This window comes from Chitinophaga eiseniae (assembly GCF_900167135.1).
Classification (GTDB): domain Bacteria; phylum Bacteroidota; class Bacteroidia; order Chitinophagales; family Chitinophagaceae; genus Chitinophaga; species Chitinophaga eiseniae.
Genome location: NZ_FUWZ01000001.1, coordinates 921,551 through 1,036,893 on the forward strand (window position 1 = coordinate 921,551; position 115,343 = coordinate 1,036,893).

Here is a 115,343-nt window from a genome sequence, read left to right on the forward strand (position 1 = left end):
ATCGGTGATGTAGTCAGCGTTATTTTTGCTTTTACCGCCGAAATAGTTCGCGTCTACCGTCAGCTCTTCACCTTCCCTGGGGAACAGGTGTTTCATGCCCAGTACCAGCCCGTTCGCGTCGAACGCCATTTTGGAATGGGAGTTACGTTCGCTGAACATGTGGGTGATGTCTTTGCCTCTGATGGTATCTGTGAAGATGTTGATATTCTCTTCCGGTTTGAATTCACCGTGTACTTTGATACCGGAGATGGAGAAGGTGGTGCGGTTGGTGGCAAACCAGTCTACGCCTACTTTTCCGAAGGCGAAGCCGCCGTTGGATTTGTTGGTGTTGGACTGGAGGATGTGGGTGTTCGGGTTATCGCCGAAATTGAGCCTGTCGGTGGTACCGGAGGTACGGCTCTTCATCTGGTTGCCCATAGCGCTGGCGGAGAAATTGAGTTTACCCTGGCGTACGTTGAAGTCGGCGCCTGCATTGAGTGCGCCGCGTTTGTCCACACCGGCGCGGAGGTTACCGTTGTAGCCGGTTTTACGGTTTTTCTTCAGTACGATGTTGAGGATGCCTGCGTTACCGCCGGACGCGTCGTATTTGGCCGAAGGGTTGGTGATCACTTCCACGCTTTCGATCGCATCAGCAGGGATCTGTTCGAGGGTGAGCGTGGTGGGACGGCCGTCGATGAACAGCTGGGGGGCGCTGTTACGCAGGGTAACGTTCCCGTCGATGTCCACATTCACAGAGGGCACGTTTTTCATCACGTCGAGGGCGGTGCCGCCGGTGCTCGTAATATTTTTCTCCACGTTAAACACCTTTTTGTCAATATCCATCTGCATGATGGGCTTGGAGCCGGTAACGGTTACGCCCTGCAGCTGCGTAGTGCTGGAGGCCAGTTTGATGTTACCGAGGTCTTTATCGATCGGTGGGAATACGACCGGCTGGGTGTAGGTTTTGTAGCCGGTGCCGGAAGCCTGTAATTTAAGTGGCCCTCTGAGCGGCAGCTCGTCGAGGCTGAACTCCCCGTTGGCCTGGGTAAGTACGCCTTTTACGAGCACGTCCTTCATCTTTTTGGTGGCAGAGTCCATACGGCCCTGCAGGATGATCACGGAGGCATAACCAACGGGTTTGCCGTCGGCGTCAATTAATTTCCCATATATATGTCCGATATTACCTGGACCTTTGCCAGCCATACCGGGGGGCATTTTTCCGCCCGGGGCCTGGGCGTGTGCTTGTGTCAGCAGGAGCACAAACATGAAAAACAAATAGATTTTTCGCATTGTATTAGAATTCTGAGTATACAAAAGTAGACTTGCCAAATCGATTTTTTAGGCAAATGAGATGAAAGGGCGCTTTTTTGCTACAAAACAGGCTTTATCAGGATTGACTTTTTCCCGCGATCGCATAAAGGGCATCCCGGTAGGTGTCGCCAACGGGTAGTTCGATATCCTGCAGGAACACACTGTTTTTCCGGATAGCGGTGATGGCGGCCACCGAAATGATGTACGATTTGTGAATGCGGATGAACCGGGAGGGCGGCAGCTGTTCTTCGAGGCTTTTGATGCTCATACGGGTAATAACCGGTTTGTTGGTACTTTTCAGCTGGATTTTTACATAATCCTTTAACCCTTCTATCCAGATAATATCCGCGAAGACCACTTTAAACAGGCTGTAATCCACGTTGACAAAGAAAAAATCGCTTTGGTCGCGGGCAGCTTTGCCGGCGCTCCGGAGCTGATGCAGTTCGTTGGCTTTGTTGCAGGCTTTTACAAAACGTTCCAGGGATACCGGTTTAACGAGGTAATCGGTAACGTCGAGATTGAACCCTTCGAGGGCGTATTTCTCATAAGCAGTGATCAGGATGACGAGCGGCTTGCTGGCCATGGATTGCAGGAACTGCAGGCCGGTGAGGCCCGGCATCTGGATATCGAGGAAAATCAGATCGATCTGCTGCGTCCGCAATACTTCCATCGCTTCGAAAGCATTGTTACATTTTGCTACCAGTTGCAGATAAGGCACCATGCTGATATTGTCTTCCAGCAAATCGAGCGCCAGCGGTTCGTCATCAACGGCTATACATCTCATCAAAAAATGTTGATTTTGGCATTTAATGCAGATCCAGCTGCAATGTTACGTAAAACCAGTCATCTTTGGTGTTGATCTGGAGTACGTAATTATTCCCATAAAGCAGGTTGAGCCGGCGTTTTACATTGGCCAGCCCGATGCCGCTGGTTTTATCTTTTACTTCTTCCGATGCGGTGCTGTACTTGTTCCTCACGGCGAAAAAGAGTTTGTCGGCCGTAGTGAACAGGTTGATATCGATCCGGGCGTTCATAATGAAGCCGGTACCGTGCTTGAAGGCGTTTTCCACGAATGGTATCAGCAACATCGGTTCTATCTCGTAGTGGTTGTTGGGCACGTTCATTTCTACATTGATCACCACATTTTTGCCAAAACGCTGCCGCTGCAGGTCGATATAACTTTGCAGGTATTCCACCTCGCGCTGGAGCGGCATTTTCTCTTCATCCGCCTCGTAGAGCATATACCGCATCAGCGAGGATAGTTTTATGAGAGAGGGCTCCAGCAGGTCCGATTTTTTCCGGGCCAGGGACACCATATTATTAAGCACATTGAACATAAAGTGGGGGCTTACCTGCGACCGCAGGAGGGACAGTTCCGTTTTCAGGTTCTCGTTTTCCCGGGCGCTGTCTTTCCGGTCCATCAGTATCCGCTCCCGTACCATCTGAAATGCCGTGCTGGCGGACAGGATAAACAGGAAGGTAAAGACGGTGAACAGTATCAGCGGTTTCAGGTCCACCATGGTTTTACCAAGGTAGAACCGTTCAAAGGCAAACCGCATGGCGCAAAAAAAGAGGAATACCAGCAGCAGCGCGCCGGTGTATTCCATGGTCCGCTTTTGTTGTACCAGCTTGGGTATCAGGTAGAATGCGTTGGTGTAAAAAAAAATGATCTGGGTAAGGTAAAAAACGAGCAGGAAATAGAACCAGGACGCCCGTTCCGCCATCTCGGCGGGAGATGGTTTTTCGTAGGTGGGGCGCAGCAGGAAAGGGAGCGAGTACAACAGCGTCCACACAAGTGCATGCGTCGCGACAATAGCCCATTTGCGGTTATACCATTCGTTTGCCATGCCGCAATTTAGACATAAATGATGATGCGACAGGACAAGTTGCGACCAACACCCCTATTCCCACGATGTAGGTTCTCGCAAAGACGCAAAGCAGCAAAGAACGCAAAGTTTTTTAAGAATAAATAAGAAAGCAAAGGAGCGAAGATCACATTTGATCTCCGCTCCTTTGCTTTCTTTGCTCGCTTATATGTTTCTTTGCGTTCTTTGCTGCTTTGCGTCTTTGCGAGAACCCACTGGCTTACTTCGTTTCCCTGCGAGGCGAGAAACCACTGGCGCCGGTCACAATGTTGGCTTTTAGCTCACTTAAAATAGAATACAGCCCGAAATAGGTACGGTTAATATATAAGCTATGCCGGGACCCTCTGGCCACCTTGGACTCCCTGACTTCCTTCATGTTATAAAGTTCGTCCATATAAGCGTAGATTTCATTGAAGTAGCCTTCGTTGCCGAAGTCAAAATGATCTACGGTGAAGGGGAGGGTGAGCAGATCTATCATATGCTGGAAAAGCCCGGAGAAGAATTCCACTTCTTTGGGAGTATCCGTAGGGTGGATCATTTCCAGGTTGGTATATATCTCATAGCGGCGCTTGTCGTCTTTCAACACCTCCTTGTCGGTGAGCAGGAAATAATTGTAGTAGAAATCGTCCGGTATTTCCTTTACGCAACCGAAATCGAAAATACCCACGGTACCGTCGGGCCGCATGAGGAAGTTGCCTGGGTGGGGATCGGCGTGGACCTGTTTCAGCTGGTGTACCTGGAACTGGTAAAAGTCCCAGAGGGCCTGTCCGATTTTATTGCGGGCTTCCTGGGAGGGATTGCCCTGCAGGAATTCTTTCAGGTGCTGCCCGTCGAGCCAGTCCATCGTGATGATCCTGTCGGACGACAGTTCCGGGTAGTACTGCGGGAACAGCAGGTGGGGGATATGGGCGCATTCGCGGGAAAGGGCCATAGAGCGGGTCAGCTCCAGTCGATAGTCTGTTTCCTCCAGCAGTTTGCTTTCTATCTCCTCAAAATATTTGTCCATGTCCACTTCGTTCATGCCTACAATGCGGATGGCAAAGGGTTTTACGATGCGGAGGTCTGACTTTACGCTGTTGGCCACGCCGGGGTACTGTATTTTTACGGCCAGCGCTTTCCCGTCTTTCCAGGCTTTATGTACCTGGCCGATGGAGGCGGCGTTGGAGGCGCGCATCTCAAATTTATCGTACAGCTGTGCCGGTGATTTGCCCAGCGTTTTTACGAAGGTATTGACCACCAGCGGGCCGGAGAGTGGCGGTGCGCTGTATTGTGACATGGCAAATTTCTCGGTATAGGCTTTGGGTAGCATGCCTTTGTCCATACTGAGCATCTGTGCCACCTTCAGGGCGCTGCCTTTCAGGCTGCTGAGCGTTTCGTAAATATCGGCGGCGTTATCCTGGTGGAGCGTCTCTTTGGAAAGAGACGGGTCCACCAGTTTACGGGTATAATGTTTAATATAGTTGGTCCCTACTTTCAGTCCGGTGGTGACAAATTTTCCCGCCCTTTCCACTTTGGAGGTGGGAATATTGGATTGTTCTTTCATAAAGCCTATTTCCGCGTGAAGATGAATTTGCCAAAGTCGAGCAGCGAATCCAGGGTATTGGATTTTATCAGCTGGAAGCTAAGGTTGACTGCTTTTTCGATGGCGGCATCTGTCATTTCAAAATTGGCGCTGGAGTCGTTGAGCCAGTATTTCAGTACGAAAAGGGTCTGGACCCAGAAGCCATGTACATATTGATCGGAGATATATTTTCTTTCCTTGATTTCGTTGGAGACATATCCTTCTTTTATCAGTTCCCTTACGTAGGCGTAAAAGGCATGTTTGAAGGTGTCCAGTTTATTGCGGTAAAGGTCCGGCAGTCTGAATTGTTCCCTTTGTTGCAGGAAGTAGCTGCGATCGTCCTTCAATTTCTGTACCCAGAGGAAATAAAAGGCCAGCAGTTTTTCCTGTGCGGAATATTGCTGGTACGTTTCGTCGTTGCGCAGTTGCGCAAGGGTGTCTTCAAAAACAGCCAGCCAGATATCTTTTTCGATAGCTTCCAGTGAACTGTAATGTTCGTAGAAAGCATTTTCAGCGATGTCCAGCTGTTTGCAAAGGCTATATACAGAAACAGGGGCCTTACCGTTTTCCAGCCAATAAAGTTTGTAAGCGTTACGGATGAGTTGTTTGTCCATGTGCAAGGTTTTACTATGGTTGTAATACCCCGCCCGGAGCGGTCCGGAGGTTGTCATCTGCGGGGAAAAACACTGTATACAAATTTACGCTTTCAGCGATTACCAACTTTAACTTTAACACCACCTTTGCATTTAAATATTTAATCATTTGGTTATTTGATTTATGGATTATTTGATTTTGGAATTTCGGGCATTCGCCATGAAGATCAATTCAATATAATATAACATGGTATTCGATTTATTAAATTCCAAAATCAAAAAATCCCCCAATCCGTAAATCAAATCTTTAAATTGATAAAATAGAAAAATGTTAAAATATCTTATATTTGCCGCGTTATTCGTTTTTCTCACCTGTTAAAACGAACCACCCATGACAGAACATCTCCACATATTACCTCTTGTAATGGCCGCCTAAAAAGGCGACCCGACCGGGTTATTTCCTGTATTTTTTGACATTGTTGCTGAATACCATGGTATGCCGTTTCCGGCCATACCGGGATGATTCCTTTGTTGCTCCGCACAGCTTTCTGCGCTGCTGCGACAGACCTGCAGTGAAATAACCGCATCAAAAATTTATTACCCCTTAATTACATACGTTTTGTCTGGATTAAAAACAAAAGAACTGAGTAAAATCGGTTATACAGATGACCGGGCCAGGAGCCTGGTGATCAATATTATGGCGCGGCATTTCAAACATCATGATAATGCCGCCATTATACAGCTGCTGACGGATATCAAAGCACGTCCGGCTGATTTTTTACAGGATGAGGTGCTGGGAAAGATAGCAGCGGTTTTCGCCGACCAGCCGGAGGTGCGTCATTTTCAGTCGTTTGACTTGCTGGAAGCCGGCGGGCAGCTGAAAGTGTATGGCGGTAAAGACATAGAACATGCCGCCCGCCGGCAGATGGAGGTGGCCATGTCGTTGCCTGTCACGGTACAGGGAGCGTTGATGCCTGATGCGCATATGGGTTACGGCCTGCCGGTAGGCGGCGTGCTGGCTACCGAACAGGCGGTGATTCCCTATGCAGTAGGGGTCGACATTGGCTGCCGTATGGCGCTCACCCTTTTCGACGAGGGCGAAAGTTTCCTGAAGCGCTATAGTTACCAGTTGCAAATGGCGATCAGGGAATATACGCACTTCGGTATGGAAGGAGGGCTGGAGTTCCGCCAGGAGCATGCAGTGCTGGACAGGCCGGAGTTCCGGGACACGCCGTTGTTGAAAAGCCTGCATGGCAAAGCGGTGCGGCAGCTGGGATCATCCGGCAGCGGTAACCACTTTGTAGAGTTCGGGCTGCTGACGCTGGAAGCAGACAATTCCCTGTCGCTGCCGTCGAAGCAGTACCTGGCTTTGTTGTCGCATTCCGGCAGTCGTGGTTTGGGCGCTGCTATCGCTCAGCACTATACGAAAATAGCGACCGACACCTGTAAGTTGCCGCGTGCTGCGCAGCAGCTGGCCTGGCTGGACATGAACAGCGAAGCAGGGCAGGAGTACTGGCTGAGTATGAACCTGGCCGGGGATTACGCCCGCGCCTGCCATCAGCAGATACATCGTCACCTGGCAAAAGCGACGGGGCTAAAGAGCCTGGCCACCATTGAAAATCACCACAATTTTGCGTGGGAGGAAACGCTGACGGATACACGGAAAGTGATCATTCACCGGAAAGGCGCTACCCCGGCGCATGCCGGCGAGCTGGGCATTATTCCCGGCAGTATGACCACGCCGGCTTACCTGGTACGGGGCAAAGGCGCGGAGCAATCTTTGTATTCCGCCGCGCATGGGGCCGGCAGAGCGATGAGCCGCTCCAAAGCGCGGGAGAAAATGACCGTATCGGCACTGAATAAAATAGTGGCCGGTGCGGGCGTGACCCTGATCGGCGGCAGCGTGGAGGAAAACCCGCTGGCCTATAAGGATATCGACCGGGTGATGGACGCCCAGCGGGAACTGGTGCAGGTGGAAGGCCGCTTTATGCCGGCCATCGTGCGGATGCATAAAGAATAGCCACTACCGTTATGACGGTAAAACGGGTCGGAGGCATCATGCCCCGACCCGTGCTTTTTCCCGGGGTGGTGGTAAATGTGAGAAAGAATGAGTATTTTAATGAGCTCATTTTTCTACCTATGACCCAACGGCTACAATCCCTCGATTTGATGAGGGGCGTTATCATGCTTCTACTGGCAGCGGAAAGCACGCATCTGTACTGGGCGCTTGATAGTCTGCCATCCGGTAATGCATGGCATACGTTTATGCAACAGTTCTTCCATCATCCGTGGAACGGGCTGCGGGCGTGGGACCTGGTGCAACCTGCTTTCATGACAATAGCCGGCACAGCCATGTATTTGTCGTGGAATGCCAAATCAAAGAAGGGTGTCAGCTGGCAACAAAATTTTACACATATTGCGTGGCGTTGCGGGAAATTATTTATATTCGGTACCGCATTGCATTGCGTATATGCGGGGCGGTTAGTCTGGGAGTTATGGAATGTGCTCACGCAGTTGTCCGTAACCACGATCATTGCATATCTAATTATCCGCCGTTCTGTAGTATATCAGCTGGTGGTCAGCCTGTTGCTGCTCCTTGCCACTGATGTTATGTATCGTTTTATTCTTTTACCTGGATTCGAGGATGCTTTTACACAAGGGCACAATTTCGGTGCCTACCTGGATACGGTCCTGATGGGAAAAATCAACCCGGACGGATGGGTCGCGATCAATTGTATCCCTACGGCTGCACATACCATCTGGGGCGTGCTGGCGGGGAAGCTGCTGGTGGGCCCGCAAACACCGTTACAGAAAACGCGTGTATTGGCAATAGCCGGTATAGTTGGCCTGGTGGCCGGTTTCGGGTTGGATGCCGCCGGGATAACGCCGATCATTAAACGTATCAGCACCGCTTCTTTTGTGCTGGCTTCCGGCGGATGGGTGATGCTGATCATGGCGCTGTTTTACTGGCTGGCTGATGTGCGGGGATATGTACGATACGCCTGGATAGCCTCCGTAGCAGGTATGAACGCCATCTTCATCTACCTGTTTTTTGAAACGGTAGGTGTACAATGGGTGAACCCTACCACAGGTATTTTTGTGAAAGGCTTTACAGCCATGTTGGGCATACCGGAAACAATCCGGGACATCCTGTCAGCCCTGACGGTACTGGCGCTGGAATGGGGCCTTTGTTACTGGCTCTTCAAACGAAAGATATTCTTCAAATTATAAAGAGATCACAAACGAATAGCTATCTGAGAAACCCCTATGAATCAGCCCTGGTATCCTGTACCGGGGCTTCCCTTTTTGTTTCAGGGAGACCGCTCACCATTAACACGATCAACAGTCCACACAACGCCATGATGCCAAAAGATACCCGCAGATGGGTAGCCTGCGCTACGAAACCTACCAATGGCGGTACGATGAGGAAACCCAGGTAACCAATAGTGGAAATAGAAGCCAGTGTTTGTCCGCTGTTAGCATCGCGCGACCTGCCGGCGAGACTGAATACCAGCGGCACAATACAGGATACGCCCAGCCCGGTAAAAATAAAGCCGATGGCCGTTGTTACAGGATGAGGCAGGAGAATGGCGAGCAGGAGGCCGGACAAAATCAGCCATCCGCTGTAGTACAGCATGTTTTTAATGCCCATCTGCGCCACAAGGCGGTCGCCGGCAAAACGGCCCAGCGTCATGGCGGCCATGTAAGTCATAAATGAAGCGGTGGCCGCGGTGGCGGTGCCGCCAGCTACCTTATGAAAGTAAATACTGCTCCAGTCGTACATCGTGTTTTCCGTGGCCATACAGGCGAAGCAGATAAAGGAAAAACGCAGCAACGACTTGTCAGGCAGCGAAAACGCCGGCTTTTTTACCGGGTTGGCCACCGGTTGGTCTGGATAATTGCGCGGTCCGTAATATAGTGTAAACACCAGCAGCAGCCCGCTGATGATCAGCATATGCCAGGAAGGCGCCACCTGCATAGACACCATGAGGTAACCGATCCCGGCCCCGGTAGACCCGGCGATGCTCCAGATACCATGGAAAGTGGTCATGATGGACTTGGGATACATATGTTGCACCTGCACGGCCTGTGCATTCATGGAGAGATTGAGCAGGTTGCGGGAAGAGCCGAAGCAGAAGAGCGTCAGTGCCAGCTGCCAGAGGCTGGTAGTGAAGCCGGGAAGGCTTAGCACCAGGTTAAACACCATCGCGCCGATCACCATGATTTTCCGGCTGCTGAAGCTGCCCAGCAGTCTCCCGGTGATGGGCATTGTCAGCATCAGTCCTATGGGCAGCGCCAACAGTACCAATCCCAGCTGTGCCTCGTTGAGGTGGAGCTGTTGCTGTATGGAGGGTATCCGGGACGCCCAGGTGGAATAACCCAGGCCGGAGATAAAAAAGAAAACGGAAACGGCGGTCCGGTATTGTCGTGCGTTGGCTTCGGTCGCTTGCGGTATTTCTATGAACATCTGTGATCGTACACACCTCTTTGAAGAGCCATGAGAAATGCAAAATTAGAAAACCCGGAGCGAAAAGCGCCGGGTTTTTTTGGCATCCGGAGCATGAGCCCCTGGCGGTATTGTTATTCAGATATTCTATGCCTGACCTTGTTCAAAGTAGTTGTTGCTGTTAAGCCGCAGCGGGTGCTAAAGAAATTCCTGGGCTTGTCGTTGCTGCCGTTAATCCACAGTGGCAGCAAGAGGGCTCAGGTGTCAGCCCCTGGCCAGTTTTGCCATGGCCCGTACCGGAAACGTCCCTGCGCCTTTGAACTTTGGTGGTACGGCGCTGAAGGTAAACCCATCTTCAGGCAGCAGTTCCAGGTGACAGAGATGCTCTACGATGAGGATCTCCGCACCCAGCAGCGTGGTATGCACCGGTCTGCTCCGGCCCTGTGTACTATCGATATTATGGGAATCGATGCCGACCAGCTTCACGTCACAGTCGCGCAGGTAATCAGCGGCATCGGCGGTGAGGTAGGGATGGTTTTCGTAGTAGGCGGGGGTGTTCCAGTGGGTGGCCCAGCCGGTATGTACGAGTACGGCGCGGTTGCGTATTTCGTGGTGGCGCAGCCGGTCGGCCGTAACGGCCAGGCCGTCCTGGTAAGGCGCCCGGATCACGATGGCGTCCAGGTCGGCGAACCGTTCCAGCGGCATTTCCGACAGGTCTTTCCCGTCGGCATACCGGTGGAAGGGGCAGTCGATATAGGTACCCGTGTTGGTGACCATTTCTATTTTCCCGATCTGGAAGGTGGTGTCGCCGTCGTAGAGAGCGGCGGAGTCTTCCCGGCTGAGGAAGTCACAGATCACCGGCGCGGGCAGTCCTTTGTAGGTGACCAGCCCGTTTTCGATGGTGTGGCTCAGGTCTATGAGATAGCTGGCGCCGCTGGTGCTGACGGGCTTTCGTTTATGTGGTTCAGTGAGGATCTCCTTATGGAGGATGCGTGTTTCGCCTACCATCAGCAGGCGCATGTCTGCCACGATATAATCAGCCAGTTCTTTGTCAGAGATGTCGTCGCCGGCGATATCGAGCCGGAAATCTTCTCCTTTGATGCCGCCGCCGTTGGTGAAGCGGATGTCAAAATCAAATTTTACTCTTTTGTTCATCGTGATAATTTTCCCGTTTTGAGACGTTTATAAATGTACGATATTAGCGTCATGCTTAAAGAATTTCAGATCGTATCCGCTGAGCAGGCGATGAATCAACACCAGATACAGATAAAAGTCCTTGAAAGTGAAGAAGTTTTCATGGACATGATCGGAACAGATGGTTATTTCTATGTGCATAACGGCGACCTGTATCTGCAGGGCGATTTAATCCTTGATACAGACAAACTCGATAATATGCCGGATGGCCGGCCTCCGCTTGGATTTGCCGTGATCGGCAACCTCACCGTGGACGGCGGCGTCCTCAATGAAGTGGGCGACTACGGCGCTGTGCTGTACGTTGCCGGCAATCTCACCTGCCGCAACCTGATGATCGGCGGCGCACCCACCCGTGTGGAGGGCAACGTCTGCGTGGAAGAAGTGATCATGCTGCACTACAACCACGGCTGGATGCAGTGTGACGGCATCTTTTCCGCTCCCGTGATGATCGTGGAAGATTACCACCTGATGCCTTTCCGCAAGGCCATCAGCCGTTTCTATTATAATGACAACGACACCGAAAGCCCCGCGGCCAACGAATGCGTTGAATCAGAAGGCGGCGATCCTGTGATCTCCGAAAACCTGCGCGCGTTGCTCAACAACCCGCTGACGACCGACTTTGAAGAGATCCGCCGCGACCTTGCGGCAGGAGAGAGCGTGCTGGAGCCACAGGAAAGAACACTTGAATACTGGCGCAATAAAGTACGCCGCAACTACCGCGATCTGAAGCGCGTGCCGCTCGAAATGCGTACTGTCAACCTCTGTCAGGAAGCAATGGCTTACAGTATTTTCGCGCTGGAATATTTTCCGCCAGGCGTCATTACACCGGAACTGGCCATAGCCGCTGCAACAAAAGACGGCAAAGCGCTGCGCCACCTGCCGGCAGCAATGATCACCCGGGAGCTGTGCTACCTCGCGGCTAAACACGGGGCTATCCTGCGGCTTGATATTCCTGAGCGGTTCTATGAACATGCGCTGCTATGTACCGTGATCAAAGAAAATGACTGGCAGATGGAACATGTGCCTATCGTTTTTATCACGGAAGACATGCTGGTGCTGTACGTTAAAGCCGGCCGCGGCGCATGGCTGGACAGGTACTGCCAGCAGTCCGGCGTGTCCAAACAGAAAGTGCTGGAGCGTGTGATGGCCGAGGATATCAGGTACCTGGAGAACATTTTCAACTGGCATCTTTCTGCTGCTACCTATGCGTATGCGCGTCAGCGTTACGACAAGCCGGAATATGCGGAACCCTGGCAGCATTTCAATGAACGTTTCGCCCGGAAAATAGGGCGACTGAATGTCAGTCCTTCTAATCCATCGTCATGACCAGCTTGCGGCCGTAGGTCTGGTTGTTTTCCATCATGATATGCGCCTGCTGTACGGTATCGGCGCTGAAGCTACCCACTACCTGTACCGCAGGTGGGGTGATGGTGCCGGCATTGAGCAGGGCTGCCAGCTCCCGCAGATTTTGACCGTACCAGGACAGCTGGTTGGCCACCGCGTACGCATAATTGGAAATGTTAAGTACATGGGCGCCTTTGTCAAATAGCAGTTCCCGTGTCCGCTCCGTTCCCAGGAAAGTGATGTCTGCATAACTTTTGTTCAGCCCCAGTACCTCCGCCGCCGTTTCGGATATTTTCCCTCCCACCGTATCTATCGCCCAATCAACATACTGCTGCCCGGTGGCGGCCAGCAGCCGATGTGCGACATCCGGTCCGCGATAGTCGAGTATCTGGCCGGGCGGCAGTCCCAGCGCTCCGAGGACTGCGCGACTTTGTTCGTTGCCGGCAGTGGTGAACAACTGGTGTATGCCATGCGCTTTCAGTAGTTTGACCAGGAAGCTCCCTACGGCGCCGGCACCACCGGTGAGGAAAAGCAGGTCTTCCGGCAGGGCGTGCATCCGCCGGAAGGTTTGAAAGGCGGTCAGGCCGGCGGACGGGATGGCCGTAGCGACAGCAAACGGCAGGGCCGCAGGCAACGGCGTCACCATCTGGTAATTAAGCGCGATGTGCGTGGCATAGGTACCGTTGGAACCTTTGCTGCCGGCGGCGGCGATCACTTTATCTCCCGGTGCGAAACCGGTCGTCTGTGCGCCTGCGGCTACCACGATACCAGCCAGTTCCCTGCCCAGCACGGGGGAATGCATATGTTGACTTTCGCGGCGTCCCTGCCGCATCTGGTAATCAATCGGGTTAAAAGCGGTGGCTTTTATTTCAATCAGCAGTTCATTTTCTCCATATACCGGAACGGGTAGTTCTTTTTGCCGGAATTGATCGGGCGCCCCGAATCCGTTTAATACAATTGCCTGCATGTATGTAATTTTGGGTAAAACTAACGAGTGGGGCAGGGGTGACCAATAACCGTGATAATTGGGAGTTACTCACAAAAAAATGAGTGGTATATGATCAAGGAGACATCGTCGAACGCGTTTAACCGGAAATTTCTGCACAGCGTATGCCGTATCAATGGGGCGTTGGAAACGATCGCCGGCCGCTGGAAAGCGCTGATGCTGATTCATATTGCAGAGGGAAAGAACCGTTTCAGTTTATTGAAACAGGTGTTGCCGACGGTGTCCGACCAGGTGCTGGGGCGGCAGCTGCGGGAGCTGGAGGCCGACGGGCTGATTGGCAAGACTGTTATTGCCGAAGTGCCTGTGCGGGTGGATTATCACCTTACCGACAAGGGAACCGCTATTTTACCGATCCTGGATGCGCTGGCCGAGTGGCATGACAAGCGGTGATGCTGTCAGGAGGCGGCTGCCAGCAGCTGTTGTAATTTTTTCTCCTGCAGAATGGTGATGGATTTTCCTTCCGCTTCGATGAGCCGTTGCTGCACGAAGTCCTGCAACATACGGTAGATGGTTTCGTAGGTGGTGCCTGCGAGAGAGGCCAGGTCCTGCCGGTTGATCGTAAATTGTTTGTGCCCGTATACCCGGCTTATTTCCAGCAGTGCGTCTGCAAGCCTGCTTTTTACGTCCATGTGCACGAGGTTGCGCATTTTCTTTTCCGCTTCCTGTAATTCCGCCGCATAGAACTGCATGAGCCGGTAGGTGAGGGCAGGGTTCACTTTAAGCGAGGCTTCAAAAAAAGCATTGTCCACATAACAGTAAGTGCCGTCTTCCAGGGCGGTGGCCGACACGGGGTACAGGCGCTGTTCACTTCCGAAGCCGCGGTGACCGAGGATATCACCTTTTTTTGCCAGCCGGATGATGAGTTCTTTGTCCGGTCCCCATTGCTTATGCACTTTCACTTTTCCGTCATATAAAAAATAGATGCCGGTGGCCGGATCACCCTCGCGAAAGAGTATTTCTCCTTTTTTAAATGGCTGATGTTGCCGGTGGGAAGCCACGGCTGCCAACCATTCCGGGATCGCATGCTGGCATAAAAAACATGTCTTCAGATCGCAGGCCCTGTTTTTCTTCATGGTTGCAATAGTAATACTTTTTCAATGTTTTTAAAGAAAAAATGCTGATTAATATGATTTGAATCATATTTTTGTGTTTGTTTTGATTTTAAAGCATCATTTTTTCATTTCATGGATCATATAAACAGGCCCGAAAAGGCCGGAAAAGTATCGAGAAGAGTATTTTATCTGAGCATGCAGGCATTGTTCAACGCCATCCTGGTGGGTTTTGTGGCCAAGGGGCTGGTGCTGCTGATAGACCTGATCACCAATCTGTCGTTTTACGGGGAGTTTTCCTTTGAGGAGCGGGGGCCGGCGGGGCATCACCTGGGCTGGCTGGTGATCATGGTGCCCATCGTCGGTAGTGTTATTGTGGGTATGATGGCGCGTTTTGGCAGCAAGGCGATTCGCGGGCATGGTATACCGGAGGCGATGGAGAACATTATATTGAATGAAAGCCGGATCCCGCCGGTGATCACCTTACTGAAGCCGTTGTCAGCTGCTATTTCCATTGGTACGGGGGGCCCTTTCGGCGCGGAAGGTCCTATTATCGCTACCGGCGGGGCTATGGGATCGTTTACCGGACAGGTGATCCATATTTCTTCTGCAGAACGGAAAGTGTTGCTGGCAGCGGGCGCCTGCGCTGGTATGTCCGCCATCTTCGGCAGTCCGCTGGCGGCCATCCTGCTGGCGATAGAATTGTTATTGTTTGAATTCTCTCCACGTTCGGTGATTCCGGTGGCGTTGGCCTGTATCACCGGCGCTGGTATGCACCTGTTGCTTTTCGGGAGCGATCCTGTATTTGCGATGCCGCCTGTTCCGGCGGTGTCAGATATGGCGCTGGTGACTTACGTACTGATGGGCGCCGCCATTGGCGTGGTAGCGGCGTTGGTGTCCCGGTCCGTATACTGGGTGGAAGACATGTTTGAGCATCTTCCTTTCCACTGGATGTGGTGGCCGGCGCTCGGCGCCGTGGCTGTAGGTGTGATCGGTTATTTTGCACCGCATACCATGGGGGTGGGATATGATAACATTAAGACGTTACTGACCGGTAATGTGCCGTTCATGCTGATGTTATCGCTTTGTGTGCTGAAATACCTGTCGTGGGTAATTTCACTGGGCAGCGGTACTTCCGGCGGCACGCTGGCGCCGTTGTTCACCATCGGTGGTGCTTTGGGCGCGCTGATGGGCGTAGCGGTGCTGCAGCTTTTTCCGGGCAGCGGTATCAACCTGGCTACGGCGGCGCTGATAGGGATGGCGGCCATGTTTGCCGGTGCGTCGCGTGCTTTGCTGACGGCTATTGTTTTTGCGCTGGAAACCACCGGTCAGCCGCATGGGCTGCTGCCGTTGATCGGTGCCTGTACCACCGCTTATTTTGTCTCCTTCTTTTTGATGAAAGGATCTATCATGACCGAGAAGATCCGCCGCAGGGGTGTAAATGCACCGGAAGAGTATATCCCCGATGTGATGCAGCAGATCAATGCCGCGATGGTGGCGGTACAGCCGGAGATCATGGTCAGGGATACCTTCACCGTGGCGCAGGTCAATATCCTGCTGGATAATCACACTTATTACCAGCGGCATTTGCTGGTGACCGATACTGACGGCCGTTTTACCGGTTACCTTGACCGGCAGCAGTTACTCACGGCCGATGAAAATACCATGGCAGGGCAACTGGTATCGCGCATGGCGCCGTTCCTGCTGCCCGGTGATGATATCAACATGGTGGCGCAGATGCTGGAGAAATACCAGTTGAGCGTGTTGGCCGTGATAGAAGATAACCGGCTGAAAGGCATCGTGACAGCGGCGGCTATCATGCATACCTACAGCGAAAGGCAGCTGGCGTCTGCAAGGTATCATTCCGCTTTCTTCGGCAATACCCGCCTGTTGCGGTTGATGGCGCGCGGGAAACGCCTGCTGGTGAGATAACCGGCCATTGTCCTTCCGGCTGCGGCTTAAAAAGGATCGGCAGTCTCCGGACCTCCATTGTTTTCCACCTGTATGGCTATACGTTGTTTATCGGTGGGGATTCTGGTTATGGAGATCATTTCCGGGAGATCGGGGAAAAATATGGTCCTTTCGATGTAGCCATGCTGGAGTGCGGTCAGTATGATGACGCCTGGCCTTATATCCACATCTGCAGTGGTGGCATCTATAAACTGAAAACAGCCATTTCTATAATTCCCTGCCCCGGCTGATGAAAGACGCGGTTAACACCGGTGAATTTTCTCTCTGTATCGCACAGGGGCTCCAGGTATACCAGCCGCCCGAAACGCCCTATCATATCGCGGATCTGCTGCCGGGTATTGAGATTGGCAGTGGTGTTGAGATGAGTTTCTATCACCTTCAGCACATTACGGTGGTACACGAGGTAATTGTCCGGTACTTCTGTTACCGCCAGCGAAAAATCCAGGATGCCCAGGTGGTGTTGCGGTGGTGTCGTCAACAGTTGCATGACCTGCACACAGGCTTCATTGCTGATATAGTGAAGCACGCCTTCGAAAATGACGATGGCCGGCTCTTCGGGCACATATCCCGCCTGTTTTAACATCGTCCCCAGTAAAACAATGTCGGTCAGGTCACACCGCAAAAAATGCAATGGTCCTGTTATATGTAATATTTCTTCATAGATTTTTTTCTTCTCTTCGATATAACCATTGTCCACTTCCAGTATACGGCTGATGCGGCCCGGATAATGTTCCAGCAGGTAAAGCGACAGCGGGTCCAGCCCTGCGCCCAGGATCAGCACCTGTTGTACAGGATATTGTTCCATGCGGTTGCGTATCACATCCCGGATAGCCTGTTTACGATACAGGATCATATCTGCTACCGGCGGGTAGGCACGGGTGAGGTCGCGGGAGAGGCGGCTGGTCTCACTGAAATCGATCGCGTTGACATAGGTCTGTTCCAGTGGGCTGGTATATAATCTGATAGCCTGTTCCAATACCAGTCTCGCCGTGGCGGGAACTTTTAACTTTTGGGTCATCAGAAATGGTTATTTTTATTGAATATAAGGTTTACGTGCGCATTGAAGATGCAGTCAGAACAATTACAGCATATCATTGTTTCATTAGGAATGTCAACAATATAGCATATGAAGGAACGTATAGCATCTCTCAGCAAACTGGAAAAGGAAGGAAGGCAGATTTCCCGTTTACCTTTCTCCATCAGGATCTTACTGGAAAACGTATTGCGCAATCACGACAATTTCGCTATCACCGATGAACATGTGGAGACGCTGGTCAACTGGCAGCCCACACCGCCCGACAAGGAGATCCCTTTTAAGCCGGCGCGTGTGCTGATGCAGGATTTTACCGGTGTGGCCGCCGTGGTGGACATTGCTTCGATCCGCGCAGAAGTCATCCGCCGGGGAAAAGACGGCGCTAAAATCAACCCGGCCATCCCGGTAGACCTGGTGGTGGACCACTCCGTGCAGGTTGATTTTTTCGCTACGGACTACGCATATACAAAAAATGTGGCCTATGAGTACGAGCGTAACAAAGAGCGGTACCAGCTGCTCAAATGGGCGCAACAGGCATTCGATAATTTTACCGTCGTACCGCCGGGCATGGGCATCTGCCACCAGGTAAACCTGGAATATCTGGCGCATGGCGTAATCTCCCGCGATGGCTGGGTGTTCCCCGATTCGCTGGTAGGGACCGACTCGCATACGCCCATGGTGAACGGTATCGGCGTGTTGGGCTGGGGCGTTGGTGGTATTGAAGCAGAAGCGGCCATCCTCGGGCAACCGATTTATTTCTCCTGTCCGCAGGTGATCGGCCTGAAACTGACCGGGCAGCTGAAAGAAGGCGTTACCGCCACCGATATGGTGCTGGCCATCACACAACTGCTGCGCAAGTACGGCGTGGTGGATAAATTTGTGGAAGTATTCGGCGAGGGGCTCGATCATCTCTCCGTACCTGACAGGGCCACTATTTCAAACATGTCGCCCGAATTCGGCTGTACAGTGACCTACTTCCCGATTGATGAACAGACCTTGCAGTATATGCGCCGCACCAACCGGCCCGAAGAAGTGGTGGCGCGCGTGGAGACTTATTGTAAGGAGAACATGCTGTGGCGCCATGGCAACGAAAACATCACCTACTCCGATGTGATAGAGCTTGACCTGTCGAAGGTGCAGTCGGCCGTAGCCGGTCCTAAGCGGCCGCAGGACCGTATCCTGGTGAAGGACCTGCATTCGGAATTCGAAACGCTGCTGAACAAGGAGTTTAAAAGGATGTATACTCCCGAAGGCAAACGCCGCGACACAGCGTGGCTGTCGGAAGGTGGTTCCGGTACCGCATTCACCTATGAAATCCAGAAGCACACAGAAGAAGTGGCGGTAGAAGTAGACTACCTGAAATCAGTACGCATCAAACTAAAAAATGAGGAATATGTGTTGAGTGACGGCGCTATCGCTATTGCGGCCATCACCAGCTGTACCAATACCTCCAATCCGAGTGTAATGATCGGCGCAGGGCTGGTAGCTAAAAAAGCCATCAGCCGCGGCCTGTACGTGAAGCCCTGGGTGAAAACCAGCCTGGCGCCCGGTTCCCGCGTGGTAACGGAATATCTGAAACGTTCGGGCTTACTGTACGAACTGGAAGCATTGCGTTTCCACGTGGTGGGATATGGCTGTACTTCGTGTATTGGTAACAGTGGTCCGCTGCCGCCGCATATCGCCGAAGCGGTGGATAAAGGCAGCCTGATTGTGGCTTCTGTACTGTCGGGCAACCGTAACTTTGAAGCGCGCGTGCATCCGCAGGTGAAAATGAACTTCCTCGCATCACCGCTGCTGGTAGTGGCTTACGCTATCACCGGCCGGGTGGACGTAGACCTGCTCAACGATCCGCTGGGTTATGACCCTAATGGGGAACCGGTATTCCTGCGGGACATATGGCCCACACAGGACGAGATCAACGAAGCTGTTGCCGCCGCTGTAAAACAGGAAGATTTTAAAAATACCTATTCCGTGATCTTTGACGGGGATGACCAGTGGCAGGGACTACTGGCGCCTACGGGACAGGATTATCACTGGAGCAATGACTCTACCTATATCAAGGAGGCGCCGTTTTTCCATGACCTGCCGGATATACCATCTGCCGCGGAAGATATCATCGATGGCCGCGTGCTGCTGATGCTGGGCGATTCAGTCACCACCGACCATATTTCGCCCGCCGGCTCTTTCAAGGCCGACACGCCTGCCGGTAAGTACCTCATCGACCGTGGAATTGACCCGAAGATGTTTAACTCCTACGGCTCCCGCAGGGGTAATCACGAAGTGATGGTCCGCGGCACCTTTGCCAATGTACGCATCAAAAATGCGCTGTCGCCCAAAGAAGGCGGGTTTACTACCCTGATGCCGCAGGGCATGGTGCTGCCGGTGTATGACGCCGCCATGCAGTATGCCGCGGCCAAAGTGCCGTTGATCGTCCTCGCCGGAAAAGAGTATGGCAGCGGTTCTTCGCGTGACTGGGCAGCGAAGGGCGCTAACCTGCTGGGCGTAAAAGCCGTGATTGCGGAGAGTTATGAACGTATCCACCGCAGTAACCTGGTGGGTATGGGCGTATTGCCGCTGGAGTATGTGGATGGCCAGACAGCCGCTTCCCTGGGGCTTTATGGAACGGAATCCTATTCTATTACCGGTATTGCAGACGACCTGACACCTGGAAAGATTATAACGGTAACGGCTACACCCGCTACAGGTGATCCGATCGTTTTTCAGGTCAAATGCCGGCTGAATTCCGCCATTGAAATTGAGTATTACAAAAATGGTGGTATCCTGCAATATGTGCTGCGCGCGTTTTTAAAGAAAGCGTAACGCATCAGGGAGCATAAAGGCTGACCAAAAAATAGAAATTGGTCAGCCCTTATTTTTTCTATTTACAAGGTCCATTTACATTCTTGGCTATCCCGGTTTTTACGCTCTCGACTAATGCGGCCCTTGTCATGGTTTGTATATAAGTAGCTCTTTCCTGCGTGGAAACAGTGGTAAGATCTCCCAAAGCATTCACGGCTGCAATTGTATTCGCTTCATCTAACCCATTTATTGTTATCCACCAGGTCCGTCCACCGTCTGGCATAACTGCCCATACCATGAGGTTTACGGATCCCGACGTTTTCCTGAATGGAGGTAGTCGCCAGATATCCGTAAATACTAATTCGGAAATGCCGTTTATCGCATCCTGAATGTTGGTATCGTTGGGAGTGTAATAATTGGGAACGGGCCCGGCATCCGTAATGGTAATGGTACAATCGGGATCATTCGGAAGCTGGCTTGCCTCCTCCATAATGGTCTTTTCGTTAGACATGGTATATTGTTTTTGAAATGAAAAAAACTGGGTTTCCACGGCGATTTTGCCTTAGGTGAACAGTCGCTATTTTTTGGCGAGTTCTGATATCTTTTTCCGGTCTCCTACCAGCCACACTACATCTTCCCATTCAAAAGTCATATCGGACGGCGGGTTGAGGATACGTTCGCTGCCGCGGGCGATGCCTACCACGAGGGCGTTGGTCCTTTCCCGGATACCGGAGCTGCGAATGGTTTGCCCTTTTAGCCCGTTATGTTCATCCACCACAATGCTGGTCAGGCCTACGTTGTCATCTGCCATGTCGTCGCTCCGTTCTACCACGAGTGTATTCACTACACGGTTGAATTCTTCCAGCTGTGTTTCCGTACCGATGGCCACGATCACGTCATTCGGGAATAGTTTTTCCTGCCGGGTAGGAGCATAGATGGTGATGTTTCCTCTTTTAATGGCGCCTACGTTGATGCCGTATTTTTCCCGTAGCTGGAGGTCCACCAGCGGTGTGTCGATCAGCGAAGACCAGGGATTGATCTCTATTTCGGAGACCTGTGCATCCCAGGGCAGCAAGTCGGCTGCCGGTGTTTTTTTGGCGGCATCTGCCTCTTCGCGCGCGTTCAGGTTGGAGAGGAAACGGTGTTCAATACGGCTGTAATACTTCTGTAGCTGCTGACGCAGCGCCAGCAGTACCAGCAGCATCACCAGCGAGGTGCCCAGCAATGCCTGCCAGAAGGGGAAGAACTGGTTGAGCAGGAAACCTACCAGCAGTACGGCTATCATGTTGCGGATGACTTCCACCACCACCAGTGGTCCGCGGTTGTATTTTGAGTCGAGCCACAGCGCTTTATAGGCGATACCCTGGACTTTTTTGATGGTGAGCGCGGAGATAAACGGCGCCATCATGGCGATGGCCAGCACTACGGCGATCAGCTTGGCCAGCAGCTGGTTTTCCACATACTTCGCAATGAAAGGCCCTGCGTAGTAGGTATTGAACAGGATGATGGCGATCAGCACCACGCTGTTAAGAATGATCACTTTCAGGTAGGCGTTGAGCACAATGCGCCAGTCGCTTTCCGCCTGCAGTGTTTGTGAACTGGCGGAGTAGCGGTTGAGTGCCAGCAGCCATTTTTCCGGGATGATCTTCGACAGCCAGTTGTACATGGGCGTGGAGAAACGGATCATATACGGCGTGGTGAAGGTTGTTACCGCAGACACACCTACCGCCACGGGAAACAGGAACTCGCTGGTCACCCCAAGCGTTACGCCCAGCGTAGCGATGATGAAGGCAAACTCGCCCACCTGTGCCATGCTCATCCCCACCTGCACCGCCTCTTTCAGTGGGCGGCCGGACAAGAGAGCGCCCACACCAGTGCTGATAAATTTCCCGAAGATCGTCAGCAGCGTAATCCACAGCACCGGCCAGCGGTATTCTATGATCATCTCCGGGTTGATAAGCATCCCTACAGATACAAAGAAAATAGCGCCGAACAGATCTTTCACCGGTTGTATGAGATGTTCTACTTTTTCAGAAGAGGTGGTCTCGGCGATAATGGAGCCCATGATAAAGGCGCCCAGTTCTGCAGAGAAGCCCACTTGTGTGGCCAGTATCACCATGCCCAGACAGAGGGCGATGCTGAGAATGAGCAGCGTTTCGCTGTTCATGTATTTCTCCATTTTTTTCAGGAAAGTAGGTAGCAGGAAAATGCCCGCCAGAAACCATACTGCGAGGAAAAACATCAGTTTGGCAATGGTAAATAACATCTGAGAACCCTCAAACTGTTTGCTTACCGCCATCGTGGAAAGCAATACCATCAACAGGATCACCACAATGTCCTCTATCACCAATACGCCGAATACGATTTTGGTAAAGGGCTTTTTCTTGATGCCCAGTTCTTCAAATGCACGGATGATAATAGTGGTGGACGAAATGGCGAGCAAGCCACCGAGAAAGAGGCTGTCCATCGTGCTCCAGCCCATTAGTTGACCGGTAAAATACCCGGCCACGGTGATACAGGCGATTTCAGTGAACGCGGTAATCGCCGCCGTGCCTCCCACACGCATCAGCTTTTTGAAACTGAACTCAAGGCCGAGGGAAAATAATAAAAAGATAACGCCGATCTCGGACCATATCTTTACGCTTTCTCCGTCGCTGATGGAAGGGAAAAGGTGGAAGTTAGGGCCCACGATGAAGCCGGCGATGATATAGCCCAGTACCATGGGCTGTTTCAGTCGCCTGAATAATAAAGTAATAATACCTGCCGCTCCAAGGATCAATGCCAGGTCAATAATCAATTTCGGTAGATGCATACAGTAAAAATCGATTTATAGATTGCGTGATGTACGGTTATGTCAGTGCGTATAAACGCCCTGGCATAATGTGTTAAAGCCAATTGTCGAATCGCTGAACTTCGCTAATATATTATTTTTTCAGGGGGTTGACAAGTGAAAAGTTATTGGGAAAACACAGGGTGGATGATGATGGGGAGATTTCTTGAAAAACGCCAGACTTATTTCCTCGCCAGGTACTCCGATGGCAGTATCCCAAACTGTTTCTGGAAATTGCGGCTGAAGTTATTCAACGACGCGAAGCCGGTCATTTCGGCAGCTTCATTGACTTTATAGTAGCCGCTGTCCAGCAGCATGGCGGCTTTTTTGAGGCGGGTAAGGCTGATCAGCTCATGAGGGGTAAGGTCGGAGATGACTTTTATCTTGCGGTACAGGGTAGGGCGGCTCATATTCATTTTGTCGGCGAGGACTTCCACATCGAGGTTAACATCCGTGAGATGTTGCAGGATGATCTCATGCAGCTTATCGAGGAAAGCTTCATCGGCGCGGGAGATAGCCATGCTGCGGATATGTGCGGCGGGGGAAGTGGCGAAGTGGTCCCGTACTTTTTGCCGGTTGCTGAGCAGGCTGGCGATCTGCGCTTCGAGGTGGGCGGGAGAGAAAGGTTTCTCGATATAGGCGTCGGCGCCCAGTTCGAGGCCTTCGATCTTCGATTGCAGGGTATTGCGGGCAGTGAGCAGTATCACGGGAATATGGCTGTACTCCACATCTGATTTAATCTGTCGGCACAGTTCAAAGCCGTCCATTTCAGGCATCATCACATCACTGACCACCAGCTGGATGGCGCTGTCGCGCAGCACGCTCAGCGCGGTGACGCCGTCCTTCGCGGTAACGATATGGTATTTATCCTGCAGGTCGTCGGCGATAAAGTCAAGGATTTCCTGGTTATCGTCTACCAGCAGCAGCTGTGGCCGGGCTATGATATGTTTTTCCATTTGCTGAGATTAAATTCTATTTCCTGATGTATAGGTAATGTCAGTACAAAAACATGGTGATAGTCGATGTATTGCAACTCCAGAGTGCCCTGATGCAGTTGGGCGAGCGACCGGGCGATAGATAAACCCAGACCGGTGCCAGGTTGGTTACCGGCGCCTTTGCCGCGGAAGAAGGGCTCAAATATCTTCTCCTTCATTTCAGCAGGGATGAGCGGTCCGTCGTTGTGGATACGAATGGTAAAATGTTCCGCATCGGGGGAAACGGGCAGCAGTTCTGTCAACACCTCGCCTGCGGCGTATTTGATGGCGTTGCTGGTCAGGTTGCTGATGATCTTGTTGAACGCTTCGATATCGATGTAAGCAAAAAAATCAGACACGGGAAGGGTTATACGGAACTGCAGCTCTTTCTCTTCGGCGGCGGGAATAAACTGAAGGTGTATCTCCTGTAACAACGCCGGGATAGCGGCTTTCACGAAATTCAGTTTATAGCCGTTGATCTCTGTGCGCCGGAAATCGAGCAGTTGGTTGGTCAGGTCCAGCAACCGGTTGGTATTACGCTCCATGATCTGGAGGTTTTTTTGCACCTGCGGTACTTCTCCGGAGCGCTGTATCACTTTTTCCATCGGGCCTTTGATCAGTGTCAGCGGCGTGCGTATCTCATGGGCGATGTGTGTGAAAAACTCAATTTTGGCCTGGTACAGCTCTTTCTCTTTTTCATGTTCCAGCAGTTCTATGCGGCGCTGCTGCTGCTGCCGGTTGCGTTGCCGGTAATGGCGGATGATAACCCAGATGAGGCTGCAGAGCGTGACGAGGTAAAGTGCATAAGCGGGATAGCTGGCCCAGAAAGGCGGCAGGATACGGATGGTCAGCTGCCGCGGGGCGGTGGTCCACTGACCGCTGTTGTTGGCGGCTTTCACCAGGAAATGATAGGTGCCGGGCGCCAGTTTGGTGAAAACCGCTTTGCGGTTGGCCTCCAGGTATGTCCAGTCTTTATCCAGCCCTTCCATCTTGTAGGCGTAAGGCGTGGTCTCGGGCGCACTGAAACGGAGGGCGGCAAAGTCGATGCTAAAAGACGACTGGTCGTACGCGAGTGTAATGGTATCGGTATAGTTGATGGCTTTGGGCAGCACGGGGTTACCGGGCAGCAGCGGCTTGTTGTATACCTGGAAGCCGGTGAGGTATACAGGGGGCACGTAACTGTCGGCCGGCAGACTGGCGGGGTTGAAACGGATCATCCCTTTTACGCTGCCGAAGTACATGGTGCCGCAGCTGTCTTTGTATGCTGAGTTGTAGTTGAACTGATCGTTGAGCAGTCCGTTAGCTTTCGTATATACTTTGATGTTACCGGTGGCAGGACGGAGGTGCGCCAGTCCTTTGGAGGTGGTGATCCACAGATCGTGCTGGTCATCTTCCAGCAGGTTGTACGTCATGTTGCTCAACAGGCCGTTGCGGGTAGTATACCGTACAAAGCGGCCGGTGGCCTTGTCCAGCCGGCACAGGCCTCCTTCGGTAGTGAACCATAGCTGGCGGCGGCTGTCTTCCAGTATATGGTCCACGCGGTTGTTAGGCAGGCTGGTACTGTCAGTATTATTGTACAGGTATACGCCCGTGCTGCCCGTGCGCGGGTTGAAGTGATACAGGCCGTCGCGCGTGGTGCCCGCCCAGTAAGTACCCTCGCTGTCCTTGTATACGCAGGTGTAAAAAAAGTAATCGGGCACTTCTTTTATGGGAGCGAAACCATCGTGTTCCGGAAGGTAACGGTAAAGCCCCCTTGAAGTGCAGAACAGTATTTCTCCCTGTAAGGTCTGTGTGATGCTGTAGATGAAGTTGCTGTGCAGGTCGTAAGGACCGTTGCCGGCGGCATAATGGCGGATAAACTTCCCGTTGCGCACATCCAGCAGATCGAGGCCGTGTTCGAAAGTGCCGATCCATAAGGTGTCGCCGGTGACCAGCAGTCCGTGCAGGTTGGTATGTGACAGGCCGCCACCGCCGGGCAATGGCCGGATGCGGGTGATGTTACCGCTACGTATATCCATGCTGTTTAGTCCGCCATCTTCTGTTCCTATCCACAGGCGGCCATAGCGATCGGGGCATATCTCCCGGACAGCGTTGCCGCCCAGCGCGTTTTCGCCGGTACGGGGGAAAAACTTTTCGAAAGCGGTATAGGATTCGGTGAAGTAATTGACGCCGCCGAAATAAGTTCCGGCCCAGATGCCGCCCTCCCGGTCGCGGTACAGCGTGTATACCGCATTGTCGGAGATGGAATAGGGATCGTTGTATTTTTTGCGCAGATTGATGTAACTGCTGTCTGACGGGTGGTAGATATAAATACCGCTCTCCGTGGCTATCCAGTATTCGTCCGGGCCGCGGCGCAGGAAATCGCGTACATACGTGCCCGTGCCTTCTTCCGTACGGGTGAGCAGGTCCTGGTAGGTATGCAGTCGCGTGTTGAACAGTTTGAGGCCCTGCGTGGTGGTGCCTATCAGGATCGTGTCCGGTCCGGCAGCGGTCATTTTGGTGATCCAGGTGGAGGTAGGCGTGGGAGAGTGATCGAACAGGGGATAAGCCGTGAACCGGTCTGTTTGCCTGTTATACTTTGCTATCTGCCCTTCGGGCGATGTCAGCCAGATGTTGCCATCAGCGGCCCTGCAGAGGGAGCTGGCCTGCGGATAATGTGCAGGGGCGGTTAGTCCGCCGGTGCGGGGATTGTACCGGTACAGTTTCAGGTCATCGCTGAACCAGATATTGCCGTCGAGGTCTTTGTCAATTGCGAGGATGATACCAGGTTGCGCTTTGATGGAGGTGAACTGCTCCGTGGCCGGGTGATAGGCGTACAACCCCTTGTCGGTGCCCACGTACAGCAAGCCGTCGTTGTCTTCCCATATCACCGAGATATAGTTGCCGCCGATACTGCCCGGCAGCTGCGGGTCATGGCGGAAGATACGGAAAGTGTACCCGTCGAACCGGTTGAGGCCATCCTTGGTACCGAACCACATAAAGCCCTGCCTGTCCTGCCAGGAACAGATCACCGCATTATTCGACAGCCCGTTCTCTACCTGGTAATGAACAAAGTTGACAGACTGGCTGCGTGCCGGGAAGCCGGCAAGCAACAAAAAGAAAATGACAATACATCGCAACAGCAACAATCAAAAGGTTTTTATAAAGATAATAATATCCAATCCGATTGAGGTATCAAGGTCTGCCGTCAAAAATGAGACAAATTGTAAAAAGATTGAGACGATAAGGTGTACTAGCAACCGGGGTATTCTTTTTCTTTGGAAAATAGTTTAAGCGTTTTTTGTACGCTTAAATCAATCAAAATCTATGTTATGAAAGGCGGCTATCTGTTCACCTTGTATCTTTTACTGACCATGACTGGCTTTAGTCAGCCGGCAAGACCGGACACAGCCGCAACGTTTACCAATCCGTTGCTGCCAGGTGGCCCTGATCCCTGGGTAATACGGGACAGGGGCGTATACTATTACATGGCCACCACGGGCCATAACATCACCATCCGTAAAACCAAAGCCATGTCGGCCTTAGCTGCCGCACCGGCCACCGTGGTATGGACACCGCCGGCCCAGGGACCCGACGCCCGTGATATCTGGGCGCCGGAGCTGCACCGCCTGGATGGTAAATGGTATCTTTATTACACCGCCGGTTCGTCTGACAGCGTGCACCCGCAACACACCTTCGTACTGGAAAACACGGCTGCAGACCCTACCACCGGCAACTGGACCAGCAAAGGGCAGGTCCGCGATACGGCGGCCGATGATTTTGCGATCGACGGGACCGTCTTTACGTATAAGGGGCAACGTTACTTCATCTGGAGCGGCCATAACGGTAAAGACAACGTGCAGCGGCTGTATATCGCCCGGATGAAAAATCCATGGACGCTGGTGTCCGGCCGCGTGGAAATTGCCGCGCCACAATATCCCTGGGAGAAAAACGGGATCAACGAAGGCCCGGAGATACTGGTCAACAAACAAAAAGACGTATTCCTCGTCTTCTCCGTCAGCGGTTGCTGGACCGACGATTACGCCCTCGGCCTGTTACGTCTCAAGAAAAATGGAGACCCGATGGTGGCAGCTAACTGGACCAAAATGCCGGAACCCATTCTCAAAGGTAAACCGGAAAACGGCGCTTTCTCTCCCGGACATAACGGTTTCTTTAAATCGGTCAACGGGAAAGAAGACTGGATCATCTATCACGCCAACTCCCGTGCGGGACAGGGCTGCGGCGGTCAACGGAATCCCCGCATGCAGCCCCTTGCCTGGGACCGCAACGGCCTGCCGGTGATCGGAGAACCGGTGAAAATTGGCGTACCACAACAGCAACCCGGCGGGGAATAATCTTCATTCGATATTTGATAATTGATAACTATGATTAGAAACAACCTTTTATTACTGGCTTTATCCCTCGGATTAATGTCCACGGCGCAGGCACAGCAGGACTGGAAAATTGCAGGCAATAAGATCACTTCTCCGTGGAGTGAGAAAGTAAATCCTGCGGCGGTATTACCTGAATACCCCCGTCCGCAGCTGGTGCGCGGCAACTGGAAAAACCTCAACGGATTATGGCAGTATGCTGTACGCGAAAAAAATGCTGCCACGCCCACGTCCTGGGACGGAAAGATATTAGTGCCCTTCGCCATTGAATCGGGCCTGTCCGGCGTAGGCCGTACCGTAGGAAAAGACAGTCTCTTGTGGTACCGTACAAATATCACGCTGCCAGCCGCTATGAAAGGTAAAAAAGTGCTGCTGCACTTTGGTGCGGTGGACTGGCGTACTACCGTATACGTGAATGGCAAAGAAGCCGGTTCCCATGAAGGCGGCTTCGATCCCTTCTCTTTCGATATCACTCCTTTCCTGAAGAAAGGCGCACAGGAAATCACCATCAGCGTTTGGGACCCTACCGACGAGGGTCCGCAGCCCCGAGGCAAACAGGTAAAGAAACCTAACGGGATCTGGTATACGCCGGTAACTGGCATCTGGCAGACGGTATGGGTGGAAGGTGTGGCAGACACTTATATCGCCGGCACTACGCAAACGCCTGATATCGATCGCGGAGAACTGACCGTGAATGCAGATATCCCAGGCCGCCAGCCTGGCGACGTGGTGAAGGTAACCGCCTACGACGGCAATACCGAAGTGGCTGCCGGTAACCTGGAAGCACAACCGCTGCAACTGAAGATAACCTCTCCCAAACTGTGGTCTCCGGAGTCCCCTTTCCTGTACGATCTCCGTTTTACCATTACCCGTAAAGGTAAAGTGATAGACGAAGTAAAGAGTTACTTCGCCATGCGTAAATCATCTATCGGAAAAGATAACAATGGTGTTCAGCGTATGTTGCTCAACAATCACTTCGTGTTCCAGTTCGGTCCGCTGGACCAGGGCTGGTGGCCTGACGGGCTGTACACCGCCCCCACCGATGAAGCGCTGTTATATGATATCGCGCAGACCAAAGCCATGGGCTTTAACATGATCCGTAAACACATCAAAGTAGAACCGGCCAGGTGGTATTACTACTGCGATAAGCTGGGAATGCTGGTATGGCAGGATATGCCCAGCGGCGACCTTGGCAACGGCTGGGAAATGCGCCCGGGCATCATCGACAGGGCGACCGACAAAAATCGCTCTGCTGAATCTGAAGCGTATTACCGCAAAGAATGGAACGCTATCATCAATACCCTGTACAACTTCCCTTCTATCATCGTATGGACGCCGTTCAACGAAGCATGGGGACAGTTTAAGACCATGGACATTGCCGCATGGACGATGAAAAAAGACCCGTCCCGCCTCGTGAATACGGCCAGCGGTGGCAACTTCTACCCGATAGGGCCCATTATCGACCTGCACAACTATCCGGAGCCGGCGATGCCCGATCCTGCGATCTACGGCGACAAACGCGCCATCGTGCTGGGAGAATACGGCGGCCTGGGATTGCCGGTAGATGGCCATGTATGGCAACAGAAAGACAACTGGGGATATCAGAGCTTTAAAAATGCAGATGAACTGTTTAAACGTTATTCCGCTTTCACTGACCGCCTGGAAGAACTGATTAAACTGGGCCTCTCTGCCGCGGTATACACGCAGACTACCGACGTGGAAGTAGAGATCAACGGTCTGATGACCTACGACCGCAGGGTACAGAAAGTGCCGGTAGAGCAATTAAAAGCTGCCAGTCAGAAACTGTATAATCCCGCCCTGGTAACAGTCAAACCATAAAATATGCGCTATTCCACGTTGTTCGCACTCACATCCATTATAGTTGGCTTTATACCGGCGAATGCTTACCATTCGCCGGTTTCTCCTGTTTTTAAAACACCGGTATACCAGGAGCTGCCGCTGGGCGCGGTAAAACCCCGTGGCTGGCTGCTGCATCAGTTGCAGATCATGCGCGACGGCAGCAGCGGCCATCTTGATGAAGTCCACAACAAAATAAAAAACGATAACGGCTGGCTCGGCGGAAAAGGTGATGGAGGGGAAGAGACGCCCTACTGGCTGGATGGTGCGGTACCACTGGCATACCTGCTGGATGATGCCGCACTGAAACAAAAAGTGCTACGCTATATTAACTGGACGCTGGATCACCAGCGTCCATCCGGTTATTTTGGCCCTATCACCAAAGCTGAGCGCGAAAAAAGTATATCCGTTACCGTTAATAACCCGGAAGCGGGGGAAGACTGGTGGCCGAAAATGGTGATACTGAAAGTATTGCAACAATACTACACTGCCACCGGTGACAGCCGTGTGATTCCCTTCCTGAAGAAGTATTTTCAGTACCAGTTGCAGGTACTGAAGAAATGCCCCATCGGTCAGTGGTCGGGGTGGGCCACTTCCCGCGGCGCCGACAATGTGCTGGTGGCACAGTGGCTGTACCAGCAAACCAAAGACCCTTCCCTGCTGGAACTGGCGGCGCTGATACAGCGACAGAGTTATCCGTGGACCAACTGGTTTGGCAACCGTAGCTGGGTAATAGACGCCGCCACCCAACAGGACGATCACCAGTGGATGCACCGCCACGGCGTAAATGTGGCCATGGGATTAAAAGATCCGGCGGTGAACTATCAGCGCACCGGCGACCGGCAATACCTCGATTCACTGCACACCGGCTTCCATGACCTGATGACGCTGCATGGCCTGCCTATGGGCATTTTCTCCGCCGATGAAGACCTGCACGGTAACGCCCCTACGCAGGGGACGGAATTATGCGCCATTGTGGAATCAATGTTTTCCCTGGAAGAGATCATCGGCATCACCGGCGACATCCGCTACATGGACGCGCTGGAACGTATGACATTCAACGCGCTCCCCACACAAACGACAGACGATTATAACAATAAACAGTATTTCCAGATAGCCAACCAGGTACAGGTGAAAAAAGGCGTGTTCAACTTCTCCCTGCCTTTTGAAAGGGAGATGAACAACGTGTATGGCCTGCGTAGCGGGTACACCTGCTGCACCGCCAACATGCACCAGGGCTGGACGAAGTTTGCTTCCCACCTGTGGTATGCTGCCGGTAACCAGGGCCTCGCCGCGCTGAGCTACAGCCCCAACGAAGTGACGGCGAAAGTCGGTAAACAACAGCGACCGGTCACCATTCTCGAAGAGACAGCCTATCCTTTCGATGACCAGGTGAGCTTTACTTTCCGTACTTCCGGTACCGTGGAATTTCCTTTGCAGCTGCGCATTCCGGCCTGGTGCCGGGAAGCGGTGGTCACGCTCAACGGGCAGCTGCTGCGCCGCGAAAAAGGCGGGCAGATCATCACGCTGCAGCGGAGCTGGAAAAACAACGATCAGCTGGTATTACAGCTGCCTATGGAGGTAACTGTCTCCGCCTGGGGCCGCAACTCCCGCGCCGTGGAAAGAGGACCACTCGTATATGCGCTGAAGTTAGGAGAGCGCTGGGAAAAAGCAGTCGATGAACACGAAGGAGAATATTTCAGCATATTCCCGGAAGGAGCGTGGAACTTCGGGCTATTGGAAAAAGCAGTGAAAGCGCCTGCACAGCACTTTACCGTCCATAAGGGCAAACCTGTCTCCGCCGACTTCGTCTGGAACCTCGAACATGCGCCGGTGAGCATCACCACGGCCGCCAAAAAAATACCGGCATGGCAACTGGTAGACGATGTGGCGCCGCAGCCCGTCACCGCCAGGGAGGGTACCTACAAAGGACCAACAGCCGCTGAAGAAGAAACGATCACCCTTGTGCCTTACGGTTGCACCAAAGTAAGAGTCGTAGCATTTCCCGTAGTCAGATAGGATATAGACACCAGCACTTTTTACATGTGATGACAAAACTAAAACGAAAGTAACAGCCACCCGTCGGGCAGGCCCGGGGTGGGAAACCAAAATCACCCAAACATAATCTCGTTATGAAAACACCATTACCATTTCCGGGCTTTGCCCGGAACCTACCCCTTATTGCCTTTTGTTTGCTGCTGTTGACAGATATACCGGCCTTTGCGGCGGAGATCCCTGTCACCGGTAAAGTCACGGACGAAAAAGGCAGTCCGTTGCCCGGTGTCAGCGTGAGTGTGAAAGGCACCACCAAAGGCGCTTCCACCAACGATATGGGCGCTTTTTCCCTCAATGTGCCCGATGAGCATGCCATACTCGTTTTTACCTATGTGGGTTACCAACGGAAAGAACTGCCGGTCACGCCCGGTAAACCCATGACGGTGCAGCTGGACCCTGACAACAAAGGGCTGGGAGAAGTCATCGTGGTGGGCTACGGTACGCAACGGAAAGAGTCCGTAACCGGCGCGGTATCCGCCATCACTGCCAAGGATATAGAGCGGGTACATGGTGCTACCGTCAGCGCCACGCTGGCCGGCAAGATCCCCGGTGTCAGCTTCCGTATGCCCGACGGCAGGCCCGGCGCTTCCGCCAATATCCAGATCCGTAATATGGGCAACCCGCTCTATGTGATCGATGGCATACAAAAAGATGCGGGCCAGTTCAATAACATTTCACCCAACGATATCGAAAGCATCACCGTGCTCAAAGACGCATCCGCCGCCATCTACGGCGTACGTGCCGCCAACGGTGTGATCGTAGTGACCACTAAAAGAGGCCGCATGGGAAGTGGGAACCTGATTAACGTAGATGGTTACACGGGATGGCAGAACTGGTCGCGATTCCCTAAAACAGTAGGCGCTTATGAATGGATGCTGGGCAAGGCCGAAGCGGAAATGAACCGCGAAAACCCGGGCACACAGATCACCCCGGAGGAACTGGAGAAATGGAAAGCCGGTACGGAGAAAGGTTACCAGAGCTTCGACTGGTATGACTTTATTATCAAAAGCAATGCACCGCAACGCTCCATCAACGTGAATGCTACGGGTGGCTCTGAAAATATTAACTATTATCTCTCCGTCACCCGGCTGGACCAGAAGTCGGTGCTGGGACGGGAGTTTCAGTTTAACCGTACCAACATTCAAAGTAATGTGGATGCCCGCATTACCAAACGCCTCAAAGTAGGTGTACAAATCAATGGGCGTATTGAAGAGCGCGATAATCCGGGCGTACCGGGCGGGGACGACTACTGGGCGCCCCGTTTTGCACTGTTCCGCAACAGGCCTACAGAGCGGCCCTACGCCAACGATAACCCCGCCTATCCCAATGATATCGGTCACAATACTGAAAACTGGGCGGTGCAGTCCAAAGCCATCTCCGGCTACTGGACAGAGACCTGGCGCGTGTTGCAGACCAACCTGAACGCCGAGTACAATACGCCGCTCAAAGGGCTTACGCTCAAAGGCATGTATTCCTATTACTTTGCCGACCGGCTGATGAACGGGCATGAATATACGTATGACACATATACTTTTTATCCGCAGGACAGCAGCTATCGCCGTACCGGTGGTAGTTCCAACCCGTGGCGGGAAAGAGGCACCCGTAAAATACTGGAGCAGGTAACGCAGGGGCAGGCCAACTATGCCAACACTTTCGGCAGGCACAGTATCGGCGCTACAGTGGTGGCGGAGCGTATCGTGCGCCGCGAGATAGACGTATGGCTGCATGCCGTTCCGAAAAACAATGTGCTGCCCCTGATACAGTTCGCCGATATGGACACCTATAACGACAACGACGATACGCAGGCGAGGATCGGTTACATAGGCCGCCTGAACTACAGCTTCGCAGACAAGTATTTTGTGGAAGTCGCCGGCAGAAGCGACGCTTCCTGGAAGTTCGCGCCAGACAGACGCTGGGGCTTTTTCCCTTCTGTATCTGCCGGATGGCGCATTACGGAGGAAGACTTCTTTCGTCGCCTGCTGGGCCGCAACAGCATCCTCTCTGACTTGAAAATCCGCGCTTCCTACGGTGAGCTGGGTGACGATGATATCGGTATCGGCGCTTACGATTATATGTCGGGTTACAAATACAATGTCTCCAAAGTGATCCTCGATGGTCAGGTGGTGGTAGGCTCTGCGGACAAAGGCGTTCCCAACAACCGCTTGTCCTGGTTTGTATCCCGCATCACCGATATCGGTATCGACTACTCGCTGTGGAACGGCAAGGTGACCGGCGCAGTGGATTACTTCTACCGCAAACGTACCGGTCTGCGTGGCCCTAAGTACGACATCCTGGTGCCCAGTGAAGTGGGTTATTCGCTGCCGGAAGAAAACGTCAACAGCGACGCACAGATAGGAGGGGAAATATCTGCGGCCTACAACGGCAAGATAGGACAGGTACAGTTTATGGTAGGTGGTAATTTTTCGTATTCCCGTGGCCGTTTCCTGCAGTCCTACAAGCCGCTGTGGGGCAACTCCCTGGACCATTACATGACTTCACAGGAAAACCGCTGGAGCGGCGTATACTGGGGCTTTGAAGCAATAGGCCAGTTTAAATCACAGGAAGAAATCAATCATTACCCGGTGAACGTTGATGGAAAAGGGAATAAGACACTGCTGCCCGGAGACCTGATCTATAAAGACGTGAACGGCGACGGCTTCATCGATGGACAGGACGTGCGGCCCATCGGCTACCAGACTACCGGAAATCCCACCATCGGTATGGGTTTTAACATTGGTGTGCGCTGGAAAGGTATCGACTTCTCCGCCGACTTCTCCGGTGGCTCGCTGTATTCCTATTCACAAAACTGGGAGATGCGCTGGCCTTACCAGAACAATGGCAACCTGCTGAGACAATTCTATGAAGATCGCTGGCACCGTGAAGATCCTTTTGATGTAAACAGCAAATGGATACCCGGCAAATATCCGGCGTTGCGGTACAATGATGGCGGTCACAGTAACTACAATAAACCTTCTACTTTCTGGCTCACCAACGTGCATTATATCCGCCTGCGTACCATGGAATTAGGCTATACGCTGCCACAGCCCTGGCTGGACAGGATCAGGCTGAAGAAAGTACGACTGTACTTCAATACCTATAATCTGTTCTCCATTGATAATGTAAGACAGCTGGGCGTTGAGCCGGAGATCATTGATGAGAACGGGCTACAGTATCCGCAGAACAAATTTATCAACGTTGGTTTCAATCTCACTTTCTAAAAACTACTTTATGAGAACGTATGTTTTTTATATACTGCTGATGTTGACGTTATTCGGGTGTGTGAAGAGCAATGATGATTTCCTGGACCGGTCGCCCAGCAATATCCTGCTGGACGAGCAGGTGTGGAAAGACGAAGTGCTGGTGCTGTCACTCATCGCGGACCTTTATAACCGTTATCCCGACTATCAGACCATCGAAAACTGGTCGGAGTTTGCCGCGTTCGACGAGGCGTTTGCTTCCGAGTCCGGGCAGTACGGCCGCCATAAAAATCAACAATATGGCTATGGCGCCTGGGGCTTCTGGGACTATGGTTATGTCCGGGCGCTGAACCTGTTCATCGAAAAATGCGCAAAAGCGAATCAGCTGAAACCCGCGTCCAGGGAACGTTTTCTGGCAGAAGCCCGCTTCCTGCGCGCCCATCTGTACTTTGAGCTGGTGAAACGTATGGGCGGCGTGCCGCTGGTATTAGAGCCGCTGACCTATGATTACAAAGGCGATCCCAGCGCGCTGCGCAGGCCCCGGGAGAAAGAATCCGCCATCTATGACTTTGTATTAAAAGAGATGGATGCCGTGATGCAGGTGTTGCCTGACGATGCCAACATCAAGAGCAGGGCCACCAAAGGACTGGCGCTGGCGGTGAAAGCCCGTGCCGCTCTGTATGCTGCCGCTATCGCTAAATACGGCGCCACCACCCCGCAGGTATCTTTGCCAGGCGGTGAGGTAGGTATTCCCGCATCTATGGCGGCCGGTTATTACCAGACTGCGCTGAATGCAGCCCGGCAACTGATTAACAGTGGCAAGTATGCGCTGTACAACAAAAAGCCGGATAACCTTTCCGATAATTTTGCTGCTTTGTTTTATGATAAAGGCGGTAATCCGGAAGTGATTTTCGTGAAGGATTTTAAACTGCAAAGCGGCACGGTGCAGGAATGGACGCTGGCCAACCAGCCGCGCTCTCTCGCGGAAGAGCAGCAGGGCGGCCGGTTGAACCCTTCACTGAACCTGGTACAGTCTTTTGAAAAACTGGACAACACCTTTGCGCCTTATCAAACCAATGCCGCCAACGGTGATTATATCTACTACGACAAACCAGAAGATATGTTTGCCGGCAGGGATGCTCGTTTAGCCGGTACAGTTATTCTTCCGGGCACGGAATTCAAAAGTAAAAAAGTAGATATCTGGGCAGGGTATATCCTGAAAGATGGCAGCATCGTTACCGCCAATAACTTCGGCGGGCAGGCTATGCTGGGCGGTAACCGTGTGCAGGTGGTGGGCTTCGACGGCCCGATAGACAATCTGGAGTTCAGCGCGCAGACGGGCTTCTACGTGCGCAAATACCAGGACCCTGCTGTTGGATCGGGCCGCATCGGCACTAAAAGCGAGGTATGGTGGGTGCGTTACCGTTATGCAGAGGTGCTGCTGAACGCGGCGGAAGCGGCCTTTGAGCTGGGCGACCCTAACACGGCTGCCGGTTATCTCAACCAGGTGCGGGCCCGTGCAGGCTTTACTATCCCGCTCACGCCGGCGGATGTCACTTTCGATCGTATTGTGCATGAAAGGAGAGTAGAGCTGGCTTTTGAAGGACATCAGCTCTGGGATATGAAACGCTGGCGGCTCGCCCACGTGGTGTGGGACGGACTGTCCACCGATTTAACCGCCCATCCGGAAAAGGCCCGCTCTACCAGCACCCGCGTGTTCGGCCTGTTGCCTTACCGTATCTATAACCCCGGTACACCGCAGGATGGCAAATGGGTGTTTAAAAAAGTGATCCCCAGTAATGTGACCAGCGCCCATCGGTTCAGATTGGGCAACTATTATTCCTATATCGGGGATGATATCCGGAACAACAATCCATTGGTGACCAAAAATCCTAACCAGTAAAAATCACGCACATGAGAAACAGCTTATTTATCATCATAGTTATACTGCTGGCCGTTTCCTGTAAAAAGGACAACTATGCCCCTCCCGGCACCAGCTTCAAAGGCCGCATCGTTTACCAGGGAGAAGCGGTGAATGTAGGTCACGGCGAAGTGTTTTTTGAACTGTGGGAATCCGGTTGGGGAAAGCGTACACCCATTAACGTAGGAGTAGCGCAGGACGGCTCCTTTTCCTCGCTGCTGTTTGACGGTACCTATCAACTGGTGATCCCGGGAAACCAGGGACCTTTTCTCACACTGCCCGATGGCGCCAGTCACACCGACACTACGCTGCTGCAATTGAAGGGAGATCGTACCATGGACATAGAAGTATTGCCCTACTACATGATCAGGAACGCCAAAGTGAGCGCCAGCGGGCGGCAGGTAACGGTTAACTGTAAATTGGAGAAGATCGTTACGGACACCCGCGCCAGGAACGTGGAACGTGTTACGTTATATGTGAACCGGACGCAGTTTGTAGACGGTATCAATAACATCGCTAATCAAACCATTAACGGCGGCGATATCCAGGACCCGGCGAACATCACAACACAGGTGAATGTGCCGGCCATCAACCCGGTGCAATCGTCTGTATTTGTACGGGTAGGCGTGAAAGTGGAAGGAGTGGAGGATATGCTGTTTTCGCCGGTGATAGAACAAAAATTATAACGGACAGGGAACGAGGACAGACAAAAGAGGGTATATAGATGGAAATTCCATCATCTGTTGATGCTTAATCTAGATTAAGATGCTTTCTTAATGTAAGTTATTGGGAGATAGCCATTGGGTGAACGATTTTTGTGGAGCAATAATCAGTTGAAACCATTCCTATCATTAAACTTCAAAACCTGATAACATGAACAAGATTACAGTAAAAGATGGCACAGAGATTTATTATAAAGACTGGGGTACCGGGCAACCGCTGGTGTTCCACCATGGTTGGCCTTTGTCCAGCGACGACTGGGATGCACAGATGATTTTTTTCCTGAACCAGGGTTTCAGGGTGATCGCTTTTGACCGCAGGGGCCATGGCAGGTCCAGTCAAACAGCCATTGGACATGATATGGACACCTACGCATCTGATGTGGCGGAACTGGTAAAAGCGCTCGACTTAAAAGATGCGGTGCATATCGGTCACTCCACCGGTGGCGGAGAGGTGATCCGTTATGTTGCCAAACATGGAAAGGGCCGCGTAGCCAAAGCGGTGCTGGTAAGCGCTGTTACACCCATCATGGTGAAGAATGACAACAACCCTGACGGTGTTCCGATGTCTGTATTTGATGAAATACGCGTTAACACAGCCACTAACAGGCAGCAGTATTTCCAGGACTTTACCATCCCGTTCTATGGTTATAACCGCGAAGGCGCAAAAAAATCACAGGGCATTATGGACAACTGGTGGCGCCAGGGAATGATGGGCGCTATCAAAGCACATTATGACTGTATCAAGGCATTTTCAGAAACCGATTTTACGGAAGATCTCAAAAGCGTAGATGTTCCGGTGCTGGTGATGCATGGAGAAGACGACCAGATCGTACCGATCGCGACCACCGGTGTAAAAGCAGCACAGCTGTTAAAGAACGGTCAACTGATTTCTTATCCCGGTTTCCCGCATGGTATGCCTACTACAGAGGCTGCTACCATTAATGCGGACCTGCTGGCTTTTATCAAGGCATAATACGGCCGGGGAAATTATGGAAGGCGGCCCGGGCGATTCCCGGGCCGTTTTTTATGGACACCCCTGTCAGGATTCTTAACCTAGATTAACCCGGTTTCTTAACCTGGTTCATAGGCCGGCGGGCAGGGATAGCGGAACTTTGTGTTATAAATATAAAAGTAATGGCACAGTACATTTTTCATAAAGCAGATACCCGGGGGCATGATTATCATGACTGGCTGGACAGCAAGAAAACATTTAGTTTCGGCGATTACTACAATCCCCGTAGAATGGGATTTGGTGCGCTGCGGGTGCTGAATGACGATATTCTGCCAGGAGGCAAGGGCTTTGGCCGCCATCCGCATGACAATATGGAAATTATCAGTATTCCACTCAAAGGAAGCCTGAAACATGAAGATTCAGCGGGCAATAAAGCCATCGCTGCTGCAGGCGCCCTGCAGGTGATGCATGCCGGCAGCGGCCTGTTTCACAGCGAATACAATAACAGCCAGGATGAGGTGGCCGAGTTCCTGCAAATCTGGGTTTACCCGGAAACGCTGAACACCCCGCCGCGGTATACGCTGGGCGATCTGCCGGCAGATGCCGGAAAAGACCGGCTGCATACATTTATTGCACCCGACAAGGCAGACGGTATTTATGTCCGCAGGGACGTATGGTTTAGCACCGGCCGCTTTTCCTACGATGCCTCCTTTACTTACCCGCTGCACCTGGAACAAAACGGCGTATATGCTTTCGTGATAGCCGGCCGTTTTTCCGTCGATGGCAAAGAGCTGGAAGCCAGGGATGGCCTGGGCGTATGGGACGCTGCCGCCGTTGAAGTGAAAGCACTGAGTGACGAGGCTCATATCCTGATCATGGAAGTACCAATGAATATTCACGCTTAACAAGGATCATTATGGACCAGAATATATCATTAAAACTGCTCGCTATCGGATACGATCCTGCCATCATGCAGGTAGTGGAACGACTGCTGAACAGTCATGCCGGATGGGAGGGCATTGCGGCCCTTACCAGGGAAGAAGGGCTGGAGAAAGCAGGCAGCGGCCACTACGACGCCATACTGCTCTGCGTGGGCGTCAGCGCGGCGGATGAAGAAGCCATCCGGCAGGCCGTCAGCCATCATTCTTCCTCCACAAAAGTGATAAGACATTACGGCGGTGGCAGCGGGCTGCTGGAAAACGAACTGCGCGCCGCACTCGATCATCAATAAAAAAGAATACTATGGAAAAACAAATACAGGGCCTTCACCATATTACCGCTATTGCGGCCGATGCCCAACGCAACTATGATTTTTACACCAAAGTCCTCGGACTCAGGATGGTCAAAAAGACCGTCAACTTTGACGATCCGGGCACTTATCACTTCTACTATGGAGATGAACAGGGTTCTCCCGGAACGATCCTGACTTTCTTCCCCTGGGAGAACATCACTCCCGGCCGTACCGGAACAGGGATGGCTACGGAAATTACCTACGCCGTACCGGACGGCAGTTTGGAGGCGTGGAAAGAGCGGTTGTCCCGTTTTAATGTTCCCGTTTCCGATATACAGGAACGTTTTGGCGAAGCTTATCTTTCCTTCACAGACCCTGACGGGCTTCATCTGAACCTGACAGTACCTGAATTGCCGGATACACGGTCTCCCTGGCAAACAGCCGATGTAAAGGCGGATATCGCCACCCGCGGTTTCCACAGCACTACTTTATCTTTGAAAGAAATAGACGCCACAGCGGATGTGCTCACCGATATTTTTGGTTACCGCCTGCTTTCCCAGGAGGGCAACCGTTACCGCTTCATCACCGATGCGGTGCCACAGGCGGGCATTATCGATTTGCTGGCGGTGCCTGAAGGTCAGCGCGGCTTCAATGGCGCTGGTACCAATCACCACGTGGCTTTCAGGGTGGCTAATGATGACATTCAGATGGAATACCACGAAAAGATCATGAGCAAAGGGCTACAGATCACGCCTAAAATAGACAGGGACTATTTCTATTCTCTTTATTTCAGAGAGCCGGGCGGCGTGTTGTTTGAAATCGCCACCGATAACCCGGGCTTCACCGTGGACGAGCCACTTGACAAACTTGGTTCCAGCCTCAGACTGCCCAAACAGTACGAGCCTGCCCGGGGAGAGATAGAAAAAGTATTGCCGGTATTGAAATAAATGTAAAGGAGATTTTTATGCATAAGGAAAATATTATCACAGCGGGAAATCCAGTGGCAACAGCTACGAAGGCATTGATCATGGTGCATGGCAGGGGCGCTTCGGCGGAAGATATCCTGTCGCTGGCCAAATGGTTCCCCGTTGGCGACTATGCGCTGCTGGCGCCGCAGGCCACCAATCATACCTGGTACCCGCAGTCGTTTCTGGCGCCGCCCGCACAGAATGAACCGTGGCTTTCTTCCGCGCTGGACCTCCTGAAGAAGATGACGGACCAGCTGCAACAGCAGGGCATTGCCCGGGAACATATCTACTTCCTGGGATTTTCGCAGGGTGCCTGCCTCACCCTTGAATTCATAGCGAGAAATGCTGCAAGGTATGGCGGAGCTGTGGCTTTTACCGGCGGCCTGATCGGCGACCGGCTTTATCCGGAAAATTACCAGGGAACGTTTGAGGGCACGCCTGTTTTCATTGGCAGCTCCAACCCCGATTTCCACGTGCCGGTGGCGAGAGTGACAGCATCTACCATGCTGTTACAATCCATGGGCGCCGATGTGACAGAGAAGATCTATGACAATATGGGACACACGATTATTGAAGATGAAATAAGGCTGGCCACCGAAAAAATATTCAGCTGACCGCTATTTCTTTTTCTGCAGGGTACTTCTCACTTTGCTTAAAAATTCAGGTGATACTCCAAGGTAACGTGCAATCTGGTTCTGTGGAACACGCTGCACTACTTTGGGGTATTTCTCTATAAAAGCCAGGTACCGCTGTTCCGCCGTTTGGGAAATAAGGCTGTGAAAACGCTTCTGGAGCGCAAACAGCGAACGCTGGATCAGCAGGCGGAATAAGGTCTCGAACTTGGGTATTTTTTCGTAGAGCGCTGCTTTGCTCTTATGGTCGATGATCAGCAGCTCACAGTCTTCCAGTGATTCGATGAACATGTTGGAGGGCGTTTGCTCGGTAAAGCTGGCAAGATCGCTCACCCACCAGTCCTCTATGGCAAAGGAAAGGATCGTTTCTGTTCCGTCTTCGCTCAGGTAGTAGGTACGGATACAACCTTTAACGATAAACGCTTCAAAATCGCAGATTTCGCCTTCCTGCAACAGGTAGGTACGTTTCCTGACCCGTTTGAATTTGAGCAGGGAATGGAATAACTGCCGCTCTTCCGGCGTCAGGGAGATGATGCGGTCTACGAATTGGTCAATCTGTTCGAACATAGTCTATTAAAGATAGGATATTAGTTGTTGTGATACCTCCCGCTTTTGTCCGGGAATTGATCACTATAGCCAAATGATGTACCGGAGTGTATATTGTTGATTATCAATAATAAATGTCTTTTGTGGCATTTGCTTTTTTACGAAATATCGTAATTTTTATAAGCGCTTTTGTATTATTGCATCATGAACACAGATATTTCCCGCAAAAAAGATGAATTTGAAACCCTGCTTTGTTTTTCCAAAGCAATCGCTGCGGCCAGGCATCGTTCTGATCTCTGGGAGATTGTCAATGAACAGCTGCTGGAAAATATCGGCGCCAGTTATTACACGCTTTGCCTGATCAATGAAGATGCGGTCACTCATTCCCCCTTCCTTTACAGCGCGGAAAAAAAGATAAGGACTGTTACCGGCGAAAACCCGGTGATGCATCTGAAACATCCTGTTCATGATGGCATATTTAACAAGGCTATCGACCGGGAGGAGCCGGTGGTGTTTGATTTGAGAAGTCTCATACGCCAAAAAAATGTTCCTGCCTATGTCATTCACTGGTATAATTCCGGGGTGAAGGAGATGATGCTGATCAGGGTCTGCAACGGCAAGGAGCCTAAGGGCGTGTTGTATCTCTATGCGTTGAAAGCAGGTGTATTTACAAAGCGCCGGTATGGTTTTTTTACCAGCATAGCGGATCAGTTGGGAACAGGAGTGTCCAATATCCTCGCCAACGAAAAAGTGGAGTTGCAGTTGGAGGAAATACGGCAGTATAAAATACAACTGGAGCAGGAAAATCGTTACCTGAAGGAGGAACGGAAAAAAGACCGGCTACCGGCAGACAAGACTGTGGGCCGCTCTGCAGCCATACGTAACGTATATGAACTGGTAGAAAAAGTAGCGGCTTCCGACGCCACTGTATTAATCCTCGGAGAAACAGGAACGGGAAAGGAACTGATCGCACACCAGATACATGATAGTTCTCCGCGACGCGACAAGCTCATGATCAAAGTAAATTGTGCTGCCATTCCGGCTAACCTGCTGGAAAGCGAGTTATTTGGTCATGAAAAAGGCAGTTTCACCGGCGCATTGGATAAGAGGATTGGTAAGTTTGAACTGGCCGACAACAGTACGCTTTTCCTGGACGAAATCGGAGAGTTGCCGCCGGAAATGCAGGCAAAGTTATTACGGGCGTTACAGGAAAAGGAAATTGAAAGGATTGGGGGAAAAGCGGTGATGAAAGTCAATGTACGTATTGTTGCCGCTACCAACAAGAACCTGGAAGAAGAGATCGTCGCCGGCCGCTTTCGCAGCGACCTTTATTATCGTCTGTGTGTATTCCCCATTACGCTTCCGCCACTGCGGGAACGCAGGGAAGACATTCCCGCGCTGGTATCTTTTTTTATCGAAAAGTATGCCGTTGGCAGCGGGAGGAAGATCACAGGCATTGCACCCAAGGCGTTACAGAAATTAAAGGCTTATTCATGGCCGGGCAATATCCGGGAGCTGGAGCACCTGATAGAAAGAACTGTATTGCTCACTTCCGCCGGCATTATCACGGAGGTTAGTTTGCCATCTAAAAATACCATGCTTTTCTCCCGACCAGACGCGGAAACGCAGGTGCGGTCATTGGCGGACGTTGAACGGGAACATATTCTCAAAATGGTCAGGTTGTCGAATGGCAGGATATCCGGCGCTGCCGGCGCCGCCGCTAAATTGCAGCTGCCGTCTACCACGCTTATCTCTAAAATGCAAAAACTGGGCATCAGGAAAGAACATTTTATTGATAGCGGGAAAGAAAACGGTTAAGGTACGTTGACGGGTTTTTCATCGGGCAGGTCCAGCCTGCCGGAGGTAAAAGCCCAGTAGGTCCAAAGCGCGACGCATAATATCAAGGCACCGCCGGCCCAGCAAAAGGAAAGCAGGAATGCTGACAAATGCACCGGTAAGCCGTATTGATAGTTTCTGCCGATTTTTCTGACGGCCGCATCGCTGATGGCTGGCCGTAGCAGTTTTCTGTTACGGCTGGCGGTAGACCATAGTAAGTTAAACGCAAGGTTAATCAGCACAAACAGCCCGGTGTATACAGCTACGGCCGCCGTAGCGGAAGGAGTGCCATAATACCTCGCCAGCAACGCGGTGGGGTAGGAGATACAGGTAGCCAGAAATAATATGAGCCCGTTGGCAAACATCAACAGGGTGTTGCGCCGGTAGATCTGCTTAAACATCTTGTGATGGTTGACCCACATAATGAAGATGCTGAAAAAAGACAGGCTAAAAGCCAGGAACGACGGCCATTGCGTCAGCAGGCTGTGAACCAGTGTCTGCGGTTCGTTGTTTTCAGTAGCGGGGATACGCAGGTCCAGTACCAGCAGGGTGATAGCGATCGCAAATACACCATCGCTGAAGCCTTCTATTCTTGCCGTTTCTTTTTCCATCTGGCTGATTATTTGTAAGTGGTTTTTATACCCAGTTTTTTCATCTTCGAGTACAGCGTCTGCGCTGATATGCAGAGGACGGCGGCTGCGCCCATGCTGCCGGATACACGGCCGTTGCAGGCTTTCAGCACTTTCAGGATATGGGCTCTTTCCATCTCTTCCATCGTTTCCAGTTTTTCTTCGGCAGCGAGGACCGGCAGCTGGTTGACGGGGATATCTATGGTGTTGATCTGTTCTCCCTCCGCCAGGATAAAATGTCGTTCTATCACATGTTCCAGCTCACGGACATTGCCGGGCCAGTCATGTTGCAGTAGCGTTTGCAGTGCTGCGTCACTGATACCAGTCATTTTTTTGCCGGCATTGGTGGAGAACTTTTTTAGAAAATGAAGGGTTAACGGCGTAATATCTTCTTTGTGTTCGCGCAGTGGGGGTAACGCAATGGGGAATACGTTGAGCCGGTAGTATAAGTCGAGCCGGAATCTTCCTTCGGCAACTTCTTTCTCCAGGTTTCTGTTCGTAGCAGCGATGACGCGAACATCTACCTTGATCAGCGGGCCTCCGCCCAGTTTTTCTATTTCTTTTTCCTGCAGGGTACGAAGCAGTTTCACCTGCGCTTCCAACGGCAGCTCACCGATCTCGTCCAGAAAAAGGGTGCCACCGTGCGCCTGTTCAAATTTACCAGCACGCTTTTGGACGGCGCCCGTAAAGGCTCCCCGCTCATGGCCGAATAGCTCTGATTCCAGCAGGGAAACCGGCAGTGCCGCGCAGTTGACAGTAACAAAAGGTTTATTTTTTCTGTGGGAGTTTTTGTGGATAGCCTGCGCAAAACGTTCTTTGCCGGTGCCGCTTTCTCCCAGCAGCAGGACAGAAGTGTTGGTTGGGGCAACGATTCCCGCCTGTTCCTGCGCTTTTTTCATACTGCTGCTGTTACCGACAATGTTCGGATCGAGGACGGTCTCCGCGGCCGATGACAGTCGTTCCTCTTTTATGATCCCTGTTTCTGCACCGTAGCGGTAACGGGCGATGTCGAGCATCACAAAAAGGTCCCGTTCCCGGAAGGGTTTTACCAGGAAGCCATAGGGTTGGGTTGCTTTGGCGGCTTCCAACGTCTGCTGGTTGGTATTGGCGGAAATATACAGAAAAGGGATACGGAGCCGTTGAAGTTCTTTCCCCAGCTCAATGCCACTGGTTGGCGTTTTGAGAATGATATCCAGCAGTACCCAGTCCGGCTGCTGTTGCGCAATCAATAACCTGGCTTGTTCCACAGACGCGGCGATTCCGCAGACATCGTAACCGCCTTTGACCAGTGTCATTTTAAGGTCGTTGCCCACAATGAATTCATCTTCGACGATCAGTATTTTTTCTTTGTCGGCCATAGCTTTTTTTTAGGTTGTCGGATGGATGGATTTTGCTGAAAAAAGTACCTGTATGGTTACGCCGTTAGCGGTACTATTAAGGTGGAAAGAGCCTTCCAGTTGTTCTGCCAGTCCTTTCATCAGGCTCATGCCCAGCGAGCCTGATTCCTCCGGTAAAAAGGCGTCGCGTAGCCCGATACCGTCGTCGGCGATAGACAGCAGGTAATATTGTGCCCCGTTTTTTTTGAATGTTATTTCCACTACGCCGCGCCTGTCGCCGGGAAATGCGTATTTAATGGCGTTGCTGACAGCTTCGTTCAGGATCAGTCCCAATGGAACTGCCTGTACCACGTCTGCCTGAATAGCTTCGCTGTTAATGCGGAAAGTGATCTTTGAATCGGTGTCAAAACTCTCCTGCATAAAGCCTGTCAGTTCCCGGATATACCAGTGCATATCAATGGCGCCGAGGTTGTCGGTATGATAGAGCCGCTGATGGATCAGCGACATGGCATACATCCGGTGCTGGCTGTTTTTGATGGCTGCAAGGGCATCTGCATTGTCGAGATAGCGGGATTGAGTGTTCAGCAGGCTGATGATAATCTGGAGATTATTTTTTACGCGGTGGTGTATTTCTTTGAGCAGCCACTCTTTTTCATCCACCAGTTTTTTCAGCAGTTCATTCTGTGCATTGATGGCTTCCCGTTGTTTTTCCAGCCGGAAGGCGTTCCGCTTCTTCAGCCGGTATCTGTTGTACAACAAAGCCAGGATGAGCAGCAGCATGGCAATACCACCCATGATCACGTTTCGGAACACTCTTCCTTTCTGCAGGGAAATTTCCTGCAGTTTGCTTTTCTGGGTGAGCAGCTCTATGTCTTTGTCTTTTCTTTCTGTTTCAAACTGTAACCGGAGTACATCGAGCTGTTTGCTTTGGTTCGTGCCGGTGACGGAATCCGATAGCTGTTTAAAGCGTTGGTAGTGGGTGATGGCCGAGGCCAGGTTGCCTGTCGCAGAGTCGGCCCGGAAGGCAAGATATTCTCCTTCCGATTGTCGTACAAGCCCGCCGGGGGCTTCCTTCATGCCGCGCTGATAATCCCTGACGTATTTCTCCGCTTTGCTAAACTGGCCTGCTGCCTGCAAATAGCCGGCAATTGCCAGGCGCACGGCCTGAACAACTCCTTTGTCTTCGTGGTCGTCTTCCGGTATTTTTTTCAGGTATTCATAGTGAGGAGCCGCTTTCTGCCAGGCGTCTAAAGCCATATAGTTTTTCAGGTAGCTGATGTTTGCCTGTACCATTTGGTCGCTCTCGGTGATAGGGCCGAGTTTCCCGGTGGCGGACAGCGTATCCAGGCTTCTGCTGTATTCTCCGCGGTGGCGCAGTGCATCAGACATGTTTAATAACAGGGTCCTGACAGTGCCCGTGTCCCGAAGATATCTTGCGTGTGCAAGCGCTTTATCAAAATAATCGAATGCCTGGTCATAATAATGTACGCTGTAATAATTCAAACCAACCCGGTTATAAATCGTTGTCATCAGCGGCCCCTGTTCGTTCATCTTTTCTGCTGTTTCCACCGCCAGCAAGTTGTAGCGAAGTGATTGCACAAAGTTGTTTGAACCGTGATACGCTTCTCCCAGAATGGAATACAGGCCCTGTAGCCGTTCATATCCCTTCTTTTTGTAAATGGAAAGGGCTTCCTGCAATACTTGCTCGGCATCGGTGTAGTTCCCGTTTACCTGTAACAGGTCGCCGATAAACTCTTTTAATTGCGCCGCGGACAATTCATCTCCGTTTTCCAGAAAGATGTCCGCCCCTTGTTGATATAACGCAATTTTTCGGGGCAGATCTTTGGCATTGTTGGAGTAAGTGCCTCCTAATTCAATAATGGCCTGTGCCTTTTCTTTTGCTGTACCAACCTGTGTCAACAGTTGCAATGCCTGTTCGCTGCTTGTTCTACCCTTTTCTGCCTGGCCGGATTCCCGGAAGGCCTTGGCCCGCAATAGTTTACTTAGGCCAAGGCCCCTGAGATAGTTGATTTTCCGGCTACGGCTTTCCATTTCCTCAGCCATGCGAAAGCCCATGTTCATGTCTTCTTCCCGGGACTCCGGCTTGTCGAGGAATGCTTCACCCACGCGCAACATTCTGTGAATGGTGGCGGTATCGGCTTTACCATTCCTCAGCAGTTCACCGGCTTTGCCGGTGTCTGTATCAGCCTGGGCTAATATTGCTGCCGGCATCAGCAGGTAAATCAGCAGCAATAGCTGCTGCCGGGAATTGATCATACATTGAAACATTGGTTATTCTTCTTTTTGCGCGGACATTTCTCCCTGCAGGTAACAGATCACGATGGCTACGCCGGGTATAATAATAGCGCTCAGTCCCGCCCACCGGGCAACGAGTGCGCCGATGATACAGCCGGCCAGGAACCCGCCGATGGTGACAGCTTGTTTTTTTAGCCCCGATACCGATATTTCGTTGCCCTGCCAGCCATTCCTGATAATGTTGCCCAGGTCCAGCGCGGCTTGTGTGACATTGCCTGTCATCATAGTGGTAGGGCCATGTGTTTCCCTGGCAAAGAGCTTCCCGAAGGCGTTCTGTAGGCCCATTCCCAATACTGTGACCATAACGATAAGATAGGTTACCGGTTTTTCTTCCAGAGATGTTAATATCGGCAGGAAAAAAGCAGCGATTCCGCAGGCCGTCAAAATTAGGCCTTCTGCCAGTAAAATGCGGTATTTTTTTACTGTTTTTTCCGCCAGCCATCCACCCGCCATGACAGCCACTATAAATACGGGAAAAGTGATTAGCTTGATCCATGCCGTGCCACTGGTACTTCCGGCGGATACCTGTGCTGCGAATACAATGAAGTTGCCGGTAACATGCGCGGAAAAAATGGAATCGCCGGACACGAAAGTCGCGGTGTCGCAATAGCCTGCCACCCACGCCAGCAGGAAAGTGACCCAGTTAATACTATGTTTTTGTTCTGTCATACCGGTTGTTTGTTTAGATGAACAATTTACTCCAGGTGAGCCCGGAGCATCCAGGCCATTTTCTCATGTATTTCCATCAGCCCTGTGATGTAATCACTGGTGCCGGCATCATGGAGGGCAGTACCATAATGGTTAATGTTCTCCCGGAGATGAATCAGGATACTTTCGTGATCGTGCAGCAGATCTTTGATAAACCCGGTACCGTCGTTTTTCTCTCTCGTCATTTCTGTGAGGTGGGTCAGGGCCAGAAATTCTTTGAGCGTGGCCGGTGGAAAATGCCCCAGCGTGCGGATACGTTCTGCCAGACCGTCGATGATTTCTTCCAGTTGCTGGTACTGACTTTCAAAGAAAATATGTTTGCTGTGAAAGTCGGACCCCGTCACGCACCAGTGCGCCTTCCTTGTTTTGGTATACAGTAAAAATTCATCTGCCATTATTTTACCCAATGAATGGGATACCGCGGCCAGATGTTTTTGTTCGATGCCGATATTGGCTTGCATGTGTTGATGATTTAGAAAAGGTGATATAAAAATTGTACGTCTATGGAATAGCTGCCAGGACCCAATAGCAGCAGCAACAAAAGGGACAGCGTGTACATATAGGGCACGTCCCGTACTTCAGGACTGTCTTTCCGATGCACAATAAAATAGCCGATGGCGGTTACACTGATGGTAGGCAGTATCGCCAGGCGGGTAAATAGTCCCAGTGCCATCAGGAAGGGCACTACGGTGTCGGCGAATGCAGCTACAAGCCCATTCAGCTTTTCGGGCAGATGCAGCGGATTGGGGACATGCTCCTTTTGCCCGTTTTGCAAACGGAATTTTTTCATGCCATGTACACGGAACAGTTCAAAAGCGAGCAATACCCGGAAAGCCAGCAATGTATAGTTATTGATGGCGCTCCCGGCATCCGAGTACAGGAGATGGCGGATGATCTCATTCATATCAAACATTTTAAAAAGCAAAACAGGAGCATCCGAAAACACCCCAGAAAGCGCTGTAGTTATTGACCGGCAGAGGGTTCAGCCTGGCTATATTGTGATCGTGCCCATGTACGTCGCAGCTTCCGGCGCAGCAGTGTACCTGACTGGCAATGGCGGCCGGATTGTTTTTTACCGGGCTGCCTTTGGCCGGAGAATAATAACCTCCAAACTGGTTGACCGGCGACCATTCGGGCAGCACGGGAATAGCAGGGGGAGAGTAGGACTTAAACTCGTCGCTGCCATACACGATTTTCCCGCCTACGATCGTCAGAATGGACGCTATGTGTTTGATGTCTTCTTCCTGTATGGTAAAATAGTCGGCGTCCAACACCGCCAGGTCTGCCAGCTGGCCTGTTTTGATACACCCTTTAAGGTGCTGTTCATCAGAGAACCAGGCGCTGCCCCGGGTGTATAATTCGAGAGCGGTTTCTCTGCTCAGCCTGGTGGCGTCGTCATAAAGCTGCATGCCGCCTGCTGTTTTGCCGGCGGACAACCAGTAGAGGGCTATCCACGGATTATAGCTGCTGACGCGGGTGGCGTCTGTGCCGGCGCCTACCGGCACGCCTGCCTGCAGCATCCTTTTCACCGGTGGCGTATGCGCGGCCGCTGTCTTGCCGTAGCGATCAGTAAAGTATTCTCCCTGGAAAGCCATCCGGCTCTGGATAGCGATACCGCCGCCAAGGGCCTTCACCCGGTCAATGTTCCGCTCATCGATGGTTTCAGCATGGTCAAATATCCAGTGTAGTCCGTCGAATGGAATATCCCTGTTCACTTTTTCGAAAACATCGAGGAAGCGGGTGATACTTTCATTGTAGGTGGCGTGTAACCGGAATGGCCAGCGGTTTTCCACGAGATGACGTACCACTTTCTCGAGTTCGGCTTCCATAGTTTCCGGCAGATCGGGCCGGGGCTGTAGAAAATCTTCAAAATCGGCGGCTGAAAATACAAGCATTTCACCTGCACCGTTGTGCCGGTACATGTCGTCACCCTGATGGACTTTCACCGTGCTGGTCCAGTTTTTAAAATCTTCCAGTTCCTGTTTGGGCCTTTGTGTAAAGAGATTGTACGCAATGCGTACGGTCAACTGTTGTTTCTGGTGAAGTTCGCTGATCACCTGGTAGTCGTCCGGGTAGTTCTGAAAGCCACCACCGGCGTCAATCACACTGGTAATACCAAACCTGTTCAGCTCTGTCATAAAGTGACGGGTAGAGTTGACCTGGTGCTCGTGAGAAAGCCTGGGTCCTTTTGCCAGTGTGGAATATAGTATCATTGCGTTGGGACTGGCAAGGAGCAGCCCTGTAGGTTCTCCTTTGCGGTCCCTTTCTATGATACCGCCGGGAGGTGCCGGTGTGTCTTTGGTGAAACCTACAGCCCGCAGGGCCGCGCGGTTCAGGAATGCACGATCATACAGGTGCATGATGAAGACCGGCGTGTCCGGGGCAATGGTGTTGAGCTCATCGAGTGTGGGCATCCTCTTTTCTGCAAACTGATGTTCGGTCCATCCGCCTACTACTCTTACCCATTGGGGTGGTGGTGTGACGGCCACTTGTTTTTTCAGCATAGCCAAAGCGTCGGCGAGGGAAGGAACGCCGTCCCATCTCAGTTCGAGATTGTAATTCAGCCCTCCGCGAATGAGGTGGATGTGGGAGTCGTTGAGTCCGGGGATTACCCGTTTTCCTTTAAGGTCTATTTGTACTGTTCCTGCTGCGCCATATTGCTGAAGGATGATCTGGTCATCACCCACGGCCACGAACCGGCCCTCGTTGATGGCAACGGCTGTGGCGCGGGGATTAGATGGATCCACGGTATGTATCTTGCCGTTATATAGCACGAGATCTGCTTTTTTATTCATGATGGCGGTGTTTTAGTTGTTAAAAGATGCAATGGCTTCCCTGATACCTTCTCCTGCTATTTCAAAAAATGCCGGCCCGGCCAGCAATGTGGCCTGGTTCATGGACTTTACAGGGGAAAGGTGTTGCTTTTGCAGGTAGCGTTGTGTGCGCCAGGCATTGATGATCCCTTTGGTAACATTGGCAGCTACCAATGCCGTGGGAGCATCGACGCCCGCATCTTTGATGTCGCTGGCAAAGGCAAAGCCGGATACGCCGAGCCGGGTCGCTTCACGCAGGGCCACAGCGCCAACATTGATCATCATGTCTGCATTAAATTGATGACGGTCACCCAGACCGATCAACAATAGTTTCGGCGCTTTTATGGCGCCTTTGGGCGGAGTGATCAATAGTGTTTCCAGGTAATGTCCTTCGAACTTTCCACTCTTTCTTAATTCAGTGATCTGTCCCCTGAGCGCTTCGTCGAGATGCACCATTCCATTAAGAGCGGCTGGTAGCGCAGGAGCCTGAAAAATGTCGCCTTCGGTATATTCAAATACACAGGCGACCTGTAAAGGCGCTACAGCAGCGGAAGGACCTTGTACTAACCCAATAATGGATATGCCCTCTGCTTTGCCCCATACTTTTGACGTGCCTATGGGCGTGGTTTTAGCGGGGCTGTCGGTCTGCTGGCCTGATAATGCAACGGAATACAACAAAAAGACCGAAACGCTCATGCAAAGAACGAATGCCCGCTGACATCGGGTAGTGAATATTTTATTCATGGTGTATTGTTTTATGCTAGAATTTGAGACTGATCCTGGTGTTGATAAACAGGCCATCCTTTGAAGCAGGTGTTATATCCCTGATAAAGGCACCTGCTTTGAAATATTGAAAGCCACAGTTCAACGAGATAAATTTGTTCAAACTGTACATGAAGCTCGCGAGCCAGGCCGTGCCAATATGTCTTTCTGCAGATGTTGATCCGGCGACGTTAAATCCTCCGCCGGGTCTGTAAACACCATCCTGTAATGAATAGCGCCAATTGAGTACCACATCCGCCTGTGCCATTATCTTCTTACCAATATTGATAGTGGCATAGGGGTGTAAATCTATCAGGTTAACAGGACCGATCTGTGGACTGAAGCCGAAGTATCCGCCTTTGGGATAGAGTGGATTGAAAGACTGAAGATGACCGTCTCCTTTTTGTCTGTCTCCTGAGATGTAATCATTCCGCAGGCTGATCGCCGGACTACCGGGCAGGTGTTCAAACAGGTAGCCCGCTTCCACGGACGCCGTCCAGGCGTTGATGCGACCATCTCCAAAAGAACCGAACTGCCAGGCGGCTTCCAGGTTGTAAATGAAACCGCCACCATAGCGCCATATCCGGGTGCCTGCTGTATGCCGCAATTCTTTATGGATGCCTTCTTCAAACGTAGAGCGGTCGCGCTTAATACCGATGTAATACAAGTCGATATTAGGAAAGGCGGGAAGAATAATTTTGCTATACAATCCCCAGAGGTTGACCTGCTTGCTGCGTTTATTGTCAAAAGCGCCGGTGTAGGTGGTATCAGCCATCATCGCAAATCCGTCGACGCTCCATCGCGGAGTGGTGTACATCAGTTTGGCCCCGTCGAAATACAGCCGGAGGTTAGGTCCTTCTCTTACGGAGATCAGTCTGCCGCTGCCATAATCCAGTTCCTGCCTGCCGGCGCGAAGGACCAGTTGCTGGTCTTTTCTTCTGATGATAGCAGCATCGATGAAGAGGTTTTGTATATTAAGATGGTCTTCATCGATAGGACGGGGACCATTGTCCCTTCCGGTTTCCCAGGCGCTTCTGAGCTGTGTGAAAATCCTGAACCGTTCATGCAGATGGAGATCTGCGTGCAGGTCATAACGTTGCAGCAAAAAAACATTGCGCCCAATGCCCAGCCTTCCCCAGTCTTCGTTGTTAAAATCAACATACTCCATTCTGGCGCTTCCGCCGAAAGAGATGTAGGCGCTCCCGTCTTTTGACAGGCTGGTGTATTTTATTTTCCGGTAGAAGTTCCGGGTGGAATCTTTCAGTCCTGAATAGTCTTCATCAAAGCGCATCAGTTTAAAGCTTTGCCCTTTCACCCTGACGGCGGAAGAAAGACAAATAGTGACCAGAACGGCTAAACGAATAAGACGGGAAAGGCGTTTTATTGGCAATTGGAGCAGTTTTTAAAGGAATGGTTTAGTGTTTCAGCATGTGGTGGGCATAGTGGATACCGATGCCATAGGCGCCGCCGTATTTTTTCATCAGGTCAGTTACAGCCTTATAAGTATCCTGACGTGCCCAGTCGCGTTGCAGTTCGAGCAGGTATTGAATGGCGGTCATAGGTTTTACGCCGGCATGTATCATTCTTTGTACGGAGCGATCGTGTGCTTCAGGGCTCACATCACCACAGGCGTCGGTGATCACGTACACATCATAACCTTCTTCGAGTGCGGAGAGGGCGGGTCCTACGATGCATACGCCAGTCCACAGTCCGGCCATGACCAGTTTCTTTTTGCCCTTTCCTGTGATGGCTTTGTAGGCAGCTTCATCTTCCCAGGTATTCATGGAAGTACGGTCGATATACCCGGAAGTAGCCTGCGGGTAAAATTCTTCGATCTCAGGGAAGACAGGGCCGGAGAAAGATTCTTCAGCGACAGTGGTGACAATTGTCGGCACGTTGAAAATTTTAGAGGCGCCTGCAACAACAGCAGTATTGGTCCTGAGTTCACTCAATGCAATACTTTTAGTGGCAAAGCCCATTTGGCCTTCAAAATCGATCAGGACCAGCGCATGATTGTCGGGAGACAATAAGTTGGATGATGGTTTCATTTTTTTAAAAGTTTGCGCCAGGGAGTCAATTCAGATGCCTAATTGTAAGTTGCTGATAGTTAGTTGGTTGTGTTTTTTTAAGATGCTGTGGGGGTTACGTTATTTCGTAAAATTATGACAGGATGTATAAAGTGCTTACAGAAACCCCCGTTTACGGCTGCCGTAAACGGGGGTTTTGCTTATCACGCGCATGATGATTAACGGGATACTGCTTCGGCGGCTTCGGCAATAACAGCAGCTACTTTTTGCGGCTGGGACATGAACACAACATGGCTGCCCTGGATCTCGGTGACCTGTGTATTGGAGCGTTTGTACATCTGCCGCTGGATATCGGGATGGATGCTTTTGTCTTCCGTGGCCACGATGCCGAAAGAGGGCTTGGTCCTCCAGGCGGCTTCGCTGATAGGAGAGAGGAAACACTCACCGTAGAAGGCGCCCTGCGAGGCGTACATAAAAGCGGCATCTTCCTCCTTCAGATCGGCACAGAAACCGGCATGGTATTTCGCTTTGTCATAATAAACAATACCTTTTTCGTTGGGAGGTAATATACCGTTTTCCGGTGCTGGCGGAGCGGATTGGAACCACTGCAAGGCTGTTTCGTTGTTGTCCGGCTGGAAGGCCGCGATGTATACCAGTCCCGCTACCTTAGGGTGATTGCCGGCTTCAGTGATAACGGCGCCTCCCCATGAGTGGCCGGCGAGAATGGCCGGGCCATCTTGTGCGTCCAACGCCAGATGGGTAGCGGTCACATCGTCCTTCAAAGAAGTCAGGGGATTTTGTACCACAGTTACCTGGTACCCTTGTTGGGTAAGGGTTTCATATACGCCTTTGTAGCCGGAGCCGTCTGCGAACGCGCCATGTACCAATACGATGTTTTTTACTGCGGGGAGGTTTGACTGATTTTTCATAATGATTTTTGTTTGATTTTTTTGTTTTCGTGTTAACAATACAAAGGTGCAACGAAAGCGCTGCGTGGTTATTAGACGGATTACCCGGTGTGTTGTAATTATTTCCCTTTTTGGGATATTAACACTGGAAAAGCTGTCCTGGTTTTTCCGTTGATGGTGAAAACCGGGATTATCTGTGCTGCCCACGAAAGTAACATGCGGAGCTGCAGGCCTTTTGCCGGATGAGAGAGATTAAATTTTTTTAATGCAAAAATGTAACAATGGTCGGAGGGGAAGTTGAACAAAATTATCCGATCTTCAGAAAAAAAACATATGCAGCTGACAGAATTAAAAGAAGACATACTTCAAAGGTGGATAGCCGCTTTCGGGGGAATAGACAGGGTAGAGCAGGCTAAAGCAGCGGCAGTGCGGTATGTGTATGCCCGGAACGAATGTTACCAACTGAATAACTATGACGGCAGGCAGATAACGCCTGACGAAGAGGTGTTTCCGGAACCAACGGAAGACACCGGGTATAAATATGGACTGGATAAGAAAGGCCGGCCTTGTTACCTGTTTTATGAACATCAGCATAACCAGGTAGCGTGGGAAGGTTATTTTCACTATAGTGAAGAGGGGGCGTTGTACGTTGAATTTAACAGGAATGAAAGCACACCTGTAAAAGCACAGCGGGTATATATGGAGGCAGGAAGAGTGGCAGGGTACCAGTCGTGCATGATCAACGGGCTTCAGTTAGGCCCTGCCTATGCAACACTCGCTCCGGCCGTCATGGTGCCACAACTGATACAAAACCACGCACTGATTTTAGAGGTGGAAAAATACCGGTATGAAGAGGGGCGTATTGCAGGGACAAAACGTTTGTCCATCGTGCCGGGTATCGGCGAGTACCTGTCCGAACAGCAATATGTTTATAACGAAAAGGGTGAATTACAAGAGATTTCGAGAGTAGATGACGGCGGCCATGTGATGTTCGATTATGTAAAGGCGCCCGAAGGCAAGACATTGGCGGACCTGGCAGATGAACTTTCTATACAGATCGCCGATGCGGTGACGGCGGGTTTGCTGGCGCAGGGTATCGGGGAACCGCTGACCATTATAGAGCTCAATTACCGGGCAGCAGATAATTATCATCCGCTCGTAAAGTTACTGACTGCGGAAGAACAGCGGCGGTTGGCCGGGGAATTGGAAGGAGAGGAGCTGATGCAGGCGATGCTTTTCTCTGACGGCGAATATATTACAGTGGATGATGCCGCCCACGCCCGGTTATTAAAGGCATTCACAGACGAAACACTTCGCAGTGAACAATATGATGTTGCTGACGGAATGATGCACCAGGTAGCCAGGCATCTGACTGCTTCCCGTTTTTCCGGTAAGATACCTTTGGACGATCATTTTTTCGTTTATGCGGTAGACTGGAGTTTAAGCGACGATGATACCATCAGCCTGTTGCGCGCCTGCGGTATGTCTGAGGATACTTTTGCGTACTGGCGTTCGCGTGGCCTCTTCACCGGGGAAGAATAGGAATAGCTATCGCTTTGTCTCCTGTTATTACCGGTCTGGAGAGGATGCCGGACACGTCTCCGGTTGCATTCATCACCAGCGTTTCAGCTTTTTAATATAGGTGGTCAGTTCATTGGCCATCAGCTGATGTTCGGCCAGGTCGGGATGTCCGCCGCAACCGCTTTGATATTTCCTGCTATAAAAGTACTTACTCACCTTTTTATCCTGCATGGCAGCTACTACGGCAGTGATATGCCGTTGTAATACCGGTGAAAACGTGGGATCTGCCATGGGGCTGTCGATGCAGACGATGCTGGCTGCCGGGTAATACGTTCGCAGTTTTTTCAGGAACCCGACATAGGCCTGGCAGAAGCGGGCAGAATCCTGTGGACCGTCATTTTCACCGAGGGTGACGGTCACCACATCCGGCTGGTAGTTGGCGAAGTCCCAAAGGATAGAGTCGCGGTGCATATTGATTTTATCAAATACCTGCGGCATGGTGAATGACATACCACAACAGCTTTGGATAAGCCCGATGCCGGAAACGGAGCTGAGCTGCCACTGGGCGTTGAGCCTGCGGGCTGTCAGCGCACCATAACTTTTCCAGGCGTTGTGCTGATCATACCATTGACCCTGTCCGCAGGGTTTGGCCGATTGATCGCTGCCGGCGCCGCAGGTGATGGAATTGCCGATGAATTCAATTTTTCGTATAGGTGATACCGGTAGTGGCAGCAATTCCTGGCAGCGCAAACCGGCGAATTCGAGATAGCCGATACCGGCTTCGGTATTTTTACAGATAACGATGGTATGCGGACCGTCGTTCAGTCCCTGGTGCAGGCGTATCGTATCGCTTTTGCCCAGCAGCTGTTGACGGACGGGCGGTTTGTTATCGATAATAATGGAAACATAGTTGTGACTGGTGCCGTATAACATTTCATCGTTCAGCACGATCTCGCAGCGCGGCCCTTTGAAGCGGGCGGTCACATACACCCCGGGGGCCCAGAAGCGGGGCGTGGCGGGACGGGAGAAGTCAATACGGCCCACATATTCAAAGTAGCCGTTATCGGCAGGGTAAAAAGTGTCAGCGTGGCTGGTTTGCCACAGCAGGCAGCTCAGTAACAGGACAAGGATCTTATACACCGTCTGTAAGTTTAAGGGATGTTTTATATTTGCAGTTGTGGTTATACGGTAAATTAAGCATTACGGGCCGAATTGTCAAACATGGGTGAGATAACAACAACAAAAAGAAAGCCTTACTGGCGTCTCCTGCTACTGTCCTTTAAAGACGCCTATCAGTCTTTGCAGGCCAACGACCCGTTGCGGCTGGCAGGAGCTACCGCTTTTTTTACCACGTTTGCCCTGCCTGCCATCCTGGTGATCCTCATACAATTGCTGCGTCTTATTTTCCGGATGGAACATCCGGGCCGTCGTTTGTCCATGCAGCTGGAAGCGTTGTTTGGCGTGGAGACGGCCGAAGCGATCGTGCAAACGCTGCGGGCATTCCGGAGCATTGCGCAGAACTGGCTGATCGGCATCGCAGGATTCCTCTTTCTGCTGTTTGTCGCCACCACCCTGTTTAAAATCATCAAGGGCTCTATCAATGAATTGTGGAAGATAAAGCCTGTCCACCGTGCCAGCTTCGGCCAGATCATGGTGTCGCGACTGAGAGGTGTGCTGGTGATCTTTTTCGCGGGGCTGCTGTTCCTCATCGATGTGGTAACAGAAGCGGCCCAGGCTTTTTTAGGGAAATACATCAGCATCTACCTGCCGGCGCTGGCATCTTACTATAACAGCGCGCTTAACTATGTACTATCGGTGCTGATCGTCACCGCCTGGTTTTATCTCGTTTTTTATTTTATTCCCGACGGGCGGCCGCGGATGAAACCGGGCATTGTCGGCGCACTGGTGACCGGCATTCTTTTCAGTATCGGGAAGATAGTCCTGAAAGTATTACTCACCTACAGCAGTATCAACACCCTCTACGGCGCATCTGCATCTACCGTGCTATTGCTGCTGTTTATGTTCTATTCTTCCATTATCTTCTATTTCGGCGCCGCTTTTACCAATGCCTGGTCTTCCCATATCGGTATGCCTATCCGTGCGGCCCACCATGCCGCGCATTATGAGCTGAAAACGGCGGAAGAGCAACCACCTGCTCCGGATAAGAAATTACCGTAATCAGATAAATAAGTATTACAGAAAATGTATTTTGTGGGAATAGTTTTGCCTGACAATATCAGCCAGCTTTATACCCACGTATGGACAACCAAATAACACTCAAGGAAAAAATCGGCTATGGTTTTGGCGATATGGCTTCTTCTATGTTCTGGAAGCTGTTCGGTATGTACCTGTTGTTTTTTTATACCGATGTGATGGGAATCACCGCCGCCGCTGCAGGCACCCTGTTTCTCATCACCCGTATCTGGGACACGTTTTTTGACCCTGTTGTAGGCGCGATGGCCGACCGTACTGGTTCCCGCTGGGGTAAGTTCCGCCCGTATCTCCTTTACATGGCACTCCCATTTGGTATTATCGGGGTGCTTACTTTTACAACACCTGCCTATAGCGCTTCAGGCAAACTGATCTACGCCTATGTCACTTATTCCGCGATGATGATGATCTATTCGCTGATCAATGTACCATATGCCTCTTTGCTGGGCGTTATCTCGCCGGACGGGCGTGACAGGAATACACTGGCTTCTTTCCGGATGGCGTTTGCCTTTGGCGGCAGCCTGCTGGCCGTGGCGCTGATGGAGCCGCTGGTCAGCACTTTCAGCGAAGGGGCCACGCCGCAACGCGGCTGGCAGCTGGGAGTGGCTGTCATCGCGCTGATCTGCGTACTGCTGTTCCTGTTATGCTTTGCCTGGGTGAAAGAACGGGTGAAGCCGACCTTTGAACAATCTGCTTCCCTGAAAGACGATCTGCGGGATCTGTGGCAGAACAGGCCATGGTGGATATTATTAGGTGCGGGCGTGGCGGCGCTTATTTTCAATTCCATCCGCGATGGCGCCACCCTCTACTATTTCAAATATTTTATTCAGCAGGACGCTGCCTTTGTGTTGGGCAATACCAGGGTGACTTATTCCACCCTTTACCTGCTGATAGGCCAGGGCGCCAATATCCTGGGCGTGGTCCTGGCGTCGCCGGTAGGCAACCGCATCGGTAAAAAGAACACCTATCTCTACGCCATGGTGATCGCCTCTGTGTGCAGCATCGGCTTTTCCTGGCTGCAGAAGGAGCAGCTGGCGCTTATTTATGTGTTTCAGTGCATCATCAGCGTTTGTGCGGGGATTGTCTTCCCGTTGTTATGGTCCATGTACGCGGATATTGCAGACTATTCTGAATGGCGGAATGGCCGCAGGGCCACAGGGCTTATCTTCTCTTCTTCTTCTATGTCGCAGAAATTCGGCTGGACGATCGGCGGCGCCATTACCGGCTGGCTGCTGGGATATTTCGGTTTTCAGGCCAACAGTGTACAGGCGCATGCTACGCAGCAGGGTATCGTGCTGATGTTGAGCTGGCTGCCCGCCGGAGGAGCGTTATTGTCTATTCTCTTTATCGTTTTATATCCTTTATCGGAAGACCGTATCTCCCTTATTGACCAGGAACTGGCGCTCCGCAAACAACAACTTAACTGATGATACAACAGGCATTAAAACAGGCACTACAGACCGAATTGCACCGTATCCTTCATTACTGGACCACCTGCCTGCCGGATGAACAATACGGCGGCTTTTACGGAAAGGTGGATCATTACAACAACGTCGATACACTGGCGCCCAAAGGGGCAGTGCTGAATGCACGTATCCTGTGGACATTCGCTGCAGCGTATAACCTTACGGGTGATGCCTCACTGCTGCCACTGGCGCGCCGTGCGGAATGCTGGTTCAGAGAACATTTGCTGGATACGGAGCATGGTGGCGTATACTGGGCAGCGGACCACGAAGGCCGTCCGCTGGAAACCAAAAAACAAGTGTATGCCATCGCTTTCGCCATCTATGCCTACAGCGAATATTACCGGGCCACCAAAGAAGAAGCGGCGCGTGCTGTCGCCATCCGCTTGTATAATACTTTACAGCGGTACGCTTATGATCATAAGCTTGGGGGCTATTTTGAAGCGTTTACGCGCGAATGGAAGCCGTTGCAGGACCAGCGGCTCAGTGAAAAAGACGCCAACGAAAAAAAGACGATGAACACGCATCTGCACGTGCTGGAAGCTTACGCCAACCTCTATACGGTATGGCCGGAAAGTACGCTGAAGAAGAACATACAGGATTTGTTGCAGCTGTTCCGCGATCGCATCATCGACCGTAAAAGCGGGCATCTGCATCTCTTTTTCAACGAGCAATGGCAGGTAAAAGGCCGGCTGGTATCCTACGGGCACGATATAGAAGCCAGCTGGCTGCTGCTGGAGGCAGCGCAGGCGATCCACGATGCTGAACTCACGGCCTACTTCAAAGCCATGGCGCTGAAGATGGCGCTGGCAACAGAAGAAGGCCTTGCCCGTGATGGTGGATTATGGTATGAATATGAACCCTCCACACAGCACATGGTAGCAGAAAAGCACTGGTGGCCGCAGGCGGAAGCCATCGTAGGATTTGTAAATGCGTGGCAGCTGCAGCCTTCCGGCAGGTTCCTGCAGCGGGCGTACGACTGCTGGACGTTCACCGAAAAACATCTGCTGGACAGAACAAATGGTGAATGGTATTGGGGCATCCGGGAAGATGGTACCGTGATGGAGGAGGATAAGGCCGGCCTGTGGAAATGCCCGTATCATAACGCCCGGGCCTGCATGGAAATTATGAAACGTTTATAACCCATATTCGCGTATTCCCCTAAGCCGGTAACCCTGGGCTACATTGTACACAGCCGCCTCGTTGGGCTTTATGCCTATGTTGCGGATTAAGCAAATTGTAGCCCAAGGTATTTGGGTACTATTAATATTTAAATACGCTGCGGGTGGTTTGATGCAGCCCGTCGCTCACCTGTACGAAATACATGCCTCCCGGCATGGCGGTGAGATTAAAATTAGCTTCGAGGGTGGTCTGATCGGCCGCCAGCACGGTGGCTGCTACCTGGTGACCTTTGGCGTCGAGCACGATCAGCCGGTACGATTTATTTTTTTTGTCGGTCAGCCTCACTTTGAAGAGCCCCGTGGTGGGGTTGGGATATACATTGACCGGCACTTCTTTGTCCAGCGTGGCCATCATGCTACCAGCCTGCAGGGCAAACAATTCCCATTCTGCCAACTGCGTACCCGTGTCACCGTTATTGGAGGTGATGTTCAGCCGGTAATAGCGGTAGGCGGTGGTATTGGTGCAGGTATAGTTCTTGGTAAGCCCGCGGCTGGCAAAGGTTTCGTTGGAACGGCTGTCGATGCTGGTCCAGGTGATGGTGTCGTTGGAGCCTTGCAACGTCCAGTTTTTCGGATCGCGGCCCGGTACGTCGTTGCCGGAGGTCAGCGTGTATTTGGTGACCGCGGCGGGGGTAGTGGATTTGTATTGTACCCATAAGGCGGTCCTGCCGCTGCGGAAATATTTGGTGGCGGTGTTGTTGTCTATCAGGCTGGGAATGTCTTCAGCAGGTTTGGTGGTGTTGGGATACTGGCCGGTGATAACACCGCCGTTATCGGTGATATCCACCAGTTGGTTCACGGGAGGGGTGGAGTTGGCGTTGTGTCCTACCATGGAAGGGGTGAGTATCCTGGCTGTCACCGCGGCGGTGGATACCTGGTCGGCGCCGGCGTCCAGAGGGAGGGTGCGGGATTGGCCGTCCATATCAAATTTCACATCGGTGTAGCCGGAGGTGGCGGCGCCGATAGCCGGGCTGCCGGATTGCAGGTGGAACGTGCCGGTGGTATCGCGGGCCACCTGTGGATTGGCGGTAACGTATCCGCCACCGGGGATAGCGCCGGCACTGGTGTTATAGATGATGTTGCCTTTCCAGGTGGGGTTGGTATACGGACCGGCGATCTGTGCGGCGGTGCTGCCACCCTGGATAATGTTGTAAGCTACGTTGGTGTAGGTGGCGCCCAGACCGTTGCTGCGGCCTGACTGGGTGATGTTGCTGGTATTGTTGACGAGGGTGTTGAAAGCGATCAGCACGCGGTCGGGGCGGTCGTGGCAGGTAAGGGGAGAGCCGTCGGCCACCTCACCGTCGCCGTTGCCGATGTTGATGGCGGGGTTACAGCTTTCAAAGTGGTTGCTGTAAATGAAATGGTCGTCGCCGAAGATGCGGATGCCGGGAGTGTTGATAAAGTAGTTGCCGTACACTTTGCACTTGTTGCCGTGGCGGAGGGTGAACTGTGCGGGGCAGTCGCGGATGGTATTGTACCGCAGCGTTACTGCCGATGCTTTCACGGAGATCATTTCATTTTCGCCGGCGCATTGTTCAAAGAGGTTGTATTCCACGGTGCTGTTGCTGGAAGACATGCTATAGCCGCTCAGCCCAAACTGGAGTGTTTCGATGCCGTTGCCGGACTGGGGCTGCTGGTCGAGGAAGTAGTTGTGGTGTATCCACAGGCTTTCCGCGATCTGGCTGCCGCTGCCACGGATGGCGAGGAAACGGCCCAACGCATTTTTATGCTGGAAGGTATTATAATCTATTTCATGGTGACTGCCGGCGATGGTCAGGTTTTCACCGTTGCCCGGCGTTTCGAAGATGTTACGGGTAAAACGGCAAAAAGAAGTGCCGCTGCCTGTTTTGGCCTTGTTGGCGCTGTGGGTGAATTTAAACCCCTGCACTACGATATACCTGGCCGGACTTGAGATGTTAAACCCGCCGGTACCGGTAATAATGGCGCCAGCTACCGATTGCGCTTTGATGGTGATCGGCTGCGCCGCCGTGCCTTGTTTGGTGATGGAGATATCGGTTGAAGCGGTGTAGGTGCCGTTGGCCAGGATGATCACATCACCGGGGCTGGCGTTGTTGATGGCAGATTGCAGTGCCGACAGGGATGTTACCGTCGTTTGTGCGGTCGTTGTTTGCATAACTGCCAGGCAGCATAATAAGAGCAGGGAGCGTAATTTTTTTCTCATGTGGAATGTTTAAAGGGTGGTAAGGTATATCTGGGCGGGACAAATCCGGGCTTCAGGTCTTTCAGGATAACTAACGGTCTTCATTTATGCAATCGTTTGCATTTGCAAGAAAAGAAAAAATATTCGTATTAAAAAAACTGTTTTTTAAGTACTTACTGCTGAAGCATTTAGTTATTTTTAGGAGAAGTATTATTGCATGGAAACGATTGACTATAAACTGGAAGCAGCCAGAAAAGCGTTGACTTACGTCCGCGAAGGGCATACGGTGGGACTGGGAGCAGGCAGCACGATCGCGCACCTGGTGCGGGAACTGGCGGCGGCGCCGGGCCTGCGGGAAAGCATCTCCGTCGTAACGGCCTCCTTTAACACCCGGCTGCTGTTGCAGGAACATGGGTTTATGATCCGGGAAACGGCTACCGTGGCGCAGCTGGACCTTCATTTCGACGGGTGCGATCAGTTTGACCGTAGTCTTACCGCGCTGAAAAGCGGCGGCGGCGTACATACATTGGAAAAACTGCTGGCCGCCATGGCGCAGCGGTTTATCCTGGCAGGCGACGGCCCCAAATATGTGGAAAAACTACTGCCTACCGTGCCGGTGGTGATAGAGCTGATCCCGGATGCATTGTCTTTCGTGCAACAGGCGTTGCGCCGGTTGTATCCCGATGCACGCCCGCAGCTAAGGCTTAGCAACAAAAAAGACGGCGCTGTGATCACAGAACGGGGCAATCTGCTGATGGACATCTTTTTTACTGCATTTCCCCCGGTTGCAGAAATTAATCCACAGTTAAAGGCCATCCCCGGTGTTCTGGAGACATCCCTGTTTTACAGGATGGCCCATGAAGCCATTATAGCAGGGAAAAACGGGGTAACGGTGGTATTTCCTGAAAGATAGATCAGTCTGTCTTATCTTTGCGGTATGAAGCAGAAAAGCAGTGATCCCCGGCAGCGGTTGCTGGATACGGCTACCGATTTATTTTACAGGCAAGGTTACCACGCTACCGGCATCAACCAGGTATTGCAGGATGCGGGTGTGGCCAGGGCCAGCCTGTACCTGCATTTTGCCTCCAAAGAGGCGCTGCTGGAAGCTTTCCTGGAGTACCGGCACAACTACTGGTTTGACGCGCTGAAAAGCTTTACGGAAAAACCTTCCAAACCCAAGGATAAAATCCTCGCCGCCTTTGACTTCCTGCTGGACATCAACGAAAAGGAAAGCTACCGTGGGTGCGCTTTTTTAAATATCCTCTCAGAAATCACCGCACAGGATGGAGAAGCCCTTCGCATTATCCGCGATCATAAGAAAGACCTGCGCGCTTATTTTTCTGCTATTCTCAATAAAGAAAAACAACTGGTACAGGACCATATCTACCTGCTTTTTGAATCAGCTATGGTGGAAAGCCAGTTGTATGCCAACCAGTGGCCGGTACAGGAAGCCAGAAAAATGGTGGCTGAACTGCTTTAGTTAGCCGCCGCCTGCTTAAGTTTTTGTTCTACCAGCAACGCATGTAATACTTCTGTGGAAAGGCCATGTAACGTAAGCCGGAACGCGGCGCCATAAGTTGGCAGCGGAATCATGGGGTGTTTGTTGTTCAACGCTACCAGCCGTTCCGGGCAATTCATGATCGTAGCGGCATATAGCCCGATCACCTCATCCAGCTGCAATGAATTGGAGGCCCTCCAGAAATCACTGTCTGTCAGAAAGAACTGGTACACCGGTGTGAATATCTCGATGGCAGTCGCCAGATCGATGCAGTTGCTCCATTTGTTACGGAATGGCTCAAAGGGTAGCGGACCAGCGGTGATGGCGCTAAAATCAGGGTCCGCCACTTTGGTGATGGTCTTTCCCTGCGCTTTCAGTGCATTGTTCAGGTTGATGATAAAGTTGTAGAGATTGAGATCGTGCTGTAGAAAAAGATCATCCTTTACGGCGTTGACAGACACCGGCTTCAACGGATGCATGGGAATATCCCCGATATCTTTCACATTGTCTTTAATAAACCGCAGCACTTCCGAACCCAGGTAGAAATGGCGCAGGATCAGGAAGTTGGCTTCGGGCGTAATGCAGTATTTCATGCCCCTGTACAGCCAGCGGTGCAGCCGCTGTGGTGCGTTGATGACATTGGGGGCGATGGCTTTAAATACCTGCAGGAGAATAATGCCCAGCCGGGCAAATACTTTTACGAAAGGGTACAGGAACTGTTTGGTCCTGCGGCTGGAATCATACAGGAACGCCGCTTTGGCGTCCGGATTGAACGGGATGCTGCTGTCAAGAAACAGGGCATGCCAGTGGCTGGGGTTTCTTGGGTTGTTCTCCAGCTGTTCAAAATAAGCACTGTCTTTCATACACAAGTACAAATACGGGTCAGTAATTTCCAATTTGCTCCAGTTGCAGCCGGTATAAACGGCCTGCCACTTTCGCGGTTTTTACGATTCTCTCCGCAAGGCTGGTCGTCAGCAAACCTGACTGGATCGCGTTTTCAAACCGTTCGAAATGGTTTTCGTTGGAATCGCTGGTTTCATGGTAAGTGAAAAATGATACCTGGTCATCGCGCAGCTGCAGCTGTTGCTGAATGGCGCGTCCCCAGTTGCCCGCCACACGGTTGCCAAGCCCCTCAATAATGAACATGCCGCCCAGCAGGTCAAACGGGTCCGGCTGGCTGGCTCTTTGAAACATGTAGGCGCTCAATGCTTCGCTGCCGATGTTTTTTTCTCCCCGTTGCAATTCTTCAAGGCTACCGCCACATTGAATATAGTTCTTTTCCAGTATCTGGTAGTCCCGGTGTTCGTCGCGGGAATGGGAGATAAAGGAAGAACGGATATCAAAATGTTCGATGCTCACGTTGGACGCGGCGCGGGCGATCCACTGGGAGCCGTCTATCACTTGCTGACGAAGGTTAAACAACAGGACTTTGTATTCTTCCAGTGTCAGCGTACCGGAAAATATCTTTTTAACAATGGGTACCTGCCGCAGGGAACTTTCAAAGTCTATCCACACGGTCGTCAACTGGCGTATCAGCCATTCGAGTACCGGGTTTTCCAGCTGTATACGGATTTCCGGTGCTTTGATGTCTGTCAGTAAGGAAGACGGGTCAAAGGTCTGGGAGGCTGTTGGCGGTACTACCGTGAGCATCATAAAGCCTGTGATAAAACGACCGCTTTCCGGTACCATGCACAGTATTTTATCGCCTGCTTTCAGCGGTTTGCTGCGCAGGAGTTCTTCCAGCAAAACGAAGATGGAAGCGGTACCTACGTTGCCAACGGTGTACAGGTTACTGAACCATTTTTCTTCCGGGATGGCAACACCACCTTTGGCCAGCAGTTGTATGATCTTTTCCTTAAAATGGTGAGAAGAGTAGTGGCATACCAGCCAGTCAAACCCCGCGGCGTCAAACTTCCCTTCATCTACCAGCTCAAAAAAGCGTTGTACGCCCAGTTTTACCATGTTGTCTACCAGCCGCAGGTCCTGCTTCAGGTTGAGCGCTCCGTCCTTGTCTGCCGCGGAGAAGCTGTCGTAGTCCATCCATGAGGGCGGCGGTGTACCAGCATCTCCTTTGTTTCTCCCTGCGTACATGCATACTTCGTACAGGTGCGCATAGGACCGCAGGTCTATCCATTCTATCTGTAAGCTGATATGTTGCGCTGCAGGCCTGTTTTGCATTAACAATGCACCGGCGCCGTCAGACAGCATCCAGCGGAGAAAATCTGTTTCCAGTTCCAGTCCATGCCCGTCCTGGATACGTTGCTGCTGTTCGAACCGTTTGGCTTTAAACAGCCTGCTGGCCAGTTCTCCGGCACAGGCTACCGCCGTATGGGAGGCGCCCGTCTGAATATTCGTATAGGCGTTTTTGATAGCCATCAATCCGGCTGCGCACACGCTCTGGTGACTGGCAATTTCGCAGGCAGGGTTGCCCAGGTCGGCATGTACCATGCTGGCGAAACCTGGCACGGGCAAGTCCGATTGCGTTGTGGCGGCTGATATGAGTTGTATATCTGTTTTGCTGGCGCCGTTCCGGCTCAGGCAATCTTCAATGGCCCTGGCAGCCATGCCGCTAACGGTATGGGTTGTACGCTGTTGTTTGTCCAGTGCGTAATACCTTGATTGGATACCGTTCTGTGACAGCATCTTCGTCTTGCTGCGGGAAGGTTTCCCATCAATCATTCCAAGGTATTCTTCTATTTCATCATTGTGAACAGGCGCGCCCGGGAGATATTTGCCGGCTGCCGTAATATAGACGTTCTCTAATTGCATATTGGTGCTTATCAACGGTGGATGAAAATGTGTGACTTGTTTTATGAGAAGTTAAGTTAGCCGATTTTTCAATCATAGCAAGCTGATGAGGAGATAAAGAGATGTTAAAAGTGATCCCATTCCCGCTCATGTTGCTTCCTGTTTCTCCGGCCTGGGTCCAGGGGCTGCGAAATCAAAGGGTACACCATTTGTCTTGCAGAATAATAAGCCTGCTTGAAAATTCTTTCTGATAGTTTATAGTTAAATTTTTCTAATGATTTCTGTTTAGATCGCTTGCCGGTTTTTCTTTCTAAAATTTTTTTTGGCGGACGCGCTTTTAAATTTTCTTGTGAGATTTTTGAATCGTTTCGATCATCAAACACCAATCATCAAACAATAATCATCCACCAACGATCAATCGATCCCCTGTCTCCAAAGTTCTCTGTCTCCAAAGTCCTCCTCAAAAAATTTCTTGCTCAAATAACAATAATTCCTATCTTTACCATAAATAGACAGATTGGTCTGTCTGTATTTTTAATCAAAAAAAATAAAACATGGAACAGAAACCTCCCTTCCCTCCCTTCACATTGGAAACTGCGCTGCAGAAGGTCCAAATGGCAGAAGATGCGTGGAACAGCCGCAATCCTGAAAAAGTATCAAAAGCCTATACGGTGGGCACTGAATGGCGCAACCGGGACCAGTTCATCAACGGCCGTGAGGAAGTGGTGGCCTTTTTGACTAAAAAGTGGGAAAAAGAACTGGATTACCGCCTGAAAAAGGAACTGTGGACTTTCAACGACAATAAAATAGCCGTGAGGTTTGAATATGAGTGGCATGATAAAGCAGGCAACTGGTTTCGCTCCTATGGCAATGAATTATGGGAGTTTGATGCGCAGGGCCTGATGCAGCGCCGGTTTGCGTCTATCAATGACGTGCCTGTCCGCAGTGAGGAAAGGAAATTCAGAGACGAAACGGACCCTTTGGTACTGGCTTGTTAGTTAGTAGCAAGCTCAGGCTTTATTGCAGGAACGGGAATTGTGGTAAGAACCTCCAAAAGTGCATACTATGGAAAACATTACCAACATGGAAGAGATGGCAGACAGGGCATGGTTTCAGGTAGCGCCGGGCGTGTGGGGCATCCGTGATCTTTTTGTGAATATGTACCTCGTCCGGAACGAGCGTACCCGCTCATGGGTACTGGTGGACGCAGGACTCCGTACGTCGGCCCTAAAAATCAAAGCGGCAGCACGGCAACTGTTTGCCCCGCACTTTGTGCCTTCTGCGATTGTACTGACGCATGGCCATTTTGACCATGTGGGCGCACTGCCATCGTTGCTGCGGGAATGGGAAGTGCCGGTATATGCACATTACCTGGAAGCTCCTTATCTGACGGGCCGGTCGGCCTATCCGCCACCGGACCCCTGCGCCGGCGGCGGACTCATGACGATGATGTCATGGACTTTCCCCAAAGACCCTATAGATCTGAATGGGCACCTGCTGCTGCTGCCGGAAGATAAAACCATCCCCGGACTGGATGGCTGGCGTTATATCGAAACACCCGGTCACACTCCCGGACATATCAGCCTTTTCCGCGAGGAAGACAAACTACTGCTCGCGGGAGATGCTTTTGTCACTACCCGCGCGGAAGCATTGAGCAGCACTATTACACAAGCAAAGCACGTCTCTGGTCCACCGAAATATTTTACGCCCGACTGGATATCTGCAGAAACCAGCGTAAAAAAGCTGGCGGAACTGCAACCGGAAGCAGTAGCCACCGGCCATGGACGCCCGCTCTACGGCGCAGGGATGCAGCATCGCCTGCAATGGCTGGCCGAACATTTTAAAACCCTGGCCAAACCCCGCTGCGGACGTTATGTGGAGGAGGCAGCAGTAGCAGGTGTTAACGGTGTTGAATATGTACCCGCCGCCCGCATTCCCAAATGGCTGGTACTGGCTGGCGTGCTAACGCTGGTCGCCACCGGCGCGCTGTTGTACAACCGCCGCAAGTCATAAAAACCCGTTGCTTATGTGCGCTCAAAAAACTTCCGGCAAACAGGTCATGCCCAAACCCGGCAATACCACGCCCATGCTGGCAACCCTCGCGGCGTCAGCTACGGACGAACCGGGATGGCTATACGAAATCAAATGGGATGGCTATCGCGCGCTGGCCTTCCTGGATAAAGGAGCAGTTGAACTGCGATCGCGAAACAACAAACCCTTCAATGAAAAGTATTACCCTGTTTACCAGGCATTGCAACAATGGAAAGTCAACGCAGTCGTAGATGGCGAAATAGTGGTAGTTGATGAAGAAGGATATACGGATTTCAGCCGGTTGCAGGAGTGGCGCAGCGAAGCGGACGGTCAACTGGTGTATTATCTCTTCGATATCCTTTGGCTCAATGGTAAAGACCTCACCACACTGCCGCTCATGCAGCGCAAAAAGTTACTACAGCAACTGATGCCGGTGAACAACGTTGTCCTCCGTTTCAGCGAAGGTTTTGTAACGGATGGCACCGACTTCTTCGACCAGGCCAGAAAACTGAAGCTGGAAGGTATTATGGCTAAAAGGACCGACAGCCGCTATACGCCCGGCATCCGCACGCGCGACTGGCTCAAGATAAAAACCAGCAACCGGCAGGAAGTCGTCATCGGCGGATATACGAAAAACGAAGGCTCCTCCAAGCCTTTCAGCTCCTTACTGGTAGGGGTATACGAAAAAGGAAAACTGCAATACACCGGTAAAATCGGTACCGGTTTTTCCATTGCACAGCAGCAGGAACTGATGAAACAGTTTGCATCGCTGGAAGTGAAAAAATCCCCGTTTGCCGTTATCCCGGATGTGAACAAACCTTCCCGCTTCCGGCCCAATCCACCGAAGGCAGCGGCAGTGTGGTTGAAACCCAAACTTATCTGCGAAGTCAGTTTCCGTGAAATGACGACTGATGGCGTCATGCGGCATCCTTCGTTTGAAGGGATGCGGGAAGACAAAACACCGGTACAGGTAACCACGGAAAAGCCGGTGAAGACGCGCACGGCTAAACCAAAAACGTCAACGGAAAAGAAAACCACCCGAACAGCTTCGCTGAAAAAAGCACTGACACCTGTAGCTGCCAAAGTCCGCAAGACATTACTCAACCCCGCGGAAGAAACACAGGTGCGTACCATCAACGGTCATGCGCTGAAATTCACCAACCTCAGCAAGATCTACTGGCCGGGTGAGAAAATCACCAAACGTGACCTGATCAACTATTACTATCAGATGGCGCCTTATATAGTGCCATATATCAAAGACCGGCCACAGTCGCTCAACCGCTTTCCCAACGGTATCAAAGGAGAAAGTTTTTACCAGAAAGATGTTTCCGGTAAAGCGCCCGACTGGGTACCTACTTTTCCCTATCATAGCAGTGATGAGCCACGCGAAAAAGAATACCTCGTAGGAGAAAATGAAGCAACGTTACTGTATATGGCCTCATTGGGATGTATTGAAATCAACCCGTGGAGCAGCCGGCTGCGGAAGCCGGAAAACCCCGACTGGTGTATTATAGACCTGGACCCCGATAAGACCACCTTCAACGAAGTGATTGAGGCGGCGCAGGTAACACATGAAATACTGGAAGCGGCAGGTATTCCCGGTTACTGCAAAACTTCCGGTTCTACCGGCCTGCATATCTATATCCCGCTGGGTGCGAAATATACCTACGAACAATCCAGGGAATTCGGCCGTATCATCGCCCGGTTGGTGCATGACCGTTTGCCGGATACGACGAGTATTGAACGGGCCACCAACCGGAGGAAGAGAAAAATGTACATTGATTTCCTGCAAAACAGGTCACAGGCTACCGTTGCGGCGCCTTATTCCCTGCGTCCCAAACCCGGCGCCACTGTGTCTATGCCGTTGCACTGGGAAGAAGTAAAAAAGGGACTGACCATGAAAGATTTTACTATTCATAATGCCGTGCAACGGGTACGCGAACAAGGCGATATTTTTAAACCCGTATTGGGCAAAGGGATCAACATGAAGACAGCGCTCGCTGGTCTCGAAAAACTGTTCCGTGAATAACAGAAAGATAGTATCTTCCCTACCACCGCATCTTAAAAGAATTCGTATGAAGCCTGTTACCGTATGCTTTGGAGAAATACTCTGGGACATATTTCCCAACGGCGTCCGCAAGCCCGGCGGCGCCCCCTTTAATGTCGCCTATCATCTCTCCCGTCTTGGGATGGACAGCCATATTATCAGTCGTACCGGCGACGATGAAGCCGGTGAAGCGCTGCGGCAGGTCCTCCGGCAGTGGCACATCCCGGAAGAGACGGTGCAACTGGACCCGCAGCAGCCTACCGGCGCCGTACTGGCTACCGCAGGCGCCAACCACGAAATGCATTACGACATCCTGAAACCGGTAGCGTGGGATTTTATTGCCTGGCAACCGGAACAGGAAGCACTCATACGTCGTGCCGGCGCCTTTGTATTCGGCAGCCTCGCTATACGTAACGAAGTGTCGCGGCAAACCTTATGGAAGTTGCTGGACGCCGCTCCTTACAAGGTGCTGGATATTAACATCCGTCCGCCGCACAGCGATATGAACACCATCCGGGAACTGTTGCGCCGGGTAAATCTGGTGAAGATGAATGAAGAAGAGCTGCAGCTGGTGCTGCAGGCTACCGGCGATACTTTCGGTTCGCCTGTGGACGGCGCCCGTAAGGTGATGCAGCACTACGGGGTGCCGCAGCTGATCATTACCCGCGGCAGCAGAGGCGCTGTGTATATAGACGGACAGGCAGAATACGAACGCCCCGCCAAACAGGTGACCGTGAAAGACACGGTAGGCAGCGGTGATTCTTTCCTTGCCGGTTTCCTGTCGCAGCTACTGAAGGGCCGCCCGGTGCCGGCGGCGCTGGACCTGGCCGTGGAAGTCAGCGGCTTTGTCACCACCTGCGAAGGCGCCAACCCGGAATACGACAGTAGCCGGTTTGATGTTTGATTTTCGTAACTTTGCCGTATGCCAAAGCCACAATCCATCGCAGAGTTCTACCAGGAGAAGATGAACTGGATGCCCGACAATCTCCAGCAGGACATCGGGCATTTTAATGTTTTCCGTATGGAAGACTGTAAGCCGTCGAGCCCCAGCATGTCTTACAACCGCCGGGACTTCTATAAGATAAGCCTGCTGCGGGGACAATTCATTTATCATTATGCCGACAGGAGCCTGCTGGCGGAAACCGGCAACCTGCTGTTTTTCAATCCACAGGTGCCCTATGCCTGGGAGCAGCTGTCCGAAGGACAAGCTACCGGCTACTTCTGTATCTTCCGCGAATCTTTTTTAACAGAGATGGGCCGGTACACTTTGAAAGACCTGCCTATGTTCCACCCGCATGGAAAACCTTCTTATCGGCTTACTCCTGAACTGGAGAGCGAGGTAGAGCGGCTGTTTCTTAAAATGCTGGATGAAATCAACAGCGACTACCGGGGAAAATATGACCTGATCCGTAACTACCTGATGGAGATGGTACACCTGGTAATGAAGACGGAACCTTCCGAAAGGCTTTATCAGCACCGCAATGCCAACGAAAGGATCGCGGCGGTGTTTATGGAGCTGCTGGAACGGCAGTTTCCTATTGAAGCGCCGGGGCGGGTGTTCCGGCTGCGTGCCGCCGGCGATTTCGCGACGGAGTTGTCAGTACATGTGAACCACCTCAACCGTGCGGTAAAGGAAACCACCGGTAAAACGACCACTACCCATATTTCAGAAAGGATCGTCAGAGAGGCACAGGCACTGCTGCGCCATACGGACTGGAATGTGTCGGAGATCAGCTACAGCCTTGGCTTTGAAGAACCTTCCCACTTTAATAACTTCTTCCGGAAACATACCCGGATGACCCCCACCGGTTTCAGGACTGTTTGATTTTTGCAATCATTCGTTTGTTTGGCGTAACAGCCGGTATACATCGCGTCCCTAATTTTGTTGTCATAAAAATGAACATCTTATGAGCAACAAAAAAGTATGGTTTGTGACCGGCGCTTCCAAAGGATTAGGCCGGGACCTTGTTAAAAAACTGCTGGCCGGCGGTTACCGTGTGGCTGCCACTTCCCGCAATCTCGATGACCTTCGTAAAATAGCTACCGACGATAATTTCCTGCCGCTGACGATGCAGCTGAATGACGAGTCCAGCATTGGCCAGGCCCTGGCGGACACCGTAGCCCGCTTTGGACGTGTAGATGTAGTCGTGAACAACGCCGGCTACGGACTGGTGGGCAGCCTCGAAGAGCTGTCCGATGCGGAATCCCGCGGCAACTTCGATATTAATGTTTTCGGTACGCTGAATGTTATCCGTAAAGCGCTGCCCTATTTCCGTGCACAAAAATCAGGACACATCTTCAACGTGTCTTCCATCGCCGGATTTAATGGCAGGTTCCCCGGTTTCGGTATCTATTGCGCTACTAAATTTGCGGTGGACGGTCTTTCCGAATCGCTCGCGGAAGAAGTGAAGCCTTTCGGGATACATGTGACCATCGTTTCTCCCGGTTACTTCCGGACCGACTTCCTCACCAGCGGGTCCCTGGCCCAGCCGGCGCAACCTATCGCCGATTACCAGCTGGTAAGGGAAGCACAGGCCCTGCACGTGAACGAAATCAATCACAATCAACCCGGTGATCCGGAGAAAGCCGCTGACGCCTTTATACAGGTGAGCGAAGCGGAAAATCCGCCGATACACCTCTTCCTCGGCGAAGACGCGTATAACATGGTATATGCTAAAATCGATGCTGTTAAAGAAGAAGTAGAAGCCTGGAAAACAACAACGGTGGGCACCGGTTACTAAAAAAATAACCCCGGGCCGTGGAGTGCCCCCAAGCCACTTTGGGGGCTGCTCCACGCAGGCCCGGGGTTCTTTATTGAATATCAAATGTGTCGGTGATGATTAGTTTGCCGGCTTTACCTTTGGTGACCAGGTCGTGGACTTGTTTATCCGTCAGTTTTTTCCCTTTTACCTCAAAAGGAATTTTAAAGCCGCATACTTTGAAGTTGGCGCAGCCGTAGGCGCTGTTACCTTTTAACAACAGATGCTCCTTGCATTTGGGGCAGTTGAGCGCGCCGAGGTCCAGTGTTTTCTTTTCCCTGGGTTTGCGTTCCTTTTTAGGTTTATCTTCGGTGGCTGCTGCCGGCGCCGGTGTTTCGGGCGCGATGGTAATGGTTTTATAACTGGCCGTTTTCACTTCTTTGGTGAGGTCCACCACCATGGCGATCAGTTCATCTTTGAACGTGTCCATAGCATATTCCCCTTTCTCGATCAGGCGCAGCTTGCGTTCCCACAGGCCGGTCAGTTCGGGACTTTTGAGCAGTTCCGTCTGAATGGTGTCGATCAGATCGATACCGGTTTGGGTGGCGAAGATGTTTTTTTTCTTTTTGTCGATGTATTTGCGGCGGAACAGTGTTTCAATGATATTGGCGCGGGTGGAAGGGCGGCCGATGCCGTTATCTTTCAGCAGCTCGCGCATTTCTTCATCATCCACCTGTTTGCCGGCTGTTTCCATGGCACGGAGCAGGCTCGCTTCTGTAAAGGCTTTGGGCGGAGAAGTTTTACCCTGATGGATACGGGGCGTATGCGGACCACTTTCTCCCACTACAAAATCGGGAATGAATTTCTCTTCTTCCTCTCCTTCTTTTTTGATGCTGGTATCGTTGGCATACACTTCTTTCCATCCGGGTTCAATGATTTGTTTACCCGTTACTTTAAACGGTACCTGGCCCACTTTTCCCAGTACGGTGGTGTTGGATATTTTACATTCAGGGTAGAACGCGGCGATGAAGCGGCGTGCGATGAGATCGTAGATCCTCTTTTCTTCCGGTGGCAGTCCGCCGCCAGGATGTACGCCTGTAGGGATGATGGCATGGTGGTCCGTCACCTTTTTATCATCGAAGACGGTTTTCAGCTTCGGAATGGGGTTGGCCAGCACGGGGGCCGTGAGCGCCGCGTAGGGCGTCATGTCCTGGAGGATGCCGGCAACTTTCGGATGCAGGTCTTCCGAGAGATAGGTGGTATCTACGCGGGGATAGGTGACCAGTTTTTTCTCGTAGAGGTTCTGCACATATTTAAGGGTGTCGTCGGCGGAGTACGCGTATTTTTTGTTGGCCGCCACCTGCAGGGAAGTGAGGTCAAACAGGCGGGGATTGCCCTCTTTACCATCTTTTTTCTCGAAAGAAGTCACTTCAAACGGATGTTCCTGTAAATAGGCCAGTCCTTTCTGTGCTTTTTCCACGCTGCCGAGGCGGTCGATGGCGGCGGTGAATTCTGTATCGCGGTACACTGTTTTCAGCTCCCAGTAGTCTTCCGATACAAACGCGTTGATCTCTTTCTGCCGCGCCACGATCATGGCGAGGGTAGGGGTTTGCACGCGTCCGATAGAGAGGACGGTTTTACCGACGGCAAATTTTTTGGTGAACAGGCGGGTGGCGTTCATGCCCAGCAGCCAGTCGCCGATAGCGCGGGCGCTGCCGGCGGCGTAGAGGTTGTCATACTGGCCGGCGTCACGAAGCTGCTGAAAGCCATTACGTATAGCCTCTTCCGTGAGGGAAGAAATCCATAGTCTCCTGACAGGAGCGGTGCATTTGGCTTTGAGCAGCACCCACCTTTGTATCAGTTCACCTTCCTGGCCGGCATCCCCGCAGTTGATCACCTCGTCACATTGTTGTACCAGTTGTTCAATCACCTTGAACTGCTTTTGTACGCCGTTGTTTTCTATCAGCTTAATACCAAAGCTGGGTGGGATCATGGGAAGGTCTTCCAGCCGCCAGAATTTCCATTGTTCATAATAATCATGTGGTTCCTTCAGTGTACAAAAATGGCCGAAAGTCCAGGTCACCTGGTAGCCATTGCCTTCGTAGTAGCCATCCTTGCGGCGCTTCGCACCGATTACTTCTGCTATGTCTCGGGCCACACTTGGTTTTTCTGCAATGCAAACTTTCATAAAAAGTTGAAATAGGGTAACAAATATCGGACAATTTACTGTTTTTGCCGGATTTTAATGGCTGCCGTATTAACCACGGGTTATCCTGAGAAGATTAACAATTATTAACGAGGGTAAATGTTCTTATTAACAATCTGCAAACAATCATTCCCCTTGAAATCCCGTAAATTGACACCGCTAAATCCTTAAACCCTGGCTTTTATGAAAGTATTCAACCAGGCATTGATCGTTCTTGCAAGAGACAAGGAGGTCGCCATTGCGAACACCCGTCTAAAAGATACTGTAGGCGATTTTAAAACCCGTGAAATACTCCATCAGCTGCTGAATCATACGCAGGAAACAGCCTCCTATATCCATATGGACAAGTATGTGGTGCTGGAGGAAATGGCCGATTACGGCTTATGGGAGGAGTACATCATTTTCCCAAAACTGGGCCACGATGCCGGCGAATCCATGTCACTGGCTTTTAACATGGTGTTTGCCACCGGTTACCAGGAAGTAGTCATGATCGGCATGGACTGCCCGCACCTGTCTCCCGAACTGCTGGAAGAGGCGTTTGTTGCCCTCAGGCATAACCAGGTGGTCATTGGCCCTGCACAACACGGTGGTTTTTATCTGCTGGGCATGCAACGTTTTTATCCCGAACTATTTGATTTTATGGATGCGGGCGCTTCCCATTGGCTCCGCCGTCTGTTGACGGCCATCAACAAACAGCAACTGCGGTTCACTTTCCTGCCTACGTTAAATGTGGTGCAGGAACTGGCAGACGTGCCGGAGGACTGGCTGTAGCTGTGAAGGCTATGAGGGTGACTGATGCTCCTGATGCAGGAGATCACAGCAAGCGTTTTACCGAATATGGTGCGGAGAAATCGCAGCGGATATTTTTTAGGGAGATAACCGCCCGGAAGATCACAACGGATTTTTTTTCCGGAGATATTCTATTTTTGACAGATGAGTAACCCCCATTCATCATACCAGTCCTCGTTCGGACTATTACAGGCAGAAGCTGCGCCGGACAACCAGTTCGTGTGGAAAACCGATTTTCAGCTTGAACATCTGTTATTCAGCGGCACTGTGCCGGTATATTTGCTCACAGCAGCGGAACGGTTGTCTCCGGAGATGTTGCGTTTTACAGAAGAAATAGTGGCCTGCGCCGGGGAGTATATCGAAAAATCACTGTTGTTTATCCGGCAGACACTGGCCGGCGACCCGGATAAATACAATATCACGGCAGCCGAGCGCCCCTGGCTGGAGCTGCCGGTCAGCGAGTTTCCGCTGGAGTTTCCGCAGTTTACCTTTTATGAATCGGAAGAGTGGCTGATGCACTTTGCCGGAGGCCGGTTTCAGATCTGTGACCCGTATGGCATAGCCGTCAGTTATCGTTCTACCGTTCCCGTTAGTGTGGAAAACCTGGAAGACAGCGATCCCATGGAATAGCTGCTTGTTGGGTTAAAATCCCTGTGCCGACTGATATGCTTTGATCATCGCTTCAATTGTTGTTCTTTCCAGGTAGTTGGCCCATCCGAGTGCATTGCTCTGGTGGATGGCGTCTGTGATTTGCAGGTTGGGGCCGGCAGATAAAGCCAGTTGTGCCAGCGCGATATCGTTTTTATCTACGGCAGCGTGCAGCAATGTATATTGAAAATTCCCGTACAAGCGGTTTATTTCTGCCGGGTTTTCTGCCAGCAGGGCGGCGGCGCGGTCTTTCCAGCCGAGGTTCCATGCGTCCAGCGCGCTGCAGGTGGCGCCATGGGAGATCAGCCATTCCGCTGATGCCGGTTGCCGGCAGTGGACGGCCAGTTCCAGCAGCTGCATGCCATTGCAGAGGGGTTTGTTAAGGTCAGCGACGGCGAAAGCGGCCAATGCCGCCATATCTCCTTTGCCAACAGCTTCCGCGAGGGCTGTCTCGGCAGCGTCAGGCGGACGGCTTTGCAGCCGGTCGTCGGTGATCCACCAGGTAAGTCCGTCGCCTATCCACTGAAATCCTAATTGCTCATATACCGGTCTGCCCATTGGGTTGGCGTTGAGGGTGGCATAGTGATAGCCGTTTTCCCGGGCGTACAGGCAGGCGGCGTTGACGATGGCTTTGCCGATGCCCTTTCCTCTTGCTTCCGGTACTACGCCTACATTGTAGATACCTGCTACCCCGCCGCCGAATAACAGGAGGGTTTGCGCTACGATCGTCCCGTTGAGGGTAGCTACAAAACGTTGTACCTGCGCCGGATCTTCGTGTTGCAGGCCCGTTGATCCGTTGCTGTTATTATCCGCATAAGGCAGTGCTGTAATGGTATGCAAGGGTGTTTCGTTGTCGGGTGCAATATGCAGTCCCTCCGGTGAAAGATAGCTGGTGTTGATCGTTTGCAGGTCCAGCACCATCCAGCAGGGCTGCCATCCGGGCTGAAAGCCCCGTGCCAGGAGCAGTACGTCGAGATGCGCTGTTGCCGCCGGTTGTAAGGACCAGCATCCGATGTTTTTCCCCTGATGTTGCTGATAGAAATCCATCATCGTGTTCAGCGGAGCGATGTTATCCGATAGTGCCGGAAAGAGGATGGTACCGGCGCCTTCCTGTTCGGTGTAGGTCCAGCAAAGACCGTCTTGCTGGTGGGTAACGCCGTTTTTAATACGGGCATCCAGAAAGAACAGGTCTTTGTGGTTTTGCGCGATGGCGGCTTCGAGCTGCCGGGCGGTGGCGTTGCGGGTGATGATATGCATGAATTCAGGTTGACGAACACCTGAAATTTACGGATTGAAAACGAACATTCAAACCGGGAAGGGCATGGGGAAAAAGAAAAAAGCCCACATTGTAAAAACAATGCAGGCCTGTTTTGAATAACCGGTGCTTTCGCACCGCATGAAAGTACTGATTTAAGCGGTGTTTTCTGTCATACCCCAGTCTTTGTACTGAGCTCTTATTTTGCTCAGCACAGGACCTTCAAAGGGCACACATCCGCCGGAGAAAAATTCGGTCCATGTAAGATCGCTGTTGAAATGAGCGAGCGTGTAGCCGTTATCGAATGTTAGCAGGAGCTGATTTTTTTCCGGCAACACCTGAAACTGACCGAGTGTATTGAGCAGCAGCCTTCTGAGGGCGCCGCTGTCCATATAGCCTGCTGCTGTTTCATGGCACAAAGGGAAAAGGGTGTGAACCATCACGTAGTCAGACAGGAATGGTTGGACGTTAAAATGAGCAGCGGCAAGCAATGACATTTCGTAGTACGCCGCTGCAGATTTCATTTTATTTCCAGGTCTTTTCACCTTTTTTCATTTTATCCAGGATATCCTGATAAGTCTTTTTGTCGCTGGCTGGCGCGAGTTCGACAGCCTTTTCTTCCGTAGCGATAGCATCATCTTTTTTACCGGCTTTATAGAGCACATTAGCATATGTGTCGATGTATGCCGGATTATTGTCCGCTTTCAGCATGTGCTGGCACCAGGTGGCCGCATTGCTGAGGTGGGTGGGGTCAGAGATGTTTTCGAAAACGGTCCATGCGTAGGTGTTCAGCTCATTTGCCGAGATGTAGGGTGCGCATTTACCTACGTATTGATCGGCGGTAGCGGCGAAGTTGTTCCAGTCCTTCAGGTTCAGGAAGTGGATGGTTTTGGCGCGCAGGAATATTTCTTCTCCCGGGGCGCCGTATTGTTTGGTTTTTGCTTCTATTTTGTTCCAGTCGGGGGTGGCAGCTGTATTTTGCACATAGGGCTGAATTTCTTCGCCGTAGATGATGGTCATCAGCTTCACGTCGGCCTGGCGTTTGCCCAGTGTCTGGTTGATCTGGTCCCGGTTGTCCAGCAGGAGCGTGAAGCCTTTATCGCGGCTGTTGGTCGTGAATTTATTCACAAAGGACATCTGGCTGCGGGTTAAGGGCGCTTTCATTTGTCCGATGTAGTCATTGGCAATTTTCACGGCATTGGGTTTGTCGTTTACGCGCAGGGCCATTTGTGCGAGTTCCTGCAGGAAAGGACCGTCTTTTTTGCCATTGTTGTATTCCGTCAGCAGGGCGGTGTAGCGGTTGTCAGGATTGGTGGTGTCGATATCTTTGACGATGAAGGCGGCGGCTACGTCGCTGGTAGGCGGTACGAAAGTACTGTGTATTTGTCTCAGTTGACCTACGGGTATTTTAATGACTTCACGATCATAGGAGATCAGTCCGTTTTCCTCTGTTTCCACGTCGAATGGTTCCGTGTAGATGGAGCCGCTGAGGCCTTCTTCTTCATATATTTTCAGGTGTTTGTTCATGAACCCGTATTTGCGGGCGAAGGCAGAAGCGGGAATGGAGATATAGCCCCATCCGTCGGCTTCATTCCATTGGTGGTTGGGTGTTTTTACCTGTACGCCGCCCCATTCGCCGAGCACCCTGGCTTTGCCCGGAAGGGCAGGGGAAATGCCCGGGCCGGGATATTCATGTACGTCGGTGAGATCGCTGCTTTTCCATTTTTCACTGGCGTCTTTGGGAGATTCCCGGTCATAGTTTTCGCCGGTGTGACCGTTAATGATACGGGAGGGGTCCATTTGTTTCATCGCTTCCGTGAGCCGTTGCTGATCGTATCGCGCCCATCCTTCGTTGAACAACACCCAGCATACAATAGAGGGGTGGTTGAAACAATGTTCAACGGTAGCGATATTTTCTTTTTCAAAATTTTTGCGGGCGTCGGCGGTGTTGTTGGCGCAGGTCACCATGTCCTGCCAAACGAGGATACCTTCTTTATCGCAGTGGTAGTACCAGCGGGAGGGCTCTACTTTCACATGTTTGCGGATAGTATTGAAGCCCATGGATTTGATGGCCAGTACGTCGAATTTAAGGGCTTCGTCGGTAGGGGCGGTGTACAGACCGTCGGGCCAGAAGCCCTGGTCGAGTACGCCGAGGTTATAGGTGTATTTGCCATTGAGGAAAATACGGTCCTGTCCGTGTTCATCTTTTTTGATCTCTATTTTGCGCATGCCGAAGTAGGAACCGACGGTGTCGACTACTTTGTTATTGTACAGCAGCTTTACGGTGAGGTTATAGAGGAAAGGTTCGTTGGGCGACCAGAGGCGGGCGTTGGGCACGGGGAGCCGGAGGGCGGCATTGGCTTTGCCTTTCACGCTGCCGATGACAGTGCCGTTACTGGAGGCGATCGCTTCCACGGTATAGCCATTACCGGTGCCGGCGGTGTTTACGCGGAGGTCGAGCTGTTGCTGGTCTACCTGCGGCGTCATTTTCAGTCCGTCGATATACACTGCTGGTACCGTTTCCAGCCATACTGTCTGCCAGATGCCGCTGGTGCCGGTGTACAGGATGTTCTGGGGGTGCAGTACCTGCTTACCGTGCGGGTTGTCGCCGGCGTCGGTGGGATCGAGCACTGATAATACCAGTTCATTGTTTTTATCTTTCAGTTGATCGGTGATATCGAACTGGAATCCCGTGTAGCCGCCGGTGTGGTTACCAAGTTTTTTTCCGTTGAGGTAAACGGTGGCATCGAAATCGACCGCGCCGAAATGCAGCAGTACTCTGTCTTTTCCTTTGGCGGCGGGTTTGTCGAATGTTCTTTTATACCACAGGCGTTGATCGGGTTGCAGTGTTTTTTTGACGCCGGAGAGGGCTGATTCGAGCGGGAAGGGAACGAGTATCTGGCCGTCAAACGAAGCGGGCGGGGCCTGTGTGCCGGCGCTGGTGATAGCGTATTGCCAGAGGCCGTTCAGGTTTTCCCAGTTGGCCCGCACCATTTGTGGCCGGGGGTACTCGGGCAGGGTATTGGAGGGACTGACATCTTTGGCCCACCTGGTTTGCAGGGGAGACGATGTCATTTTCCAGGATGCTGCCGTTTGGCCTTGGCCGGATGCGAGGATACTGAGGGTGGTGCATCCTATAAGGAGGAATGCAACGCTGATTTGTCGTAACATGTTTCAGGTCGGTTAAAATAAAATAGATAATCGATGTCTATAATATACGCAATGCGGGTGCTTACAGGCCGCAGGCGTGTATTCTGGTCTGTTTTGGGGAACAGTGCCTTGTCAAAAGTGCCTATTCAAAATGAAGAACGCCTTGCTGATCGTAGCTGGATTTGATACCGTCTGCGCGTTCCAGGTTATGCAGGAATGCCTGCAGGGGCTGGTTTCTGTCGATGATGCCGAAGAAGCGTCTGCTGCGGACTCTTGGATTATCCAGGGCGATGGTGACGCCGAACCACCGCATAATAACGGGGGCGAGTTCCTGCAGGGAAGCGTTTTCAAAGGTGTATACGCCTGTGCGCCAGCCCAGCACCTTGTCAGCGTCGAAGGTTTCTTTGGTGATGCCGTCGCGGGCGCTGGTGAGTTCGTAGCCTGGTTTGAGGACGATGTCCTTTTTGCCGGTGGCCACTTTCACGGAGCCTTCCACCAGGGCTATTTTCACGAGGCCTGAATCATAGGTATTGATATTAAAGGCCGTGCCCAGTACATTCACCGTATTGCCGGGCAGGTGCACGATAAACGGCTGGTCTGCTTTGGCGGCAACCTGTATATATGCTTCCCCGCTGATGGTCACTTCGCGGGTTTTTCCCGGGAAGGTGAACGGGAAGCTGATGGTGGTGGCTGCGTTCAGTTGTATGCGGGTGCCGTCTGCCAGCAGCAGGTGATAGTCTTTGCCGTCTGGAACGGTGAGGGTATTGATCCCGCTACCGCTCTGGTGGCTGGCGTCGAAGCTGAGCGTGCGCTGTGTGTTGTTTAATATGGCGTTGCCCACCCGGATACCGGCGGAGTCATTGCTGAGATCGATGGTTTTACCTTCAGCCGTCACAAGGCGGATGGTATTGGGAACGCTGTCCGATACGACTGCCAGCGGTGGCCGTTCAGCAGGCCTGAACAGGTACCAGCCGGCGGTGATGGCGAGCAGACAGGCGGCAGCAATACTGCTGATATTCAGGACATAACGACGCCCGCTCCGTTTATGGAGGTCTGTGAGTACCTCCTCAACGGGATGCTGATCATGGCTTTCGCTTGCATCAGCCAGTAGCCGGGAGCGGTCCCGCTGGATGCTTTCCCAGATATTGCGTGCCTGGAGATCTTCCCTGATGGCGCTGTGCAGAAAGGCTTTGTCTTCCTCGCTGATCATGTCCGCCAGCTCATCCAGGGAGAGCTCTCTGATTTTTTCATAATCCATTTGAATCGGATGTTATCCTATTAACGGTGTTCACGACAAAAAGTACTATAGGTCGCGGGAAGATTTTAGTTTTTTTCTCAGAATTCTAAGGGTAGTGCTCATTTGATTTTTCACCGTTTGCAGAGAGAGGTTTTTTTCCGCCACGATTTCGCGTTGCGTCTTATCTTCCATGTATGACATTTCAAAGACAGTCCGCTGGGCTACCGGCAGTGCGTTAATAGCGGTGGCCAACTGAAGCGACAGTTCTTTACGTTCCATAGGATTAATGCAGGTGGTGAGCTCTTTGAGGCTCATATACTGGTGTACGTTGCGCTCTTTTACCACGCTGCGCCGGATACGGTCCATACATTTGTTCCGTACACAGGTGGCCAGGTAACTTTTCAGATGGAGATTGTCCGCCAGCTTGTCCCTGCGGTTCCAGATAACAATCAGTACATCATGCACCACGTCGGCCGCTTCTTCCGCGTCTTTCAACACGTAGTTGGCCTCGATGTGCAGCCGTTTATAATAACGGTTATATAGCTGGGTAAATGCCCACTCGCTGCCGATTTTCAAATCAGCTACCAATTGTGCATCAGTGTAAGGTTCCATCGTACTTTCCCCCAATTGAATTATGTTTTAGCATAACTTACCGGTCAATAAATAATATTCCCTGTATCTGCCAATGGTTATCCGGGAATAATAAAAATAAAGGGGTCTTCAGAACAGTTACATGAATAGTATTAACTGTGCGTTAATATACTGTTACCAAATTAAGATATTCTGCCATCGGGGAAACAACCGCAACCATCATAGATTTGTTAAGCAATTGTAAAGCATGATTTAGTTACCGGGGACTTTATTAAGCCCGGGGGAATTAACAATCGCGCTATAGTACTTTTTGAAGTCCGATGCGTTTGGATATTTGTAATGATCTTTTACGATCCGGCACTATCATTGAAAAACCCCTGACCGGTCTCACCCCTTTAGCTATTCACGATTCCAAAACTTCCCTCGTCATTATTTTATGAAGACACGTTTCCTTATCCTCTGGCTCCCCCTCTTTTACCTCTCACCACATCACGCGGCCAATCAGGCGGAAAAAATAAAAGTCAACGTGAACGTACGCAACGCGCCGCTGCGGGAAGTATTCAAACTGATCAGCCAGCAGACAGGCCTCCGCTTCTTCGGCAGCCACGCTGCCCCCTATGATGTGAAAGTGTCCCTGCAGCAGTCAGGTGCAGAACTGCGCAGTCTGCTCGACGAAATACTCCTGCCCCTCCATTACTCCTGGGAAATATCCGGCAAAGTGATCATCATCAGCAAAAAAAATGCACCGCCCGCTGCTCGGCCAACGGATATCCCCACCCCTGACGCGCCCCATTCTCCCTGACCGCCCGCTCCGCCCACTGCTGCAAAACGGCAACTGTACTGTTAAATATGTCGTATATTGCTCATGTACATGGGCTTAGAGCATCATATTATCATAATAGGAGGCGGTCTTGCCGGCCTTACCAGCGCCATCCACCTCGCCAGGGAAGGAATGCCGGTGTCACTGATTGAAAAAAACACCTATCCCCGCCATAAGGTCTGCGGAGAATATATTTCCAACGAAATATTACCCTACCTGCAATGGCTGGACGCCGACCCCGCGGTATTGGCGCCGGCAGATATTTCCCGGCTGCTGCTCTCTGCTGCCAACGGTAAAACCATCTCGGCAACGCTGCCACTGGGCGGCTTTGGCATCAGCCGTTACACCCTGGACCATTTCCTGCTTGGCAAAGCGCTGGCGGCAGGCGTGCAACTGATCACCGACACCGTCACCGATGTGGAATACCGCGACGATCGCTGTGTGGTGAAGATGAAAACACATGCCCCGCTGACAGGCACCATCGCCCTGGGCGCTTTTGGCAAACGCTCTACCCTGGACCAGCGGCTGTCGCGCGCCTTTCTCCGTAAACCCGCCCCCTGGCTGGCCGTAAAGGGACACTACGAAGGCGCTTTTCCCGACGGGCTGGTGGCCCTGCACAATTTTCCCGGCGGCTACTGCGGCGTATCCAAAACGGAAACAGGCGCGCTCAATATCTGCTACCTCGTACAGATGGACAGCTTCCGGCGCTACGGCGATATCGACCGGCACCGCGAAGAAGTGTTGTACCGCAATCATCACCTGAAAACAATTTTTAACAACAGCCGTCCTTTGTTTGATCAGCCGCTGGCCATCAGCCAGATTTCTTTCGGACAGAAAACAAAAGTGGAACAACATATGCTGATGACGGGAGACACCGCCGGCCTTATCCATCCGCTTTGTGGTAACGGCATGGCCATGGCGATCCACAGCGCCCGGATAGCGGCGACCGTCGTTTTGCGCTACTGCCACGACGCCGGATATGACCGCCAACGGATGGAAACGGAATATACCCGGGAATGGGAAAAAGCATTCAGCTACCGGATGAAAATGGGGCGGCTGCTCAACAACCTGTTCCTGAAAGACCGGCTGTCGACCTGGCTGGTGCAACAAATGGCATCGGTGCCGGCGATATTGCCGTTTATTATCCGGCAGACACACGGGAAATATTTGGCCATTTAATGATGGGGATGTATCATTCAGATATTTCATCCTTTCATTATCGGCGATTTAGTTATTTAGTCGTTTAAATATCAAAATGGATTTATCACAGCGTATACTGACACCCGAGATTATGGATGATTTTACCATGGAGGGTGAACGCCTGCAACGGGCGCTGGAAAAGATCGCACAGATCAACCGGCGGCTGGGAGGCAACCGTATCACGGTAAAAGGCGTAGACATGCTGATGCGCCAACTGCCCGCCGGAAGGGAAGTGCACATTGTGGACATCGGCTGTGGTAACGGCGACATGTTACGAACACTCGCGGAACACGGCAGGAAAAAACAATGGAAGCTACGGCTGACAGGCATCGATGCCAATCCGTTCACCGTCCGCCTCGCAGGGGAACTGTCCGCTGCCTTCCCGGAAATAAGTTACCATTGCCTCGATGTTACGCAGGGCCCGTTCCCGCAAATGGAAGGAGACATCCTCCTGCTGACACTGACGCTGCATCATTTTACCGATCCGGAGATACTGGCGCTGATGCAGCATTTCCGCCGGTGCGCTGCTGCCGGCATTGTGGTCAACGACCTGCATCGCAGCAGCATGGCCTACCGGTTGTTTCAACTGTTATGTTATGCGCTGCGCCTGGAAGAAATGACGCGTTATGATGGCCTTGCCTCCATCCTGCGCGGGTTCAAACGGTCAGAGCTGATGCTGCTGGCACAAAAACTAAATATCAGGCGTCAAAGCCTCCGTTGGAAATGGGCTTTCCGCTACCAATGGGTTATAACTAATTTATGAGCGTAAAAATTCAATCAGTAGCCAAGGCGTTGCCGCCATATACCAGGCCTACCAGCGAGATCATGTCGTACCTGGACCTGTGGCTGGCCGGACAAGACGAACGGTTTATCAGAAAAGTGAAGAAAATCTTTGAGAACGCAGCGGTGGACCAGCGCTATTCTATCATGAATGCGGAGGAAGTGTTCCGCTGCACCTCCTTTGAAGAAAAAAACAATTTGTATATCCGCGAAGGAACGGAGCTGGGGCGGCGTTGCCTGCAGGGCGCGCTGGACAAGGCCGGCTTACAGGGCGGTGATATCGACTTCATCATCACCGTGAGCTGCACCGGTTTTATGATCCCTTCCATGGACGCTTACCTGATCAATACCCTGCAAATGCGGCAGGACATTGTACGGTTGCCCGTTACGGAAATGGGATGTGCCGCCGGTGTTTCCGGGATGATCTACGCCTATAATTTCCTGAAGGCCAATCCGGGTAAGCGGGCGGCAGTGGTGGCAGTGGAATCGCCCACCGCTACTTTTCAGCACCAGGATTTTTCCATGGCTAATATTGTCTCTGCCGCCATCTTCGGTGATGGCGCCGCCTGTGTGATATTGTCATCTCATGAGGAAGACGCCGGACCGGCCATCGTAGGCACGGAGATGTATCACTTTTATGAGGCCACTCACCTGATGGGCTTCCATCTTTCCAACTCCGGGCTGCAGATGGTGCTGGACATCGCCGTGCCTGAGCAGATAGCGGCGCATTTTGGCGATATTATCCATCCTTTCCTGGCGCGTCACGGCACTTCCATAGAAGAAGTGAACCAGCTGATTTTCCATCCCGGCGGAAGGAAAATTATTCAGACGGTGGAGGAGCTCTTCGCCGGCTCCGGAAAAAATATTGATGATACCAAAGAGGTATTGCGGTTATACGGTAACATGTCGAGCGCCACAGTGTTGTATGTACTGGAGCGCATCCTCGAAAAGGAAGTGCCGGCAGGCGACAAAGGGCTGATGCTGAGCTTCGGTCCGGGATTTTCCGCACAAAGAATATTGTTACAATGGTAAAAGAGTTTGCATCGAAAGAATACTGGGCGCTGGTACTGGGCGGCAGCAGCGGGCTGGGGCTGGCATCCGCCTATAAGCTGGCGGCACATGGGATGCATGTATGTATTGTGCACCGCAACGCCGGCATAGAAATGGAAGCGGTAAACGCTGCGTTTGAAGCGCTGCGCGCGACCGGCGTACAGGTGATGACTTTTAATATCAACGCTGCGCAGGCAGAGCGGCGCACCCTCGTATTGAAGGAGCTGCAGCGGAGAATGGGGCCGCAGGGGCGTGTCCGTTGCCTGTTGCACAGTGTCGCCAAAGGCACGCTGAAAGCGATGACCGGTACTCCCGCGCTGGAAACGGACGACCTGATGATCACGCTGGAGCATATGGCGGTAAGTTTATACGACTGGACCCGGGAGATCTTTGAGCAGGGGCTTTTTGCGGCAGATGCCCGCGTATTGTCCTTTACCAGTGAAGGCAGCCACCGCGCCTGGAAACATTATGCGGCGGTATCCGCCGCCAAGGCTGCGCTGGAAGCCATCAGCCGCAGCATCGCGCTGGAGTTCGCCCCTTACGGCATACGGTCCAACTGTATACAGGCCGGGGCAACAGACACCCGCTCCCTGCGCATGATCCCCGGTCATGAGCAGCTGCTGGAGCATAGCTTGGCCCGCAGCCCTTTCGGCCGGCTGACCACCGCGGAAGATGTGGCCAATATGGTATACCTTTTATGCAAAGATGAAGCCGCCTGGGTGAACGGGGCCGTGATCCCGGTAGATGGCGGCGCACATATACAGTAAACGGATTTATGACGACAGCAGCTATACTGGAAAAACTACCTTACAGCGCACCTTTCCTGTTTGTGGATACGCTCGAAGCAATTGATGAACAGCAGGTGACAGGAAGCTTTACCTTCCGCCCGGACATGGAGTTTTACAAAGGACATTTTAAAGGATACCCTGTAACACCAGGCGTGTTGCTGACGGAGGTGATGGCGCAGATAGGGCTGGTATGCCTCGGTATCTATCTCACAGGAGGCCCGGAGGGCGTGTCTTTTGGCCTTACGTCCACCCACGTGGAATTTATGCGGCCGGTATTGCCGGGAGAGAAAGTCACGGTGACGGGGGAAAAAATATATTTCCGTTTCGGTAAACTGAAATGCCGGGTAACGATGATCAACGCGCAGGGGGAGACAGTGAGCAGCGGGGAGATAGCCGGCATGATCGTTCATCCCGCTAATCGTAATTCGTAATTCACAACTGATGGAGAGAGTAGTGATAACAGGACTGGGCGTGGTAGCCCCCAACGGAACCGGTATTCCTGCTTTTACCGAAGCGGTGAAGCAGGGAGTATCGGGCATCCGCTTTGATCCGCAGCTGGCGGCGCTGGATTTCTCCTGCCGCATAGCCGGTACGCCGGAGGTGACGGAAGCGCTGAAGCTGCAGTATTTCGATCCGCTGGAGCTGAAAGGCTTCAACAGCGGGGCCGTGTTATATGGTGTGATGGCTGGCATGGAAGCCTGGCAGGATGCCGGTTTGCCGGCAGGGAAAGCGGTGCAGCAACCCGACTGGGACAGTGGCGTGATCTTCGGTACCGGTTCTTCCGGGGTGGACAAGATGCGGGAAGCTATCCATCGGGTGGATGAACTGCAGGTACGGCGTTTAGGCAGCACCGTTGTTGCACAGACGATGGCCAGTGGTATCAGCGCGTGGCTCGGCGGTAAGCTGGCATTGGGCAACCAGGTCACCACCAATTCTTCGGCCTGTACTACCGGCGCGGAGAGTTTGCTGATGGCCTATGACCGGGTCCGTGCCGGCAAGGCGCGGCGGATGCTGGCTGGCAGTACCACCGACGGAGGCCCTTATGTGTGGGGCGGCTTCGATGCCATGAAAGTATGTACCTTCAAAAATAACGACAGGCCCGCCGCCGGCTCCAGGCCCATGAGCGCCACCGCCAGCGGGTTTGTGCCGGGGGCGGGCGCAGGCGCGCTGGTCGTGGAATCGCTGGCGAGCGCGCTGGAAAGAAACGCGACGATCTACGCTGAGATTGCCGGCGGACATGTGAATTCCGGCGGACAATGCAATGAAGGCAGTATGACGGCCCCCAACAGTGAAGCGGTACAGCGTTGTATCCGCGAAGCCGTGCGGGATGCAGGCATACACCCGGATGAAATAGATGCGATCAATGGCCATCTGACGGCCACCAGTAAAGACGCCACGGAAGTAGAGAACTGGAGCCTGGCACTCAACAGGAGCGGCACACAGTTTCCCTATATCAACGCGCTCAAATGTCTGGTGGGCCATTGCCTCAGCGCATCCGGCAGTATAGAGCTGGTAGCGGCGGTGCTGCAGTTGCAGCAGGGCTTTCTGTTTCCGAATATCAACAGCGAAGACCTGCATCCGGAGATTGCGGCCATTGTGCCGCGGGAAAGGATACCGCAACAGCTGGTGCATAAAGACCTTCAGGTGATTGCTAAAGCCAGTTTCGGCTTTGGCGATGTAAACGCCTGTGTTATTCTTAAAAAATATAAACCCTGATATCATGGATAAAACAGCCTTAATGGCCACTATCAAGGAAGTGGTGGCGCCTTATACCAAAAATCCGGAGGCGCTGGCAACACTGAATGAAGACACGGACTTTCTCCGGGACCTGAAAATTAATTCTGCCAACCTGGTGGATGTGGTGCTGGACGTGGAAGAGAAATTTAACATCGTGATCGACAACGACTCCATGGAGAAGATGATCAATGTACGTTCGGCGATGGAAGTAGTGGAAAACAAGCTGGCAGCGCCATGATCGGCAATGATGTGGTAGACCTTCAGCTGGCGGCGGTGGAAAGTAACTGGCGCCGGAAAGGTTATCTGCATAAAATATTCTCTCCGGAAGAACAGCTGCTGATCGGGCAGGCCACTGATCCGGACCGGATGGTATGGCTGCTGTGGAGCGCCAAGGAGGCGGCATATAAGATCATCCACCGGGATACACGGCAACGGATATATGCACCGCTGCAATATCGTGTGCAGCTTTCCGGGGCGGATGCGGGCATGGTGCAATACCAGGACCGGCAGTATCCTTTTCGTACGGTCGTTACCGGTAGCTGTCTGCACACCATCGCTGTAGCATTGGCAGATTGGTGGCCGCAGGTCGTTTATTGCCAACAGCCGGGAGAGGAGTTGCTGAAAGATGAAGCGGGCGTGCCTTTTATCCGGGATAAGGCCGGAGGAGAGGTTTGGCCGGCGTCGGTCAGTCACCATGGCCACTACCGGGAAACGGTCAGCCTGAAAACATAAATATAAAAGGAGTAGCGATCGCTACTCCTTTTATATTATATAGGTTCTATTTTGCTGTAATCAGCGACCAGACGTCTTCTTCGAAAGTGGGAAACAAATCGGTAAACCGCTTTCTTGTTTTAGGAGGGAAATCTTTGTCAATTTCAATCGCAGCCATTACCAGTAAGGCTTTTCTGGTATTAAACCGGGTTGCTATCCTGTCCAGCGTTGCCTCTGTTGGCGTGGTTTTTCCGCTTTCAATCAAAGAGAGGCTTGTTTGGCTGATGCCAATGTAATCCGCGAAATCGCGTTGATTTTGCTCTTTTTGTTCTCTGAGCGTTCTGATGACTTTCCCAAAATTCATGGTCGTTATTCAATTATGAAGACCGAGGTCGGTGATGATCTCCCACATGACATCCAGCCACCAGTCAAGTGCCTTTTCAGAATCCATTTGTGCTGCCCCGTCACAAAGTGTCTGTAACGCTTCCAGAATGTCATTTTCGTATTCATCCCTGTCCGTCCTTGCCTCAAGCATTTCAATATATCCGCTGACGATTTTTATGATCAGACTTTTTTTGTCCATGACTTAGGTTTAATAATGAAATAATCTGTTGGTCCGGAGGCACAGGGGCCTATTTCATTATCCTTACCGTCGTCGGGGTGTAGCTTCAATATACGAAATATAATGCGTAAATGTAACACAATGTCGTAGAAGCGGGGAAGGTGTACCTCCCTGTTACGGCGATAATTTTGTTGCTGGCTTTTATTGTGCCGGAAATCGATCGCCTGCGGGAAGGAAGATATACATATTTGTATGCCATTGCTCCTATTGCTTTTGAGGTACCAGATGACCGCGCTGCGTTTGATTTGCTGTGCCAGCGGGATGACGGCATGAAAGGGTAGCAGTTGCCCACATACTAAAGACAACCAGCGGAGCAGGTGTGCTGTATGGTGAAAGGTTGACAACCGGGTGTCTTCCGCTGGCATTGAGAAAGATGGAACAGGGAGTGGTAAGGGATAACAGGACAACAGTGGTCCGGTATCGCCTGGTGCCGATGGGAGCTTACCGTCTTCTTCATCTGCCGGCGGGTAACGTTGCTGTTCTGCCTGCGCTGTCGCCTCCCCGGTCCAACGGACTGCATCTGCCAGTGGCGTAGCGGTTAACCTGTTCAGCGAGAAGATGGTCAGTGCGCCCTGCCGGAGCTGTTGATCCAGCTGCAGGTCGAGAAAGGCGGCGATGAATGCATACCGTTGCAGTTTCCCGGAATCTGCGGTAAACGGTTGGTTTTTCTTCATTTGTGATGGGTTGAACCACAGGGTTGGTTGATTTTTCGGTGATGGTAGTTATCCTAACTATACAATAATCAGGACAAAAATAAAGTCAAATTGATTAATTGTTAGTTAATCAAATGTTATCGGGAAAAATCCCGGTGTGGTCTTTTTTCATTTTGAATACAATCGGATCATCCTGTGCCTGCATCTTCGGGTACGTTTCTTGATGCCTTGGTCACCGGTATACCAGCACCTGAGCAACCATGCAATCTTTCAGACAGAAAAAGGTGGCCGTTATTGTGGCGCATCCGGACGATGAAACATTGTGGGCAGGCGGCACATTGCTAAGCCATCCTGAATGGAGCTGCTTTGTCGCCTGTATCTGCCGGGGCAGTGATGCCGACAGGGCGCCCCGCTTTGCCGCCGTACTACAGGCACTGGGCGCCACAGGGAAAATGGCCGATATGGACGACGGCCCGGAGCAGACGCCGCTGCCCATACCGGCTGTGGCGGAACAGGTACTGCAACTGTTGCCCTTTACACAGTTTGACCTGATCATTACCCACAACATCTGCGGAGAGTATACCAGGCACCGCCGGCATGAGGAGGTCAGCGAAGCGGTGTTTCAATTGTGGCGGGAGCAGCGGTTAGCCTCACCGGAGCTCTGGTTTTTCGCCTATCACGATGGCAACCGCAGCCATTTTCCGCAGCCAGATCCCACAGCAGATCTATACCTGCCGTTACCTGCGGGCATCTATCAACGGAAAAAAGCACTGATCACCGATATATATGGATTTAGCCACGATAGCTGGGAAGCAAAGATCATCCCCTCTGCGGAAGCGTTCCGGACGTTCAGCACGGTAGCGGAGGCGGCACAATGGCTGAACAGAAACCGTATCCTGCCATGAAAGTACTCGTGTTATATGATTATCCGGCGGGCCCTGGCGGCCTGGCCACCCAGGGAGACCTGCTATACAGAGGCCTGAAGGAACTGGGTGTAGAAGTTCACGCCGCGCATTATGAATCCAACCAGGAAAAAGAATGGTATTACCGGTGGTTTAAACCCGACGTGGTCACCGGTGTGGGGTACTGGGGGTACATCCCTTACCTGGTGCAGCATCCGCAGCATTTCGGCTGTACCGCTGTGCCCTGGCTGGTGGCTGATGGTTACATCGCTAACTACCAGGAGGCGCTCAATACATTACCGCTGATACTGGTCACCTCCAACTGGGTGAAAGAAATGTACGTCCGTGATGGCATCAGCGGCAGGCATATTGAAGTGCTGCCGGTAGGGTGTGATACGGATGCCTTTCGCCCTTTTGCTGTCGCTGATCCTAAAGTGGCCGCCGTAAGGCAAGCGCTGGGTATCAGGGACCATGAGCTGATGATCCTCACCATTGGCGGCGATGCGGCTTCAAAGGGCGCACAGGAAGTAATGCATGCGCTGGCACAGCTCAACGGGGAAATGCCGCCGTGGAAATATGTCTGTAAGGTATGGCCGCAGGAGCGGACAGACAACCAGAATGAAGCGGACATGCAGCTGGCGCGTGAACTGGGAATAGATCAGCAGGTGATCTATACACAATATAAAATCTCGCGCAACTTCATGCCTTACCTGATGGGGGCTTGCGATATCTACGCCGCACCTTCCAGGCTGGAAGGCTTTGGTATGACGCAGGTGGAGGCGGGCGCCTGTGGTAAGCCCGTTGTCAGTATGCGTGCCATGGGTATGCTGGACACGCTGGTGCATGGAGAAACCGCCCTGCTGGCAGGGGTCGCCCGCGAGGTGGTGTTAAATGAGGTGGTGGTGGGCGCGGAGTCCGGCTTTGACGGCAGGCGCACGGTAGTGTTCGACCGGCCCCGCACCGTCGACTACCGGGCCGATGCGACAGATATTGCTGCACATCTCCGGGAGTTGCTGCTCAACAGGGACCTGCGTATAAGGATGGGAGCCGCGGGCAGGGACCGCGTAATACAATGTTTCGACTACCGGGTGGTGGCCCGTCATTTTTTAGAGATTGTACATGAAAAACTGGGTATTGCATGAAAACGTACACCATTACAGCAGAAGTGGAACAGGCCAGGACAGCAGCGCTGGAAGTGCTGCATCACAACCGCCGCGGCCCCTGTGCGGGTCTGCCGCGCACCGCAGGCTGGGCATATCCCGAACCGTACACCCGTGATATGGTCTTTACTTTCTTTGGCATCGCTGTTTCCGGCGATGAACAGCTGGTCCTCAGTATGCGCAGGGTGCTGGAAGTGCTGGCGAAGAACCAGACGGGACACGGGCACATCCCTTCGCTGGCACACGATCCGGAAAACCTGGGTGCCAGCGACACGACACCGCTCTTCCTGGTGGGCGTCAGTATTTACCGGCAACTCACCGGAGAAACCGCCTTTCTGCAGGAAGCCGCGGAAAAAGCGCTGACGTGGTTATATTATCAGTGCCCGTCCGACCGGTTGCTGGTGGCGCAGCTGCCTACCAGCGACTGGCGCGATGAGCAATGGGTATTAGGCTACGGATTGTATGTGAATACACTGGTTTACGCCGGGCTGCGTATGTTTGACCGGCATCAGCGGGCAGACGCTTTTCTGCAGGAGATGCGGCATTTCACCATCACCTGTAACTACATGCAGCGGCATGTGCATGAAGGTCTCACCGTAAAGAGTAAACCTTATTACGCCTGCTGGTCGTATAAGATATACAGTAGCGAACGGTTCGACTTGTTGGGCAACAGCCTTGCTATCCTTACGGGCATTGCTTCTCCGTCGAGGGCAGCGCGTATGATTGCCTGGATAGAAGCAGAATGTGATGTGATGCGGGAGCGGGGAGAGCTGGCTTCCGAACTGCCGCCGAATTTTTTTCCTTTCGTACAGCCCGGTGACCCGGACTGGCGTCCGCGGGACGCGGAGTTCAACAAGCCCGGCGACTATCACAATGGTGGCATATGGCCTTTCGTTTGCGGCGTATATATAGCAGCGTTAGTAGCTGCCGGAAGATATCAACTGGCGGAAAAGAAGCTGTATGCACTGGCGCAGGCGGTGAAGCCGTCACACGCGCAGCCACTGGCGTATGGTTTCAATGAGTGGCTGCACGCGCAGGATGGGCTGCCTAAAGGCCAGAACTGGCAGTCATGGTCTGCCGCCCTGTACCTCTATGCCTTGCGGTGTGTGGAAGAAAGAAGAACACCTTTCTTTGAAGAGATGCGCAAAAAAAGCTCGCGCGAACAATAGCGGCTCATCTGCTTTTGATAAAATCTTCCATCACTTTTACCAGCTCCTGGTTCAGCGGCAGGCTGGGGTCTGTATAACTGGTATCGTTAACACCGCCGGCAGCCGGCGCCGTTTTCAGCACATGGTTCATCTGGCCGATGATTTTCAGTTGCGCGGCGGGAGCGCCCTGTTTCAGCAGCTGCGCATCTTTCACACTTACCTGTATATCTGTAGCACCCTGTACGATGAGGATGGGGATTTTCAGTTTGGCGATTTCCTGCTGCGGCGCATATTTTAACCACGACATCATATAAGGCTGTACAGCGGAATAGAACAATCCCTGTAACGCGGGCTCCGTGTTAGTGACCCTGTGGCCCTGTTTGAGGCTGTCCAGCATAATTTTCGCCCTGGCGGCCAATGCAGCGGATTGTGCGCCCAGCTGCCTTTCCAGGATGAGATCTATAGGCTCGCCGGGCCCGGCAAGGGAAATGAACCGGTCTGCCGGACTGCGCTGCAGCGCCAGCAAGCCGATCATGGAGCCTTCACTGTGGCCGGCGACGATGACGCGGGAAAAACGTTTGTCTGCTTTCAGCAGGTTGATATAACCGGCCGCGTCCTTCACGGTGCCTTCAAAGGAAATATCTGTTTCCGGTTTGCCGGTAGCGCTGGCGCCTACGCCCCGCTTGTCGTAACGCAGGCAGGCGATGCCATCGGCTTGTAAGGTTTCTGCCAGCATTTTGTAGGCATTTGTTTTTAAACCCGAATTGTTATTGCCATTCCGGTCGGTAGGACCGGAACCTGCGATGAGCAGTACCACCGGCACGGGGCCGTTGCTGACCGGCAGGGTAAGTGTGCCGTGGATAGTGACGCCGTCGGCGGAGAGAGGGTAGTTATCAACTTCCGTCTCAGTTGTTTTTTTCTCCTGGTAGGGAACGAAGCGGAATCCTTCCATTAGGTTGTTAGGATTCAATGCGATGAGCATCGTTAAGGTGCCTTTGGTGAAATCGGCTCTCCACGTGTGGCTGTTGGCATCGCCGCCTGTAGGCGTGAGACGTATCATATCGCCCAGCTGACCGTGCAGCTGCGCCAGCATGGCCCGTGTCTTGTCTGGTGGCAATGCAGATTTGATGGCGGGGCCAAACATGCTGTAGAGGCTATCAGCCTGCTGCTGGTTGTAGTAGCGTTGTACTTTGGTGGCGGCAGCCGGGTAGTTGGCCTGCGCTGTCATCTTCAGGGAAAAAAATAACAGCAGGGTGGGCAGTAAACAAATTTTTTTCATACCGTATTATTTATTTCAGGGTACCAGGAGCGGAAAAGTGAAAGAGATGAGTGCTTTGGAAATGACCTCCGCCACTATCAGGGCCACGATGAAAATGATCACCGCTTTGTTGCCTTTCATATTGGCGGAAACGCTGAAACTCTGGTACATCAGCACCAGCATCCAGATAAAGAAGGGCAGGGAGATCAGTGCCAGCGTGATGACCATCGGGTTGATGTCCATGGGGTTTACTACCACAGGCATCCCGAAGTTGATCAGCGCGATTGCCAGCAGCGGCGTGCGTGCCAGCGCCAGCGTGCCGGCAATATCAATCAGGCGGAAGGAGCTGCGGGCGAAGATAGCCGCTGCCGCGTAACAGGCCAGTACCATACATCCCCAGGCGATCAGCGCTTCCAGGAGATAAATGAAATAAGGCATCACAGTGGCGCCGGCATGGGCGTCGATAGCACCGTCGAAATGGGTCCTGCTGAAATACGCCACCACAGAGGTGATCAGCATGATAGCCCAGCCGAGGAGCAACGCCTTGCTGCCGGCGATGTAGGTAAACGGACGTAGTAACCAGGTGTTCATCGGGATGTTTTTATATTTTTCTCGATTGTTTCTATGTTGGCGATGATATCATCGAGCCGGTTGCGCACCGTAGGATAGCTAAGTCCCAGCTGCTGCGCCATCACTTTCAGACTACCGCTGCTTTTTACAAAATCAATCACAAACTGAAGGTCGTCTGCCGGCAGCCGCGCCAGCAACGGTAATTCAAAACTGCCGGAAACCGCGGTGTCACACGCCTCACAGGCCAGTGAGGTTACTTTTAACGGCGAAGCACAGCTCGGGCAGGAAAGTGGTAAGGACTTCTTTATTGGCTTCATGGTTAAATAAAATTAAATCAATTTTTAATAAAATTGATTTTTTGTTTAATAAAATTAATAAAAGGGAGGTGGGGAGAAGATAATCTCCAGGTTGTAAAGAGCGGAAAGTTGATGTGGCGATCCTGCCGGAGGCATAAGAAAGATGAACCCCGGGCTATAAAACCCGGGGGAAGGGAGCGAGCCCCCTGTAGCATACTACATATAAAGAGGTTGAGTGGCAGGTTGACAGTACGTTACGCCGCCGCCCGTATGTTAATCTTATTGAAGTAGATATAAGAAATAATCAGCAGCAGCATGGCCACCGCCGGCCATATATACTGATCGGGCGCTCCATGGATAGCTGCAAAAGCGAGGAAAGCAGATAGCACGTTGACCGCCAGGCCGGCGTAAGCCCATTCCTTGATGTTCCGGGCCACCGGCAGCAGCAGTGCAAGGCCGCCGAGGATCTTACCAATGGCCAGTTCCACCCGGAAGTAGCCGGGATATCCCATCTGGTCAACGGTTTGGATCATAAAAGGGGAAGTCAGCAGCCCTATGGCGCCGCCAATAGAAATCAGGGCAATAGCGGCCGTAGCGGCGCGGTAAATGATTTTTTCCTTTTTCATTCAGGTTGTTTTATCACAGACGAACGGCAGCACTGCAATTTGGACAGGCATCCACCTGAATTTTTTTTGATCATACCCTGAGCGAATTTCGCGGCGAAAAGCTGATCACCGTCAAAGGCAGTAGCATTACCCTGCAACAACCCGGCCGGCTGGAGGAAATCGCCTATCACTGACCATCACCTGAATGTGCCATTTATCACTAATTAGCCGGAACTCCCCCTGCTTTTTTTTATTTTGCCATACTGACCAAACAACAAATCGCTTTTTAACCTTATGAAGAAATTTTTATTCACCTGTGCAGCCTGGCTCATGGCCACCACTGCCACCTATGCCCAGGAGAACGCGCTCTGGCTGCGTTATCCTGCCATCTCGCCGGATGGAAAGACGATCGCCTTCGGGTATAAAGGAGATATCTACCGCGTAGACGCCAACGGCGGCGTTGCTGTTCCCCTGACGATTCATGAGGCGCAGGATATGATGCCTGTCTGGAGCCATGATGGTAAATACATTGCTTTCGCGAGTGACCGTTACGGCAATTTTGACGTGTTTGTGATGCCTGCCGAAGGTGGTACACCAGTTAGACTGACCAGCCATAGTAATGCAGATTATCCGTATGACTTTACGCCCGATAACAAACAAGTGCTCTTCGGCAGCGGTCGTAATGCTCCTGCGGCCAGCGTCCGTTTCAGTTACCGTTTGTTTGACAACCTCTACACCGTGCCGGTAACAGGCGGCCGTCCTATGCTGGTGAGCGCTGCCGGCGCTGAATTCGCCCGCTACAACAGCAAAGGCGATCAGATCATCTTCCAGGACCGCAAAGGTTATGAAGATCCCTGGCGCAAACACCACGTGTCTTCCGTTACCCGCGACATCTGGGTGTATGACATCAACAAAGGCAGCTACCAACAGGTGTCCTCCTATGAAGGAGAAGACCGTGAACCGCTGTTTGGTAATGATAACAGTATCTATTACCTGAGCGAAAAAGGTGGTATCTCCCAGAACCTCTTCAAATCTTCTGTAGGGGATAAAAACAAAATGGAACAGCTGACCCGCTTTGAAAAACATCCGGTACGTCACCTGTCCCGCTCTTCCAATAACACTTTCTGTTTTACTTATAACGGGGAGATATACACGCTGAAAGAAGGTGGTAAACCGCAGAAAATCAGCGTGCGCATCTTCAATGACGGTCGTAACGGCATACAGAAGCCGCTGCCGGTAAACGGTAACGTGACTGAGTTTGCCATGAGCCCCGATGGCAAACAAATGGCTTTCGTGGCCCGTGGCGAAGTGTTTGTGACCAGCGTGGAAGGCGCTATGACCAAAAGGATCACTAACACACCACAACAGGAAAGAATGGTGCAATGGTCTCCCGATGGCAAACGCGTGGTATATGCCGCTGAGCGCAACGGTAACTGGGACATCTACCAAAGCACCATCGTTCGCAAAGAAGAACCTTACTTCTTCGCCGCCACCGTGCTGAAAGAAGAACCGCTTATCGCTACCGCTGCGGAAGAATTCCAACCGTTGTTCTCTCCTGACGGAAAGGAAATAGCGTATGTGGAAGACCGTAACCTGCTTAAAGTATTTAATATCGCTTCCGGCAAAAGCCGTACGCTGCTGCCTAAAGGCCATAACCATTCCTATTCCGACGGCGACTGGAGCTTCTCCTGGAGCCCCGACAGCAAATGGATCGTAGTGGAAGACCAGCGAGGATACGCTTTCACCAGTAATGCCACCATTATTCCTGCTGACGGTAAAGGAGAAAATATCTACCCCGTAAACAGCGGCTTCGGTGAAGGTAACCTCAAATGGAGCAGTGACGGTAAAATGCTGACCTGGGAAAGCGGCCGCGAAGGCCGTAAGTCCCTGGCCCGCCAGGGTAGCCGCGAAACAGATATCTATGCGGTGTTCTTCGACCAGGAAACTTTCGATAAATACAAACTGTCGAAAGATGAATTTAACCTGGTGAAAGAGCAGGAAGACAACGCCAAAAAAGGAGGAAAAGACACCACCAGCAAAAAAGACACGACCGCAGCCAAAAAAGACTTCCGTCCGGACTTCAGCAACCTGGAAGAGCGTCAGCAACGCCTCACTATCAACAGCGCTTCCATCGCTGACTATGTGCTGAGCAAAGACAATAGCAAACTGTATTATACCGCCTCCTTTGAAAAAGGATACGACCTGTGGGTAACAGAACCCCGCACCGGTGATACTAAAATCCTCGCCAAACTGGGCGGTACGCCGGGCAGTATCGAACTGAGCAAAGATGGCAACTCCCTCTTTGTAAGCAACAGGGGCAGCGTGGTGAAAGTAGATGCCGCTTCCGGTAAAATCACGCCGATCAGCATCAGCTCTGAAATGCTGCTGGACCAGTCTGCCGAACGCGCTTACATACTGGACCACGCATGGAAACAGGTGAAGGAGAAATTCTACGATCCTACCATCCGCAATATGGACTGGAAAATGTACCGTGACGCCTATGCCCGTTTCCTCCCGCATATCAGCAATAACTACGATTTCCAGGAGTTGCTCAGCGAAATGCTGGGTGAACTGAACGGTTCCCACACCGGCGGCCGTTATACCCCTGTACGCCCCGATGGCGACGCAACGGCTTCCCTCGGTCTGCTGTATGACGAACGTTATACCAAGGATGGGCTGAAAGTAGATGAAATTATCATGGGTGGACCGTTTGATAAGGCCGGCAGCAAAATGAAAGCGGGCTCTGTGATCAACAAAATCGACGGAGAAGCCGTTACTGCTGACAAAGACTGGGCAGAACAACTCAACCGCAAAGCAGGACGTCCTGTGCTGATCAGCTTCACTGACGCCGCAGGCAAACAATGGGAAGAAACGGTGAAACCTGTCAGCAGCGGCACGGAAAGTGGCCTGATGTACAAACGCTGGGTGAACAACATGCGCAAAATGGTGGACAAACTCAGTGGTGGTAAAGTAGGCTATGTACACGTACAAGGCATGAACGACGCCAGCTTCCGTTCCGTATACGATGAAGTAATGGGTAAGAACAGGGGCAAACAGGCGCTTATCGTAGACACCCGTTTCAACGGCGGTGGATGGCTGCATGATGATCTGTACAACTTCCTCAGCGGTAAAAAATACCTCGACTTCGCACCACAGGGCGATCTGCTGAAAGGTGGCGAACCGCAGGGACAGTGGCAGGCTCCCAGCTGCGTGCTGATGAGCGAAGGCAACTACAGCGACGCGTTTATCTTCCCTTATATCTACAAACAGGGTAAACTGGGTAAACTGATCGGTATGCCTGTTCCTGGCACCGGTACTGCTGTATGGTGGGAAAGACAAATCGATCCGACCATCGTATTCGGTATCCCGATGATCGCTACCATCGGTAAAGAAGGCCGTCCTACGGAGAACCTGCAGGTGGAACCCGATATCCGTGTGCCGCTGCGTTATGAGGATTTCCTGGCCGGCAAAGACGACCAGCTGGAAACAGCCGTAAAAGAAATGCTGAAAGAAATCAGGTAAATTTTATATGAGATAAAAGGGTGAAGAAAAGACGTTAGACTCGTTTCTTTGCCCTTTTTTATTTAATGATGGCCGCCATCAAGCTAGTCTCGATATCAACAGCAATTTCTGGATATTGAAAATTAGGATAGAATTCTTTAAATAAGTATAATTTTCCATATATTTGGAGTGCTATCAGTGAGTTTTTGAGTGTAATAAGAAAGGACAAGCTCATCTTGGGCGAGAAGTAGAGCTTTAAAACATGAGTTTATGATCATAAGTAGAATTAAGTTGACAAATTGGAAGAACTTCCAAAGTGTCGACGTCGAATTATCAAGCAGAGTTTTTGTAGTAGGGGCTAATGCTTCGGGAAAATCTAATTTCCTAGACGTAGTACGTTTTATGCGTGATATAGTAAAGCAAGCTGGCGGACTTCAATTTGCTGTTGCTCAAAGAGGGGGTGTTTCAAAAATACGTTGTTTAGCAGCTCGACAAAAATCATATGTTGGAATTGAGTTTGAGCTATCAGAAAATGAGGATGCACGGAAGCCTTTATGGAAATATTATTTAGCATTTAAGCATAGCGGAGGAGGGATTTTTGATAAGCAGGCAACTATTTCTGAAGAGCGGGTGACCGATTCAAAAGGAAAGATCGTGTTAAGGAGAACTGAAGACGATAAGAGCGAAGATGTTGAAACATTGAAGTTTACATCGCTGGAGCAACCGAATTCGAATAAGGATTTTAGAGAGATTTATCACTTCTTTCAGGATACCCAATATCTGCATATTGTTCCTCAACTGATCAGGGATGCTGAGTCTTACATGCTGGCTGCGAATAAAGAGGATTTTTACGGGAGAAATATCCTTGAGCGCATGGACAAAACTAATAAGCGAACCAGGGATTCTTTCTTGAAGAGAATAAATGAAGTACTGCAATTGGCAGTTCCCCAGTTGAAAAATATCGATTTTATTAAAGATAAAAATGGGATCCCGCACCTAGAGGCAATATATGAGCATTGGAGAGCTAAGGGGGCTAAGCAGCAAGAAACGCAGTTTTCAGATGGTACTTTGAGGTTAATAGGATTTATGTGGGCTTTATTGGACGGACAGGACACGATATTGTTAGAAGAGCCAGAGTTATATCTTCACTCGGCAATAGTTAAACAGCTGCCTGAATTTATATATAAGCTTCAGAGAAGGAAGGGGAGAGTTCGCCAAGTAATAATTTCAACCCATAGTTATGATATTTTAAGTAACCCAGGGATAGGCGGTGATGAAACCATTGTGTTGGTGCCTACGAAGGAAGGAACTAAAATTACTAAGGCTCTTGAGTTGGAAGATGTAAAGAAATATTTAGATGCTGGTTTTACGATTGCGGAAGCTGTAATTCCTAAGGTTGCCCCTGCTAATATTCAACAGATACTCGAACTTAAAGATATTTCTTAATGGATATAGATATTGTTGGTGAAGATCCGGTTACCCAGGCAATAATAGAGAGATTAATCAAGGAGTATAGGACTGATTTAGTTATTAAGAACAGGCTGCCAGTGAGAGGTGGGCAAATTCAGAGTCTAGCCCCAAAATTTAATTTACTCGATAGCCCAGTTTTTTTGCTAACAGATTTGGATGAATTTCAGTGTCCTCCAAGTTTGATAAAAAAGTGGCTAGGTAATACTCCTGTAAATCCTCGTCTTATATTTCGGATAGCTCAAGAAGAGGCTGAAACTTGGTTAATGGCTGATAGGGCCGGTTTTTCCAAATGGTTGGGAGTGGACATTAAAACCATTCCTGAGCCGAAAATCATTGATCGTAGAAAGGGGATTTCTGAAATAATTTTCCCTTTAAAGCCGAGTTTGTATATGATGATGAAGATTGTACCGTCTTCTAAAAATGCAGATCTCAAGGATAAATTAATTCCTAAGCCTGGTGCAGGTAAAGGGCCGGCATATAATTCAGCACTTCTTCCATTTATAGAGAAAATTTGGAATGTTGAAAATGCAGCCAAGCACTCCTATAGTTTGCAAAAAGCAATTTTAAGACTAAGAAACTATTAATAATAGAAAAGTAAGCTGAACGGAAATATGAATTTGTATTTTCGTTCAGCTTGTTTTGATTCCTGCGCCTATGTATAAATCCCGTGTGGATGGATCATGTTCTCGAAAGAATAGATATCGTTCCACTGTTCTTTTGTGATATATCCTTTTTCTTCTACGACTATCTGATGAATGGTTTTGCCGGTTTTCAACGCTTCCTTTGCAATGGCGGCGCAGGTTTCATAGCCCAGTAACGGATTTAGCGCCGTTACGATGCCGATGCTGTTCATGACCATCGCTTTGGATACATCCGCATTGGCGGTGATGCCGTCTACACATTTGAGGCGGAGCGTATCGAATGCCTGTTGCAGGTAAGTGATCATATTGAACAGACTGAAGGCGATGACCGGCTCCATCACGTTGAGCTGCAGCTGCCCGGCTTCCGCCACCATGGTGATGGTAAGGTCGCTGCCGATGACATAGTAGGCGGTTTGGTTCACCACTTCCGGTATCACCGGGTTTACCTTGCCCGGCATAATGGAAGAACCGGGTTGCAATTGCGGCAGGTTAATTTCGTTGAGTCCTACCCGTGGTCCGGAAGAGAGCAGGCGCAGGTCATTACATATCTTGGACACTTTCACGGCGGTACGTTTCAGCATACCGGACAGCAGTACGAAGGCACCGGTATCGGAAGTAGCTTCCACGAGGTCGGTAGCCAGTACAATAGGCAGTCCGGTCACTTCGCCGAGGTATTGTGTCACCAGTTCCGGGTAGCCGGCCGGTGCGTTGATGGTGGTGCCAATGGCGGTTGCGCCTATGTTGACCTCTGTCAGCAGTGCCTGTATTTCGCGCAGCCGTTGCAGGTCTTCCCGCAGGGTAGTGGCAAAGGCGTTGAATTCGGCGCCGAGGCTCATGGGTACTGCGTCCTGCAGTTGTGTGCGGCCCATTTTAAGCACGTTGGCGAATTCCTTTCCTTTTTTGCCGAAGGATTTTTGCAGGTGATCGAGGGAAAGGAGGAGCTCATTGATTTTCAGGTACAGCGCAATGCGCAGGGCGGTGGGATAGGTGTCGTTGGTGCTCTGGGAGCAATTGACGTGGTTGTTGGGATGCAGGTATTCATAGGCCCCTTTGGGATGGCCCATGTATTCCAGTCCGGCATTGGCGATGACTTCATTGGCGTTCATATTGACAGAAGTGCCGGCGCCGCCCTGTATCATATCGGTAGGGAACTGGTCTGTCAGTTCACCGGCAATGAGCCGGTCGCTGGCTTTTACAATCGCCTCGCCGATGTTGCGGCGGAGGATGCCCAATTCCATGTTGGCCATGGCCGCGATTTTTTTAACATAACCCAGCGACCGGTTCCCGGGAAACAGCCACGCCGGTGATGTGGAAGTTTTCGATGGCTCTCAGCGTCTGGATGCAATAGTATACGGTGTCGTTTATCTTTCTTTCTCCGAGGAAGTCGTGTTCTTTTCTGAATGTCTGTTTCATAGCTGAATATTTTTAGTGGTTAGGATCGTTGTTTTTGACATCACAAAAGTACTCTCGCTGGCAGGCGTGGTAAATGACAGTAGTCAGCCGGCGGATGATTTACGTCAGTTGGTACCTTATTTGTGGCTTTGCTTAACTGATTTCTCCACTTAAATGCCATATCATGAAAGCAATGACCATCGAAGAAAAGTGTATTAACACCATTCGTTGCCTCGCAATGGATGCGGTACAGAAAGCGAATTCAGGGCACCCGGGCACGCCGATGGCGCTGGCGCCGGCGGCGTTTGTATTGTGGACAGAGCACCTGCGGTATAATCCCCGGAAGCCGGACTGGTTTAACCGTGACCGGTTTGTGTTGTCCAATGGCCACGCTTCGATGCTACAATATGCGGTATTACATCTCACCGGCTACGATGTCTCGCTGGATGATATCAAGGCTTTCCGGCAGTGGGAAAGCAATACGCCGGGCCATCCGGAATACCGGCTGACGCCCGGGGTGGAGACCACCACCGGTCCGCTGGGCCAGGGTATTATGACCGCCGTAGGCCTGGCGATGGCTGAAGCGCATCTGGCCGCTATTTTTAATAAGGATGATATAAAGCTGGTAGACCATTATACCTATGTGTTCTGCAGCGATGGCGACCTGATGGAGGGCGCCTCCCATGAAGCCGCGTCTGTGGCCGGTCACCTTGGATTAGGTAAACTCATATGCTTATATGATAATAATCATATCACGATAGAAGGTAATACCTCACTGACGTATTCCGATGATGTGGCCAAACGGTTTGAAGCGTACCACTGGCATGTGCAGGACCTGGGGGATAAGGGCAACGACCTGAAAGCGATATCAGATGCTTTCGCTGCCGCAAAAACGGTGACGGACAAACCGTCTATGATCCTGCTGCGCACGCATATCGGTTATGGCTCACCCAACAGGCAGGACACGCCTGAGGCGCATGGTTCGCCCCTGGGAGCGGAGGAGATCAAACGCACGAAGGCGTTTTATGGCTGGCCGCCGGACCAGGATTTCCTGGTGCCCGATGAGGTGCGGGAGTATATGAAGCATATCATTGCAAAAGGGAAGGAAGCCGAACAATCATGGAATACGCTGAAAGAACAATATCAAAATAAATACCCGGGGCAGTTTGCGTTGCTGCAACAGTATGTTGCCCAGCCGCTGCCCGATGGGTGGGATAAGGACGTGCCGGTATATAAACCGGAAGACGGCCCCAAAGCCACGCGGGAAGTGTCTTCCGGCTTCCTGAACGCCGTGGCGGACAAACTACCCTGGCTGATCGGCGGCAGCGGTGACCTGGAACCTTCCACGCTGACGCTGATTAAATCCTCCGGTTACTTCAGCAAAGCGCATTATGAAAACCGCAATATTGCCTGGGGGATCCGTGAGCATGTGATGTGTGCCGCCAGTTCAGGGCTGCAGCTACATAGCGGTGTCAGGACGTATGCAGCTACCTTTTTCATCTTCACCGACTATGCGCGGCCGGCTATCCGCCTGGCCTGCATCATGGAGCTGCCGGTGATCTACGTGATGACGCATGACAGTATCGGATTGGGGGAAGACGGCACTACGCACCAGCCGGTGGAGCACCTGGCTTCCCTGCGCGCGATGCCGCATCTCTGTGTGATACGCCCGGCAGATGCCAATGAGGCTGCCTGGGCATGGCGTACCGCTATTACCCGCACCAAAGGACCTACCATGCTGGTGTTAACACGGCAGAAGCTGCCGGTTGCCGACCGCAGCAAAGTGGCGCCTGCGCGTAATCTGCAACAGGGCGCCTATGTCCTGTCAAAAGAAAAAGGAGACCGGCCGGCGCTGATACTGATCGCTACCGGCTCAGAGGTGCAACTGGCGCTGGACGCACAGCAAAAGCTATGGGAAGATGATATTGACGCAAGGGTGGTGAGTATGCCCAGCTGGGAACTGTTCAGCGAACAACCGGAAAGTTACCGCCAGCAGGTATTGCCGCCGGCCGTAAAAGCGCGGCTGGCCATCGAGGCCGGTTCTCCGGAAGGGTGGGAGCGGTGGACCGGTGAAAAAGGAGCGGTCATCGGGCTTTCTCATTTCGGTTCCAGCGCGCCGGCCAAAGAGCTGTTCAAACACTACGGATTTACGGTGGACAATGTGCTGGAGAAATCACGCAAACTACTACAGCATGAAAAAGCTGATCGTGTTTGACCTGGATGGTACGCTGGCGGTGAGCAAATCGGCTATAGATGAAAATATGGCCGGCCTGTTGAGCCGCCTGACGCAGATAGCGCAGGTGGCCATCATTTCCGGCGGCAAATGGGAGCAGTTTGAAAAGCAGGTGCTGCAGCGGTTGCCGCAGTCGGCCCGACTTCCGGCCCTGTATATTTTACCCACCTGCGGTACGCAGTTTTATCATTATCAACAGTCGTGGCAACTGTTGTATGCCGAGAATTTCACGCAGGAAGAAAAAGAAAAGATCATCCGGTCTTTGCAGACGGCCGTTAACGAGGCCGGCTATACGATAAATCGTACCTGGGGCGAGCAGATTGAAGACCGCGGTAGCCAGATCACCTGGTCGGCACTGGGGCAGGAAGCGCCGGTAGAAGCCAAAAAAAGCTGGGACCCCGATTTCAGTAAACGAAAGAAAATTCAATCACTACTCGATAAATTGATCCCTGGTTTTGCCGTGAACCTGGGAGGCATGACTTCTGTGGACATTACGCGGGAAGGCATCGATAAAGCCTATGGTATCCGTAAGCTGCGGGATACGCTGCATGTGACCATTGAAGAGATGTTGTTCGTCGGGGACGCCCTGTTTGAAGGGGGGAATGACTATCCGGCGTTACAGGCCGGTGTGCGCTGTGTGGCGGTGAGAGACCCGGAAGATACCCGGCGGGTGGTAGATGCTATTCTCGGGTGCCTGGGTGATTAACAAAAATATTGTTTGTATTTAATCCTATAGTCGTAGCTTTAGGTGATCAACCGGTATGAAATGCTACCGGGAAGAAACTATTCTTTTACAAACAAAACCTTATGAAAAAATTACGTTTAGCCGTTGCCGTTATCGCAGCTGCTGCGCTGTGTCCCTTCATGGCGAAAGCACAAATAGACCTCGGTGCGAAGGCTGGTTTAAGTATCCCTAATCTGACATCCGGCAGTTCTTCCAATCCAATCAATAGCGGCTGGAGCTCCAGGCTGGGGCTGGACGCAGGCATACATGCAGAATTTTACCTCACCAAACGTTTTTCCATCCAGCCTGAGCTGAGGTACTCTTCACAGGGTGGTAAAAAAGACGGTAACCAGGGATTTGTGCCTCAAGGGCAGCTACTGCAATATTTTCAGGCTACCCAGCAGCCAGTGCCTCCTTATCTGTATGCAGATTATAAGAGCGAAGCCAAGTTCAACTATCTGATGGTACCGGTACTGGCAAAATACCATTTCGGTTTCAGTCCTAAATGGGACCTGTATGTAGCTGCCGGTCCTTTTGTTAGTTTTCTGCTGAATGGTAAGAACGAAACAAGTGGTACCAGCCCTATTTACGCTGATGAAGCCCACACCAAGCCATTGCAATTGCCTGCACAGAGCTTTGACAACACCCAGGATATCAAAAATGACCTGAAGAAAGCCAATTTCGGTATCTCGGGTCACGTAGGTCTGGCATATCATGTTAACAGCAGAAGCGCCATCTTCATCGAAGGCGGTGGCAACTACGGTTTCGTAAAAATCCAGAAAGACACCAAAAACGGTGAAAACAATACCGGCGCAGGTGTAGTGGTACTGGGTTATTCTTACCGTATTAAAAACAAATAATCACCCTGTTAAGCCAACAGGTTGAAAGAAACGATGATGATCGTTACACTAATACATACCAAAGACAGGAGGAAGATGTAATCTGCAGCTTCCTCCAGCTTTTCACTTCTCCGCCGCTCCTTCGAGCGCATCGACAGAAAAGACAGCAGACAACTCCCCGTTAGCAGGATCGCCGCAATTCCCGTAGTATCATCAATGATCGTGACCTGATTAAAATGCGCCACTTTAATAGAAGTGAGCACGATCAGGCAGAACCCCAACAGATTACTGGAGGTGTTGAGGATATGGGGTGACTTGTTGTTCTCATTTGCCATAATCAACCTTTCTGACTATTAATTTAAATCATAGAAACGGCGGAAAAAAGTTAAAATACCGTTACTCTCTATTAAAATACGATCAGTGCCTGTTAAGATCTGCTGAAAGGTATACGGACAGCCAATAATATTATTATCTTTCGTCCATAGCATGTAAACAGCAGCGCATATGAAATACCTCATCACCTGTCTGTTGGCGGCAGCAACCACCGCCACAGCATTTGCACAGCAACGCTCCATGAAGCTGTGGTATACGTCCCCCGCCAGCGCTACCGCGAAAGATGGCACTTCTCCCTGGAAAGATGATCCGGCATGGCTGCAGGCCCTGCCCATTGGCAATGGTAATATCGGCGCCATGGTATTCGGCGATGTCAACCAGGAACGGATACAACTCAATGAAAAGACTTTGTGGAACGGCAGCCAGGCAGACAACGATAATCCCGAGGCAGCCAAATATCTCCCGGAAATACGGAACCTCCTGTTCCAGGGCAAGTTCAAAGAAGCCACTGAGCTTACCAATAAAACACAGATATGCAAAGGCGCCGGCTCCGGTCATGGCGATGGCTCCAAGGTGCCCTTCGGCTCCTTCCAGACGTTGGGCGACCTGCGCCTGGATTTCGGCAAAAGCAGCCGCTGCGCGGGCTACCAGCGCAGCCTGCAGCTGGACGACGCCATCGTGCGCGTTAGCTACGAACAGGACGGCGTACATTATACCCGTGAGTATTTTGTGAGTGCGCCGGCCAATGTGCTGGCCGTTAAACTGTCAGCCGATAAAAAAGGCGCCATCAGCTTCTCCGCCACCATGGACCGTCCCGAACGGTTTACCACGAAAGCCACCGCCAATGAACTGGTGATGTCCGGCGCGCTGAACAACGGAAAAGGCGGCGACGGGATGAAATATATGGCCCGTTTGCAAGCCCGCAACAAAGGCGGACAGATAACCTACTCCGGCAATCAGCTAACCGTAAAAGGCGCTGATGAAGTGATACTGTACCTTGCAGCTTCCACCGATTACCTGCCCAACTACCCCGTTTTTAAAGGCCGTGATTTTAAAGGCCTGACCGCCAAAGCGCTGCGGACCGCCACCTCACAGTCTTACACCCAGCTGAAACAGGCGCATGTAAAAGACTATCAACGCCTGTACAACCGCGTAGCTTTGCAGCTGGCTGATGATACTGCTGATGATGTTCCTACCGATGTACGGCTGCAACGCATCAAAGAAACCGGCAACGATAACCATCTGACCGAATTATATTTTCAATACGGCCGTTACCTGCTGATCTCCTCTGCCCGTAAAAACACGCTGCCGGCCAATCTGCAGGGTATCTGGGGCAATAAGACGCTGGCGCCCTGGAACGGCGACTATCATACCGATATCAACGTGCAGATGAACTACTGGCCGGCGGAGGTGACGAACCTCGGCGAGCTGCATCTGTCACTCACCAATTTTATTCAGCGCCTGGAAAAACCGGCTACCCGCTCAGCCGCCGTACAGTTTGGCGGCGCCGGCTGGTGCATCGGTCCCATTGTGAACGTATGGGGCTTTACTTCTCCCGGAGAGCATCCGTCCTGGGGACTTACCGCCGGTTCCAGCGGATGGATCTGCGAGCATCTCTGGGAGCATTTCGCTTTTACCCGCGACTCCGCTTACCTGCGCAAAGTATATCCTACGCTGCGCGAGGTGGCCCGTTTTTATATGGGCTGGCTGGTGAAAGATCCGGTGACAGGCAAACTGGTGTCCGGACCGGCATCGTCGCCGGAAAACGCCTTTGAAGCGCCCGATGGCAGCAATGGTACCATCAGCATGGGACCTTCCCACGACCAGGAAGTCATACAGGAATTGTTCACCAACGTACTACAGGCCGCAGAGGTGCTGCAACAGACAGACCCTTTCCTGGACAAACTGCGCGACGCCAAAAACAACCTGTTGCAACCGCAGATAGGAGAAGACGGGCGGGTGCTGGAGTGGGCGAAACCTTACCCGGAAAAAGAACCGGGGCATCGTCATATGTCGCATTTATACGCCCTTTACCCGGGTAATGCTTTCAATGAAACCCAGACGCCGCAATATTTGAATGCCGCCCGTAAATCGATCGAGTACCGTCTGCAACACGGTGGTGCGCAAACAGGATGGAGCGCCGCCTGGGTGACCAACATGTGGGCGCGCCTGAAAAACGGACCGGAAGCATTAAAGGCGTTTAACATCATCCTGGCGGATAAATCCGCTTACAACCTGTTCAACCTGCATCCACCTTTTCAGATAGATGGTAATTTTGGGGCAACGGCCGGCATTGCCGAAATGCTGCTGCAAAGCCATGAAAGCATGATCACGCTGCTGCCGGCGCTGCCTGCAGCATGGAAAAATGGTATGGTCAACGGGCTCTGTGCCCGGGGTGGTTTTGTGGTAAATATCTCGTGGAAGGAAGAGAAACTGGCGGCTGCTACCCTCCATGCCACCAAAGGCGGCGGTTGCCAGGTGCGTTACCGCGATCAGATCGTAGTGCTCAATACCGAGGCTGGTAAAGACTATCCGCTGGATGCGTTACTTCGCTGATCTTGAATGATTGAACATTTAGCCATTTAATTGTTAAATGGCTAAATGTTCAAATAGCTATATCAACTACTCTTCTTCTCCGGCGGTATTTTTCAGTTTGCCTAATAACGCATAGGCGCCCGTCGTTACAATCTTTTCGTTGCGGAGATCTTTCCCGCCAGGCAACAATTGTATCCTGTTATTTTCTTTCAGGCCGGCATTGACCGGCGTCAGTGTGAAGCTGTTGCCATCTTTGGTAACAAACACATACTCCTTGCCCATATAACGCACCACGGCTTCTTCCGGTACGGTGAGCGCCTGCTGGTTGTCCATTTCAAACGTTGCGTTGAGGAACATACCCGGTAACAGGTCATGCCCCGGATTTTCAAAATGGCAGTGAATCAGGCCGCTGCGGTTGTCGCTGATATTTTTGGTGACGAGGATGGTCTCTATATCGTACACTTTGTCGGGTCTGTCTACCAGCGTCACTTTACCCTGAAGCCCTTTACGGAAGGCAGGGATGTCTTTCTCAAACACGGTAATGGCGGCGTGGATGTCTTCCGGGTTCACCAGTTCAAACAGCACATCAGACGGCATCACATAACGGCCGATGTTAACATTGACTTTCGTTACGTAGCCATTGATGGGAGAATAGATGGGCGCTGTGCGGGAGATGCTGCCCACCGTCAGTTTATCCGGGTTGATGTTGATGATCCGCAGTTTTTCACCTACTGCTTTCAGGGTGACCTGCGCGGTTTTATATTCGTTGAGTACCTGCTGGTATCTTTTTTTGCTGATAGCGTCTGCCTCGCTGAGGGTCCGTTGCCGGTCCATGTCGGCCGACAGGTATTCCATGTTGGCTTTGGCGGTCAGGTATTCCTGTTGCAGTTGCACGTAGCTCTGGTCTTCCATGGTGCCGATGATTTCACCCTTGGCCACCTGGCTGCCGGGCAGCAGCCGCGTGCTTTTCAGGTAACCGCCCATAGGGAAACTGATAGAGATGAGATTTTGCGGAGGCACGTCCACCATGCCGGTGGCGCGCAGGGTCGCATGCATATTAACGGTCCGTGCGCTGTCCAGCACGATGCCGGCATTTTTTTTCTGGACGCTGTCCAGGGTGACGGTATTGTTGTCCGGCGCCGGCTGGCTTTCGGCGGTTGTTTTTTCTGCTGCCGGTTTGTTGTTACAGGCGTATAAGAAGCTGGTGACGGCGATGTATATGAATATTTTCCGCATGTTATTGCTGATTGAATTGTAATAAGTACTCCAGTTCTGTTTTCCGGGTGTTCAGTTCCTTTAAAACATCGATGTACTGGCTTTGCAGGGCTATGGCGTTGCTGATGAGGGTACTCCATTCGATGTACCCTATTTCGCCGTTTTTATAGCTGATATTGGCAGTCTGTATGATGATGTCAGATTGTTTGAGGGCCGACTGCTGATAGTAGCGGATGGCCTGCTGGTATTTCTGATAGTCGTTCCAGTTTTGTTCGAGCTGGGTGCGAAGCTGTACAGCGGCCAGTTCTGTGGCGATAGCGGTGCTGGCCTGCATTTGTTGCGCGGCCTTTATACGCGCTTTTTGTGCCGATGTGAAGATAGGGATGCCAATCCCTATCTGCGCGGCGGAGAACCGGTGTCCGCCGCCGTAGTAGCGTTCCACGTTGTTTTTATCGGACTGCCATCCGATGAAGGACTGGTTGGTATAACCGAGGGACCAGTCGGGCAGCAGTTTTGCTTTTTCCAGTTGTGTTTTGCTGCTGGCCACCTCCTGTTGCTGCTGGTAGGCACGCAGGAAGGGATGTTGTTGCAGTGTGGTGCTGTCAAACAATACTACTGCGTTGGAGAGACTGTCTACCGGGTCGATGTCGGTAGTCGTTTCATGCAGCAGCATGCCCAGCTGGGCGATGGCTGTTTTCTGGTCTGCCTGCACCATGTCGAGCTGTATGCGGGCTTGTTGCGCCTGGTTGTCGAGCGTAGCTTTTTCGAGGAGATTGCTCTCGCCGTTCTCATAGCGAATTTTGGCCACTTTGGAATAGCTGGACAGGATGCTGTCAGTTTTTTGCAGCAGCGTTTTCTTGGCTTTCAGGAATTGCAGCTGGAGGTACGCCAGTTTGACGAGGCGGGCCACTTCCGCCTGTTGCAGCGCGGTTTGCAGTTTGGCCTGTTGCCATTCGCCCTCATATACCTGCCGTTGCCGTT

At 51.8% G+C, this 115,343-nt stretch carries 100 protein-coding genes (2 of these 100 running past the window's edge); 51 read left to right on the forward strand and 49 right to left on the reverse strand.

Annotated features, from left to right (window positions below; genetic code table 11):
• From B5D63_RS03920 to B5D63_RS03940, 5 genes are all read right to left on the reverse strand, one after another.
• Positions 1-1,269 carry the start of a TonB-dependent receptor gene (locus B5D63_RS03920; RefSeq protein WP_078667441.1) on the reverse strand. It extends 1,305 nt beyond the left edge of the window, so only the first 1,269 of its 2,574 coding nucleotides appear in the window; it begins with the start codon at positions 1,267-1,269; its stop codon lies off the left edge, out of view.
• Positions 1,270-1,366: 97 nt separating this feature from the next.
• Positions 1,367-2,074: a LytR/AlgR family response regulator transcription factor gene (locus B5D63_RS03925; protein WP_078667442.1), complete on the reverse strand. Its 708-nt coding sequence runs from the start codon at positions 2,072-2,074 to the stop codon at positions 1,367-1,369.
• A 22-nt stretch (positions 2,075-2,096) separates the two neighbouring features.
• Positions 2,097-3,137 (reverse strand): sensor histidine kinase, encoded by a 1,041-nt coding sequence (locus B5D63_RS03930; RefSeq protein ID WP_078667443.1) that lies wholly within the window; start codon positions 3,135-3,137, stop codon positions 2,097-2,099.
• 238 nt (positions 3,138-3,375) lie between these two features.
• Positions 3,376-4,698 (reverse strand): ABC1 kinase family protein, encoded by a 1,323-nt coding sequence (locus B5D63_RS03935; RefSeq protein WP_078667444.1) that lies wholly within the window; start codon positions 4,696-4,698, stop codon positions 3,376-3,378.
• A 5-nt stretch (positions 4,699-4,703) separates the two neighbouring features.
• Positions 4,704-5,330, reverse strand: coding sequence for a TetR/AcrR family transcriptional regulator (locus B5D63_RS03940; protein ID WP_078667445.1), 627 nt, complete (start codon positions 5,328-5,330; stop codon positions 4,704-4,706).
• 598 nt (positions 5,331-5,928) lie between these two features.
• On the opposite strand from B5D63_RS03940, the gene B5D63_RS03950 reads away from it, so the two are divergent.
• Together B5D63_RS03950 and B5D63_RS03955 are read left to right on the forward strand one after the other, a co-directional pair.
• Entirely contained in the window at positions 5,929-7,329 is a 1,401-nt protein-coding gene (locus B5D63_RS03950) for an RtcB family protein (protein ID WP_235021456.1), read from the forward strand.
• Positions 7,330-7,448: 119 nt separating this feature from the next.
• Positions 7,449-8,540, forward strand: coding sequence for an acyltransferase family protein (locus B5D63_RS03955; RefSeq protein WP_078668534.1), 1,092 nt, complete (start codon positions 7,449-7,451; stop codon positions 8,538-8,540).
• A 34-nt stretch (positions 8,541-8,574) separates the two neighbouring features.
• Here B5D63_RS03955 and B5D63_RS03960 read toward each other — a convergent pair whose 3' ends face one another.
• Positions 8,575-9,777: an MFS transporter gene (locus tag B5D63_RS03960; protein ID WP_078667447.1), complete on the reverse strand. Its 1,203-nt coding sequence runs from the start codon at positions 9,775-9,777 to the stop codon at positions 8,575-8,577.
• A 243-nt stretch (positions 9,778-10,020) separates the two neighbouring features.
• Complete coding sequence (locus B5D63_RS03965; protein ID WP_078667448.1) at positions 10,021-10,911, reverse strand: cyclase family protein; 891 nt, start codon at positions 10,909-10,911, stop codon at positions 10,021-10,023.
• A gap of 51 nt (positions 10,912-10,962) precedes the next feature.
• Between B5D63_RS03965 and B5D63_RS03970 the strand changes: the two genes are divergently transcribed.
• The gene (locus B5D63_RS03970) at positions 10,963-12,276 is read left to right on the forward strand and encodes a polymer-forming cytoskeletal protein (RefSeq protein WP_078667449.1); all 1,314 of its coding nucleotides are present in this window, start codon (positions 10,963-10,965) and stop codon (positions 12,274-12,276) included.
• Here the strand turns inward: B5D63_RS03970 and B5D63_RS03975 are convergent.
• Positions 12,260-13,261 carry a quinone oxidoreductase family protein gene (locus B5D63_RS03975; protein WP_078667450.1) on the reverse strand — a complete coding sequence of 334 codons (1,002 nt, stop codon included), beginning with the start codon at positions 13,259-13,261 and terminating at the stop codon, positions 12,260-12,262. The two genes, B5D63_RS03970 and B5D63_RS03975, sit on opposite strands and share 17 nt — an antisense overlap.
• A gap of 90 nt (positions 13,262-13,351) precedes the next feature.
• Between B5D63_RS03975 and B5D63_RS03980 the strand changes: the two genes are divergently transcribed.
• Positions 13,352-13,690 carry a winged helix-turn-helix transcriptional regulator gene (locus tag B5D63_RS03980; RefSeq protein ID WP_078667451.1) on the forward strand — a complete coding sequence of 113 codons (339 nt, stop codon included), beginning with the start codon at positions 13,352-13,354 and terminating at the stop codon, positions 13,688-13,690.
• A gap of 5 nt (positions 13,691-13,695) precedes the next feature.
• Here the strand turns inward: B5D63_RS03980 and B5D63_RS03985 are convergent, their stop codons facing one another.
• Positions 13,696-14,373 carry a Crp/Fnr family transcriptional regulator gene (locus tag B5D63_RS03985; protein ID WP_078667452.1) on the reverse strand — a complete coding sequence of 226 codons (678 nt, stop codon included), beginning with the start codon at positions 14,371-14,373 and terminating at the stop codon, positions 13,696-13,698.
• 111 nt (positions 14,374-14,484) lie between these two features.
• Between B5D63_RS03985 and B5D63_RS03990 the strand changes: the two genes are divergently transcribed.
• Positions 14,485-16,281, forward strand: a complete 1,797-nt coding sequence (locus B5D63_RS03990) for a chloride channel protein (RefSeq protein ID WP_200816907.1) — start codon at positions 14,485-14,487, stop codon at positions 16,279-16,281.
• Between the two features lie 26 nt (positions 16,282-16,307).
• Here B5D63_RS03990 and B5D63_RS34925 read toward each other — a convergent pair whose 3' ends face one another.
• Both B5D63_RS34925 and B5D63_RS04000 read right to left on the reverse strand, forming a co-directional pair.
• The gene (locus B5D63_RS34925; protein ID WP_159455881.1) at positions 16,308-16,487 is read right to left on the reverse strand and encodes a hypothetical protein; all 180 of its coding nucleotides are present in this window, start codon (positions 16,485-16,487) and stop codon (positions 16,308-16,310) included.
• A 17-nt stretch (positions 16,488-16,504) separates the two neighbouring features.
• The gene (locus tag B5D63_RS04000) at positions 16,505-17,338 is read right to left on the reverse strand and encodes a class I SAM-dependent methyltransferase (protein WP_078667455.1); all 834 of its coding nucleotides are present in this window, start codon (positions 17,336-17,338) and stop codon (positions 16,505-16,507) included.
• 108 nt (positions 17,339-17,446) lie between these two features.
• On the opposite strand from B5D63_RS04000, the gene acnA reads away from it, so the two are divergent.
• On the forward strand, positions 17,447-20,173 hold the full coding sequence (gene acnA, locus B5D63_RS04005) for an aconitate hydratase AcnA (RefSeq protein ID WP_078667456.1): 2,727 nt from the start codon (positions 17,447-17,449) through the stop codon (positions 20,171-20,173).
• 58 nt (positions 20,174-20,231) lie between these two features.
• Here the strand turns inward: acnA and B5D63_RS04010 are convergent, their stop codons facing one another.
• The 4 genes from B5D63_RS04010 to B5D63_RS04025 all read right to left on the reverse strand — a co-directional run bounded on the left by B5D63_RS04010 (position 20,232) and on the right by B5D63_RS04025 (position 27,084).
• Positions 20,232-20,663 carry a hypothetical protein gene (locus tag B5D63_RS04010; RefSeq protein WP_078667457.1) on the reverse strand — a complete coding sequence of 144 codons (432 nt, stop codon included), beginning with the start codon at positions 20,661-20,663 and terminating at the stop codon, positions 20,232-20,234.
• 66 nt (positions 20,664-20,729) lie between these two features.
• Positions 20,730-22,964 carry a cation:proton antiporter gene (locus B5D63_RS04015; protein WP_078667458.1) on the reverse strand — a complete coding sequence of 745 codons (2,235 nt, stop codon included), beginning with the start codon at positions 22,962-22,964 and terminating at the stop codon, positions 20,730-20,732.
• 200 nt (positions 22,965-23,164) lie between these two features.
• Entirely contained in the window at positions 23,165-23,938 is a 774-nt protein-coding gene (locus tag B5D63_RS04020; RefSeq protein ID WP_078667459.1) for a response regulator transcription factor, read from the reverse strand.
• Positions 23,920-27,084 (reverse strand): ligand-binding sensor domain-containing protein, encoded by a 3,165-nt coding sequence (locus B5D63_RS04025; protein WP_078667460.1) that lies wholly within the window; start codon positions 27,082-27,084, stop codon positions 23,920-23,922. Before B5D63_RS04025 ends, B5D63_RS04020 begins: the two co-directional genes overlap by 19 nt.
• 183 nt (positions 27,085-27,267) lie before the next feature.
• On the opposite strand from B5D63_RS04025, the gene B5D63_RS04030 reads away from it, so the two are divergent.
• The 11 genes from B5D63_RS04030 (at position 27,268) to B5D63_RS04080 (ending at position 41,843) form a co-directional block, all read left to right on the forward strand.
• Positions 27,268-28,290, forward strand: coding sequence for a glycoside hydrolase family 43 protein (locus B5D63_RS04030; RefSeq protein WP_078667461.1), 1,023 nt, complete (start codon positions 27,268-27,270; stop codon positions 28,288-28,290).
• A gap of 30 nt (positions 28,291-28,320) precedes the next feature.
• On the forward strand, positions 28,321-30,165 hold the full coding sequence (locus tag B5D63_RS04035; RefSeq protein ID WP_078667462.1) for a glycoside hydrolase family 2 protein: 1,845 nt from the start codon (positions 28,321-28,323) through the stop codon (positions 30,163-30,165).
• Positions 30,166-30,168: 3 nt separating this feature from the next.
• Positions 30,169-32,202 (forward strand): beta-L-arabinofuranosidase domain-containing protein, encoded by a 2,034-nt coding sequence (locus B5D63_RS04040; protein WP_078667463.1) that lies wholly within the window; start codon positions 30,169-30,171, stop codon positions 32,200-32,202.
• Between the two features lie 113 nt (positions 32,203-32,315).
• Positions 32,316-35,456: a SusC/RagA family TonB-linked outer membrane protein gene (locus B5D63_RS04045; protein WP_078667464.1), complete on the forward strand. Its 3,141-nt coding sequence runs from the start codon at positions 32,316-32,318 to the stop codon at positions 35,454-35,456.
• 10 nt (positions 35,457-35,466) lie between these two features.
• Positions 35,467-37,338 (forward strand): RagB/SusD family nutrient uptake outer membrane protein, encoded by a 1,872-nt coding sequence (locus B5D63_RS04050; protein ID WP_078667465.1) that lies wholly within the window; start codon positions 35,467-35,469, stop codon positions 37,336-37,338.
• Between the two features lie 11 nt (positions 37,339-37,349).
• Entirely contained in the window at positions 37,350-38,042 is a 693-nt protein-coding gene (locus B5D63_RS04055; RefSeq protein ID WP_078667466.1) for a DUF3823 domain-containing protein, read from the forward strand.
• A 187-nt stretch (positions 38,043-38,229) separates the two neighbouring features.
• Positions 38,230-39,051 carry an alpha/beta fold hydrolase gene (locus B5D63_RS04060; protein WP_078667467.1) on the forward strand — a complete coding sequence of 274 codons (822 nt, stop codon included), beginning with the start codon at positions 38,230-38,232 and terminating at the stop codon, positions 39,049-39,051.
• 161 nt (positions 39,052-39,212) lie between these two features.
• Positions 39,213-39,935, forward strand: coding sequence for a pirin family protein (locus B5D63_RS04065; protein ID WP_078667468.1), 723 nt, complete (start codon positions 39,213-39,215; stop codon positions 39,933-39,935).
• An 11-nt stretch (positions 39,936-39,946) separates the two neighbouring features.
• Positions 39,947-40,261 (forward strand): response regulator, encoded by a 315-nt coding sequence (locus B5D63_RS04070; RefSeq protein ID WP_078667469.1) that lies wholly within the window; start codon positions 39,947-39,949, stop codon positions 40,259-40,261.
• Positions 40,262-40,272: 11 nt separating this feature from the next.
• On the forward strand, positions 40,273-41,208 hold the full coding sequence (locus B5D63_RS04075) for a ring-cleaving dioxygenase (RefSeq protein WP_078667470.1): 936 nt from the start codon (positions 40,273-40,275) through the stop codon (positions 41,206-41,208).
• A 17-nt stretch (positions 41,209-41,225) separates the two neighbouring features.
• Entirely contained in the window at positions 41,226-41,843 is a 618-nt protein-coding gene (locus B5D63_RS04080; RefSeq protein ID WP_078667471.1) for an alpha/beta hydrolase, read from the forward strand.
• 3 nt (positions 41,844-41,846) lie between these two features.
• Here B5D63_RS04080 and B5D63_RS04085 read toward each other — a convergent pair whose 3' ends face one another.
• Positions 41,847-42,428: a Crp/Fnr family transcriptional regulator gene (locus B5D63_RS04085; protein ID WP_078667472.1), complete on the reverse strand. Its 582-nt coding sequence runs from the start codon at positions 42,426-42,428 to the stop codon at positions 41,847-41,849.
• A gap of 183 nt (positions 42,429-42,611) precedes the next feature.
• On the opposite strand from B5D63_RS04085, the gene B5D63_RS35560 reads away from it, so the two are divergent.
• On the forward strand, positions 42,612-44,225 hold the full coding sequence (locus B5D63_RS35560) for a sigma-54-dependent Fis family transcriptional regulator (protein ID WP_078667473.1): 1,614 nt from the start codon (positions 42,612-42,614) through the stop codon (positions 44,223-44,225).
• On the opposite strand, the gene B5D63_RS04095 is transcribed toward B5D63_RS35560, so the two are convergent.
• The 11 genes from B5D63_RS04095 to B5D63_RS04145 form a co-directional block, all read right to left on the reverse strand.
• Complete coding sequence (locus B5D63_RS04095) at positions 44,222-44,854, reverse strand: TMEM175 family protein (protein WP_078667474.1); 633 nt, start codon at positions 44,852-44,854, stop codon at positions 44,222-44,224. The two genes, B5D63_RS35560 and B5D63_RS04095, sit on opposite strands and share 4 nt — an antisense overlap.
• Before the next feature lie 8 nt (positions 44,855-44,862).
• A complete protein-coding gene (locus tag B5D63_RS04100; RefSeq protein WP_078667475.1) occupies positions 44,863-46,230 on the reverse strand; it encodes a sigma-54-dependent transcriptional regulator in 1,368 nt (455 codons plus the stop codon).
• Positions 46,231-46,239: 9 nt separating this feature from the next.
• A complete protein-coding gene (locus B5D63_RS04105) occupies positions 46,240-48,498 on the reverse strand; it encodes a tetratricopeptide repeat-containing sensor histidine kinase (RefSeq protein WP_078667476.1) in 2,259 nt (752 codons plus the stop codon).
• A 3-nt stretch (positions 48,499-48,501) separates the two neighbouring features.
• The gene (locus B5D63_RS04110; RefSeq protein ID WP_078667477.1) at positions 48,502-49,194 is read right to left on the reverse strand and encodes a YoaK family protein; all 693 of its coding nucleotides are present in this window, start codon (positions 49,192-49,194) and stop codon (positions 48,502-48,504) included.
• Positions 49,195-49,220: 26 nt separating this feature from the next.
• Positions 49,221-49,694 carry a Dps family protein gene (locus B5D63_RS04115; RefSeq protein WP_078667478.1) on the reverse strand — a complete coding sequence of 158 codons (474 nt, stop codon included), beginning with the start codon at positions 49,692-49,694 and terminating at the stop codon, positions 49,221-49,223.
• A gap of 11 nt (positions 49,695-49,705) precedes the next feature.
• Positions 49,706-50,137 carry a DoxX family protein gene (locus B5D63_RS04120; protein ID WP_078667479.1) on the reverse strand — a complete coding sequence of 144 codons (432 nt, stop codon included), beginning with the start codon at positions 50,135-50,137 and terminating at the stop codon, positions 49,706-49,708.
• A 10-nt stretch (positions 50,138-50,147) separates the two neighbouring features.
• Positions 50,148-52,028, reverse strand: coding sequence for an amidohydrolase (locus B5D63_RS04125; protein WP_078667480.1), 1,881 nt, complete (start codon positions 52,026-52,028; stop codon positions 50,148-50,150).
• Positions 52,029-52,040: 12 nt separating this feature from the next.
• Positions 52,041-52,790 carry a M17 family peptidase N-terminal domain-containing protein gene (locus B5D63_RS04130; RefSeq protein ID WP_078667481.1) on the reverse strand — a complete coding sequence of 250 codons (750 nt, stop codon included), beginning with the start codon at positions 52,788-52,790 and terminating at the stop codon, positions 52,041-52,043.
• Positions 52,791-52,806: 16 nt separating this feature from the next.
• Positions 52,807-54,198 carry an alginate export family protein gene (locus B5D63_RS04135; RefSeq protein WP_200816908.1) on the reverse strand — a complete coding sequence of 464 codons (1,392 nt, stop codon included), beginning with the start codon at positions 54,196-54,198 and terminating at the stop codon, positions 52,807-52,809.
• Positions 54,199-54,223: 25 nt separating this feature from the next.
• Positions 54,224-54,856, reverse strand: coding sequence for a hydrolase (locus B5D63_RS04140; protein ID WP_078667483.1), 633 nt, complete (start codon positions 54,854-54,856; stop codon positions 54,224-54,226).
• 197 nt (positions 54,857-55,053) lie between these two features.
• Positions 55,054-55,764 (reverse strand): alpha/beta hydrolase, encoded by a 711-nt coding sequence (locus B5D63_RS04145; protein WP_078667484.1) that lies wholly within the window; start codon positions 55,762-55,764, stop codon positions 55,054-55,056.
• Between the two features lie 312 nt (positions 55,765-56,076).
• Here B5D63_RS04145 and B5D63_RS04150 point away from each other — a divergent pair, with 312 nt between their 5' ends.
• Entirely contained in the window at positions 56,077-57,285 is a 1,209-nt protein-coding gene (locus B5D63_RS04150) for a hypothetical protein (protein ID WP_143312756.1), read from the forward strand.
• Between the two features lie 72 nt (positions 57,286-57,357).
• On the opposite strand, the gene B5D63_RS04155 is transcribed toward B5D63_RS04150, so the two are convergent.
• Positions 57,358-58,404, reverse strand: coding sequence for an SGNH/GDSL hydrolase family protein (locus B5D63_RS04155; protein ID WP_143312757.1), 1,047 nt, complete (start codon positions 58,402-58,404; stop codon positions 57,358-57,360).
• Positions 58,405-58,485: 81 nt separating this feature from the next.
• Here B5D63_RS04155 and B5D63_RS04160 point away from each other — a divergent pair, with 81 nt between their 5' ends.
• The 3 genes from B5D63_RS04160 (at position 58,486) to B5D63_RS04170 (ending at position 62,080) form a co-directional block, all read left to right on the forward strand.
• Entirely contained in the window at positions 58,486-59,442 is a 957-nt protein-coding gene (locus B5D63_RS04160; protein WP_078667487.1) for a YihY/virulence factor BrkB family protein, read from the forward strand.
• 80 nt (positions 59,443-59,522) lie between these two features.
• Positions 59,523-60,902, forward strand: a complete 1,380-nt coding sequence (locus tag B5D63_RS04165) for an MFS transporter (protein ID WP_078667488.1) — start codon at positions 59,523-59,525, stop codon at positions 60,900-60,902.
• Positions 60,902-62,080, forward strand: coding sequence for an AGE family epimerase/isomerase (locus tag B5D63_RS04170; protein ID WP_078667489.1), 1,179 nt, complete (start codon positions 60,902-60,904; stop codon positions 62,078-62,080). Before B5D63_RS04165 ends, B5D63_RS04170 begins: the two co-directional genes overlap by 1 nt.
• Positions 62,081-62,201: 121 nt before the next feature.
• On the opposite strand, the gene B5D63_RS04175 is transcribed toward B5D63_RS04170, so the two are convergent.
• Positions 62,202-64,301 carry a chondroitinase-B domain-containing protein gene (locus B5D63_RS04175; protein ID WP_078667490.1) on the reverse strand — a complete coding sequence of 700 codons (2,100 nt, stop codon included), beginning with the start codon at positions 64,299-64,301 and terminating at the stop codon, positions 62,202-62,204.
• Positions 64,302-64,497: 196 nt separating this feature from the next.
• Between B5D63_RS04175 and rpiA the strand changes: the two genes are divergently transcribed.
• Together rpiA and B5D63_RS04185 are read left to right on the forward strand one after the other, a co-directional pair.
• On the forward strand, positions 64,498-65,193 hold the full coding sequence (rpiA, locus tag B5D63_RS04180) for a ribose 5-phosphate isomerase A (protein WP_078667491.1): 696 nt from the start codon (positions 64,498-64,500) through the stop codon (positions 65,191-65,193).
• A 24-nt stretch (positions 65,194-65,217) separates the two neighbouring features.
• Positions 65,218-65,760, forward strand: coding sequence for a TetR/AcrR family transcriptional regulator (locus B5D63_RS04185; RefSeq protein ID WP_078667492.1), 543 nt, complete (start codon positions 65,218-65,220; stop codon positions 65,758-65,760).
• On the opposite strand, the gene B5D63_RS04190 is transcribed toward B5D63_RS04185, so the two are convergent.
• Together B5D63_RS04190 and B5D63_RS04195 are read right to left on the reverse strand one after the other, a co-directional pair.
• Complete coding sequence (locus tag B5D63_RS04190; protein WP_078667493.1) at positions 65,757-66,641, reverse strand: DUF6999 family protein; 885 nt, start codon at positions 66,639-66,641, stop codon at positions 65,757-65,759. The two genes, B5D63_RS04185 and B5D63_RS04190, sit on opposite strands and share 4 nt — an antisense overlap.
• 19 nt (positions 66,642-66,660) lie before the next feature.
• Positions 66,661-68,547 carry a beta-ketoacyl-ACP synthase III gene (locus B5D63_RS04195; RefSeq protein WP_078668535.1) on the reverse strand — a complete coding sequence of 629 codons (1,887 nt, stop codon included), beginning with the start codon at positions 68,545-68,547 and terminating at the stop codon, positions 66,661-66,663.
• Between the two features lie 533 nt (positions 68,548-69,080).
• Between B5D63_RS04195 and B5D63_RS04200 the strand changes: the two genes are divergently transcribed.
• The 6 genes from B5D63_RS04200 (at position 69,081) to B5D63_RS04225 (ending at position 75,345) form a co-directional block, all read left to right on the forward strand.
• Positions 69,081-69,524, forward strand: a complete 444-nt coding sequence (locus B5D63_RS04200) for a nuclear transport factor 2 family protein (RefSeq protein ID WP_078667494.1) — start codon at positions 69,081-69,083, stop codon at positions 69,522-69,524.
• Between the two features lie 67 nt (positions 69,525-69,591).
• Positions 69,592-70,539 (forward strand): MBL fold metallo-hydrolase, encoded by a 948-nt coding sequence (locus B5D63_RS04205; protein WP_078667495.1) that lies wholly within the window; start codon positions 69,592-69,594, stop codon positions 70,537-70,539.
• Between the two features lie 13 nt (positions 70,540-70,552).
• Positions 70,553-72,586: a DNA ligase D gene (gene ligD, locus B5D63_RS04210; RefSeq protein ID WP_235021457.1), complete on the forward strand. Its 2,034-nt coding sequence runs from the start codon at positions 70,553-70,555 to the stop codon at positions 72,584-72,586.
• A 46-nt stretch (positions 72,587-72,632) separates the two neighbouring features.
• The gene (locus B5D63_RS04215) at positions 72,633-73,508 is read left to right on the forward strand and encodes a carbohydrate kinase family protein (RefSeq protein ID WP_078667496.1); all 876 of its coding nucleotides are present in this window, start codon (positions 72,633-72,635) and stop codon (positions 73,506-73,508) included.
• Positions 73,509-73,526: 18 nt separating this feature from the next.
• On the forward strand, positions 73,527-74,429 hold the full coding sequence (locus B5D63_RS04220) for a helix-turn-helix domain-containing protein (protein ID WP_078667497.1): 903 nt from the start codon (positions 73,527-73,529) through the stop codon (positions 74,427-74,429).
• A gap of 82 nt (positions 74,430-74,511) precedes the next feature.
• A complete protein-coding gene (locus B5D63_RS04225) occupies positions 74,512-75,345 on the forward strand; it encodes an oxidoreductase (protein ID WP_078667498.1) in 834 nt (277 codons plus the stop codon).
• Between the two features lie 70 nt (positions 75,346-75,415).
• Here B5D63_RS04225 and B5D63_RS04230 read toward each other — a convergent pair whose 3' ends face one another.
• A complete protein-coding gene (locus B5D63_RS04230; RefSeq protein ID WP_078667499.1) occupies positions 75,416-77,491 on the reverse strand; it encodes a type IA DNA topoisomerase in 2,076 nt (691 codons plus the stop codon).
• A 201-nt stretch (positions 77,492-77,692) separates the two neighbouring features.
• On the opposite strand from B5D63_RS04230, the gene B5D63_RS04235 reads away from it, so the two are divergent.
• Positions 77,693-78,280: a DUF2064 domain-containing protein gene (locus B5D63_RS04235; protein WP_078667500.1), complete on the forward strand. Its 588-nt coding sequence runs from the start codon at positions 77,693-77,695 to the stop codon at positions 78,278-78,280.
• Between the two features lie 162 nt (positions 78,281-78,442).
• Complete coding sequence (locus B5D63_RS04240) at positions 78,443-78,928, forward strand: hypothetical protein (protein ID WP_078667501.1); 486 nt, start codon at positions 78,443-78,445, stop codon at positions 78,926-78,928.
• 12 nt (positions 78,929-78,940) lie between these two features.
• On the opposite strand, the gene B5D63_RS04245 is transcribed toward B5D63_RS04240, so the two are convergent.
• The 5 genes from B5D63_RS04245 to B5D63_RS04265 all read right to left on the reverse strand — a co-directional run bounded on the left by B5D63_RS04245 (position 78,941) and on the right by B5D63_RS04265 (position 85,200).
• Entirely contained in the window at positions 78,941-80,203 is a 1,263-nt protein-coding gene (locus B5D63_RS04245) for a GNAT family N-acetyltransferase (protein ID WP_078667502.1), read from the reverse strand.
• 153 nt (positions 80,204-80,356) lie between these two features.
• Positions 80,357-80,725 (reverse strand): hypothetical protein, encoded by a 369-nt coding sequence (locus tag B5D63_RS04250; protein ID WP_078667503.1) that lies wholly within the window; start codon positions 80,723-80,725, stop codon positions 80,357-80,359.
• A 1-nt stretch (position 80,726) separates the two neighbouring features.
• Positions 80,727-83,372, reverse strand: coding sequence for a glycoside hydrolase family 2 protein (locus B5D63_RS04255; protein ID WP_078667504.1), 2,646 nt, complete (start codon positions 83,370-83,372; stop codon positions 80,727-80,729).
• A gap of 121 nt (positions 83,373-83,493) precedes the next feature.
• The gene (locus B5D63_RS04260; RefSeq protein WP_078667505.1) at positions 83,494-84,609 is read right to left on the reverse strand and encodes a FecR family protein; all 1,116 of its coding nucleotides are present in this window, start codon (positions 84,607-84,609) and stop codon (positions 83,494-83,496) included.
• A gap of 45 nt (positions 84,610-84,654) precedes the next feature.
• Positions 84,655-85,200 (reverse strand): RNA polymerase sigma-70 factor, encoded by a 546-nt coding sequence (locus B5D63_RS04265; RefSeq protein WP_078667506.1) that lies wholly within the window; start codon positions 85,198-85,200, stop codon positions 84,655-84,657.
• Between the two features lie 415 nt (positions 85,201-85,615).
• Here B5D63_RS04265 and B5D63_RS04270 point away from each other — a divergent pair, with 415 nt between their 5' ends.
• The 9 genes from B5D63_RS04270 to B5D63_RS04310 all read left to right on the forward strand — a co-directional run bounded on the left by B5D63_RS04270 (position 85,616) and on the right by B5D63_RS04310 (position 92,286).
• The gene (locus B5D63_RS04270; protein ID WP_078667507.1) at positions 85,616-85,981 is read left to right on the forward strand and encodes an STN domain-containing protein; all 366 of its coding nucleotides are present in this window, start codon (positions 85,616-85,618) and stop codon (positions 85,979-85,981) included.
• A gap of 63 nt (positions 85,982-86,044) precedes the next feature.
• A complete protein-coding gene (locus B5D63_RS04275; RefSeq protein WP_235021458.1) occupies positions 86,045-87,178 on the forward strand; it encodes an NAD(P)/FAD-dependent oxidoreductase in 1,134 nt (377 codons plus the stop codon).
• 76 nt (positions 87,179-87,254) lie between these two features.
• Positions 87,255-87,962 carry a methyltransferase domain-containing protein gene (locus B5D63_RS04280; protein ID WP_078667508.1) on the forward strand — a complete coding sequence of 236 codons (708 nt, stop codon included), beginning with the start codon at positions 87,255-87,257 and terminating at the stop codon, positions 87,960-87,962.
• Positions 87,959-89,011 (forward strand): type III polyketide synthase, encoded by a 1,053-nt coding sequence (locus B5D63_RS04285; RefSeq protein WP_078667509.1) that lies wholly within the window; start codon positions 87,959-87,961, stop codon positions 89,009-89,011. Before B5D63_RS04280 ends, B5D63_RS04285 begins: the two co-directional genes overlap by 4 nt.
• A complete protein-coding gene (locus B5D63_RS04290; RefSeq protein WP_078667510.1) occupies positions 89,005-89,796 on the forward strand; it encodes an SDR family oxidoreductase in 792 nt (263 codons plus the stop codon). Before B5D63_RS04285 ends, B5D63_RS04290 begins: the two co-directional genes overlap by 7 nt.
• 8 nt (positions 89,797-89,804) lie before the next feature.
• Entirely contained in the window at positions 89,805-90,248 is a 444-nt protein-coding gene (locus B5D63_RS04295) for a 3-hydroxyacyl-ACP dehydratase FabZ family protein (protein WP_078667511.1), read from the forward strand.
• A gap of 10 nt (positions 90,249-90,258) precedes the next feature.
• Entirely contained in the window at positions 90,259-91,533 is a 1,275-nt protein-coding gene (locus B5D63_RS04300; protein WP_078667512.1) for a beta-ketoacyl-[acyl-carrier-protein] synthase family protein, read from the forward strand.
• A gap of 4 nt (positions 91,534-91,537) precedes the next feature.
• On the forward strand, positions 91,538-91,792 hold the full coding sequence (locus tag B5D63_RS04305; protein ID WP_078667513.1) for an acyl carrier protein: 255 nt from the start codon (positions 91,538-91,540) through the stop codon (positions 91,790-91,792).
• The gene (locus tag B5D63_RS04310) at positions 91,789-92,286 is read left to right on the forward strand and encodes a 4'-phosphopantetheinyl transferase family protein (RefSeq protein WP_078667514.1); all 498 of its coding nucleotides are present in this window, start codon (positions 91,789-91,791) and stop codon (positions 92,284-92,286) included. The genes B5D63_RS04305 and B5D63_RS04310 overlap by 4 nt, the downstream gene beginning before the upstream one ends.
• A gap of 46 nt (positions 92,287-92,332) precedes the next feature.
• On the opposite strand, the gene B5D63_RS04315 is transcribed toward B5D63_RS04310, so the two are convergent.
• The 3 genes from B5D63_RS04315 to B5D63_RS04325 are packed head-to-tail and all read right to left on the reverse strand — an operon-like array spanning position 92,333 to position 93,561.
• Positions 92,333-92,629 carry a helix-turn-helix domain-containing protein gene (locus tag B5D63_RS04315; protein ID WP_078667515.1) on the reverse strand — a complete coding sequence of 99 codons (297 nt, stop codon included), beginning with the start codon at positions 92,627-92,629 and terminating at the stop codon, positions 92,333-92,335.
• Between the two features lie 9 nt (positions 92,630-92,638).
• Positions 92,639-92,848, reverse strand: coding sequence for a hypothetical protein (locus B5D63_RS04320; RefSeq protein WP_078667516.1), 210 nt, complete (start codon positions 92,846-92,848; stop codon positions 92,639-92,641).
• Positions 92,830-93,561 (reverse strand): hypothetical protein, encoded by a 732-nt coding sequence (locus B5D63_RS04325; RefSeq protein WP_078667517.1) that lies wholly within the window; start codon positions 93,559-93,561, stop codon positions 92,830-92,832. The genes B5D63_RS04320 and B5D63_RS04325 overlap by 19 nt, the downstream gene beginning before the upstream one ends.
• 239 nt (positions 93,562-93,800) lie before the next feature.
• Here B5D63_RS04325 and B5D63_RS04330 point away from each other — a divergent pair, with 239 nt between their 5' ends.
• The 3 genes from B5D63_RS04330 to B5D63_RS04340 are packed head-to-tail and all read left to right on the forward strand — an operon-like array spanning position 93,801 to position 96,771.
• Complete coding sequence (locus B5D63_RS04330) at positions 93,801-94,445, forward strand: PIG-L deacetylase family protein (RefSeq protein ID WP_078667518.1); 645 nt, start codon at positions 93,801-93,803, stop codon at positions 94,443-94,445.
• Positions 94,442-95,584 (forward strand): glycosyltransferase family 4 protein, encoded by a 1,143-nt coding sequence (locus B5D63_RS04335; RefSeq protein WP_078667519.1) that lies wholly within the window; start codon positions 94,442-94,444, stop codon positions 95,582-95,584. The genes B5D63_RS04330 and B5D63_RS04335 overlap by 4 nt, the downstream gene beginning before the upstream one ends.
• Positions 95,581-96,771 (forward strand): glycoside hydrolase 100 family protein, encoded by a 1,191-nt coding sequence (locus B5D63_RS04340; RefSeq protein ID WP_078667520.1) that lies wholly within the window; start codon positions 95,581-95,583, stop codon positions 96,769-96,771. Before B5D63_RS04335 ends, B5D63_RS04340 begins: the two co-directional genes overlap by 4 nt.
• A gap of 4 nt (positions 96,772-96,775) precedes the next feature.
• Here B5D63_RS04340 and B5D63_RS04345 read toward each other — a convergent pair whose 3' ends face one another.
• The 4 genes from B5D63_RS04345 to B5D63_RS04360 form a co-directional block, all read right to left on the reverse strand.
• Positions 96,776-98,029: an alpha/beta fold hydrolase gene (locus tag B5D63_RS04345; RefSeq protein WP_200816909.1), complete on the reverse strand. Its 1,254-nt coding sequence runs from the start codon at positions 98,027-98,029 to the stop codon at positions 96,776-96,778.
• 15 nt (positions 98,030-98,044) lie between these two features.
• Positions 98,045-98,599, reverse strand: a complete 555-nt coding sequence (locus tag B5D63_RS04350) for a hypothetical protein (protein WP_078667521.1) — start codon at positions 98,597-98,599, stop codon at positions 98,045-98,047.
• A complete protein-coding gene (locus B5D63_RS04355) occupies positions 98,596-98,895 on the reverse strand; it encodes a DUF2089 domain-containing protein (RefSeq protein WP_078667522.1) in 300 nt (99 codons plus the stop codon). Before B5D63_RS04355 ends, B5D63_RS04350 begins: the two co-directional genes overlap by 4 nt.
• Before the next feature lie 233 nt (positions 98,896-99,128).
• The gene (locus tag B5D63_RS04360; protein WP_078667523.1) at positions 99,129-99,500 is read right to left on the reverse strand and encodes a DoxX family protein; all 372 of its coding nucleotides are present in this window, start codon (positions 99,498-99,500) and stop codon (positions 99,129-99,131) included.
• 273 nt (positions 99,501-99,773) lie between these two features.
• On the opposite strand from B5D63_RS04360, the gene B5D63_RS04365 reads away from it, so the two are divergent.
• From B5D63_RS04365 to B5D63_RS04375, 3 genes are all read left to right on the forward strand, one after another.
• On the forward strand, positions 99,774-103,001 hold the full coding sequence (locus B5D63_RS04365; protein WP_078667524.1) for a S41 family peptidase: 3,228 nt from the start codon (positions 99,774-99,776) through the stop codon (positions 102,999-103,001).
• A 249-nt stretch (positions 103,002-103,250) separates the two neighbouring features.
• Complete coding sequence (locus B5D63_RS04370; protein ID WP_078667525.1) at positions 103,251-104,426, forward strand: AAA family ATPase; 1,176 nt, start codon at positions 103,251-103,253, stop codon at positions 104,424-104,426.
• The gene (locus B5D63_RS04375) at positions 104,426-105,034 is read left to right on the forward strand and encodes a hypothetical protein (protein WP_078667526.1); all 609 of its coding nucleotides are present in this window, start codon (positions 104,426-104,428) and stop codon (positions 105,032-105,034) included. Before B5D63_RS04370 ends, B5D63_RS04375 begins: the two co-directional genes overlap by 1 nt.
• Positions 105,035-105,102: 68 nt before the next feature.
• On the opposite strand, the gene B5D63_RS04380 is transcribed toward B5D63_RS04375, so the two are convergent.
• Both B5D63_RS04380 and B5D63_RS35875 read right to left on the reverse strand, forming a co-directional pair.
• A complete protein-coding gene (locus B5D63_RS04380) occupies positions 105,103-106,338 on the reverse strand; it encodes an aspartate ammonia-lyase (RefSeq protein WP_200816910.1) in 1,236 nt (411 codons plus the stop codon).
• A 13-nt stretch (positions 106,339-106,351) separates the two neighbouring features.
• Positions 106,352-106,504: a hypothetical protein gene (locus B5D63_RS35875; RefSeq protein WP_200816911.1), complete on the reverse strand. Its 153-nt coding sequence runs from the start codon at positions 106,502-106,504 to the stop codon at positions 106,352-106,354.
• A 163-nt stretch (positions 106,505-106,667) separates the two neighbouring features.
• On the opposite strand from B5D63_RS35875, the gene tkt reads away from it, so the two are divergent.
• From tkt to B5D63_RS04395, 3 genes are all read left to right on the forward strand, one after another.
• Positions 106,668-108,698 carry a transketolase gene (tkt, locus tag B5D63_RS04385; protein WP_078667527.1) on the forward strand — a complete coding sequence of 677 codons (2,031 nt, stop codon included), beginning with the start codon at positions 106,668-106,670 and terminating at the stop codon, positions 108,696-108,698.
• Positions 108,676-109,422: an HAD-IIB family hydrolase gene (locus tag B5D63_RS04390; RefSeq protein ID WP_078667528.1), complete on the forward strand. Its 747-nt coding sequence runs from the start codon at positions 108,676-108,678 to the stop codon at positions 109,420-109,422. The genes tkt and B5D63_RS04390 overlap by 23 nt, the downstream gene beginning before the upstream one ends.
• Before the next feature lie 101 nt (positions 109,423-109,523).
• Positions 109,524-110,300, forward strand: coding sequence for a porin family protein (locus tag B5D63_RS04395; RefSeq protein ID WP_078667529.1), 777 nt, complete (start codon positions 109,524-109,526; stop codon positions 110,298-110,300).
• Positions 110,301-110,308: 8 nt separating this feature from the next.
• Here the strand turns inward: B5D63_RS04395 and B5D63_RS04400 are convergent, their stop codons facing one another.
• Positions 110,309-110,614: a hypothetical protein gene (locus B5D63_RS04400; RefSeq protein ID WP_078667530.1), complete on the reverse strand. Its 306-nt coding sequence runs from the start codon at positions 110,612-110,614 to the stop codon at positions 110,309-110,311.
• Positions 110,615-110,783: 169 nt separating this feature from the next.
• Here B5D63_RS04400 and B5D63_RS04405 point away from each other — a divergent pair, with 169 nt between their 5' ends.
• Positions 110,784-113,168, forward strand: coding sequence for a glycoside hydrolase family 95 protein (locus B5D63_RS04405; protein WP_078667531.1), 2,385 nt, complete (start codon positions 110,784-110,786; stop codon positions 113,166-113,168).
• Between the two features lie 66 nt (positions 113,169-113,234).
• On the opposite strand, the gene B5D63_RS04410 is transcribed toward B5D63_RS04405, so the two are convergent.
• Positions 113,235-114,383, reverse strand: a complete 1,149-nt coding sequence (locus B5D63_RS04410; RefSeq protein ID WP_078667532.1) for an efflux RND transporter periplasmic adaptor subunit — start codon at positions 114,381-114,383, stop codon at positions 113,235-113,237.
• Position 114,384: 1 nt separating this feature from the next.
• Positions 114,385-115,343 carry the end of a CusA/CzcA family heavy metal efflux RND transporter gene (locus B5D63_RS04415; protein WP_078667533.1) on the reverse strand. 3,406 nt of this gene lie beyond the right edge of the window, so only the last 959 of its 4,365 coding nucleotides appear in the window; its start codon lies beyond the right edge, outside the window; it ends in the stop codon at positions 114,385-114,387.

Bases quoted from the DNA above. Each gene is read 5' to 3' on its own strand.
- B5D63_RS03925 (WP_078667442.1), bottom strand. From the start codon at position 2,074: ATGAGATGTATAGCCGTTGATGACGAACCGCTGGCGCTCGATTTGCTG.
- B5D63_RS03930 (WP_078667443.1), bottom strand. From the start codon at position 3,137: ATGGCAAACGAATGGTATAACCGCAAATGGGCTATTGTCGCGACGCAT.
- B5D63_RS03935 (WP_078667444.1), bottom strand. From the start codon at position 4,698: ATGAAAGAACAATCCAATATTCCCACCTCCAAAGTGGAAAGGGCGGGA.
- B5D63_RS03940 (WP_078667445.1), bottom strand. From the start codon at position 5,330: ATGGACAAACAACTCATCCGTAACGCTTACAAACTTTATTGGCTGGAA.
- B5D63_RS03955 (WP_078668534.1), top strand. From the start codon at position 7,449: ATGACCCAACGGCTACAATCCCTCGATTTGATGAGGGGCGTTATCATG.
- B5D63_RS03960 (WP_078667447.1), bottom strand. From the start codon at position 9,777: ATGTTCATAGAAATACCGCAAGCGACCGAAGCCAACGCACGACAATAC.
- B5D63_RS03965 (WP_078667448.1), bottom strand. From the start codon at position 10,911: ATGAACAAAAGAGTAAAATTTGATTTTGACATCCGCTTCACCAACGGC.
- B5D63_RS03970 (WP_078667449.1), top strand. From the start codon at position 10,963: ATGCTTAAAGAATTTCAGATCGTATCCGCTGAGCAGGCGATGAATCAA.
- B5D63_RS03975 (WP_078667450.1), bottom strand. From the start codon at position 13,261: ATGCAGGCAATTGTATTAAACGGATTCGGGGCGCCCGATCAATTCCGG.
- B5D63_RS03980 (WP_078667451.1), top strand. From the start codon at position 13,352: ATGATCAAGGAGACATCGTCGAACGCGTTTAACCGGAAATTTCTGCAC.
- B5D63_RS03985 (WP_078667452.1), bottom strand. From the start codon at position 14,373: ATGAAGAAAAACAGGGCCTGCGATCTGAAGACATGTTTTTTATGCCAG.
- B5D63_RS03990 (WP_200816907.1), top strand. From the start codon at position 14,485: ATGGATCATATAAACAGGCCCGAAAAGGCCGGAAAAGTATCGAGAAGA.
- B5D63_RS04000 (WP_078667455.1), bottom strand. From the start codon at position 17,338: ATGACCCAAAAGTTAAAAGTTCCCGCCACGGCGAGACTGGTATTGGAA.
- acnA (WP_078667456.1), top strand. From the start codon at position 17,447: ATGAAGGAACGTATAGCATCTCTCAGCAAACTGGAAAAGGAAGGAAGG.
- B5D63_RS04010 (WP_078667457.1), bottom strand. From the start codon at position 20,663: ATGTCTAACGAAAAGACCATTATGGAGGAGGCAAGCCAGCTTCCGAAT.
- B5D63_RS04015 (WP_078667458.1), bottom strand. From the start codon at position 22,964: ATGCATCTACCGAAATTGATTATTGACCTGGCATTGATCCTTGGAGCG.
- B5D63_RS04020 (WP_078667459.1), bottom strand. From the start codon at position 23,938: ATGGAAAAACATATCATAGCCCGGCCACAGCTGCTGCTGGTAGACGAT.
- B5D63_RS04030 (WP_078667461.1), top strand. From the start codon at position 27,268: ATGAAAGGCGGCTATCTGTTCACCTTGTATCTTTTACTGACCATGACT.
- B5D63_RS04035 (WP_078667462.1), top strand. From the start codon at position 28,321: ATGATTAGAAACAACCTTTTATTACTGGCTTTATCCCTCGGATTAATG.
- B5D63_RS04040 (WP_078667463.1), top strand. From the start codon at position 30,169: ATGCGCTATTCCACGTTGTTCGCACTCACATCCATTATAGTTGGCTTT.
- B5D63_RS04045 (WP_078667464.1), top strand. From the start codon at position 32,316: ATGAAAACACCATTACCATTTCCGGGCTTTGCCCGGAACCTACCCCTT.
- B5D63_RS04050 (WP_078667465.1), top strand. From the start codon at position 35,467: ATGAGAACGTATGTTTTTTATATACTGCTGATGTTGACGTTATTCGGG.
- B5D63_RS04055 (WP_078667466.1), top strand. From the start codon at position 37,350: ATGAGAAACAGCTTATTTATCATCATAGTTATACTGCTGGCCGTTTCC.
- B5D63_RS04060 (WP_078667467.1), top strand. From the start codon at position 38,230: ATGAACAAGATTACAGTAAAAGATGGCACAGAGATTTATTATAAAGAC.
- B5D63_RS04065 (WP_078667468.1), top strand. From the start codon at position 39,213: ATGGCACAGTACATTTTTCATAAAGCAGATACCCGGGGGCATGATTAT.
- B5D63_RS04070 (WP_078667469.1), top strand. From the start codon at position 39,947: ATGGACCAGAATATATCATTAAAACTGCTCGCTATCGGATACGATCCT.
- B5D63_RS04075 (WP_078667470.1), top strand. From the start codon at position 40,273: ATGGAAAAACAAATACAGGGCCTTCACCATATTACCGCTATTGCGGCC.
- B5D63_RS04080 (WP_078667471.1), top strand. From the start codon at position 41,226: ATGCATAAGGAAAATATTATCACAGCGGGAAATCCAGTGGCAACAGCT.
- B5D63_RS04085 (WP_078667472.1), bottom strand. From the start codon at position 42,428: ATGTTCGAACAGATTGACCAATTCGTAGACCGCATCATCTCCCTGACG.
- B5D63_RS35560 (WP_078667473.1), top strand. From the start codon at position 42,612: ATGAACACAGATATTTCCCGCAAAAAAGATGAATTTGAAACCCTGCTT.
- B5D63_RS04095 (WP_078667474.1), bottom strand. From the start codon at position 44,854: ATGGAAAAAGAAACGGCAAGAATAGAAGGCTTCAGCGATGGTGTATTT.
- B5D63_RS04100 (WP_078667475.1), bottom strand. From the start codon at position 46,230: ATGGCCGACAAAGAAAAAATACTGATCGTCGAAGATGAATTCATTGTG.
- B5D63_RS04105 (WP_078667476.1), bottom strand. From the start codon at position 48,498: ATGTTTCAATGTATGATCAATTCCCGGCAGCAGCTATTGCTGCTGATT.
- B5D63_RS04110 (WP_078667477.1), bottom strand. From the start codon at position 49,194: ATGACAGAACAAAAACATAGTATTAACTGGGTCACTTTCCTGCTGGCG.
- B5D63_RS04115 (WP_078667478.1), bottom strand. From the start codon at position 49,694: ATGCAAGCCAATATCGGCATCGAACAAAAACATCTGGCCGCGGTATCC.
- B5D63_RS04120 (WP_078667479.1), bottom strand. From the start codon at position 50,137: ATGAATGAGATCATCCGCCATCTCCTGTACTCGGATGCCGGGAGCGCC.
- B5D63_RS04125 (WP_078667480.1), bottom strand. From the start codon at position 52,028: ATGAATAAAAAAGCAGATCTCGTGCTATATAACGGCAAGATACATACC.
- B5D63_RS04130 (WP_078667481.1), bottom strand. From the start codon at position 52,790: ATGAATAAAATATTCACTACCCGATGTCAGCGGGCATTCGTTCTTTGC.
- B5D63_RS04140 (WP_078667483.1), bottom strand. From the start codon at position 54,856: ATGAAACCATCATCCAACTTATTGTCTCCCGACAATCATGCGCTGGTC.
- B5D63_RS04145 (WP_078667484.1), bottom strand. From the start codon at position 55,764: ATGAAAAATCAGTCAAACCTCCCCGCAGTAAAAAACATCGTATTGGTA.
- B5D63_RS04150 (WP_143312756.1), top strand. From the start codon at position 56,077: ATGCAGCTGACAGAATTAAAAGAAGACATACTTCAAAGGTGGATAGCC.
- B5D63_RS04160 (WP_078667487.1), top strand. From the start codon at position 58,486: ATGGGTGAGATAACAACAACAAAAAGAAAGCCTTACTGGCGTCTCCTG.
- B5D63_RS04165 (WP_078667488.1), top strand. From the start codon at position 59,523: ATGGACAACCAAATAACACTCAAGGAAAAAATCGGCTATGGTTTTGGC.
- B5D63_RS04170 (WP_078667489.1), top strand. From the start codon at position 60,902: ATGATACAACAGGCATTAAAACAGGCACTACAGACCGAATTGCACCGT.
- B5D63_RS04175 (WP_078667490.1), bottom strand. From the start codon at position 64,301: ATGAGAAAAAAATTACGCTCCCTGCTCTTATTATGCTGCCTGGCAGTT.
- rpiA (WP_078667491.1), top strand. From the start codon at position 64,498: ATGGAAACGATTGACTATAAACTGGAAGCAGCCAGAAAAGCGTTGACT.
- B5D63_RS04185 (WP_078667492.1), top strand. From the start codon at position 65,218: ATGAAGCAGAAAAGCAGTGATCCCCGGCAGCGGTTGCTGGATACGGCT.
- B5D63_RS04190 (WP_078667493.1), bottom strand. From the start codon at position 66,641: ATGAAAGACAGTGCTTATTTTGAACAGCTGGAGAACAACCCAAGAAAC.
- B5D63_RS04195 (WP_078668535.1), bottom strand. From the start codon at position 68,547: ATGCAATTAGAGAACGTCTATATTACGGCAGCCGGCAAATATCTCCCG.
- B5D63_RS04200 (WP_078667494.1), top strand. From the start codon at position 69,081: ATGGAACAGAAACCTCCCTTCCCTCCCTTCACATTGGAAACTGCGCTG.
- B5D63_RS04205 (WP_078667495.1), top strand. From the start codon at position 69,592: ATGGAAAACATTACCAACATGGAAGAGATGGCAGACAGGGCATGGTTT.
- ligD (WP_235021457.1), top strand. From the start codon at position 70,553: ATGTGCGCTCAAAAAACTTCCGGCAAACAGGTCATGCCCAAACCCGGC.
- B5D63_RS04215 (WP_078667496.1), top strand. From the start codon at position 72,633: ATGAAGCCTGTTACCGTATGCTTTGGAGAAATACTCTGGGACATATTT.
- B5D63_RS04220 (WP_078667497.1), top strand. From the start codon at position 73,527: ATGCCAAAGCCACAATCCATCGCAGAGTTCTACCAGGAGAAGATGAAC.
- B5D63_RS04225 (WP_078667498.1), top strand. From the start codon at position 74,512: ATGAGCAACAAAAAAGTATGGTTTGTGACCGGCGCTTCCAAAGGATTA.
- B5D63_RS04230 (WP_078667499.1), bottom strand. From the start codon at position 77,491: ATGAAAGTTTGCATTGCAGAAAAACCAAGTGTGGCCCGAGACATAGCA.
- B5D63_RS04235 (WP_078667500.1), top strand. From the start codon at position 77,693: ATGAAAGTATTCAACCAGGCATTGATCGTTCTTGCAAGAGACAAGGAG.
- B5D63_RS04240 (WP_078667501.1), top strand. From the start codon at position 78,443: ATGAGTAACCCCCATTCATCATACCAGTCCTCGTTCGGACTATTACAG.
- B5D63_RS04245 (WP_078667502.1), bottom strand. From the start codon at position 80,203: ATGCATATCATCACCCGCAACGCCACCGCCCGGCAGCTCGAAGCCGCC.
- B5D63_RS04250 (WP_078667503.1), bottom strand. From the start codon at position 80,725: ATGAAATCTGCAGCGGCGTACTACGAAATGTCATTGCTTGCCGCTGCT.
- B5D63_RS04255 (WP_078667504.1), bottom strand. From the start codon at position 83,372: ATGTTACGACAAATCAGCGTTGCATTCCTCCTTATAGGATGCACCACC.
- B5D63_RS04260 (WP_078667505.1), bottom strand. From the start codon at position 84,609: ATGGATTATGAAAAAATCAGAGAGCTCTCCCTGGATGAGCTGGCGGAC.
- B5D63_RS04265 (WP_078667506.1), bottom strand. From the start codon at position 85,200: ATGGAACCTTACACTGATGCACAATTGGTAGCTGATTTGAAAATCGGC.
- B5D63_RS04270 (WP_078667507.1), top strand. From the start codon at position 85,616: ATGAAGACACGTTTCCTTATCCTCTGGCTCCCCCTCTTTTACCTCTCA.
- B5D63_RS04275 (WP_235021458.1), top strand. From the start codon at position 86,045: ATGTACATGGGCTTAGAGCATCATATTATCATAATAGGAGGCGGTCTT.
- B5D63_RS04280 (WP_078667508.1), top strand. From the start codon at position 87,255: ATGGATTTATCACAGCGTATACTGACACCCGAGATTATGGATGATTTT.
- B5D63_RS04285 (WP_078667509.1), top strand. From the start codon at position 87,959: ATGAGCGTAAAAATTCAATCAGTAGCCAAGGCGTTGCCGCCATATACC.
- B5D63_RS04290 (WP_078667510.1), top strand. From the start codon at position 89,005: ATGGTAAAAGAGTTTGCATCGAAAGAATACTGGGCGCTGGTACTGGGC.
- B5D63_RS04295 (WP_078667511.1), top strand. From the start codon at position 89,805: ATGACGACAGCAGCTATACTGGAAAAACTACCTTACAGCGCACCTTTC.
- B5D63_RS04300 (WP_078667512.1), top strand. From the start codon at position 90,259: ATGGAGAGAGTAGTGATAACAGGACTGGGCGTGGTAGCCCCCAACGGA.
- B5D63_RS04305 (WP_078667513.1), top strand. From the start codon at position 91,538: ATGGATAAAACAGCCTTAATGGCCACTATCAAGGAAGTGGTGGCGCCT.
- B5D63_RS04310 (WP_078667514.1), top strand. From the start codon at position 91,789: ATGATCGGCAATGATGTGGTAGACCTTCAGCTGGCGGCGGTGGAAAGT.
- B5D63_RS04315 (WP_078667515.1), bottom strand. From the start codon at position 92,629: ATGAATTTTGGGAAAGTCATCAGAACGCTCAGAGAACAAAAAGAGCAA.
- B5D63_RS04320 (WP_078667516.1), bottom strand. From the start codon at position 92,848: ATGGACAAAAAAAGTCTGATCATAAAAATCGTCAGCGGATATATTGAA.
- B5D63_RS04325 (WP_078667517.1), bottom strand. From the start codon at position 93,561: ATGAAGAAAAACCAACCGTTTACCGCAGATTCCGGGAAACTGCAACGG.
- B5D63_RS04330 (WP_078667518.1), top strand. From the start codon at position 93,801: ATGCAATCTTTCAGACAGAAAAAGGTGGCCGTTATTGTGGCGCATCCG.
- B5D63_RS04335 (WP_078667519.1), top strand. From the start codon at position 94,442: ATGAAAGTACTCGTGTTATATGATTATCCGGCGGGCCCTGGCGGCCTG.
- B5D63_RS04340 (WP_078667520.1), top strand. From the start codon at position 95,581: ATGAAAACGTACACCATTACAGCAGAAGTGGAACAGGCCAGGACAGCA.
- B5D63_RS04345 (WP_200816909.1), bottom strand. From the start codon at position 98,029: ATGAAAAAAATTTGTTTACTGCCCACCCTGCTGTTATTTTTTTCCCTG.
- B5D63_RS04350 (WP_078667521.1), bottom strand. From the start codon at position 98,599: ATGAACACCTGGTTACTACGTCCGTTTACCTACATCGCCGGCAGCAAG.
- B5D63_RS04355 (WP_078667522.1), bottom strand. From the start codon at position 98,895: ATGAAGCCAATAAAGAAGTCCTTACCACTTTCCTGCCCGAGCTGTGCT.
- B5D63_RS04360 (WP_078667523.1), bottom strand. From the start codon at position 99,500: ATGAAAAAGGAAAAAATCATTTACCGCGCCGCTACGGCCGCTATTGCC.
- B5D63_RS04365 (WP_078667524.1), top strand. From the start codon at position 99,774: ATGAAGAAATTTTTATTCACCTGTGCAGCCTGGCTCATGGCCACCACT.
- B5D63_RS04370 (WP_078667525.1), top strand. From the start codon at position 103,251: ATGATCATAAGTAGAATTAAGTTGACAAATTGGAAGAACTTCCAAAGT.
- B5D63_RS04375 (WP_078667526.1), top strand. From the start codon at position 104,426: ATGGATATAGATATTGTTGGTGAAGATCCGGTTACCCAGGCAATAATA.
- B5D63_RS04380 (WP_200816910.1), bottom strand. From the start codon at position 106,338: ATGGCCAACATGGAATTGGGCATCCTCCGCCGCAACATCGGCGAGGCG.
- B5D63_RS35875 (WP_200816911.1), bottom strand. From the start codon at position 106,504: ATGAAACAGACATTCAGAAAAGAACACGACTTCCTCGGAGAAAGAAAG.
- tkt (WP_078667527.1), top strand. From the start codon at position 106,668: ATGAAAGCAATGACCATCGAAGAAAAGTGTATTAACACCATTCGTTGC.
- B5D63_RS04390 (WP_078667528.1), top strand. From the start codon at position 108,676: ATGAAAAAGCTGATCGTGTTTGACCTGGATGGTACGCTGGCGGTGAGC.
- B5D63_RS04395 (WP_078667529.1), top strand. From the start codon at position 109,524: ATGAAAAAATTACGTTTAGCCGTTGCCGTTATCGCAGCTGCTGCGCTG.
- B5D63_RS04400 (WP_078667530.1), bottom strand. From the start codon at position 110,614: ATGGCAAATGAGAACAACAAGTCACCCCATATCCTCAACACCTCCAGT.
- B5D63_RS04405 (WP_078667531.1), top strand. From the start codon at position 110,784: ATGAAATACCTCATCACCTGTCTGTTGGCGGCAGCAACCACCGCCACA.
- B5D63_RS04410 (WP_078667532.1), bottom strand. From the start codon at position 114,383: ATGCGGAAAATATTCATATACATCGCCGTCACCAGCTTCTTATACGCC.